The following is a 109,804-nucleotide window of genomic DNA, read 5'->3' on the forward strand; positions in this document are numbered from 1 at the left end:
GATCGCCTCGATCTGCTCCGGCGTCTTGCCAGGTGCGAGCCCGATCCGGTTGCCAATACGCAGGATGTGGGTGTCGACGGCCATGGTGTGCTGGCCGAACGCCATGTTGAGCACGACATTGGCGGTCTTGCGCCCGACGCCCGGCAGCTCGACCAGCAGGTCGCGATCGCCGGGGACCTCGCCGCCATGGTCGCGGATCAGCGCCTCGGACAAAGCGATGACATTCTTGGCCTTGTTGCGCCACAGGCCGATGGTGCGGATGTGCTGGCCGACCGTGTCCTCGCCCAGCGCCAGCATCTTCTCGGGCGTATCGGCGATGGCAAAAAGCGCGCGTGTCGCCTTGTTGACGCCGGCGTCGGTCGCCTGGGCCGACAGCACAACGGCCACCAGGAGTGTGAAGGCATTGACGTGTTCGAGCTCGCCCTTCGGCTCGGGCCGCTGGATCGAGAAACGATGGAAGATCTCGCGCACTTCTGCCGCCGAATAGAGCGGCTTGCTGCGGGCGATGCGGGCACGCGGCTTGGCGCCAGCGCCTGATGTGAGACCTTTCGGCGAGACCTTTGGCTTATCTTTGGGCTTGGGGTTTTTCATCGCCTCTCTATAATTAGTCGTCATGAGCGAGACAAACGCCAGTTTTGTTGCCGACCAGCCCTTCTTCAAGGCGCTCCTGTTGCCGCACCGCTCGCTCGGCCGTACCGGCTTCATGATTCTGATGGGCGCGCTGACATTCGGCTGGATCGTCACCGGGATCATCTTCCTGAGCCAGGGAGCCTGGCCGATCTTCGGTTTCCTCGGCCTTGACGTGATTGCCCTTTATGTCGCCTTCCGGTTCAACTATCGCGCCGCCCGCGCCCGCGAGGAAGTCAGCATTTCCCGCACCAGCTTGGACATCCTGAAGACGACGCCATCGGGCAAATCGGAGCAGTACCACTTCAACCCGTTCTGGGCCAGCTTTGCAGTCTCCCGCCACGACGAGATCGGCATTACCGGCATGGCAGTCGAGACACGCGACAAAAGTGTTCCGATCGGCAGCTTCCTCAATCCCGACGACCGCGAGAGCTTTGCCACGGCCTTTTCACGGGCTCTTGCAACCGCAAGGAGCAGATGAGCAGGAATCGGGTGGGAAATACCCACAGCCCACGCGATATTGGCGTCCAAGGAGATATTGCCATGAACGCCCAGACGCAGACGAAACCCATCGCCACGTTGCAGCACGACATTACGCCGACCGGTTCCGAGTATGAGACGGTGCGGCGGGTGATCGAGAAGATCAGCCTCGACTATCGCGACCAGCCCTCGCTTGAGACCTTGGCCGCCGAAGTCGGCGAGACACCGACCAGCCTGCAGAAGCTGTTCAGCCGCTGGGCCGGCCTGTCGCCCAAAGCCTTCCTGCAGGCGGTGACGCTCGACCATGCCCGCAAATTACTTGACGATGGGCTGCCGCTGCTCGAAACCTCGTTCGAGGTCGGCATGTCGGGACCGGGCCGCCTGCACGACCTGTTCGTCACCCATGAGGCGATGTCGCCGGGCGACTACAAGACGCGCGGCGCCGGGCTCACCATCCGCTACGGCTTCCACATCTCGCCCTTCGGCGTGGCACTCGTCATGGTCACCGACCGCGGCCTCGCCGGCCTGTCGTTCAACGACGCCGGTGAAGAGCGTGCCGCTTTCGCCGACATGTCAGGCCGCTGGCCGAACGCCACCTATGTCGAGGACATGAGTGCGACGGCACCTTATGCCGCGCACATCTTCGACCCGTCCCGCTGGCGCCAGGACCAGCCCTTGCGCGTGGTCATGATCGGCTCCGACTTCCAGGTGCGTGTGTGGGAAGCACTGCTCAAGATCCCGATGGGCCGGGCCTGCAGCTATTCGGCGATCGCTTCGGAAGTCGGCTCGCCCAAGGCAAGCCGCGCCGTCGGCGCGGCCGTCGGCGCCAACCCGCTGTCATTTGTCGTGCCCTGCCACCGGGCGCTCGGCAAGTCCGGCGCGCTGACCGGCTATCACTGGGGCCTGACGCGCAAGCGGGCTATTCTGGGCTGGGAGGCGGGACAGCTGACCGGCGCGGACGAGAAAACAGCCGCGGTCCGAACAGGTTGATGCACAAGCCGGCGATGACAAGGCTGGAAGCACCAAGCTTCCAGCCTTGGAGTGGCTCGCCAAGCAGAACCGCCGAGCCGAGGAAGCCGAACACCGGCACAAGCAAGGTGAAGGGCGCGACCGTCGAGACCGGATAGCGCGCCAGCAGCCCGCTCCAGGCGGCGAAGCCGAACAGCGTGGAGAGATAGACGATATAGGCAATCGAACCGACCGAGACCCTGTCCAGTCCGGCGAAGCTGCTTATGAAATGCTGCGGATCGAGGACCAGTGCTACGGCCAGCAGTGGCGGCAAGGCGAACAGGCTGCCCCAAACGACGAGGCCAAGCACGTTGGGCGCTGCTGCGGCACGCTGCGATATCTGCTTCGAAACGACATTGCCTCCGCCCCATGCAGCAGCCGCCGCGATCAGCAGCAACAGCCCGACCATGGACACGTCACCACCAATATGCAGCGCGACCATGCCGACACCGCTGAAAGCCAGGACAGCCCCAGCCAGCTGCCAGGGTGTCGGCCGCTCGCCGAGCAGGATCATCGACAAGCCGATGGTGAAGAACACCTGCAGCTGAAGGATCAATGACGACAGCCCGGCGCTCATGCCGATCTTCATGCCGGTGAACAGAAAGCCGAACTGCAGCGCAAAGATCAGCAAACCATAGGTGGCGATCATCGACAGCGGCACGTTCGGGCGCTTGATGAAAAACACCCATGGGAAGGCGGCGAGGAAGAACCGCATGACGCCGAGCGCCAGCGGCGACACCTGCCTCAGCCCGAGCTTGATGATGGCGAAATTGACGCCCCAGATCAGCACGATGCTCAAGGCAAGCAGGAGATGGCGCGGGCGCATGGTTCAATTTTCCTGAAGACATCAATCAAATAATTGAATTTATTGACTTTTTTAGTCTATCTGATGGTGGCATGAAGGGAAAGGCCCGTCTTTCGCGCGTCCCGAACGGCCTGGTGCAGCCCTCCTGCAAGTTGCACTGACTGGCGCCCACCGGGGCCTGACACACAAGAGGACCATACTGGGGATCCTGGCAAGTCGGGCTTTGGCCCGGCCGGCGCCAGCTCGGATCGCATAGAGTGATAGACGCCGACGTCTCCATTCAGCACGACATCGCCGAGATTATATCAGCTCTTGATCATGTTTATTTGAATTAGACTGCCCTGGAACTTCGCAGCGCTTAGTCGACAAATGCTTTCTTGTGGCGATGGACCAAAATTGCGACGCATCTGAATCACAATATGCGTGCAGATACCTTGTTGGTCGGCCACTTGTTCCAAGAAAAATCGCCTATCTCGTAAATAATCAGTACAACGTTACTTCAAAATTCTACAACAAAAATGATTGACGCGATGTCGAATATCGCGAATTTGTGTAGAATAAATGCCATGCACACAAATGAGTTTTTTACCTGCATTTGTCGTTAATACCAAATTAACCATACTGGATCACCGTCAACTCCAAGACAGGCGGATATTTCGCAGTTCCAGGAGAGCAGAATGAAGTACTGCATGCTCACGGCCGGGCTTGCCATCGCGGCTTGCTCAATAACCCAGCCGGCGCTTGCGGCCACCGGCAGCGTCACTTTCAACGGCACGGTCGCCGCGATCTGCACATTGGTCGTGACCAATGGCAGCGGCACCATGACCGCGAGCCCAGGCCTGCAGTCGTTGAGCTCGCACAATGCCGGCGGTTCGCCTGGCGTTGTCACGATCACCACGACCGGCAATGTTGCCCTGAGCGTTGGCGCACCGACGGCGATCACCGTTCCGCCGGCGGATGTCACCCCGATAACATGGTCGCCGACCTATTCGGTGGCAGGCGCCCATACGATTGCGGAAACCGGCGCTTCTTCCAACCTGTCGACTCCGGGCGTGGACACCGTGACCGTCCACCTTGCCGGCACCAAGACCGGCTCCGACATTTTTGCCGCCGGCAGCTATTCCGCCACCGTCACGGTCACCTGCCAGTAGCGCGGCGATCGCAGACAAGAACGACAGGGAGAGCTTGATGTTGCGAAGTCTGGCAATTCCATTTCTCGGGATGGCTCTGGCGGCTAGCTCGGCCTACGGCCAATCGATGTCGCCGATGCGCGGCGAGGTGACGAGCTTCACCGACGCCTTCGCCGTCCGCGTCTTTCCGTCCAATCCCTACAACAAGAAGATTCGGATCGATGTCCGCGTCTATGACCAGGACTTCCAGCCGGTCGATGCGAAGGTAGCGCCAGACAGCTTCATGCTGGGCGCCGAGGCTTCGCGACCGGTGCTGGTTGTCGTCCCGTTCGACGGCAGCAATGAGCGTAAAGTGCGTATCTGTACGGAAAGCGTGCCATTTCCAAATGAACAGACGCAGATCAAGGCTCAAATATGCGGAAAATTTCTCGGACAGCGGCGTTTCTGACGCTCACGAGCCTCGCCGCATTGACGCCTTGCGCGTCCTGGGCCGAGGACGTCTACAATCTCAACCAGAACCAGAGTGGCTTTTCCCTGCCGGGCGTGACCTTGCCGCAAGGCCAGGATGAGGTGCGTGCCGCGGACGGAACCACCTGTCGTTCGGCTGTCTCGGGCAGCGGCGCCTATCTCGACGTCGGCGTGATCCAGGGCAACAACCGCGAGAACAACGACATCGCAACCTACGGCCGCGTCGTCATTCCGATCGGCCGCACACCCAAGCGACTCGACTGTTCCAAGCTCTACGAGCTCGAAGTCGCGCGGCTGCAGATGGAGCTGAAACTGCTCAAGATGGGCCTGGGCGCCCCGGGCGGTGGCGACATCACCGGCTCGGTGCAGCATTCCAAGGCCGGCTGGGCAGAAAGCGGCTGGACCGACGGCCAGCCGAAACCGAAATAGGGAGGTGTGGTGGCCATGCGACGTTATCTGCAGGCGGGCATCGTGGTATTGGCCAGCCTTGGGGCGGTGACGCAGCCGCAAGCCGCCATCATCGGCACCTGTACCATCAACGTCCAGACCAACGGCACGCTTTCGCCCAATCCCACCATCAATGTCTTCGGTTCGACCCAGGCCGGCGGCTCGGCTGCCTCGGTCAGCGTCACCACCAGTTCGGTGCTGTGTTCTATCCTCAACCTGCTCGACTGTTACGGCCTGTCGGCGCCTGCACCCGTCAACTTCCTGTCGGCTCCGAGCGGAGGCGATGCCAACGTGACCTTCGCCTCCTCTTACACCGTAGATAGCGTGACCTATGGCGGCAGCACGATCACGCGCGTGTCCAACGGCACCAGGATTGTTCCGGTCAACCTGACGGCCACCAAATCGACCGGCATCTTTCCCGCCGGCTCCTACCAGGCACAGGTCGTGTTCCGCTGCGAATGACACAACGCCATCTGGCAAGCGCACGCGACACAGGGTAGTTTCCGCCCGACTTTTCAGGAGACTGCCGTGATCACCGTTGTCGGTTCCATCAACCTCGACCTCATCGCCACCGTCGGCCGCCTTCCCGGCCCAGGTGAAACCGTTCCCGGCGGCGACTTCAAGTCCGCGCCCGGCGGCAAGGGCGCCAACCAGGCGCTCGCCGCGGCGCGCGCCGGTGCTCTGGTGCGGATGGTCGGCGCGGTCGGCAAGGATGCCTTCGCCGGCGAGGCTGTCGCCTATCTCAAGGGCGGCGGCGTCGACCTTTCCGGCGTTGCGGAAATCCAGGCAGCCACCGGCATCGCGCTGATCCTGGTCGGCGGCGACGGCGAGAACATGATCGCGGTGGTACCTGGCGCCAATGGCTCGGTGGTTCCAGGCGATCTCACCAAGGCCCAGTTCAACAAGGGCGATGTCGTCCTGCTCCAACACGAGATCCCGCTTGCGACGGTGGATGCCGCACTCGAGGCCGCACGCAAGGCAGGCGCTGTAACCATGCTCAACACCGCCCCATTCCGTGCCGAAGCCGCGAGCTTCGTCGGCAAGGCCGATTATGTCGTCGCCAACGAAACCGAATTCGATCTCTACGCCGAGGCACTGTCCCTGCCGGCCGGCGAGCGGCAGGCGCGGATGGGTGCATTCGCCCGCAGCACCGGCGCTACCGTCATCGTCACACTCGGCGGCGATGGCGTGCTCGCCGCCAGGGGCGACGAACTGGTCCATGTCGACGCGCTCAAGATCACGCCGGTCGACACAGTCGGTGCCGGCGACACCTTCTGCGGCTATCTGGCCGCTGGCCTGTCGTCGGGCCTCGACCTGGCCGAAGCGCTTCGCCGTGCTGCCGTCGCCGGCTCGCTCGCTTGCCTGAAGCCCGGCGCCCAGCCGGCCATCCCGCTCGCCGCCGAAGTGGATGCGGCACTCGAGGGTTGAACAGGGGGCCTTCTGGACACGCGTAAAATCTCAGTGCTTAGTGCCGAGTGACCGCTGGAGGAACGGAACATGTCGCTTGAGCTTTACGCCGCCTATGTCGTCGCCTGCATCGTCATCGTGCTGATCCCCGGACCGACAGTCACGCTGATCATCGCCTCGAGCATCAGGCACGGCACGCGCGCCGGGCTCGCCAACGCCGCCGGCACCCAGATCGGCGTCGCCATGATGATCGCCATTGTCGGCATTGGCCTCAACCAGATGATCGAGGCGATGGGCCACTGGTTCGAATGGGTCAGGCTATTGGGCGCTGCCTACCTGATCTGGCTCGGCATCCAGATGTTCCGCTCGGGTGGCGAGCTTGCCGCCGACGGTCTGCCCAAGCGGCCGCGCGGCGGCTTCTTCCTGCAGGGCGTCCTGGTTGCGATCAGCAATCCCAAGACGCTGATTTTCTTTGGCGCCTTCATCCCGCAGTTCATCGACCCGAGCGCCAACTATGCCCAGCAGATCGTCATCATGGGTGTTACCGCCATGGTGTTCGCCGCAATGTCGGACTCCGCCTATGCGATTGCCGCCGGCCGCGCCGGCAAGTTCCTGTCGGCCAAGCGCCTCAAGCTGATGACCCGCATCAGCGGCACGTTCCTTGTCGGCGGCGGCGTGTGGCTGGCCTTTTCGCGGGCGAAATAGGGATTCGCGCAGTCAGGAATGCAAAGGGGCGGCCTCGTGCCGCCCCTTTCTTGTTTGACGCTTGACCTTAAAGCCGGCCGAGGCGCTCGACCAGTAGCGCGAAGAAGCCGTCATGATCGATGTCGCGCATGAAGGTTGCGTTCTTCGGGCGCTTGGTGACACCCCACCAGTCGACAACGGTCATGCCCATGGTCAGCTCGGAGGCCGTCTCGACGGTGACGTTGCAGAGCCGGCCCTGGAACAGTTCGGGCTTGATAAGGTAAGCAATGACGCACGGATCGTGTAGCGGACCGCCGTCAGTGCCGTACTTGCCTTCATCGTAGCGCTCGAAGAATTCAAGCATCTGGGCAGTCGCCAGGCCGACTTTGGTGCCGAGCTTGCGGAAAGCGTCGATGCGTTTGGTCGTGGTCAGCGCCTTGTGGGTGACGTCGAGCGGCATCATGACGATCGGCACGCCCGAGCGGAACACCACGTCTGCGGCATGCGGGTCGACATAAATGTTGAACTCGGCCGACGGCGTGACGTTGCCGCCTTCGAAGAAGCCGCCGCCCATCAACACGATCTCCTTGATGCGCGGGGCGATCCTGGGCTCGCGGATCAGGGCCAGTGCGATGTTGGTCAGCGGGCCGAGCGGGCACAGCGTGACGGTGCCGGCTTCCTCGCGCATCAGCGTCTCGACCAGATAGTCGACGGCATGCTGCTCCTGCAGCTTCATCTTGGGTTCGGGCAGGTCGGGGCCGTTGAGGCCGGTCTTGCCGTGGACTTCCTCGGCGGTGACCAGTTCGCGCATCAGCGGACGAATGGCACCGGAAAAAACCTTGATGTCGGGGCGACCGGCCAGTTCGCAGATCTTGCGGGCATTGTTTTCGGTCAGCTTCAGCGGCACGTTGCCAGCGACGGCGGTAATTCCCAGAATGTCGAGCTCGGGGCTCCCCAGCGCCAATAGTATGGCGACGGCATCGTCCTGACCGGGGTCAGTGTCGATGATAATCTTGCGCGGTACGGGCATTTTCTTTCCTTGTTGGGCAGTTTTTTGCAGTCTTGAAGTTGCCGACGGGGCGGACCATATCAACAACAGACGGGAAAATGCCATCCGGGTTTTTCCGCATTATGTCGCTCTCGGAGGACAAGCTGTAACATGAGCCGTATGACGCCCTTCTCGAGCCCGCTTCTTCTGGGCTTCGACACGATGGAAAAGACGCTGGAGCGCCTTGCCAAGTCGGGCGACAGCTATCCGCCCTACAACATCGAACGCATCAGGGATGCCGACGAACGGGGCGAAAGGCTGCGGATTACGCTTGCGGTGGCAGGTTTCGCCGAAAACGATCTCGAAGTCACCGTCGAGGAGAACCAGCTCATCGTGCGTGGCCGACAGAGCGACGACAAGGAGCGCGAGTTCCTGCATCGCGGTATCGCCTCACGGCAGTTCCAACGCTGCTTCGTGCTTGCCGACGGGATGCGGGTGATCGCGGCCGATCTGAAGAACGGTCTGCTCTCGGTCGATCTCGACCGACCGGAAGCCGAGCGGCTGGTACGGAAAATAAACATATCGGTAGCAGACTAAGCACTGCCGATGGCTCTCATGCGGGATGGCCGAGACGGCATCCTGGCTAGAAGGAGGCTACAATGCCCAATACTGCCCAGAGACACACGATGACCACGGGCGAACTCGCCCATCTCGGCGAAGGCTCCGTTGCCTATCTCAGGAAGGTATCCAGCGACGATCTGCGCGGCCGCTTCCCGGGCCTGACCGAGATCGATCCCGGCCTCGAGCTGTGGGCGCTGTTTGCCGCCACCGGCGAACCTATCCTGTTGTCCGACGCGCGTGACCGCGCCCTTGCGGGTGCGATGGAAAACGACCTGACGACCGTCGCCATCCACTAACCTCAAGCGCTGGCTTCGAGCCGGCGACAGGGTGGCGAAACGGAAAAGGGCCGCGAGATGCGGCCCTTCCCAAGCTTTTCCGAAAAATCGAATCAGGCGGCGTGCGACGCCGGCGTTTCCGACAGCAGAGCGTGGATCGCCGACGAATCGCGCGTGCCGCGAATCTTGGCCACGGTGTCGGCATCGCGCAACACGCGTGCGATGCGCGACAGCGCCTTGAGATGGTCGGCTCCGGCCCCTTCAGGGGCCAGAAGCAGGAAGACGAGATCGACCGGCTGGTCGTCAAGTGCTTCGAAGTCGACGGGCGTTTCCAGGCGCGCAAAGACGCCGGTGATCCGCTTGACGCCTGCGAGCTTTCCATGCGGGATGGCAATGCCATTGCCGACACCCGTCGAGCCAAGTCGCTCGCGCTGAAGGATGGTGTCGAACACCTCCCGCTCGGGGATACCGGAAATCGCTGCGGCCCTTTCGGCGAGAAGTTGCAGAAGCTGCTTCTTCGAGTTCGCCTTCAAGGCCGGCATGATTGCCGGAGCCTCGATCAGATCACTCAGATCCATGCTGAAATTCCCTTGCTGTGCTCACCGCCGCATTGCCCCAAAACCCCACATGCGGTCGGCGGCGACTATCCCTGGGCGACCTTTGCGGTCGAGGGATCTATCCAGCCGATGTTTCCATCGGACCGGCGGTAGACGATGTTGAGGTGCTCGTTGCCAGCATTGCGGAAGACCACAACAGGGCTATCCTTGGTGTCGAGTTCGATGACGGCTGATGCCACCGACATCGTCTTCAGAATCATCGTCGACTCGGCGACGATGGCGGGTGCGAAATCTTCGGGCACATCCTCGTCATCATCGACGAGTGCTGCGACCACCGAATAGGCAACATCGGTCAATTCACCGTTGCCGGCACCCAGATTGTGCGACTTCAGCCGGCGCTTGTAGCGCCTGAGGCGAGTTTCGAGCTTGTCGGCCGCCGCGTCGAACGCGGCAGTCGGTTCCTGAGCCTCACCGGTCGCTTGCAACGACATGCCCGAATCGAGCCGTACCACGCAATCGGCGGTGTAGCGCGAGCCGGCCTTCACGACGTTGACGTGCCCGGAGAAGCCGCGATCGAAGTATTTGCCGATCGCTTCGCCGATACGTCCTTCAATGCGCGTACGAAACGCATCGCCGACGTCCATGTGTTTTCCTGATATGCGCAGGCTCATCTGAAAACTGACCTTTTCTGTTCAGACTTCAAACCGGTCCGAGTTTATACCCGTGGCAGATGCAAACAAGCGTTGGCTCGCTTGTCACACCAATTTTAAGTCCGAACTTGTCGGCTGATCTTGGGCCACCCACCGGCAGCCGCTGGCTCGTGTCGCAAGCCATCCTGTGCCGCATCTTTCCTTGGTGGGCTTAGCCCTCTTCATGCGGGCGGGCTTCTAGACACTTCATTAAGGATTGTCAATCAACGGCCCGGATGGCCGCAAATCCGCGCCTTTCGGCCTAGCTGGCCGTGCCTGCTATCGCACGTTTTTCGCGCCGGCGCTGCACCGATGAAGCGATGTTCATGCCTTCGCGATATTTGGCGACCGTGCGCCTGGCGATGTCGACACCACTTTTCTTCAGGATATCCACAATGGCATCGTCAGACAGCACATCGGCGGCCTGTTCCTCCTCGATCATCTGCCGAATGCGGTCGCGCACGGCCTCCGACGAATGCGCGTCGCCACCCTCGGCCGAGGCGATCGAAGCGGTGAAGAAGTAGCGCAGCTCGAACACGCCACGCGTCGTCAGCATGTATTTGTTGGCGGTGACGCGGCTCACTGTCGACTCATGCATGCCGATGGCGTCGGCCACCGTGCGCAGGTTGAGCGGCCGGAGATGGCGCACGCCGTGGACCAGGAAGGCATCCTGCTGGCGAACGATCTCCGAGGCGACCTTGAGGATGGTCTTGGCGCGCTGGTCGAGGCTGCGGGTCAGCCAGTTGGCGTTCTGCAGGCATTCGCTGAGGAAGTTGCGCTCGGCAGCATCCTTGGTGCGACCAGTCACCTGGGCGAAATAGACCTGGTCGACCAGAACGCGCGGCAGCGTGTCAGGGTTGAGCTCAACCGCCCAGCTGCCATCGGCAGCCTGCCGGACCTCGACGTCGGGCACGATCGTATCGGTGGAACCTCCGCCAAAGCCGCCGCCAGGCCTGGGATCGAGCGCACGAATCTCGGCCAGCATGGCAAGCAGGTCCTCCTCATCGACGCCGCAGAGGCGCTTGAGGCTGTGAAAGTCGCGTTTCGCCAGAAGGTCGAGATTGTCGATCAGTGCGGCCATCGCCGGGTCGAGGCGGTCGCGGCGGACAAGCTGGATACGCAGGCACTCGGCGAGATCGCGGGCAAACAGTCCGGCCGGATCAAAGCCCTGGCAACCGACGAGCACTCTTTGCACAAATGCCTCGTCTACGGCAAAGCGCCCGGCGATCTCATCGGTTTCGCCACGGAAATAGCCAGCTTCGTCGAGCCAGTCAGTCAGCTCGGAGGCAACGAGTCGCTCGGCAGGGTCGACAAAGGCAAAGGAAATTTGCTCGCCGACATGATCGCGCAGGGTGATGGCTGCCGCTGCCATGTCCTCCATGTCGAAGCCTTCGGACGCGCCGCCCGAGCTGGAGCCGGGGGACGCCGACTTCCATTGCATGGCAAGGTCTGGCCCCATGCGCTCGACAGCGCCGGGGTCGTCGGGAAACAGGTTTTCCAGCGAGGTATCGAGCTTCTCGGAGATCGCCTCCGAACTCCAGCCGGCCTCGCCTTCGAACCAATCCTCGCTGGTGGCGGGATTTGCCTCGCCTTGGGTTTCAATTTTCGGAAATTGGTCGGGTGCGTCTTCAGGCGCTTCGATGCGTTCGAGCAGCGGGTTGCGCTCGATCTCGTCGTCGATGAAACGTTCAAGCTCGGTGTGGGTGAACTGTAGCAGCCTGATCGACTGCATCAGCTGTGGCGTCATCACCAGCGATTGCGACTGCCGTAGCTGTAGTTTCGCCGACAGCGCCATAAACTGTTGTGACCCGATCCCGTTCCAAGACTGCCGAAAACCGGCACGCCTGCCAGCCGATAAAACTGGCCCGGCTTTTGCATGTCAAGCAGATTGGGGGTCTGGGCACGCTATTGCCGGCGCATTACCCGGCAATAGCGAATGTAAGCTGCGCATTTCGCCGGCACGTTGCGCTGTAGGCAGCCGTCAGAGCGTGAAGCCCTCGCCGAGATAGAGCCGGCGGACATCGGGATTGGCGACAACCTCGTCGGCGCGGCCGTGGGTCAAAACCTCGCCGGCATGGATGATGTAGGCGCGGTCGATCAGGCCCAGCGTCTCGCGGACGTTGTGGTCGGTGATCAGGACACCGATGCCACGCTTGGTCAGGTGGCGGACAAGTTGCTGGATGTCGGCGACGGCGATCGGATCGATACCGGCAAACGGCTCGTCGAGCAGCATGTAGTTGGGCCGGCTGGCCAGTGCGCGGGCGATTTCAAGACGCCGCCGCTCGCCGCCCGAAAGGGCGATCGCCGGCGCCTTCCTGAGATGGCTGATGTGGAACTCTTCCAGCAACGCATCGAGCGACTTCTCACGCTCCTTGCGGCTCTTTTCGACCACTTCGAGAATCGCGCGGATGTTGTTTTCGACCGACAGGCCACGGAAGATCGAGGCCTCCTGGGGCAGGTAGCCGATGCCGAGACGAGCGCGGCGGTACATCGGCATCGCCGTGACGTCGAAGCCGTCGATCTCGATGGTGCCCTGATCGACCGGCACAAGCCCTGTCACCATGTAGAAGCAGGTCGTCTTGCCAGCACCATTGGGGCCGAGCAGACCAACGGCCTCGCCGGCCCGCACGCCCAGCGTCACGCCTGACACCACCTGCCTGCCCTTGTAGCTCTTGGTCAGGCCCTTGGCGATCAACGTGCCCTTGAACTTACCGTTCTTGGTACTGCCTGTCGTCGCGGGCGCGGCAAGTTTTTGCGCCGAGCCGGGCTTCAGACGCGACAACAGCGAGGATGCCTCAGTCATTTATTTCTTCTGCGAACCCGGTGTGATCGACATCATGACGCGACCATTGCCCTTGGCGCCCTTGTTGCAGCCGTCGACCTGGGCAAGCCCGGTCTTCATCTGCACGGTGAGCTTGCAGCCAACAAGGACATTGTCGCCTTCCGACAGAACGACTTCCTTGCCGGACATCACCAGCACTTCGGTCTTCATGTCGAAGGTGCCGCGGTCGCCGGTGGCAACCTGCTTGTCGGACTTCACATAGACCTTGTCGTCGACCTCAAGCCTGTCGATGTTGGCCGAGCCGGTGGCGGCCGAGCCGCCATCCTTGGCGTAATAGACGGTCATCTTGCCCGACTTCATGACAGTCGGACCCTGGGTGACACTGACATTGCCGGTGAAGATCGCCAGGTTTTCCGATTCGCGGACCTCGAGCTTGTCGCTCTCGATCTGGATAGGTTGGTCGCCGGAAAGCTTGAGGCCCGACAGCCTGCTCTGGCTGTCTTGCGCAAAAGCGCCGGCGGTGCAAAGCACGACGCCCGCGCATGTTAACGCGGCCAATGACCGCCAAGACCTAATTTGCCGCACTCCCGCCTCCGCTGCCATTCTGCGCCGCCTTCATCCGCGCGGGATCGATGTCCACGCGTACCTTTTTCTCGAACACGACAACCTTGCCGTTTTCGAGCATGGACATCGAATCGGACGTGATCCTCGAACCGTCAAGGCTTATTTCGACCGGTTGGTCAGACTTCATCGCGCCACTGCCCATGTCGAGATACGCCGATTTGAGCTTGGCGACCATACCGTCGCTGGTCTTTACGATTACTTGCTCGGTCAGATTGAGCGTATTGCCCTCGCGGTCGTAGACGCCGCGCGCCGCATCGACCTTGGCAATGTTGTCGGCTGAGATCGGCAGGTTGGCGTCGATGCCGAGCAACTCGACGACACCCTGGTTGGCCGGATCCTGCACGGCACGGTCCGCGGTCATCGAATAAGGCAGGTTGTCGCGGGTGAAGCCGCTGAGCTGGGGCTTGGCCATGACCAGCTTGCCTTCGGAGAAGGCGGCACCTTCCGCCTTGACCTGAATGGAAGGCGGCGCGGCAAGATAAGTATAGCCGCCAAACAGCACGGCAAGCACCACTGCCGCCAGCGGCAAAGCGCGCTTGAGGAAGCGGACGCGGCGCGAATGGCGCGCGGCAAGATCGAAAGCATCGGCGCGCGAAGTCGCAAGCGCGATTGCGGTTTCCACCGCAACGCCGCCACCGCCGCCACTCGTCTCGATCGGTCGCGCCAACTGAAATGTCCTTCTGAACTACCTACGCCGCCTGCAGGCGGGCACGGTGAAGCGGATGAAAGCCACGAAAATATGACCATAAGGTCAAAGAGTTGCGGCCGAACGCACTGATGCCCCGCGTCCGGCAGCCGAAATGCAAACCCCAATATGGCTATTTAGCTTACAAATCCCAAGTCCCGCAACGTCAGCTGCGTCAGGAAAGCTGTGGCTCTCGCCAATGCGTTGCTTTAAAAGCGCAAGCCTGCACAGCATGCGAGGCACGCCATGTCCATGAAAGCCGACGATCTGATCGACCGACGCCGCTTGCGGCGCAAGTTGACCTTCTGGCGGGTCGCAGCCTTCCTGATTGCAGCCCTCGCCATCGTCGGCATGTCGACATGGCTTGCCGGCGAGCGAATTCCCGGCGTGACCAGCGACCACATCGCCAAGGTCCGGATCGAAGGCACGATCACCGAGGACGAGGACCTGCTGCGCCGGCTCGACGAAGTCCGCAAGGCGGCCTCCGTCAAGGGCGTGATCCTGTCGATCGATTCGCCCGGCGGCACCACTGCCGGCGGCGAAGCGATCTTCGATGCCGTGCGCAAGCTCGCGGCCGAGAAGCCCGTCGTTGCCCAGGTCGGCACGCTTGCGGCATCCGCCGGCTACATGATCGCCTCGGCGTCGGATCACATCGTGGCGCGCAAGTCGTCCATCGTCGGCTCGATCGGCGTCCTGGTGCAGTTTCCCGACCTGACCGGCCTGATGGACAAGCTCGGCGTCAAGCTCGAGGAGATCAAGTCGTCACCGCTGAAGGCCGAACCCTCGCCATTCAACCCGACGACCGACGAAGAACGCGCCATGATGCGCAACATGATTCTCGACAGCTACGACTGGTTTGTCGGCATCGTCGCCGACCGCCGCTCGCTGTCGAAGGCCGAAGCCACCGCCCTTGCCGACGGCTCGGTGTGGACCGGACGCCAGGCGCTCGCCAACAAGCTGATCGACGAGGTCGGCGGCGAGGATCAGGCCATCGCCTGGCTCGGCACCAAGGGGATCGATGCCAAGCTCGAAGTCATCGAGTGGAAGCCCGCCCGCACAGGCAGCTTCTTCCTGCCGAACGCACTTGCCCAGGCGCTCGGTCGGGCACTCGGCGTTGGCGATTTCTCCTCGGAGCTGATCAAGGAGATGGGCGCCGACCGCTTGTTCCTTGACGGTATGCTGTCGCTCTGGCAGGCTGAAAAAGCTGTGTCAGGCGGCTGAAAAACAAATAAAATCATCACTATCTCGACGGGGACCGAGCACATGATCAAGTCTGAACTGGTGCAAATCATTGCCACACGCAATCCGCATCTGTTCCTGCGGGATGTCGAGAACATCGTCAGCGCCATCTTCGACGAAATCACCGACGCCCTTGCCGATGGCAATCGCGTCGAGCTGCGCGGCTTCGGCGCTTTTTCGGTCAAGAACCGTCCGGCGCGCACCGGCCGCAACCCGCGTACCGGCGAATCCGTCGAGGTCGAGGAAAAGTGGGTGCCGTTCTTCAAGACCGGCAAAGAGCTGCGCGAGCGGCTGAACTCCGCGAAGTAAGCCGCCAGTCGGCTGTGGCGGCGGGGCTTTAAACGGGAATATCCATGTTCAACCGCTTCATGCTCATCGTTGTATTCGTGCCGGTGGCGATCGTGCTGATCGCACTCGCCGTCGCCAACCGCGGCCCGACGGCATTCACGCTCGATCCGTTCAATCCGGGCAACCCGGCGCTGACCATCCAGGCGCCGCTGTTCGTGCTCCTGTTCCTGGCACTGGCGTTCGGGGTGATTCTCGGCGGCGCGGTGACCTGGCTCAAGCAGGGCCGCTTCCGCAAGGTCGCCCGCCAGCGCGGCCTCGAAGCCGAGAGCCTGCGCCAGGCAGCGGCCCAGCGGCCGCCGGTCGCGCAAGGCCCGGCCCTGCCGCGACCCAACTGATCCGCTCCGGCGCGACGACCTTTCAGGGAGAATTCCATGCTGCATTTTTCGGCCGATGACATCGACCGCGCACTGACCTTTCCCGGACTGGTCGAGACACTGCGCTCGGCCTTCCGCGAAGGTGCGGTGCAGCCGGTGCGCCATCATCACACTGTCGAGCGCGCCAAAGGCACCGATTCGACCCTGCTTTTGATGCCGGCCTGGACCGACTTCAAGGCTGCGGGCGCCGGCGCCGACGGGCATATCGGCGTCAAGATCGTCACCGTTTCGCCCGATAACAACGACATCGCCAAGCCGGCGGTCGTCGGGCTCTACCTGCTTCTCGACGGGGTCACCGGCGAGCCGCAGGCGCTGATGGACGGCCCGCGCCTGACCCAATGGCGCACGGCCTGCGCTTCGGCCCTGGCCGCCTCCTATCTGGCGCGCAAGGATGCCTCGAAACTGTTGGTGATCGGTGCTGGCGCGCAGTGCAAATTCCTGGCTCGGGCGCACGCCGCCGTTCGTCCCATCAAGCAGATCCGCGTCTGGAACCGGACGCTCGCCAACGCCGAAACGCTGGCCGCTTCGTTGCGCGGCGAAGGTTTTGAGGCAACCGCCGTCTCCGATCTCGATGCCGAACTCGGCTGGGCCGACATCATCACCGCCGGCACGATCTCGACGACCCCGCTGGTCAAGGGCGCCAAGCTCAAGCCGGGCTGCCATGTCGATCTTGTCGGCGGCTTCACGCCCGGCATGCGCGAGGCCGACGACGCGGCGATCAGCAAGGCGCGCGTCTATGTCGACACCCGCGCCGGTGCGACCAAGGAAGCCGGCGACATCGTCCAGCCGATTGCAGCTGGCGTTCTTAAGGCCGACGACATCGTCGCCGACCTGCATGAGCTCGCTCGCGACCAGAAGCCCGCCCGCCAGTCGGCGGACGAGATCACCCTGTTCAAGTCGGTGGGTGCGGCACTCGAAGACCTCGCCGCCGGCATCGCCGTCTACAAGGCGCTCAAGCGGTAGCCCTGAGACGTATCTCCGCATCCATGGCTTCCCGCGATCAGGCGGAAGTCGTGTTCGCTGAGTGGGCAGAGCCCGAGGCGGAGCTGATAGCCCCAATTGCGGCCGGCGGTGAAATCGAGCCGTCCGAGCAGCATTGCGATCGGCGTCTCGTGAGACGCCGCCCAATCGATATCGCGGCGAAACGGCCGGAAGCCGCCACCCATGTCGAACTGGTAGGGGTCGCCCTTCCGCACCCAACCGATGGCGGTGAAGGACCTCAGGCCATCCTTGCCGCCCATGACCATGGACGGCGAATAATAGATGACGCCATCTCCAGCCTTGATGCGATGCAGGGGGGCTGCCTTGCCATGGCAGACCTGCATGAAGCCGCCGGCCCGACCACGCCTGACATGCTCGGCCGAGGCGACGGCAAGCCAGCAGCCGGTGTTCATGACGGCGCCACCGCGGCTTCATCGAGGCAGTAGACGCGCAGGCGATGATTGTCGGGATCGAGTGCGACAAAGCTGCGGCCAAAATCCATGTCGGTCGGCCCCTGAAGAACCTTTAGCCCGCGACCGACCCATTCCGCATGGGTGGCGTCGACCTCCGCTGGCGTATCGAGGGCAAAGACGATCTCGGCACCGCCACCGGCCGCAGCCGCAGCCGGCTCGACAGTATGGCGCGACCACAGGCCGAGCTTGAAGCCGCCATCGAGCACGAACATGGCGAAGGTCGGCGACGATTCGACTGGCTCACGGCCGAGCAGCTTGCTGTAGAAAGCGCCGCTGGCCTTGGGGCTGTCGACATAGAGGATGATAAAGTTGGGGCTGCGCATCGCTGTTTTCCTTGTTTCGAACAAGGAAGAGCCTAGGCGAAGCCACTGTCAGATTCTGGCAGTAGCGATCAAAGCTTTCTCGTAGCGATCAAAGGTTTCTCGACGAGTCGAGGGTTGCCCGCCACTCCTTGAGCATCACCAGCCGCCGCCTGGGATAGCGCGCGTCGGTCGCTTGGAGATCGGAAATGCGGTCGGCGCGAAAATGTCTGAAATCCTGGCGCATCTCGCACCACGCCACGACCACCCGAACCTTGTCGAAGAAGCCAAGCGCGAACGGCCAAACGGTGCGGCGCGACGCTGTCCCGGATGCATCTTGGTAGTTCATTTCGATCTTGCGCTCGGCGCGGATCGCCTGTCGGATGACGCCAAGGTCGACGCTTTCGTGCGTCGCCCCGACGCTCGGACCGACCAGCAGCGCGGTCGCGTCGAGTTCATCGCGCAGGTCTTCGGGCAGCACGGCGGCGATTTTGGCGAGCGCATCGGTGGCTGCGGCCGACAGGCGCATGTCAGGCTGCTTGGCGACCCAGCGCGAACCGAGCACGATGGCCTCGATCTCCTCGTCGGTGAACATCAGCGGCGGCAGCATGAAACCGGGCTTCAGCACATAACCGATACCCGGCTCGCCCTCGATCGGCGCGCCCTGCCCCTGCAGCGTTGCGATGTCGCGGTAGAGCGTGCGGATCGAGACGTCGAGTTCGCCAGCGAGCACAAGCCCGCTCACCGGTCGACGGTGGCGGCGCAAAATCTGGATGAGATCGAGCAGGCGTTCGGAGCGCGACATGATTCTCGCTGGCATTCGGCCGCACGATAGTCCGATGCCGGAGCAGCCGAAAGACCGGCACGTCCGCGCACGCGACCTCCCGTCAGGTTGCGGAGTTCTGGGCCGTATGCCAAAAGCGGCCAACCGCCCGGAGAACCGATTTCTTGAAGCACCCGCGTGACAAGCGCCGCGACAGCCGGCCTCAGCCGCCCCGCAAGGGGGCTGCCTCAGCGTCCGCGCCTGTGCGTGCCCGTGAGGAGCATCGCCCTGCTCCCAGGCAAGAAACAGCACCTGAACCTAAGTCTGAGCCGCGCAAGCTCGTCCGCCGCGAAGGTGCATTGCCCGCCGAAAAGCTGCCGCTGATCCTCGAGGTCTCGCCCAATGACGACTACGCGCTGCTCGACAGCGGCGCGGGCCTCAAGCTCGAGCAATATGGCCCCTACCGCATCGTGCGGCCCGAGGGCCAGGCGATTTGGCAACGCGCGCTTCCGGCCAAGGAATGGGAGCGCGCCGACGCCGTCTTCACTGGCGATACCGACGAGGAAGGTCTCGGCCGCTGGCGTTTTCCCAAGATGCCGCTCGGCGAAACCTGGCCGATGCGTCATGACGGGCTGCACTATCAAGGCCGCTTCACCTCGTTCCGCCATGTCGGCGTGTTTCCCGAGCAGGCGACGCACTGGGATCACATGGCCCGGCTGATCGTGGATGCCAAGCGCCCGGTCAAGGTGCTCAACCTGTTTGGCTACACCGGACTTGCCTCGCTGGTCGCCGCCCGCGCCGGTGCCGAAGTCACCCATGTCGACGCCTCGAAAAAGGCCATCGGCTGGGCCCGTGAGAACCAGGAGATGGCCGGTCTCGCCAACAAGCCGATCCGCTGGATCTGCGAGGACGCGATGAAGTTCGTCGAGCGCGAGGAGCGCCGCGGCAGCCGCTACGACATCATCCTGTTCGACCCGCCGGCCTATGGCCGCGGGCCCAAGGGCGAGGTCTGGCAGCTGTTCGAGAGCCTGCCTGCCATGACCGACATCTGCCGCTCGATCCTGACACCGAAGCCGCTGGCCGTGGTTCTAACCGCCTATTCGATCCGTGCCTCGTTCTTCGCCATCCATGCCTTGATGCGCGACACCTTCGCCGGCATGGGCGGCACCATTGAGTCGGGCGAGTTGGTCATCCGCGAGAAATCGGCGGGACGCGCGCTTTCGACATCCCTCTTTTCGCGCTGGGTGGCCAAATGAGCGAACACCGCACTGGAGCGCCGGGCCGCGTCAAGGAAGTGACCAGCCTCGCCAACCCGCTGGTCAAGGACATCAAGGCGCTGGCGCAGAAGAAATTCCGCGACCAGCAGAACGCCTTCATGGCCGAAGGCCTGAAGCTGGTGATCGACGCGCTCGATCTCGGCTGGACGATCAAGACGCTGATCTTCGCCAAGTCCGCGCTCGGTAATGCGGCTGTCGAAAAAGTGGCGGCGCGCACCGTCGCATCAGGCGGCGATGTGCTCGAAGTCTCCGAAAAGGTGTTGACGGCAATCACCCGCCGCGACAATCCGCAGGCGGTAGTCGGCGTATTCGGCCAGCGTTTCGTGCCGCTCAAGGATGTCCGCCCGAAGGGCAACGATGTCTGGGTGGCGCTCGACCGCGTGCGCGATCCCGGCAATCTCGGCACTGTCATCCGCACCGTCGATGCTGTTGGCGCCAAGGGCATCATCCTGGTTGGCGAAACGACCGATCCGTTCTCGCTCGAAACCGTGCGCGCCACCATGGGCTCGATCTTCGCGGTGCCCGTTGCCAAGACCAATCCGGAAGCGTTCCTCGCCTGGCGCAAGGATTTTGCCGGTACTGTCGCCGGCACGCATCTCAAGGGTGCTGTCGACTACCGCTCCGTCGACTTCGGCAATCGTCCGGTTGTGCTGATGATGGGCAACGAGCAGCAGGGCCTGCCCGACAATCTGGCCGATGCCTGCGACAAGCTTTTGCGCATCCCGCAGGCCGGCCGTGCCGATTCGCTCAATCTCGCTGTCGCCACCGGCGTCATGCTTTTCGAGATCCGGCGCAACGCGCTGAAGCTTTAGGAGCCCGCGGGTGAAGTCAGCAGCATTCTACGGGATTGTGACGGCGCTCGCCGTGGCGCTCGACCAGTGGATCAAGGTGCTCGTCGAAGCCAATCTCGTCATGCACGAGAAGGTCGACGTGCTGCCGTTCCTGGCGCTCTACCGCACCTACAACACCGGCATCGCCTTTTCGATGTTTTCCAGCGTCGGCGACACCGGGCTCATCGCGCTGACTGCGATCGTCGTTGCCTTCGTCAGCTATCTGGCGATCCGCACCACGCCGGCACAAATCATCTCGCGCTTCGGTTTCGCGCTGATTGTCGGCGGGGCGCTTGGCAACCTCATCGACCGGACCGTCTACGGCCACGTCATCGACTACATATTGTTCCACACTCCGGTGTGGTCGTTTGCCATCTTCAACCTCGCCGACGCCTTCATTTCGGTCGGTGCGGCACTGGTCGTGTTCGACGAGTTCCTGGCCTGGCGACGCGGTCGCAGCGAGCCCAAGGCCGCCGACGAATAGGCGGAATGGCAGCGATCAAGTCACAATACAATTTGTGACGAAGCCGTGAGGTCAACGGCAGCTTACCCACAGACTTCACTAAGCGGTTAAGAATTTTTTCACGAAGGTCGCAATCGGGTCCAAGGTCTGCCACAATCGCTCATCATGGTGCGTTCGGTGGACGGGCCGAAAGGTACCGATTGAACTGTCTGGTGGTCACGCGGCGTAGATTTGCGGGCCGGAACGACAGCTGGGGATGCTCACTATTCCGAGCACTTGGGGCCTGAGTGGAGAGTCGCTAGTGAAAATGCCCTTCGGGTTGGGCGCAGCAAATCAGCCGCGCTCCGCGATGATGTTCACGAAAGCCGAGCCGGCTTCCTGGCGCGAGAACGCGCCGAACCGCGGCTTGGTCTGCGGTGTATTGGCGATGACCGCGCTGATGAGCGTGACCGCCGTTTCTGCCCTGTTCATCCTGCCACATATGGGCCAGCACTCGGCCGACACCGTGCAGGAAGCCGCCGAACCGGCAAAAGAAAAGATCACCACCATCACTGCCGAACCGACCGGTCGCAAGGAACGGGTCGCCGCCGCGCGCAGCTCGATCCTGGTTTCCGACGCTGCGGCAGAGGAAGCCTCCGACATGCCGCTGGCTGCCGATCCGCGCTGGGCGCAGGTCGTGGCAGCAGGCGCGACCCAGCCGCTCGAAGCCATGCCGGCTATCCCGGGCGCCGAAAAAGTTATCGCCAGGGACCCGACCGAGACAGCAACGCTGGCGCTCGCCAAGACCGATCCGGCCGAGACCGCCGCCGTCAAGGCAATCGAAGCGGAGACGAAGCCTGCCGACGAGATCAGCCAGGGCGGCAAGGAAGCCACCATCAAGCGCTCGGTGAACATGCGCGCCACCCCGCAAAAGGGTGGCCAGGTGCTCAGCGTCATCCCGGCCAAGACCGCCGTCGAACTGGTGTCGTGCACGCAATGGTGCGAAATCGTTTTCAACGGCAAGCGCGGTTACGTCTACAAGAGCTACGTCCAGTAATCGTAGTATTCCCGGCAGTCATATTCCCGAAAACGCCGCGACCGCTAAAATTCGATCTATCTGCCAAAATCTTCCCTAAGCTCTCGATGCTAGGCTTCCGCCATGATGACGGAGTCGGGCACAGCTGATGAAAAGACGACGCAAGGCGTGACGATGGTCGACGCCGACACGCAGTCGCTTCGCCGCATCATCACGCCGCCTTCGCTCGCACCGGCATTGCCGAAGGAGCCGCCACGCGGCCTCTATTTCACGATACTCGTCGCCGTGCTGGTGCTTGCTGGCCTGGCGCATCTGACCGGCGCGCCAGCCTTCATCAGCATAAGCCTGTTTGCCATCGGCCTTGCCGGCATGGTGCTACTTTCGCGCAGCCTTGGCGAGCGGGCACGGGCCGCCGAAGCGATCACCGAAAACGCCTCTCGCAATCGCGCCGAGATCGAGACCCTTGCCGACCGGATGTGGGAGCTGCAGGAAAGCGAAGAGCGCTTCCGCGGCCTCATCGACGCGCTTGGCGACCTTGTCGTCCATCGCGATCGCGACGGCCGCATCGTCTATGCCAACAAGGTGTTCGCCGAGCTCATCGGCCAGGATCCACGCGACCTTGCTGGCCGCACCCTGACGGAAATCGGCGTCGATGTCGGCGTGGTGCCCGATGCCGCCTTCGCCGATGGCGAATGCCTGAGCTCCACCGATGTCGGCATCCGCTCCAACGGCGGCGTGCGCTGGTTCTCCTGGATCGAGCTTTCGGTGCGCGACAAGGCCAGCAACGCGGTTTCGCACCGGGCGATTGCCCGCGACATCACTGCCCGCAAACGCGCCGAAGCGGCCCTGATCGGCGCACGCGAGCGCGCCGAGTTCGCCAGCCAGGCGAAGTCGCGGTTCCTGGCGACCGTCAGCCACGAGATCCGCACGCCGATGAACGGCATCATGGGCATGGCCAAGCTGTTGCACGACACCGAGCTGTCGCCCGAGCAACGCACCTATGTCGGCGCCGTCTCGACCTCCGCCAGCGCGCTTCTGGCGCTCATCGAAGACCTTCTCGACTATTCGAAGATCGAGGCTGGCCGCTTCGATCCCGAGCCACAGCCGATGTCGCCGCGCGAAATCGCCGACAATGTCGTCGAACTGCTTGCATCCCGCGCGTTCGGCAAGGGCATCGGGCTGGGCTGCCATGTCGCGCCCAATGTGCCGCAGATGGTCACCGCCGACCCCGGCCGCGTCCGCCAGGTCCTGCTCAACCTGATCGGCAATGCGATCAAGTTCACCGATGCCGGCGGTGTCCGGCTCAATGTCGAGCGCACCGGCGACGGCCATCCCGGCAAGATCCGTTTCACTGTGACCGATACCGGGCCCGGCCTGCGCGCCGAGGACGTGGAGCGTATCTTCGAGGAATTCGAGCAGGCCGACGGCACTTCGACACGCTCGCATGGCGGCGCCGGACTTGGACTGGCCATCTCCAAACGCCTGGTCACCGCGATGGGCGGCACGATCACCGTCATCAGCCAACCCGGCGAGGGCTCGGAATTCGGCTTCGAGCTGCCGGCATATGGCGCGACCGACACGCCGCAGGCCGACGCCGATGCGCTGGCTGGCCGACACGTCGTCATCATGTCGAAAAATACCACCGAAGCAGAAGCGCTTGCCGATACCATTCGTGCTCATGGTGGCCGAGCCGACATCGCCGTGACACCCGAACAGGCTGCCGCCTTCGCTGAGGGGTGCAATGCTCTGCTGGTCGATGCAGCGCTCGAGGAAAATGACGGCCGTATGCTCAAGCAGTTGCGCGAAAACGGCTTCGCTGCCAGCGAAGCGGTGACGCTGATCGCGCCGACCGACCGCGGGCTGCTCGGCGAATTGCGCGCCAGCGGCTACGCGACCTTCCTCGCCCGTCCGGTGCGCGGCGAGACCCTTTTGCGGGTGCTTCTGGCGAATCAGGGTGTCGTGCAGGGCAAGCCCCAGCCCGCCAGCCGCCGCACCGCGGCCAAGCCCGCGAAGCATCCAAATCTTCGTGGCCTGTCGGTGCTGATCGCCGAGGACAACGACATCAATGCCATGCTCGCCCGCGCTGTGCTGGTGAAGGCAGGGCACCGGGTCGATGTCGTCAACAATGGCAAGGCTGCCGTCGAGGCGGTCACCGGGGCCAATCGCAAGCGGCGCTATGATGTCGTGCTGATGGACATGCACATGCCCGTAATGGACGGTTTGGACGCGATTTCGGCCATCCGCAGGCATGAAGAGCAGCACGGGCTCGCTGCTGTGCCGATCATGGTCCTGTCCGCCGACAGCCAGGAAAAGACCCGCCACGCGGTGCTCGCCCATGGTGCCAGCGGCTTTGTCACCAAGCCACTCGACCCCGATGTTCTGATCAATCTTGTCGAACAGCGCGCCGCTGCCTGAACTAATCGAGGCGATTTTCCTAGCCGGCTAGGCGCCGTTGCTTGCCCGCTCAGTCTTGCCGGGACAGGTTGATCACGATACTGTCACAATCCTGTAGCACCGACACCGTATCCCCGCGCCAGGAGGGATGGCTCGAAGGAGAATCACCCGTGCATACAGCCTTGCCGGACAGTGACACTCAGAAAGCCAGCGGCGCCAAGGTGACAGTGCCTTCCAAACCTTTACTGCCAGGTACACCGCTCGGACGGATCGGGACGCTGGAGGTTCGCCTCGCCCGCGACGAGTCGGAAATCGCCGCCGCCCAGGAAGTGCGCTACCGCGTGTTCTTCGACGAACTCGGCGCCAAGAAGCAGGCCCTGCACTCGATCGAACGGCGCGACGCCGATCGATTCGACGACATCTGCGATCATCTGCTGGTCTTCGACACCTCGATATCAGGTCCCGAGCATCGCCGCATCGTCGGCACCTACCGTTTGCTGCGCCAGGAGCGTGCAACGGAAGCCGGCGGCTTTTACTCCGACGACGAATTTGAGTTGAACAAGCTCATCGCCCGCCATCCCGGTCAGCGCTTCCTTGAGCTTGGCCGTTCCTGCGTGCTGCCCGAATACCGCTCGAAGCGGACGATCGAAGCGCTGTGGCAAGGCATCTGGGCCTATCTCAACCGTTACGACATCGACGTCATGACCGGTTGCGCGTCCTTCCACGGCACGGTGCCGGCGGCCCATGCCGAGGCGCTGACCTATCTCGCCCATCATTCCCGCACCAGCGCGGACTGGGACGTGCGGGCGGTCGCCGGGCGCTATTGCGCCATGGATCTGATGCCCATCGAAGCGGTCAACGCCAAGTCCGCGATCGCCGCGATGCCGCCGCTGATCAAAGGTTATCTGCGCGTCGGCGCCAAGATCGGCGACGGCTGCGTCATCGACCATGATTTCGGCACCACCGACGTCTTCATCGTCATGCCGGTGAAGGAAATCGGCGCCCGCTACATCAATTATTACGGCGGGGAAACGCAGCGCTTCGCTGCCTAGTTCCGTGGGCGACGATCTCGCCAGCGCCTTCGACAAGCTGCGCGCAGCAGCCGAAGGCCTGCCGGAGATCGCCGAAGCCACCTCCTACGGTACGCCGTGCCTTCAGGTGCGCAAGAAATTCCTCTGCCGCGTCAAGGATGCCGACACGATCGCCATCATGTGTCCACTCGAAGAAAAGCAGATGCTGATCGAGGCCGCGGCGCAGATTTATTTCGAGACCGCGCATTACCATGGCTGGCCGGTGGTTCTGGTTCGCATCGATGCGATTTCGGCAGACGAGCTGCATCACCGGCTCGAACGCGCCTGGCTGATGCAGGCGCCCAAAAGCCTGGTCAAGGCGCGGCAAGCTGCCGGTTGAGCTGCCGGCCGCGACGTGTGAGGTGGCGACCACCAGCGGGACGAGACGAACCGATTCAGGATCGCGGCTCATCAAGGCCTCGCCCGAAACCATCTACCATGCCCTGCTTGACCCTCAGGCGGTAGCAAGCTGGCGTCCGCCACAGGGCATGCGAGGCGAAGTCCTGGCCTTCGATGCGCGCGAAGGCGGCACCTTCCGCATGGCCTTCATCTACGAGGGCGACGGTGGGCACGGCAAGACCACTGATAATGCCGATGTCTTCGAAGGCCGGTTTGCCGAGCTGGTGCCGGGCCGGCGCGTCGTCGAGCTTGTCGAATTCGAATCGGACGATCCCGCCTTTGCCGGGACGATGCGGATCGTGACGGCGCTGGAACCGGTCGGAAGCGCCACACGGGTCACCGTCAGCTGCGAAAACGTGCCACCTGGTATCAGCGAACGCGACCATCAAAAGGGAATCGCCTCGTCGCTCGAAAACCTCGCGGCCTTCGTCATGGCCTAGACAACGGCTCCTGCCGGATGAGGTGTCCAGATCAACCGCAGGTGTCAGTGGCGAGCGCGTTCAGTCGCTGCTCCGTCAGAGCATCGGCAAGGTTGGGGATCAGTGCCAGGCAGACCAGCACGCAGATGCCGGCGACCAGCAGCCGCAAGGGTTTCCTGAAATGCCTGCCGTTCAGCACGGCACCCGCGCCATAGATGGCAAGTCCCAGCACACCGAAGAACAGCACCGGCCCAGGACTGTCGCAGTCGATGCCGCCCCCGCCCCAGGCCTTGTATTCGTTCGCCGGCATCAGCCCCAGCACAGCGATGGGCAGCGCGACAACAAGTGCCGTGTAGCCAAGGATGGCAGCGAGTTGGCGCGGCCGTTTCCGCTCGATCATGCCAGCCTCGTCTCGGCGAGTTCGATCCGTCATTGACGCCCTGATGGCACTGGCGTGGCGCCAGCCGCAAGGGCTGGCTGCGCGCTTTTCGCCTCTTCGCCAGCCATTACCCCGATCGCATCGATCCGGGCCTCGCCCTGGGTGATCAGCCGGGCGCCGCGCTGGTTGCGGGCGTGAATCCAGAGCCAGTTGATGGCAACGCTGAGCCGCGCCCGCGAACCGATGAGGAAGTAGATGTGGGCGATGCCCCACAGCCACCAGGCCAGGGCGCCGCGCAGCCTGATCCAGCCGAAGTCGATGACCGCGCGGCGCTTGCCGATCTGCGCGAGACTGCCCTGATGGCGGTAGTGGAACGGGCGCGGCGCGGCATTGTCGCGCAGCCGCGCCTTGATGGTGGCCGCGACGTGCTGGCCCTGCTGCTTGGCGGCGGGCGCGATGCCGGGCGCGGGTTTTCCGTTCGGACCGCTCACCGTCACAGTATCGCCGATGGCGAATATCTCGGGGTGACCGGGCACCGTCAGGTCGGGCATGACCTGGAGACGTCCCGCCTTGTCAGCCGGGGCGCCGAGCCACTCGGCGGCGGGCGATGCGCGCACGCCGGCGGCCCAGATGATCGTCTTCGTCGCCAGCCGGACGTCGCCATAAGTGACGCTGTCGGCGGTGCAGTTGGAGACGGCGCGACCGAGTTCGACCTCAATGCCAAGCTTGCGCAACGAGCGCAGCGCATATTCGGAGAGGTCATCGGGGAACCCGCCAAGGACCCGCGGTCCGGCTTCGATCAGCACCACCCGCGCCCTGCCCGTGTCGATGTTGCGGAAATCGCGCGGCAGCGTATCCCGCGCCAGCTCGGCAATCGTCCCGGCCAGTTCCACCCCGGTGGGGCCTGCGCCAACGATGACGAAGGTCAGAAGTGCAGCCTGCTTTTCCGGGTCTGTCTCGCGCTCGGCACGTTCGAACGCCACCAGGATGCGCCGCCGGATCGTCGTCGCATCTTCGAGTGTCTTCAGGCCAAGCGCATAGCGTTCCCATTCGTCATGGCCGAAATAGGCGTGGCGCGCGCCGGTCGCCAGCACCAGGCTGTCATAAGGCACGGTCTCGCCGCCTTCGAGCAGCACAAGGCGCCGTTCGGCATCGACACCGGTGACGTTGGCCAGGATGGTCGTCACCTCCGGCCTGTTCCAGACAAGCGAGCGGATCGGCCAGGCGATCTCTGACGTCGCCAGCGAGGCCGTCGCCACCTGGTAGAGCAGCGGCTGAAACAGGTGGTGATTGCGCCGGTCGACGAAGGTGATGCTGACCGCAGCCCCCGCCAGCCCCTTGACGACCTCCAACCCGCCGAAGCCGGCGCCTACGACCACAACCCGATGCGGCATCGATTCTGTCCTCTGCTTTGTCGGCGCATAGTAAAGCCAGCTTCGCGGACAGGTATAGGGCCAGACATCTCAGGGGATATCTTCGGGGCGGCGGCCCGGACGACTACGATAGGCCGGAAAAGTCCAGCCGAACTTCAACGCGCCGCCGCGGACCATGAAGGCCGCGACAAAGGCGACGACCGTCGACACCTCCGGCGGCAGTTCGGCGATGTCGGCGAGCGTGTAGATGCCCGCCCCCACCATTGCCGCCGAGACATAGATTTCAGGCTTGAGCAGCACCGAGGGCTCGCCGGCGAGAAGATCGCGCAGGATGCCGCCGAAGGTCGCCGTCAAAAGCCCCATGACGATGGCGACCGTTGGCGAACCGGTCGCTGCCAGTCCCTTGGCCGCACCTATGGCGGCATAGGCCGACATGCCGAGTGCATCGAGCCAGAGCAGCAATTTGTAACGGGATTCAACGAGGTGGGCGGTGAGGAAGACAAGCACGGCAACCGCCGCGCAAACCAGCACATAGGCCGGATTGATGACCCAGAACACCGGCAGGCCCAGGATGACGTCACGGACGGTGCCACCGCCGATGCCGGTAAAGCTCGCCAGAAACAGAAACCCGATGACGTCGAGTTGCTTGCGCGAGGCGGCAAGCGCGCCGGTGGCGGCAAACACCGCCACACCAGCATAGTCGAGGTAAAGCAATGGGTTCATGAGGGCGAAGAGGGAGTAGTGAGTAGCGAACAGGAAGACAACATGGCGAATCCCAGCTTTGCAGCTACAATATCCGCCAATTCCCCGTTCGCTACTCCCTATTCCCTATTCGCTATTTCTCAGGCGTCTTTCTCGGCCTGTTCGTTGACCGGGCCGGGCTCGGCCGGGGCCTCGGAGACATGCTTGGGGCCGCCCTTGGCGATGCCGACCATGGCCGGGCGCAGGACGCGGTCGCCAATGGTGTAGCCGGACTGGGCGACATGCACGACCGTGTTGGCGACGACGTCGGGGTTCGGCACTTCGAACATCGCCTGGTGGAAGTTCGGGTCGAACTTCTCGCCGAGGGGATCGAGCTTGCGCACGCCATGGCGTTCGAGCGCCGACAGCATCGAACGCTCCGTCACTTCAACGCCTTCGATCAGGCTGGCAAGGCCCGCACCGCCGGCTGCCTTGGCCTCGTCGGAAACCGCCTCGATGGCGCGACGCAGATTGTCCGACACCGAAAGCATGTCGCGGGCGAAGTTCGCCACCGAGTAGGCGCGGGCATCCTGCACGTCGCGGGCGGTGCGGCGGCGCAGGTTCTCCATCTCGGCAACCGTGCGCAGCGCGCGGTCCTTCAGCTCTTCGTTTTCTTTCAGCAGTCGCACGAGGGCTTCGTAGTCGCCTTCGACGCTGCCTTCGATCTTCTCGGCCTGGGCCTCGGCAGCCGCCACATCGTCGGGCGTGCGTTCGTCTTTTGCCTGGTCGCTCATCGCCAATTCCCGTTGTTTGGATACGTTCTAAGTTGCGCCCGATATCGAGGTTTAGGTGTCAAAAATCAAGGGGCAAGGGCCGCAAGGACGGGATGTCGCGCCTCGTGGCGCCTCGCTCGGCGGTTCGGCAAGCGTCAACAATTCAATATTAATTCAAGCTTTACCATACAGGCCGACCATTGCCACGGCGGGCGATCGATATGGGAACCATATGCATCTGGCAGGAGTTCTCCCCATGAAGAACAGGCCCTCAGTCATGCCCAGCACACGCATCAATAAGACCGCAACCAAGGTGGCGACAAATATCAGGCGCGAACTCGCCACCGAAAGCAATCTACGCGTGCTGGAAGCGCTGCCAGCATTCCAGGCCGACCTACACCTGCCCAAAAAACTCCGCCGCCTGCTCGACAGGCTCGACGCCGCCGAACACGACAAGCCGCTGCGAAAAATGCTCAGCAGAAACTAAAGCGCCAGGCGCTCTCGTCCAGCGTTTCAGTGGTGCTCAGGGGCGCGCGGCGCGGCGCCAGGAATATTTCGCGCCTTCCGAAGGCAACTCGGCCGGCTTGGCGGTCGGCTGGTAATAGAGCGGCAAACCACCCGCCTGGCCTGCTTCGAGCCGCTTCAACAGCACCGGATGCGAGACCTCGAACTCATCGAAGCCGACGCGCAGCATGTGCGGCAACTGGTCGACAAGCACCTGCCCCGTCGCCCTCACAGCACCTTGGAAGCCATGACGGCTGCGCAGCAGCTCGGCTTTCGAGAAGGAACGGCCGTCACTGAAGGCCGGGAAAGCAAGGGCGACCAAAGACAGCTGGTCAAGCGAGTCGACGATTTCCTCGAGTTGGTCGCCAGGCTGGAGCAGGACGCCAAGGCGTTCCTTCGCCGCTTCGCGCTGTTCGGCCGAGAGTTCGAGAAAAGCCTGAAGCGGCAGGATGACCCGGCTGTTGCCGGCCAACGCACTTGCATCCTCGGCATGGGCCCAGCCGTCGTCCCGAAAGCCTTCAGGGGTCCAGAGGCGGATCGCCGGTGTCGCTTCGGTCATAAAGTGAATTCCTAAAGTGATGCGTCAGTCAGCGACTGTTCGAGGCCGGAGAGATGGATGCCACATTCGGTCTTGGCCTGCCCGGCCCAGCGCCCGCTGCGCGCATCCTCGCCCGGCTTGACGATCTGCGTGCAAGGAAAGCAGCCGATCGACAGGTAACCATAGGCGACGAGCCGGTTCTCGCGCAACGCGTGCTTACGCATGTAATCGGCGAGGTCCGACGTGGTCCAGCGCGCCAGCGGGTTGATGCGGAAACGCGGACCGACCTGCTCGAACACCGGAAGTGCAGCACGGGTCGCAGCCTGGAAGCGCTTGCGGCCGGTGAACCAGGCACGAAACGGCTCGACGCCGCGCGCCATCGGCTCGACCTTGCGCACGTCGCAGCAGGCATCGGTGCTGGTCTGGTGCAGATTGCCGGTCGGGTCGATACGCGCCAGGGCCGCATCGTCAGGCGTGATGATGCGGATGTCGGTCAGGCCGAAATCGGCGGCCAGTGCGTCGCGATAGTCGAGCGTCTCGCCGAAATGCTTGCCGGTGTCGAGAAAGATCACCGGCAGCTTGCGGTCGACTTCCGAAATCATGTGCAGCAGCACTGCCGAATCCGCCCCGAAGGACGACACGGCGGCGATTTCGCCGGCAAAGCGTTCGGTGGCCGCGCGCGCGATGATCTCCACGGGCGTCAGATGCCCGTAGAGCGCGTCGAGCGCCGCAGCTTCTGCCAGAACCTGCGCTTCGGTCTCGGCGTCAGGCTGCCTTGGCTTCGCTAGCATAAAGCGCCTCCTTGAACGGCGCTGGGCCGACGCGGCGATAGGCGTCGAGGAACTTTTCCGAACGGTCGAGCCTGATGCCGAGATAGGTCTCGACGATTGTCTCGATGGCATCGGTGATCTCGTCGGGGCCGAAGCCGCGGCCGATGATCTCGCCGACCGAGGTGTGTTCGTCGGCCGAGCCGCCAAGCGTCACCTGGTAAAGCTCGGCGCCCTTCTTCTCGACGCCCAGGATGCCGATGTGGCCGACATGGTGGTGGCCGCAGGCGTTGATGCAGCCGGAGATCTTGAGCTTCAGCTCGCCGATGTCGCGCTGGCGCTCGAGCGAGGCGAAGCGCCTGGAGATTTCCTGCGCCACCGGGATCGAACGGGCATTGGCCAGCGCGCAATAGTCGAGGCCGGGGCAAGCGATGATGTCGCTGATCAGGTTCGAGTTGGCGGTGGCGAGATCGATCGCCACCAGCGCGTCGTAGACCGCCTTGAGATCGGCGCGGGCGACATGCGGCAGGATCAGGTTCTGCTCGTGGCTGACGCGGATTTCATCGAAGCCGAACCTCTCGGCGATGTCGGCGACCGCGTCCATCTGGCTGTCGGTGGCGTCGCCCGGCACCTCGCCGATGCCCTTGAGCGAGATCGTCACGGCAGCGTAGTCGGGATTGCCGTGGGTGAAGACGTTCTGGTCGACCCAGTCGCCGAAGCTCTTGGAATCGAGCCGCGCCAGCTTGACCGCCTCGTCGCCTTTAGGCCGCGCCGTCAGTGCCGGCGGTGCGAAGTAGGACTGGATCGCCGCGACGTCGGCCTCGGGCAGCTCGAGTTCGCCGTCCTTCAGCGCCTGCCACTCATGTTCGACCTGCCGGATGATCTCGTCGACGCCGGTCTCGTGGACCAGGATCTTGATGCGCGCCTTGTACTTGTTGTCGCGGCGGCCGTGCAGGTTGTACACGCGCAGGATCGCCGTTGTGTAGGACAGCAGATGCTGTTCCGGCAGGAAGTCGCGGATCTTCTTGGCGACCATCGGCGTACGGCCCTGACCGCCGCCGATGTAGACGGCAAAGCCGAGTTCGCCCTTGTCGTTCTTCTTCAGATGCAGGCCGATGTCGTGCGTCTGGATCGCGGCGCGGTCTCGCTCGGCACCTGTTACCGCGATCTTGAACTTGCGCGGCAGGTATGAGAACTCCGGATGCACCGACGACCACTGGCGCAAAATCTCGGCGTAAGGCCTGGGATCGGCGACCTCGTCGGCGGCGGCACCGGCGAAATGATCGGCGGTGACATTGCGGATGCAATTGCCCGAGGTCTGGATGGCGTGCATCTCGACCGAAGCGAGGTCGGCCAGGATCGCCGGAATATCGGAAAGTGCCGGCCAGTTGAACTGGATGTTCTGGCGCGTGGTGAAGTGGCCGTAGCCCTTGTCGTACTTGCGGGCGATGTGGCCGAGCATGCGCATCTGCTTCGAGCTCAGCGTGCCATAAGGCACCGCGATGCGCAGCATGTAGGCGTGCAGTTGGAGATAGACGCCGTTCATCAGGCGCAGTGGCCGGAACTGGTCCTCGGTGATCTCGCCGGCAAGGCGTCGTTCGACCTGGTCGCTGAAATCGGCGACGCGGGCCTTTACGAAATCATGGTCGAACTCGTCGTAACGGTACATGGTCGTCTTCCGGTCTGTGTTCAGGCGGCGCCGGCTGCGGGCCGGGCCTGCTTGCCAAGGTCGAGGCGATTGCTGGGGCCGGCGGCGCGGATCACTTCGCGCAGCCTGAGTGGCTGGATCGCGCCATCAACGACGCTGACATCGATCAAGTTGACGTCGACAACCTCGTTGTTGTCGTAGGCGGCCTTGCCGATCGCCTCGAGGCGGGCTTCACCGGCCTTGTCGCCGACGGTTTCGGCGACATCGATGGTCTCGGCCCATGTGCCGTCGGCCGCGAACCACACGGCCTCGCCGTCGGTCAGCCGATTGGCGGTAAGGATCTTCATGCCCTGCTTCCTTCGAGCGCCGCGCGGGCGGCCTGTTCGTGCCTGTGTGCCGCGAGCGGCTCGGAAAGTTCAAAATTGGCGCCGGCGACAGCGTCGCCGATGATGGTCATGACCGGCCCGTCGAGATCGCTGCGCGCTTCGAGCGACGGCAGGTCGGCGAGCGTGCCGTGGAAACGGCGGCGGTTTTTCAGGCTGGCGTTCTCGACCACGGCAACCGCCGTATCGGGCGACAGCCCGGCATCGATCAGGCGCCCAGCCACGTCGGCGGCAACCGAGCGGCCCATATAGACGGCAACCGTCGCACCGGAGATGGCAAGCTTGGCCCAGTCGGGCAGCGAGCCGCCCTTGAGATCGTGGCCGGTGGTGAACACCATCGAGGAGGTGACGCCACGCAGCGTCAGCGGCAGTTCGAAATCGGCAGCGGCGGCGAAGGCAGAGGTGACGCCCGGCACGACCTCGTAGGACACGCCGGCATCGCGCATCGCCTGCATCTCTTCGCCAGCCCGGCCGAACACCAACGGATCGCCCGACTTGAGGCGCACCACGCGCTTGCCAGCCTGCGCCAGCTCGACGAGCAGGTCGTTGATCTTGCTCTGGGTCTTGGAATGGCAGCCCTTGCGCTTGCCCACCGGCAGCCGCTCGGCGTCGCGACGGCCCATCGAGATCACCGCCTCGGGCACCAACGCGTCGTGGACGATGACATCGGCTTCCATCAGCAGGCGATGGGCGCGCAGGGTGAGCAGGTCCTCGGCGCCGGGGCCGGCACCAACGAGCGCAACATGGCCCTTGCTCGCCCCCTTTTGCAGCAGCAGTTCGGTCGCCGCGTCATGCGCCTCGGCAAGCTGGCCGTTGTCGAGCGCCCGCGCCGGCGCGCCTTCGAAAAACTCGCGCCAGAAGCCGCGGCGGACATTGCCCTTGGGCAGCATACGCTCAACGGCGTCGCGGAAGCCGGCGCCAAGCGTCGCAAGCGCGCCGAGTTGCGGCGACAGCATTCGGTCAACGCGGGCGCGGATCATCTGCGCCAGCACCGGCCCTGCCCCTTCGGTGCCGATAGCAACGGCGACAGGCGCACGATTGACCAGCGCAGGGGTGAAGAAATCGCAGAGCTCGGGACGGTCGACGGCATTGACCGGAACGCCCAGCTCGCGGGCATCCTGGGAGATGCGGCGATCGAGCGCCGCGTCGCCGGTCGCGGCGAACACCATGACAGCCCGCTCGATCAGCGATGCATCATAGGCCGCATGGATACGGGTTGCGCCATTGGTGGCGATCCAGTCGCGCAGCTGCGGCTCGGCTTGGTCGGCAATGATGCGGATTTCGGCGCTCGACTGGCTGAGCAGGCGAGCCTTGGCCAGCGCCTCATCGCCACCGCCGACGATGACCACGGCTTCGCCTTCGACCTTGAGGAAGATCGGGAAGGCGTTCAACTTGGCGGCGGCTTGAGTCATGACGCGATGGTTCCGGAATACCCACCATTTCTAGCCGCCATTGCTGCGCTGCAGAAGAAATGCACTCGCGCGCGCCGTTAGGGGAGGCAATCGCTTTTGCCCGACCCAATGCGCCAAGAGAAAATTATTCCAACAGGAGGGCTCGGGCTCATTTCCGGGCCGAGACTTCTGCAAGGACTCGCACTGCCTGGTTTACCGGCGGCAACCCATGAATCGCCCGGATTTGTCGTGTCGCCGGTGTCGCTGTCTTGCTGACGGGACGCGACAAAAGCGCGAGGCCTCTGGACGCGTTTTTCCTAATTTCTACTAACTTAGTAGAATTAAGCTCGATGGCGCTCCGGCCTCGTTTTGCTACCCGTCCGGAACATCCGCGGCTGCCCGACGTTCCCCAACGAGGGGCTAGCAGCAGAAGGAGCACGACATGACGCACATCAATCTGAAACACGGGATCTGGGTGCTCGTGGCGGATGGCGAAAAGGCGCTGTTCCTGAAGAACCGGGGCGACACCAAATATCCGAACCTCGAAGTCGTCCGCGAGATGGAGCAGGACAACCCGCCGACGCGCGAACAAGGCAGCGATCGCCCCGGCCGCTACAGTGACGGCCCGTCGATCCACCGCAGCGCGGTCGACGATACCGACTGGCACCGCGTCGCCAAGGAGCGCTTCGCCGACGAGGTCGCGACACGGCTCTACAAATTCGCCCACGCCGGCGCCTTCCGCGAGATCATCCTGGTGGCGCCGCCACTGGTGCTCGGCGAGTTGCGCAAGAAGCTGCACAAGGAAGTCGACGAGCGTGTCTCGGCCGAAATGGCCAAGACACTGACCAATCACAGCGTTGCCGACATCGAGACCATCCTGATGGCGGCCTGAGCCCAGGCAACAGTTCCAGGCAATCTTCCATTAAGTGCTGGCAGTCGCTGCCAGCACTTTTTTCCACTGGGGGCCAAGTTTCTTGGCTGCCTAGGGTTGCGCATGCGCGCCTGCGTCCACCATATTGGAAATGCAGCGGATTTTACCGCCGCACCCCAAAACAATGCTCATTTCGAAAGGTGCCGCCGGGACAATGCCGCATGACACGCCCCTCATCGCTACTATCGTCGCCGGTCTGGGGCTGGCATTCATCTTCGGCGCGCTCGCCAATCGCTTCAAGGTTCCGCCGCTCGTCGGTTATCTGGTCGCCGGTGTTCTTGTCGGGCCCAACACGCCCGGTTTCGTCGCCGACCAGGAGCTAGCGCTCGAACTCGCCGAGATCGGCGTCATCCTGCTGATGTTTGGCGTTGGCCTGCATTTCTCGCTCAAGGACCTTCTCTCGGTCCGCGCCATCGCCGTGCCCGGCGCCATCGTCCAGATTGCCTTTGCCACGGCACTCGGCGCCGGCCTTGCCTCGATGCTCGGCTGGTCGATCGGGGCCGGCCTGGTCTTCGGCCTGGCGCTGTCGGTTGCCTCGACGGTCGTGCTTTTGCGGGCGCTGCAGGAACGGCGCATGATCGAGACCGAACGTGGCCGCATCGCCGTCGGCTGGCTGATCGTCGAGGACCTGGCGATGGTGCTGGCGCTGGTGCTGCTGCCCGCCCTTGCCGGCGTGCTCGGCGGCGAGGCGCAGACAACCCAGGCGCCCGACATCCTTGCCCTGCGTTTCGACTTCGGCATCTGGGGCGTCATCGGCATCACGCTGGCCAAGGTCGCCGCCTTCGTCGTGGTCATGCTGGTCGTCGGCCGCCGTGTCATCCCCTGGGTGCTGCACTACGTCGCCCATACCGGTTCACGCGAGTTGTTCCGGCTGGCGGTGCTGGCGATCGCGCTCGGCGTCGCCTTCGGCGCGGCCAAGCTGTTCGGCGTCTCGCTGGCGCTCGGCGCCTTCTTCGCCGGCATGATCATGAGCGAGTCCGAGCTCAGCCATCAGGCGGCGGAAGAAACCCTGCCGCTGCGCGACGCGTTTTCGGTGCTGTTCTTCGTCTCGGTCGGCATGCTGTTCGACCCGACAAGCCTGCTCAGCAACACCTGGCCGATCCTCGCCACGCTGTTCATCATCATCATCGGCAAGTCGGTCGCCGCCTTCCTGATCGTCATCGCCTTCGGCTATCCGGTGGCCACCGCACTGATCATTTCGGCCAGCCTGGCGCAGATCGGCGAGTTCTCCTTCATCCTGGCCGAACTCGGCGTCGGGCTCGGCCTTTTGCCGGAAAAGGGCCGCGACCTGATCCTTGCCGGCGCCATCCTGTCGATCGTGCTGAACCCGCTTATCTTTGCCGGTGCGGCGCGGCTGAAACCCTGGCTGGAAAAGCGCTCCGGCAACGCCCCTGACGTTGTCGAGGTGGTTCCGATCGGACCGGCGACGGAGCCCGGCGAAGTCGCGACCACGACGTCCGTGCCGGTCATCGACGACGAAGACGTGCCGCCTCCAACCAAGCTCACCGATCACACCATCCTCATCGGCTACGGCCGCGTCGGTTCGCTCGTCGGCAAATCGCTGCGGGAGGCAGGCTTGCCGTTCCTCGTCATCGAAGACGCCGACAAGACGATTGCCAAGCTCAAGGCCGACGGCATCGAGACGGTCGCCGGCAACGCGGTCAAGGGCGAGGTCTTCGCCGCCGCCAATGCCAATGGCGCCAAGCGGCTGATCCTCGCCATCCCCAATGCCTTCGAGGCTGGCCAGATCATCCTCAAGGCCAAGGCCGCCAATCCGGGGATGCTGATCGTGGCGCGTGCCCATTCCGACGCAGAGGTCGACCATCTCACCGGGCTCGGCGCCGACAAGGTGATCATGGGCGAGCGCGAGATCGCCCGCGGCATCGTCGAGCAGGTGATGGAGTCAGGCCCCACGCCGCCGGTCAGCGGTCCGGACCCCGACGCCCCGCCGGCAGCGGCCTGATCCGGCCGAACCACGATTCTCCAGAAAGCAAAAGGCCGCGCAGTTCACTGCGCGGCCTTTGCTTCAACGACCGGACATAGCTACGACACCGACCTCAAAGGAAGGGAAACGGCATCACGAAATTGGGCTGGTAGGTGTCCATCGTCGCGCCATTGCGATCTTCATCGATCAGCGTGGTGCTGCCAAAGCTGGCGCGCAGCCCGACCATCAGCTTGTGCGAGTCGAAGCTATCCGTACCAGGGCCGCCCTCCGACAACGAGACGTTCTCGTACTGGTAGCGACCGAAAACCGACCATGGAGTGCCGTCGAAGCGGTACGTCGCCTGCAGGGCCGCAGCGATGGTGTCGATGTCGGCCGAATCGCCACCGACGCTCAAATGGGTGCGATGGAAGCCAAGCTCGCCGTCGAAGCGTAGATTGTCCTGGGCGAAGTAGCGAACCACGCCGCGAATGCCCACCAGATCGATATCGACGGGCAAGAGGTCGGCTTCCAGGCCGCCGTAATAGGCCTGGGCGTAAAGCGTCACGTTGCCCAGATAAGCCTGGGCCTCGGGGCCGACCTTCCAGTCCCAAAGATCCGCGTCCGAGCCGCTCGAGAAGCCATAGGTCTTGACCTGGGCGAAACCGCCGAAGGCATAGGAAGCCGGATCGCGCCAGAAGACGTGCGCAACGCCACCGACGCCGTGGATGCTGTTGCCGTCCTGGCCGATGGCATCGACGGTGAAGTCGCCCTGGGCATTCCAGCGCTCGGCAAACGGCACGTTAATGCGGGCCGCGCCACCAGCCGCCCACAACGTCTCATCGGACAGTTCGCTGAGCCAAAGGCCACCACCATAAATCTGGCCGTAACCGGAAAGCTGGCGAACGGTCTCCTCGACAGGTTGCGTCGGATCGGCAGCGAAAGCCGATGTTGCAAGCGTCGCAAACCCGGCAGCAGCGAGCAGTTTCTTCATGGATGGCCCCTCGTCAAAAACGCAATGCAACATTCCATAACGCTAATTTACGCAAGGGAAAGATAACCAGATCCAACCGGGAACAACCCTGACTTGTTTTCCGGCGACAGTGATACATTGCGGCAACAGATAGGCAATGCGTCGGCCCTCACCTCTCGATGCGGGACCGGCCGGCACTGCGGCGCAGATCTTTGCGACGCGAAGTGAGTTCGGTTGACGACTCAGGGCGGACACTCAGGGCGCCCGCTTCCTGGCGGCCTAGTTCGGCAGGAATGGCGTACCCACGACGCGCACATTGCGCGTGGTCGCTGGCGTTGCCCTGGGCGTCTCCGGCACGAACGCTGTGACCGTGCCGTCGAGCACCATCTCGGGTTTGGCCTGAGGCACCGGGATGATCGCCGCGTCCATGTTCTTCGGCGTCACCGTCCGCGCCCGCATCTCGTCGGCGCGGCGATAGTAACGCGGCAGGTCGCAACCCTGGAAATCGGCCTTGTCGCGATAGGCGAAAGCGGATGGCAGATCCTTGTAGGACTGGCGCGTCCTCACCGAGGCCATCTCCTCGGTTTCCCGCCCGATGTCGTCGAGTTCATAGACGTCCATCGCCTTGTCGTTGCAGATGTAGCGGCAGCGATCGAGCGTGTTGTCGTAGTAGCCGGCATTGACGAACTGCGCATTGGGAGCAGGGAAATAATAGCCGTCCGCCAGCCGCACGCAGTACAGCATCGCCTGCCCGGTATATGACAAAGGCCGTTCCGTCCTGCGGCGCTCCGGACGTACGGCCGCCACCTGCGTGCAGCCCATCGCCGACAGGCGCGCCCTGATCGCCGCATTGTTGCCCCGGCCCGACGCGTTTTGAATGTCGCGCTCGACGCTTGCCCGTCGCCCGGCAAGGTCGCGGCAGGGGTCGAAGAACCCGCCACTGCTGCGGCCGCTGCACTGCCGTTGACGCTCAAGCGCCTTGATCGCCTGAAGTTGCCTGGTCAGATACGCGGGAGCCGCATTGCTGCCGCCGAGCTGAGTTCGAAGCGCGCTGCAGGCATCGGCGTTGGCCGGGGAAAGACCGACAAGCAAAGCGAAAACGCACAACGCAAGCCTCGCCACAATATTCCGAACTTCTAATGCAATGAAAGTCAATTGCCCAAGCTCCGCCAGACTTCAGCAAGCTCAAGTCAATATCACGATGGCATTTTACTTCAAAACATCATCCGACAATTATGTTAACGGCAATGAGCGCCATGCCGACTGGCCAACGCCCTCTGTCGGTGACTGTCGAGGCAATTTCTGGGCTAGTTTCCCAACAGCACATCGAGAATGGACGTCTCGCGACGCTGAGGCGGACCGCCGACCTCGCCTGGAGGAACTGGACGGCGGATCGAGGCGGTCGAGGATTGCTCCTGCGGCGCGGTGCCGGCGGCGCCGACCTGTTCGACCGGCCGAGGCTGTTGCTTTCGCGCCGGCTGAGGTGCCGCGGGAAACGTGTTTTCGTCGAGCGGCTGGCTCTCGACTGCTACCTCGGGTGCCGCGCTGCCCGGCGTCCAGGAGCCAGGCAAGGCGGCCATCGGCACGCCCTCGTGGGCCGCCACCATGAATTCGTGCCAGGCGAGTGCCGGCAACGCGCCGCCGGTGACCTTCTTCATTGGCTTGCCGTCGTCATTGCCGAACCACACGCCAGTGGTCAGGTTGGCGGTGAAGCCGACGAACCAGGCATCGCGCGAGTTCTGGCTGGTGCCGGTCTTGCCGGCTGCGGGCCAGGCGAAGGCTGCCTTCTTGGCCGTGCCCTCCTCGACCGCGCCGGTCATCATCGCGTTCATCATGCCAACAACTTCGGGGCTGATGACACGCGGGCCGCCGCCTGCCGTGTTCTCATACAGCACCTTGCCGTCGGTGGTGGTGACGCGGCGGATGATGTGCACCTCGGGCCGGTAGCCGCCATTGGCGAAGGGCACATAGGCGGCGGTGAGTTCGAGCGGCGTCACCTCTGATGTGCCGAGCGAGATCGAGACATTGGGCTGCAACTCGGACTCGATGCCCATGCGATGGGCGGCTTCGACGACCGCGTTCGGCCCGACCTCCATGGCGAGCTGTGCCGCCACCGAGTTCAGCGACTTCGCCAATGCCGTCTTCAGCGTCACCCGGCCATAATATTTGCCGTTGTAGTTTTCCGGCGTCCACTTGCCGATCTTGATCGGCGCGTCGTTGCGCATGCTGTCGGGCGTGCGGCCCTGCTCGAGCGCTGCCATGTAGACGAAGGGCTTGAACGCCGAGCCTGGCTGGCGCCGTGCCTCGGAGGCGCGGTCGAACTGGCTGGTCGAATAATCATAGCCGCCAACCATGGCACGCACCGCACCCGAATTGTCGATCGAGACCAGCGCGCCCTGGCTGACGTTGAGCTTCTGGCCGTTCTCGTCGATCAGCCGGCGGATCGATTTCTCGGCCAGGTCCTGCAATGTCATGTCGACCGTCGTATCAACGACGATGTCGGACTGCACCTCGCCGATGAGCTCGGGAAGCTCCTGCATGACGCGGTCGGCGACGTAGTTTTCCGAACCGGTCCAGAACGAGGCGACACGGGTCGCCGGCGCGATCATGGCGTTGGCCAGTTCCTTCTCGCCGATCATGCCCTGGTCGCGCATGGCCCCCAGTACCAGCTGGGCGCGGTCGCCGGCAGCCTTGGGATCGCGCGCCGGCGACAGCCGCGACGGCGCCTTGAGCAAGCCGGCGAGCAAGGCGGCCTCGGCCAGCGTCACGTCACGCGAGGATTTGCCGAAATAGCGCCGCGAGGCGGCCTCGACGCCGTAGGAACCGGAGCCGAAGAACACCCGGTTGAGGTACATCTCCAGGATCTGGTCCTTGGTGTGCTTCTGCTCCAGCCACATTGCCAGCAGGACTTCCTGGACCTTGCGCTCCAGCGTGCGGTCGGGCTTCAGGAAAAGGTTCTTGGCCAGCTGCTGGGTCAGCGTCGAGCCGCCCTGGGTAAAGCGCCCGTTGAGAAAACGCGTCGACACCGCGCGCGCCAAGCCGATCGGGTCGAAGCCGAAATGCGAATAGAAGCGCTTGTCCTCGATCGCGATCACCGCTTGCGGGATGTAAGGCGACATCTGGTGCAGGCCGACGGCCTCGCCACCGGTCATGCCGCGATTGGCGACAAGCTGGCCGTCGACGCCGACGATCTTGATGTTGGGCGAGCGGTCGGGAATGGCCCAGGTCGTGGCGCTCGGCATCTTGGCGCCGTAGTAAACGACGATGCCGGCGGCGGCGATGCCGCCCCAGATGGCGAGAACGAAGCACCAGTAGACCAGTCGGCCGAAGATGCCGAACAGGCCGCGCTTGGGCTTGCGCGAGCGGCCGCGCGGGGTGGCGCGCGCCTTGGAAGATTTACGCTTGGCCGGGGCTTTGCGGCGGCTGGGCACGACGCGATCCTCCTCGCGCACCGAAAAGTCATCGTCGTCCGCAGCATTACGCGGTCCGTCGAAGCTGGGTTCGATGCGTCTGTCGTTCCGGTTCGCCATACCTGTTTGTCCGGCCCCCATGCCAATGGCGTTCCGGTTGGACAGTAAATGCGGCGATTTAAGGGGGCGTTAAACATCCAGTCCCGCGGGCCTGTGGGCAAAGCACGACGACCGGCCAGGGCAGACCTTGCGACCGACACAGCAAAACCGCCGTCCTTGCGGGCGGCGGCTTGCGGGGTCTCGTCAACTCATTGCGGGATCGGATCATTCGGGCGCGGGTCGTTCGGCTTGTCGGGGCGATCCGGCTTGTCGCTGCCTTTGTGGCAGGGGCTCGACGGATCGTTCCTGTCGCAGCAATTGCTGCTCTGCAGGTAGCGCGGATCCTTCGGCTTCCATTCGCAGCGGCGGATCTCGGTCGACTGGCACGCTGTCACGGCGGAAGCTGCGACAACGGCCAGAATGATGTTACGAAGTGCACTCATGGTTCTCTCCTTTGAAACGAATTTTCCCACCTCACGAGACTGGGTCGTCGCAGGGCGGGGAAAGGTTCAAAGGAGAGTTGAGATTTTTACGCTGTCGTAGCGCGGGGGCCGCAAGTCAGGATATCGGCGCCATAGGAACGGGCTTGACCAATGCCGCGCGGCACGACCGTCATAGGCTTCATCGGAGGATGCTGGGCAATGTTTTTCGTTGTCACGGCCCGATGGTCTTGTTGAGCGCCGCCGAGATGCGCTCGCGCAGGATCTCGGCCATGTCGGTGTCCATATGAAGGCGAACGCGGCCGCCGCGGGCATCGACAAGCGTCACCGCAACACCGTCGAGCGTATCGTCCTTGGCGGCCTCGACAGCCGCCACCATGAACTGATGTTCGTTTCGATCGGGTTTTTCGGCCATGGCTGTTCTCCCAGGCAAGCGACCCGATCATACGCCTATTCTTCCTCGTCGTCGCTGCCGCCTGATTTGGCCCAGGAGTGCGGCGTAATGCGCTTTTGGGTATCGCTGTCGACATAGGCCCACCAGCCTTCGTCGCTTTCGTCCCACTGCCCGCCAGCGGCTTTCAGACGGGCCAGCGACCTGAACTGCGCGACCGATTCATTTTCCTGGCCGTCGCGGTCGGTCCAGTAGACGGTGACCTTCGAGCCATCGGTCGGCGCCGTGGCGATCGGCAGTTTGGCGCTCATGTGGTTCCCCTCGGATTCTGCTCACCAACGATAGACCGCGCGGCCCGGTAAAGCCACGCGGCAGCAAAAGTCATCGACGGGTTAGCAAAGCGGCGAGCAGGCCGAAAACGGCGACGCCGACAAGTGCTGTCGTCATCGGGTTGTCCTGGGCGGTCTTCTGCGCCGCGCGCGCCTGCTTGCGCATCGCCGGCAGGGCCTCGGTAAAGCGGTCGTAGAACCCGTCGTAAAGTTCGGAAGCGCTGTCGCGGCTGTCGGCGAGCGCGGCCGCGCTGCGCTTCGACATCGCCTTGGTCAATGAAGCGACCTGCTTGGTCAGCTGGGAAACCTGGTCTTCAAGCTCGGTCTGGATTTCTTCACGGGTCGTGGCCATTCGGGTACATCCTTTCACTAGATTACGCAGCCCAAACGGCTCAGCCGCCAAGTTCGTTCCCTAAAAAGGCTTTTCCAACGCCGCGTGCCCCGAAAGCCGGTTCCGGCTTTCGGGGAAAAAGATGTGTAAGTTCAATAGGCTGTGAAATCTCAGCTGTGGGCGAAGATGTCTTCTTCGTCCCAGCCCATCAGATCGAGCTTGGCGCGGGCAGGCAGGAAGCGGAAGCAGGCCTCGGCTTCCTTGGCTCGGCCATCGCGCTCCAGCCGGCCGGCCAGCACGTCGCGCAAGCGGTGCAGATAAAGCACGTCGGAGGCGGCATATTCGAGCTGCTCCGGCGACAGCGTCTCGGCGGCCCAGTCGGACGACTGCTGCTGCTTCGACAGGCTGACGCCGAGAAGCTCGTTGCAGATGTCCTTGAGGCCGTGGCGGTCAGTGTAGGTACGGGTCAGACGCGAGGCGATCTTGGTGCAGAACACCGGCTCGGCCATCACGCCGAAGGCGTTGTAGAGCACGGCGATGTCGAAGCGGCCGAAGTGGAACAGCTTCGTTACCTTGCGGTCCTTGAGCAGGCTTACAAGGTTCGGCGCCTTCTTCTGCCCCGGCGCGATCTGGATCACATCGGCGGTGCCGTCGCCGGGCGATATCTGCACGACACAGAGCCGGTCGCGATGCGGATTTCAGCCCCAGCGTCTCGGTGTCGATGGCGACCGCATCGACATCGTAGTGCTGGAGGTCGGGCAGGTCGTTTTTGTGAAAACGGATGGTCATCGTTGTCTCCGATCGCGGCTTGGCTTCTCACTTGCCGCGATCGGAGGAAAAATCAACAGAAACCTTAGCTTCGAGCTCAGCTGCGCTTGGTCAGCGCATCAAGAATGCGTGCCCAGGAGCGCTGGCCCTTGTGGAACGAGCTCAGGTCGTACTTCTCGTTGGGCGAATGGATGCGGTCGTCGGGCAGGCCGAAACCGACCAAAAGCGATTCCATGCCGAGATAGGTCTGGAAGTCGCCGACGATCGGGATCGAGCCCCCCATGGCGATCATCACCGCCTGTTTCGACCACTCGTCCGACAGCGCATCCTTGGCCTTGCCCAGGAAGGGCGAGTCGTAGGACAGCTGGATCGCCGGCCCACCGCCATGTTCGTGGAACTCGACGCTGCAATCGGCCGGGATGCGCGCCCGGACGAACTCGCGGAAGGCGGCGCGGATCTTCTCCGGATCCTGCTTGTGCACGAGGCGGAACGACACCTTGGCCAAGGCTTCCGCCGCGATCACCGTCTTGAAGCCCCTGCCGGTGTAGCCGCCGATGATGCCGTTGAACTCGGCTGTCGGGCGTGCCCAAACCAGTTCGAGCACCGAGCGGCCCTTTTCGCCCGAAGGAATGGACAGGCCGACCTCGCCGAGGAACTTCTCGGCGGTCTCGCCAAGCGTCTCCCACGACTTCAAAATCTGCGAGGGCGTTTCCTCGACGCCGTCATAGAAGCCGGGAATGGTGATGCGGCCATCGTCGTCGTGGATCGCGGCCAACACCTTGGCAAGGATGCGCACCGGATTGGCGGCAGCCCCCCCATATTCGCCCGAATGCAGGTCGCGGTTTGCCGCCTTGACCACGACTTCCTCGCCGACAAGGCCGCGCAGCGCGATCGAGATCGCCGGCGTATCGCGGTCCCACATGCCGGTGTCGCAGACCATGGCGAAATCGGCCTTGAGCTCTTCGGCATTGGCATCGAGGAACGGCTTGAGCGACGGTGAACCGGACTCTTCTTCGCCCTCGAACAAAAGCGTGATCTTGCACGGCAGGCCGCCATGCTCCTCTTTCCAGGCGCGGCAAGCCTCGACGAACAGCATCAGCTGCCCCTTGTCGTCGGACGAACCGCGACCGGTGATGACCTTGCGGCCAGGCTCGATCTCCTTGATCTTGGGATCGAAGGGATCGTCTTCCCATAGGTTCAGCGGATCGACCGGCTGGACGTCGTAGTGGCCGTAAAACAGCACATGCGGCGAGCCGGCCGGGCCGTCATGGTGGGCGACGACCATCGGGTGGCCCGATGTAACGCGCACGCTGGCGTCGAAACCGATGTTCTTGAGGTCGGCGACCAGCCATTCGGCAGCCTTGCGGCAATCGCCTGCAAAGGCCGGGTCGGTGGAGATCGACTTGATGCGAAGCAGGCCGAAAAGGCGCTCCAGGGACTTGTCGAGATTTTTGTCGAGACGGTCGAGAACGGGCGCGAGAGCGGACATTGTGATGCCTTTCGATTCTTCTGGAGCGCAACCTAGTTGGCCAACAGGAAAACGAAAAGCCGGCAAGATTGGGCCAGAAGCCAACGCCGCAGAAGCTTGTCGGAGCGCGGACAAAAAAGTGCCGCCGTGGTGGAGGGGGGAACCACGGCGGCACTTTCTTGAAACGGTGCGGCAGCCCGGAGAGGGGGATGAGGCTGCCGCAGGGTCCGGATAGGCGGGGGACGGGCCTGAGACCGGACTTCGGCAAAAACTGCCGATGCCCATTATTTGTTCCTTTGAACATGGCGATTCAAGGGCACGAAGATTACACTTTTGTAACATGCGCGTGATCGGCGGCTGCGCCGTTTCAACCCTCGCGCAGCCGGCGACGGTACTCGTTTACCGGCATTCCGCCGACGCCCCAGTCTTCCAAATCGACTTCATCTATAACCACTGACGTCGTCGCCGGATCCTTGTCCAGGATATCGACGAGAAGATCGGTGGTGCCCTTGATCAGGGCGGCTTTCTGCTCCGGCGTCACGCCTTCGCGGGTGATCTTGATATTGACGTAAGGCATTCTTCCGCGCTCGTTCCCAGCTGCTCAGTTCGACTGCATGTCGAAGTGAAAGACCTTGGCCATGATCAGCCAGCGGCCATCGAGCTTCACCAGCGTCAGGAAGTCGGTGAAATGCTTCGGACCAATGGCGCAATTGAGCTTCGCGACGGCCGTCACCGGACCGGCGAACTCGATCGAAACGATGCTGTCGACCCTCGGCTCCGATCGGCTGGCCGGCGACGGCCGCTTGTCGACGATCGGGAAGTACTCTTGCATCGTCAGATGCATTAGCTCGCCTTCGGTCGCGCAGGCGTAGATCGCCTGCGGGTGGAAGATCCTGGATAGCCGCTTGGTGTCGCTGAAGTAGAGCCCATCGAAATAGTCCGCGAGCGCGTGGGCGACCTCGGCATAGGCGGCGGCGTGGTCGGCGGCGGTCATGCCAATCCCTCAGCGGCCATGGCAGCTATGACTGACGGGCGCTGACGCACGCGTTCAACGAAGGCAGTCAAGCGCGGCCATTGCGTCAGGCCGATGCCTGTCGGGCCGGTCCAAGTGGCGACAACGAAGAGGTAGGCATCGGCAACCGAGAATCCGTCGCCGAGCAGGTAGGCACGGCCATCGGAAAACTGCTTTTCCAGATGGTCGAGGCGCCGCCCGACATTCGCCGCTGCCGCGTCCCTGGCCTCGCCGGTCGCACCGTGAAACAGTGGCGCGAAAGCCTTGTGCAGCTCCGAAGCGATGAAGTTCAGGTGCTCCTGCAGGCGGGCGCGCGCCAGCGTACCCGGTTCCGGCGCCAGCTGTCGCGCGCCGTTGCTGTCGGCGAGATACTGGACGATTGCCGCACCCTCGGTCAGTACGTCGCCATCGGCGAGCCGCAGCGCCGGCACGTAGCCCTTGGGGTTGATGGCGCGGAAATCGGCCCCGGTTTCCGTCACCTTGGTGGCAACGTCGACGCGTTCGATGTCGAAGTCGTGGCCAAGTTCGCGCAGCACGATATGCGGAGACAGCGAGCAGGCGCCGGGTGAATAATAGAGTTTCATGGAGACGTTTCCTTCGTCACGGTTTGACGCGGCATGGCTAGCAGACCATCGTTACCTTTGGATACCTGCTAACTTGAGGTGATCGACACTTTGAGGTATCCAAGCGGTAACACCGGTTTCCCGGAGGTAACGGAACACAATCATGGCCCTGAAGGTCCGCAAGAACAGAGCCCCCGAGCCGCCGGAGTCATGTCCGCTCAGCGAATGCATGTCGTTGCTCGGCGGTGCCTGGACGCCCAACATCATCTGGTATCTCAGCGCCGGCCCGCGCCGCTTTGGCGAGCTGCGCCACGACATCCCCATGGTGTCGGCCAAGGTGCTGACGGCACGGCTGCGCGACCTCGAACAGAAAGGCGCTGTCTGGCGCCGTGTGATGCCGACGTCGCCGCCTTCGGTCGAATACGGGCTGACCGAGCTGGGGCAGGAGTTCTTGCCGGCAATTTCGACGATCGTCGCTGTCGGTCACAAGCTCAAGCAGCGCAAAGCCGCCCAGGCAGGGGGCCAGTCCGGCAGCATGACGATAGCGGCCTCCTGACATCAGTCCACCACAAGCAGTGGTGGAAATCCCGTCCTTTGCAGAACAGGCGTGGTCCGCCTAGTCTCGAGCAAACCTTGAAAGCCAACAGTGGAATGACCAATCCATGCCTCTGCAAGTCCGACCCGCTCTGCCGCAAGATGCACGCGCAATGGCGCAAATCCTGAACGAAATCATCGAGATCGGCGGGACAACGGCTCACCGCCAGCAATTCGACGAAGAGCGCATCATCACCTACTTCATTTCACCGAAACTCGGAATCAGCTGCTTCGTGGCACTGGAGGGGGAACAGCTGCTCGGGTTCCAGTCACTCGAATGGTCCGACCCGGACTGGCCGGGTGATCGGTTGCCCGCCGATTGGGCCATCGTCGCAACCTTCGTGGACCCACATGCGCACAAGAGAGGCGCTGGACGGGCGTTGTTCGCCAACACGGTGGAAGCTGCGAAAAAGGCCGGCGTCAGCTTCATCGACGCGACCATTCGCAAGGAAAATGCGGGCGGCCAGGCATTCTACCAAGGAATTGGCTTCACCGACTATCGCGACGGAGCCGAGACCATTTCAAAGCGTTTTGCGCCGCTCTGAAAGGCAAAGCCTGCCTTTGCGGAGCTTGAATGTTGCCGATTGCAGCACATCGGCAACCGCCTTTGCGGCGACGCCCGGATCCCCGCAGCATCCGGCGCCTCGGCGCCGGCCTACGCCGCGTCGCAGTGGGCAGAGCGTGTGATTGCGCGAGCGCCAGACGCATACGGCCGCTGCTCGTCAACGACTTGTCAGTAGACGGCGGCAAAGCCCGCTTGACCATGGACAGCCGCGCTGCGCCAAGTTACCCGTATCGCCATGAAAAAAGGCGATCATCTCTTCCTTGTCGACGGCTCCGGCTACATCTTCCGCGCCTATCACGCGCTGCCGCCGCTGACCCGCAAATCGGACGGCCTGCCGGTCGGCGCCGTCTCTGGTTTCTGCAACATGCTGTGGAAGCTGATGCTCGATGCGCGCAACACCGACGCCGGTGTCGTGCCGACCCATTTCGCCGTCATCTTCGACTATTCTTCAAAGACCTTCCGCAACGAGCTGTACCCTGAATACAAGGCCAATCGCTCGGCGCCGCCCGAGGATCTGATCCCGCAGTTCGGCCTGATCCGCCAGGCGACCAAGGCCTTTGAGCTGCCCTGCATCGAGATGGAAGGTTTCGAGGCCGACGATCTGATCGCAACCTACGCCAGACTCGCCTGCGAGGCCGGCGGCGACACCACCATCGTTTCGTCCGACAAGGACCTGATGCAGCTCGTCGGGCCCACCGTGACGATGTACGACCCGATGAAGGACCGCCAGATCAACATTCCCGAGGTCATCGAGAAATGGGGCGTGCCGCCCGAAAAGATGATCGATTTGCAGGCGTTGACCGGCGACTCGGTCGACAACGTGCCGGGTGTTCCCGGCATCGGGCCGAAGACAGCAGCGCAGCTGCTTGAGCAGTTCGGCGACCTTGATGCGCTGCTTGCCCGCGCCTCCGAGATCAAGCAGGACAAAAGGCGCCAGTCGATCATCGACAATGCCGACAAGGCACGCATTTCGCGCGAGCTGGTGCGGCTCAAGATCGACGTGCCGGTGACCGATGCGCTCGAAGACTTCGTGCTGCAGCCACCCAACGGGCCGAAGCTGATCGGCTTCCTCAAGACCATGGAATTCACCTCGCTGACCCGGCGCGTGGCCGAAGCCACGGGCACCGAAGCCGGCGAGATCGAGGCCGTACCGGTTGCCGTGCAATGGGGAGCCGATGCGCATGGCCCGGATGTCGGCTCGGGGACCGCACCGGCGACGGCGACGGCCGCAGCTCCCGCGGCGCGTGCGAACGGCGGCAACGCTGCGGCGGCCGTCCCCTCGTCTGCCCCTGCCGACGGCAACGGCAATGGGCTGGACACACCCACGGCGCTTGCCAACAAGATCGCGGCGGCCGCGGCGGCGCAAAAATTCGACCACGCCGCCTATGTCACCATCCGTGATCTCGCGACGCTGAAGGCCTGGGTGGCCGAAGCTACCGAAGCCGGCGTCATGGCCTTCGACACCGAGACCAATTCGCTTGATCCGATGCAGGCCGAACTGGTCGGCATTTCGTTCGCCACAGCACCCGGGCGTGCCGCCTATGTCCCGCTTGCCCACAAGAGCGGGCGCGGCGATCTTCTCGGTGGCGGGCTCGTTGAGAACCAGATCCCGGTGCGCGACGCCATCGCTGTCCTCAAGCCGCTGCTTGAAGACGCGTCGGTGCTGAAGATCGCGCAGAACCTGAAATACGACCTGGTGGTGATGAACCGCCACGGCGTCGACGTCAGATCCTTCGACGACACGATGCTGCTGTCTTATGTGCTCGATGGCGGCACCAATGGCGGCCACGGCATGGACCCGCTGTCGGAAAAATGGCTCGGCCACACGCCGATCGCCTTCAAGGACGTCGCCGGCTCCGGCAAGAGCTTCGTCGGCTTCGACCAAGTCGACATCGACAAGGCGACAGCTTACGCCGCCGAAGATGCGGACGTCACCTTGCGGCTATGGCACGTGCTCAAGCCGCGCCTCGCCGCCAAAGGCCTGACTTCGGTCTACGAGCGCCTGGAACGCCCGCTGGTGCCGGTGCTGGCCCAGATGGAGCAGCGCGGCATTTCGGTCGACCGCCAGATCTTGTCGCGGCTGTCGGGCGAGCTCGCCCAGGGTGCTGCGCGGCTGGAAGACGAGATCAACAATCTCGCCGGCGAGCGCTTCAACATCGGTTCACCCAAGCAGCTCGGCGACATATTGTTCGGTCGCATGGGCCTGCCCGGTGGCACCAAGACCAAGACCGGCCAGTGGTCGACCTCGGCCCAGGTGCTGGAAGACCTCGCCGCCGAAGGCCACGAGCTGCCGCGCAAGATCGTCGACTGGCGCCAGCTGACCAAGCTGAAATCGACCTACACCGACGCCCTGCCCGGCTTCATCAATCCGGAGACCAAGCGCGTCCACACCTCCTATGCGCTCGCCGCCACCACCACCGGCCGGCTGTCGTCGTCGGACCCGAACCTGCAGAACATCCCGATCCGCACCGCCGAAGGGCGCAAGATCCGCACCGCCTTCATCGCCGACAAGGGCAACAAGCTGATCTCGGCCGACTACAGCCAGATTGAGCTGCGCGTGCTTGCCCATGTCGCCGACATCGGCCAGCTCAAACAGGCCTTCGCCGACGGCGTCGACATCCATGCCATGACCGCATCGGAAATGTTTTCAGTGCCGGTCGAAGGCATGCCGTCGGAAGTACGCCGCCGCGCCAAGGCGATCAATTTCGGCATCATCTATGGCATCTCGGCCTTCGGTCTCGCCAACCAGCTGTCGATCCCGCGCGAAGAGGCCTCCGACTACATCAAGAAGTACTTCGAACGCTTCCCCGGCATCCGCGCCTACATGGACGAGACCAAGGCGTTCTGCCGCGACAACGGCTATGTCGAGACGATCTTCGGCCGTCGCATCCACTACCCGGAAATCCGCTCGTCGAACCCGTCGGTACGCGCCTTCAACGAACGCGCCTCGATCAACGCGCGCCTGCAGGGCACCGCCGCCGACATCATCCGCCGGGCGATGATCCGCATGGACGACGCGCTGGTAGCCGCCAATCTGTCGGCGCGCATGCTGCTGCAGGTGCACGACGAACTGATCTTCGAAACCGTTGAAAGCGAAGTCGAAGCGACGATCCCGGTCGTGCGCCATGTGATGGAAAACGCCGCCATGCCGGCCGCGTCGATGTCGGTGCCGCTGCATGTCGACGCCAACGCCGCCAACAGTTGGGACGAAGCGCACTGATATGGAGCTGGCAACGTCGCCTGACCTGCCGACGTTGCTGTCCTTCGCGCTAACCTCCGTCATCATCGAGCTGACGCCGGGCCCGAACATGACCTATCTAGCGCTGGTGTCGGCCGGCGAAGGCCGCCGCGCCGGCTTCGCCACGGTGGCTGGCATCGCGCTCGGCCTCGCTACTATCGGCGTGGTCGCGGCACTTGGCGTCACCGAATTGATCCAGTCGTCGCGCCTGCTCTACGAGGGCTTGCGATGGGCCGGCGTGCTGTTCCTGCTTTACCTCGCCTATGAAGGCTGGCGCGGTCCGGGCGAAGCGATGCCCGAAGGCAGCTATTCCGACCGGCGCTATTTCACGCGCGGGCTGGTGACCAACCTGCTCAACCCGAAGGCGGCAGTGTTCTATGTCGCGGTGCTGCCAACCTTCATCGTCGCCGACAAGCCGGTGCTGTCGCAGACGCTGACACTGACCGCCATCTATGTCGCGGTCGCGACCATCATTCATGCATTGATCGTGGCACTGGCAGGAACGCTCGAGCCCCTGCTCAACAACCCACGGATTGAGCAGGTCGCGCGAAAGATCTTATCGGCGCTGCTGGCGGCGGTGGCCGTCTGGTTCGCGTTTTCGACAGCGCGATAGGCTGGATCAGGCGGCGATCGCCGCGCATTTGGCGCAGGTGCCGCGGAACTCGATGACCGCCTTCTTGGCGACGAAGCCGGTCGAACCGACCCAGTCGTCGAGTTGCTTGCCGATCGTCTCGTCCGAGATCTCGGTCACCTGGCCGCAGGTGTCGCAGATGGCGAAGGCCGTCATGCGGTGATTGTGATGGCTGTGGTCGTGCGGCTCGGAGCAGGCAACGAAGGCGTTCAGGCTTTCGAGACGGTGGACGAACCCGTCCTTCATCAGCGATTTCAAGGGCACGGTAGACCTGCAAAGGCGCGCGAAACCCCTCATCGCGCAGCTGGTCGAGCAGCGTGTAGGCGCTGAGCGGCCCGGTCGCCACTTCGAGTTTCTCCAGTACCTTCTGCTGGTTCTTCGTCAGCGTAACCCGCGCCGCCATGCTTTCATCCTTCCTTGCCCGACTAGGTGGCCGGACGGAACAATCCATCGCCTAAGATGGCGATAGGACAAGGGTTTTGCTAGCGCGTCCCGCCGGCAAAGACAATCTGCCCCAAAGGCAACCGGCGGGAACTCCCGCCGCCTGCACATCGGGAGCCTTGGCGCTGGATTACTTCTTCTGCCGTGCCGGGCCTTCGCGTTCCGATGAACGGGCCCACAGATTGATGTCGGCCTCGCGGGCGTAGGTGTCGATCTCGGCCAATTCGGCTTCGCTGAAGGCGAGGTTCCTGATCGCGCCGACGCAATCCTCGACCTGCTCGGGGCGGCTGGCGCCGATCAGCGCCGACGTCACGCGGCCACCGCGCAGCACCCAGGCCAGCGCCATCTGCGCCAGCGTCTGGCCGCGCCGCTCGGCAATGGCGTTGAGCGCGCCGATGTTGGCGAGGTTCTTGTCGTTGAGGAAAGCCGGACGCAGCGACTTGCCCTGCGCCGCACGGCTGCCTTCCGGCACGCCACCGAGATACTTGCCGGTCAGCATGCCCTGAGCCAGCGGCGAGAACACGATCGAGCCGATGCCAAGTCCGTCGAGCGCGTCGAGCAGACCGTCATCCTCGACCCAGCGGTTGATCAGCGAATAGCTCGGCTGGTGGATCAGGCAGGGCGTGCCGAGCTGGCGCAGGATATCGGCCGCCTCGCGGGTGCGCTGGGCGTTGTAGGACGAGATGCCGGCATAAAGCGCCTTGCCGGAGCGCACGGCGTGGTCGAGCGCGCCCATCGTTTCTTCCAGCGGCGTGTCAGGATCGAAGCGGTGCGAGTAGAAGATATCGACATAATCGAGGCCCATGCGCTTCAGGCTCTGGTCGAGGCTCGCCAGCACATATTTGCGGCTGCCCCACTCGCCATAGGGCCCCGGCCACATGTCGTAGCCGGCCTTGGTCGAGATGATCATCTCGTCGCGCAGGCCGGCGAAGTCGGTGCGCAGGATGTCGCCGAAGGCGGTCTCGGCCGAGCCGGGCGGCGGGCCGTAATTGTTGGCGAGGTCGAAGTGGGTGATGCCGAGGTCGAACGCCTTCTGGCAGATGGCGCGCTTGGTCTTGTGCGGCGTGTCCTCGCCAAAATTGTGCCACAGGCCGAGCGAGATCGCCGGCAGCTTGAGGCCCGACCTGCCGCAGCGATTGTAGACCATGTTTTCGTAACGGTTCGCAGCCGGCTGCCAGGTCATGATGCTGTCCTCGAACGGAAAGGGGAATCGGCTGATACGCCGTTCCCCTCTCTTAGCCTATTTCGACGGTGCCAGCAGCCCCCTTGCAGCAGCGGGGCCGAGCGGCTCCGGCCGCGCGCAGGTCGTCTGCATCTCGACAAACTTCTTCGTTTCGCCCGACTTCAGGATGCCGGTCATGATGTCGATGACGTGGTTGGCGAGCTCGAGCGAGCAGCGGTGCGGCCGGCCCTGCATGATCGCCAGCGCCATGTCGGCGAGGCCCGCCGTGCGGTAGTTGGCCATCATGCCGTGCGGATGCTTCTCATTGGCGACGGAGAACGGATGATCCCATTTCGGCAGCGCCTTCACCGGCTTCTCGCCCCTGGTGTAGCGCAATTCGCCCCCGAAGAAATTGGGGTCCGGCATGTGGATGGTGCCCTGCTCGCCATAAAGCTCCATCGGCGCATGGCCGCTGTCCCACACGTCCCAGCTGGCGTTGAAGGTGAACACCGCCCCGTTCTCGAACTCCATCAGCGCCAGGATCGTCGTCGGCGTCGCCACTGGGATTTTTTCACCCGCGCGCGGCTTGGACGAGATGGTGCGTTCCCTGGCCGGGATCGAGGCCAATGCTGCCACCCGCGCAACCGGCCCGATCAGCTGGACCAGATTGGCGATGTAATAGGGGCCCAGATCGAGGATCGGCCCGCCACCTGGCTGGAAGAAGAAATCCGGATTGGGGTGCCAGTGCTCCATGCCATGGCTCATCACGTGGCAGGTGCCCGAGGTGATCTTGCCCACCTTGCCCGAGTCGATCAGATGGCGCGCCAGCTGGTGCGAGCCGCCGAGGAAGGTATCGGGGGCAGAGCCGATGCGGACGCCCCTCTTGTCGGCGCGCTTCTTGAGGTCGAGCCCGTCCTTGATGGCGAGCACGAACGGCTTTTCCGAATAGACATGCTTGCCGGCGTCGATTGCCTGCTTCGACACCTCGTAGTGCACCGCCGGAATGGTCAGGTTGACGACGATGTCGATGTCCCTGGCCTTGAGAAGATCATCGACCGTCTCGGCGCGCAGCTTGAACTCCTTTGCCCTGGCCTTGGCCGCATCCATGTTGATGTCGGCGCAGGCGCGCATCTCGATGCCTTTGAACTCCGGCGCGTGCTTGAAATAGGTCTTCGAGATGTTGCCGCAGCCAATCACCCCGACCCCGAGTTTCCTTGCCATGTATTGCCCCCTAGAAGCTCTTTGCGGCTGCGATCGAGCGGCGTGCGAAGCGCTCGAAATCGGCCGGGTTGTCGTGTTCCATGACAAGGTACTTGGCCGGCGTCCTGTTGCGCAAAGCCGTCACCAGCCCGGCCCAGTCGACTGTGCCGTGACCGACATCGGACCAGCCGTCCTCGTCGGTCGCCTGGCCATGCGGCGCGATGTCCTTGACGTGGACGGCCAGGATGCGCGGGCCGAACTCCTCGATCCAGTGCAGCGGGTCGGAGCCGCCGCGGATCACCCAGGCGACGTCGACTTCCCAGCCAATGTCAGGCGCGGCATCGAGGATCAGACGCTGCGGCATCAATGCGCCCGCAACCGGCACGAACTCGAAATCATGGTTGTGCCAGGCGAAATCGAAGCCTGCGTCCTTTGCCTTCGCCCCGACCGCAGCGAGGCGCTTGCCAAACGCCCGCCACCCGTCGGCGTCGGCCGGTCGCTCCGCCGGCTCGAGCCATGGGCAAGCGATCAGCTTCATGCCGAGCGTGCGGGCAATCTCCGCCGCCTTGGCGAAGTCCTGCTCCAGCATGTCGATGCCGAAATGGCCGCTCGGCATCGAAAGTCCGTTCTTGTCGAGCTCGCCGCGAAACGCCTTGGGGTCGTCGTAGACGCCGCCATAGCCTTCGACCTTGGTGTAGCCGAGCCCGGCGAGCACGTTCAGCACCTTGTCCCAGGGCTGGAAGTTGCGGGCGCTGTAGAGTTGAAATGACCAGTCCATGTGCTTTGTCCGGTTTGGTTGATGTCAGATGCGGTTGCCGCTTTGGCCGTCAAACAACGAGGCACGTGCGGGATCGAAGCCGATGCGAAGCCGGTCGCCGCGGCTGATGTGCCGCTCGGCCTCGACGCGGAAGGCGAAGCTCTGGCCGCCGAGCGTTGTCCACACCAGCGTGTCCGAACCCATCGGCTCGACAAGTTCGACGCCTGTTTCGGCCGAGAACGGCATGGCGCCGGCCGCCTCGCCGAGCGCGACATGCTCGGGGCGGATGCCCAGCACGGCCTTGCCGGGGGCTGCGACGTCGTCGAAGCGATAACGGTCGAGCGGGATTTTCGTGCCGGCAATGGCAAAGGCCGGAACGGCACCGCCCTCGACCTCGCCGTCGAGGAAATTCATGCCGGGCGAGCCGAGGAAGCCGGCGACGAAACGGTTGACTGGCTTGTTGTAGATCACCTGCGGTGCATCGAGTTGCTGGATCACGCCGCCCTTCATGACGGCGATGCGATCGGCCAGGGTCATCGCCTCGATCTGGTCGTGGGTGACGTAGATCATCGTGTTGGCGAGCTTCTGGTGCAGCCGCTTGATCTCGACGCGCAGCTCGGAACGCAGCTTGGCGTCGAGGTTGGACAGCGGCTCGTCGAACAGGAACACGTCGACGTCGCGGACCAGCGCCCGGCCGATCGCCACGCGCTGGCGCTGGCCGCCTGACAGCGCCGCCGGCTTGCGCTTGAGCAACGACTCGATCTGCAGGATTTCGGAAGCGCGGGCGACGCGGCGCGCGATCTCGTCGCGGGCCATGCCGGCCGTCTTCAGCCCGAAGGACAGGTTGCCCTCGACAGTCATCTGCGGATAGAGCGCGTAGGACTGGAACACCATGCCGATGCCACGGTCCTTGGGCTCCTCCCAGGTGACGTTCTTGCCCTTGATGAAGATCTGGCCTTGGGAGACGTCGAGCAGGCCGGCAATGCAGTTGAGCAGCGTTGACTTGCCGCAACCGGACGGCCCGAGCAACACCAGGAACTCACCTTCCGGCACGTCGAGGTTGAGCTGCTTGAGTACGTCATAGGCGCCGAAGCTGAGCGAGACATCCTTGACCACGACACTCGTCATCGCCTCATCCCTTCACCGCGCCGGCGGCGATGCCGCGGACGAAAAGCTTGCCGGAAACGAAATAGATCACAAGCGGAACCAGCCCGGTCAGCAGCGTCGCCGCCATGTTGACGTTGTATTCCTTCACGCCCTGCACGGCGTTGACGATGTTGTTGAGCTGGACCGTCATCGGATAGGTGTCTGGCTTGGTGTAGACGACGCCGAACAGGAAATCGTTCCAGATGCCGGTGACCTGCAGGATGACCGCGACGACGAAGATCGGCAGCGACATTGGCAGCATGATCCTGAGGTAGATCGTCCAGAAGCCGGCGCCGTCGACGCGCGCGGCCTTGAACAGCTCTTCCGGCAGCGAGGCGAAATAGTTGCGGAACAACAGCGTCAGGATCGGCATGCCGAAGATGGTGTGCACCAGCACCAGACCCCACAGGCTGCCATAGAGCCCGATCTCGCGCAGCACGATGACAACAGGGTAGAGCATCACCTGGTAGGGAATGAAGGCGCCGACGACCAGCACGGTGAAGAAGATTTCGGCGCCCTTGAAGCGCCAGTTGGCGAGCGCGTAGCCGTTGACCGAGGCAATGGCGATCGACAGGAACACCGACGGCACGGTGATGCGTACCGAGTTCCAGAAACCGCGCGAAAGCCCATCGCAATTGAGGCCTGTGCAGGCGCTCGACCATGCCTTGACCCAAGGCTCGAAGGTGATCTCGACAGGCGGCGAGAAGATGTTGCCGAGCCTGATCTCGGGCATGCCTTTCAGCGACGTCACCACCATGACGTAGAGCGGCAGCAGGTAGTAGATCGCGACAACGAAGAGCGTGCCATAGACGAAGATGTTGCGGCGGGAGAATGTGCGCCGCGGTCTCGGACCACTGGGTCCGACAAGGCCGCCGGCTCTGCTTGCCGCCGGCGCGACCGTCGCCATGTCGGGCACTGCGCGGAAAACCTGCTCAGCCATGGCGCCGCTTGCCCCCGAACTCGAGATAGGCCCAGGGCACGACGACGATGACCACCGACAGCAGCATCATCGTCGAGGCGGCAAAGCCCTGGCCCAGGTTCTGCGCCAGGAACATGTAGTTGTAGACGTATTTCGCCGGCACCTCCGAAGCGATGCCCGGACCGCCGCTGGTCTGGGCGACGACCAGGTCGTAGACCTTGACGATGCCGCTTGCGATGATGACCAGCGTGGTGACAAGCACCGGCCGCATCATCGGAATGACGATGAAGACATAGGTCTTCCAGGTCGGGATGCCGTCGACGCGGGCGGCCTTCCAGATATCGGCATCGATGCCGCGCAGGCCGGCCAGCATCAGGCACATGATCAGCCCCGTGCCCTGCCACAGCCCGGCGATCAGGATGCCGTAGATAACGATGTCGGCATTGTAGAGCGGGTCGAAGGTGAAGCTCGTCCAGCCGAGGTTGCGCACCACCTGCTGGACGCCGAAATTCGGGTTGAGGATCCACTGCCAGGCGAGGCCGGTGACGATGAAGGACAGCGCGAAGGGGTAGAGGAAGATCGAGCGGAAGGTGTTTTCGAAGCGGATCTTCTGGTCCATCAGGGCTGCCAGCACGAAGCCGATGACAAGCGAAAAGACCAGCGTGCAGACGCCGTAGATGGCGAGGTTCTCGACCGCCGTCAGCCAGCGCGGCGTCGCCCACAGGCGCTCATACTGGTCGAGGCCGACGAAGCTTGCGCGCGGCAGCAGCTTGGAATTGGTGAAGGAGTAGAACACCGTCCACCCCGTGCCGCCGACGAAGATGACCACCGCGGTCAGGATCATCGGGATCGAGGCGATCTTGGCATTCAGGTTGCGAAACAACTGGCTCGGTCGGCTCGCTTGCGTCAGGGTCATCGGTCGGCACCCATCCGGATCACCAGGCAGTCTGCCGGTCCCGGGACAGGCCGGGGCCGGCAGAGCGCCGCTGTCATGACTGCAGCATCTCAAGCAGGGCCCGGGTCGGGAAACCCGGATGCCTGCCCTAGTCCGCAGCGGCGATGATTTCGGCAAAACGCTTCTGCGCGTCCGCTGCCGAAAGGCTCTTGTTGGCGAAGAACTCGACAAACAGGTCGTTGACCTGGGTCACGCCATCGGCCGACATCAACTGGTCCGGCGCCGGGATGATGTTGCCCTTGGCGAGGATCTCCAGGCCCTTCTTCATGCAGTCGTTGGCGGCGTTCAGGTCGACATCGCCACGCACCGGCAGCGAGCCCTTCTTGAGGTTGAAGGCAACCTGCGTCGCCGGCGACAGCATCACCGAGGCAAGTGCTTCCTGTGCCTTGGCCTTCTCGGGATCGGTCTGCTTGGGGAAGTAGAAGGCATCGCCGCCGGTCGAGATGATTTCGTTGACGCCGAGGCCAGGCAGGCAGGTGTAGTCCTTGCCGGCAACCTGGCCGGCGACCTGGAACTCGCCCTGGGCCCAGTCGCCCATGATCTGCCCGCCGGCCTTGCCGCTGATCACCATGCTGGTAGCCTGGTTCCATTCCTGGACGTTGGACTTGGCCGACATGTTGCGCGCCTGGTCGGCGGCAGCAAAGACCTTGGCCATTTCGGGGCCGGCGGCCAGGGTTGCGTCCTTGTCGCCGAACACCTTCTGGAACGTTTCCGGACCGGCGAGCGCGACGAGGATGACCTGGAAGGCAAGCGTCGTCTGCCAGGGCTGCTGGCCGATGGCGAGTGGCACGATGCCGGCCTTCTCCAGCGCCGGAGCCGCGGCCACGAACTCATCCCAGTTCTTGGGAACGGCAACGCCGGCGTCGGCGAAGGCCTTGTTGGACAGCCACAGCCACTGCTGCGAGTGGATGTTGACCGGCACGCAATAGATCTTGCCGTCCAGCGTGCAGCCGTCGAGCAGGCTCTTGGGGTGGATGAACTTGGTCCAGCCTTCCTTTTCGGCCAGTTCGGTGAAGTCGCGCATCAGTCCGGCCTGGACCAGTTCTTCCGCCTGGCGGCCATGGTTGAACTGGGTCGCCCCCATCGGATCGCCGCCGGTGATGCGGCTGATCATAATCGGCCGGGCAATGTCGCCGGAACCGGCAATGGCGCCGTCGACCCATTTGTTGCCGGTGGCGTCGAAGGCCTTGGCGAGTTCGCCAACCGCCGCCGCCTCGCCTCCTGAAGTCCACCAGTGCGTCACTTCGAGATCGGTCGCGGAGGCTGAACCTGCAGCCCCAAACACGACGCTTGCTGCAAATGCAGCGGTCGTCAACCTATAACGCATCGTACTCCTCCCTGAATCTGAAACGTTACAGATATGGAGGTTAGGCGAAGTTTTTGGACGCCGCAATGGGTGGGCGACATTTTCTTCGCATCCCGAACTAAAGGCAGGCAGAGGAATTGACATATTTATGCGGGCAAATCGCACCGCAACGCAGCATTTCCAAGCAAAACATGCAGATGAATCAACAGCCGACGGCCATTTTGCAGCGCACGATTGCGTTTGGGTCGACCTCCCTGGCCGCCCTTCGAAAACATCGTGAATTAGCACAATCTGAAACGTTACAGTCCTTGCAGGAAGCGCTTGTCAGGTCCATCATGCAAATGCGATATGCGCCGAGCAGGGACTACGGCGGGGCAACGGCCATGAACGACAAGACACCGCCGGATGAAAATGGTGGCCAGACTGCTGGCGGCGAGGCCAATCCGCCAACGCTGAAGACCATCGCCTTCATGACCGGCCTCGGCGTCACCACGGTGTCGCGCGCGCTCAAGGACGCGCCCGAGATCGGGGCGGCGACTAGGCAGCGCGTGCAACTCGTCGCCCGCCAGATCGGCTATCGGCCCAACCGCGCCGGGGTACGCCTGCGCACCGGCAAGACCAATGTCATCAGCCTCGTGCTCGACACCGAGGAACAGATCGGCGGCTTCGTTTCCGACCTGATCTACGGCATCTCCGAGGCCCTGGCGCAGACGCCCTATCATCTCGTCGTCACGCCCTATTCGCGCAACAACGACCCGCTCGAGCCGGTGCGTTATGTCGTCGAGACCGCCTCTGCCGACGGCGTCATCATCTCGCGCACCGAGCCCGACGACAAACGCGTGCGCTACATGACCGAGCGCGGCATGCCGTTCGCTACCCATGGCCGCACCCATATGGGCATCGACCATCCGTTCCACGATTTCGACAACCATGCTTACGCCGTCGAAGCGGTGAAGAAACTCGCCACCCTCGGGCGCAAGCGGCTGGCATTGCTCGCCCCGCCGTCGAACCTCAGCTACTTCAGGCACATGCGCGACGGCTTCGCCGACGCCTTGATGGATTACGGCCTCAACGAGGTGCCGTTCCCGACGGCGACCGTCGACCACTCGATCGAAGACATCCGTGCGGTCACGTCGGAGCTGATGCGCCGACCGCACCGTCCCGACGGCTTCGTCAGCGGCGCAGGCGCCGGCACGTTTGCACTGGTCGCTGGTGTCGAGGACGCCGGTTTCAGGGTCGGCGAGGACGTCGACATCGTCTCCAAGCAGTCGTCAAAACTGCTGCATCTGCTTCGGCCGCAGCTCTATGTCGTCAACGAAGACGTGCGATTGGCCGGCGCGGAACTGGCCCGCGCTGTGCTCGGCCGCATCGCCGGCCGCGACATCGCTTCGCTGCAGAGTCTCAGCCAGCCGAGCGCTGTCGAAGCCTACGAGGCTTAAGCCGCCCCGCTGCCCCACGGCCCATGATGCGCCCCCGGCGCATCGATGCGCTCGAAGCCATGGGCGCCGAAGAAATCGCGCTGCGCCTGGGTGAGGTCTGTCGAGCCCCGACCCTGGCGATAGCCGTCGAAATAGGCGAGCGCCGACGACAGCGCCGGCACCGGCAGCCCGGCCTCGGCGGCGCGGGCAACGATGCGGCGCAGCGAAGGATGCGCCTTGCCCATCATCTCGACGAAGGCCGGCACCATCAAAAGGTTGGTCGACGGATCGGCCTTGCCGAAGGCTTCGGCGATGGTGTCGAGGAACTGCGAGCGGATGATGCAGCCGGCGCGCCAGATCTTGGCGATCGTCGGCATCGGCAGGTTCCAGCCAAACTCCTTGGAGGCCCCGGCCATCACCGCGAAGCCCTGGGCATAGGCCGCGATCTTGCCGGCAAACAATGCAAGCTCGAGGTCGCCGAGCACCTCGCCCTTGCTGCCGGCGAACTTGAGCGTGTTGGCGCCGTAGGCCTTCTCGGCCGCCAGCCGCTCGTCCTTCATCGACGACAGCACGCGGGCCGCGACCGCTGCCTCGATCGCCGTTGCCGGGATGCCGAGCTGCTGCGCCTCGATGACCGACCACTTGCCGGTGCCCTTCTGCCCGGCCCGGTCGAGGATGATGTCGACCACCGGACGCCCGGTCTTGGGATCGTCAGCTTCGAGTACGTACGCGGTGATCTCGATCAAGTAGGATTCGAGCCGGCCCTTGTTCCAGCCGGCAAACACCGGCGCGATTTCCTTCGGCTTCATGGCGAGTCCATCGCGCAGGATGCCGTAGATCTCGGCAATCATCTGCATGTCGGCGTATTCGATGCCGTTGTGGATGGTCTTGACAAAATGGCCGGCACCATCGGTGCCGAGCCATGCGGCGCAGGGCTCGCCCTTGAATTTGGCCGAGATCGCGGTCAGCACATCCTCGACTCGGGTGTAGGATTCAGGCGTGCCGCCGACCATGATCGAAGGCCCGTGGCGCGCGCCCTCCTCGCCGCCCGAAACGCCCATGCCGATGAAGGTCAGGCCCGATCCTTCGAGCTCCCTGAAACGGCGCATGGTGTCGCGGAAATTGGCGTTGCCGGCGTCGATGATGATGTCGTTGGCCGACATGACACCGTGCAAGGCCGCGATCTGTTCGTCGACCGGGGTTCCCGCCAGCACCATGATGATGACGGGACGCGGTGGCCTGATGGCAGCGGTCAGCTCTTCGATCGAGGCGCAGGGCACCACCATGTCGCGCAGCGCGCCGGCGGATTCGACGAACGCCTGGGTGCGGGCCGGGGTCCGGTTGAAGACGGCGATGCGATGGCCTTTTTCGGCGATGTTGAGCGCCAGGTTCGAGCCCATCGTGCCCAATCCGATCAGTCCGATTTCGGCCTTTTCCATGTCGCCATTCCTGTCTGCTGATTGCGGTCTTCGAAAGACGCGGCATGATTGACCGGGCCCGTGACAAGGTCAACTCGACACCCGGCACGCCTTATTGCCAAGCGATCAACTCGTCGTGGCCTGACCTTGCGTCATCAATCCTTACGGCGGCGGCCGTAAAGCTCCAGCCGGTGATGGACGATGTCATAGCCGAGCTGGCGGGCTATCTCCTGCTGCAGCTGCTCGATGCGGTCGGAGCGGAACTCGATGACGTCGCCGGTGTCCATGTCGATCAGGTGGTCGTGATGGTCGCCGCCGGCCTGCTCGAATCGCGACGGTCCGCCTTCGAAGGCGTGGCGGTGGATCGCGCCCATTTCCTCCAGAAGTTTCATCGTCCGGTAGACCGTCGACAGCGAGATGCTCTTGTCGATCGTCTCGGCACGGCGGAAGATTTCGAGCGCGTCGGGATGGTCTTCCGTCTCGCCCAATATGTTCAGGATGATCTTGCGCGGACGGGTGATGCGGATGCCCGCCTTGCGCAGCGCCTTTTCGTAATCGGGCTTCTTGGAAACAGGCTTTGTCGTGGTCTTCGTCATGGCGCGACTATGTGCCAGATGACACTCAGTTGCAAAAGATTATGTATGCGTTCATCCCCAGATGAGAGCGGGGGGTCTTTGCTCTTCTCCATGCGGGAGATCGGATGCCTGTTCAGCTAGACGCTCTTCCCTCGCCCCGTTTACGGGGAGAGGGTGGCCCGAAGGGTCGGGTGAGGGGCGGCGCCAATTTCTGCGAGTTCGAGCCGCCCCACCGCCACGTCCGCTTTTCGCGTCTGGCCATTGTCAAAGGGGCAATCCCATCTTGGAGATAGTTCGGGAGGCGGGGGCGCAAGGCCATACCTTCCGATAGTGTATGAGTGGCGCTCCTCGGCCCTCCGCTATGGCTCCGGGCGTTCGACATTCGAAAAGCCAAGTCGTTGGCTTTTCGCCGGCCTGCGGCCGTACAGGTCTCACCCCCGCCCGGTGTTCTTGCCTTGCTCAGTCGCCTCGGCTCTTCTGCGCCGCCAGCCGCCGCAGGGCCCGGGATTGGTTCTGCGCCGTGGTTGCAACTCGGTCGTCACGGCATGGATTCCCGACGCTCTCCGCTCGTTTCACTCGCTCACGAGGTCGAGAATGACGGATTGTGGGGAGTGCCTACGATTGGCGGAGACGTCTCGGCAGCCCTTATGGGGAGAGTGTCGGGAATCCATTCCGTAGCTTGTCCCGCCTAGCAAACGGTCACAGATTGCGGCGTATAAAAGGCTCCATCAACCACTAGAATCCGCCGACGCTCCGTGGGCAATCTTGACGCCGCGAGCTCAACCGGGCTTGCCCTCTTCCTCGAACGTCACCGCGACATCGGCGTTGGCCGACAGCCGAACCTTGTTGCCTTCGGTTTCGGCGACCAGAGCCGTCGAAATGTAGTGGTGGTGGCCACGGTGGCTGCCTTCGCCGCTGTCCTTCTTTGTCAGCTTGATGCGGCCGTTTTCGACCTTGTCGACAGTGCCGATGTGAACGCCGTCGGCACCAATCACTTCCATATGCTCGCGAATGTCTGAGGACACGATCGTTCTCCCTGGTTGGGACTGGGTGAGGCTGGAAAGCATGACAACGCGCAAACCGGCGATTGGATGCACGCCAGCCACTCAGATGCGCGAACGCAGCAGCCGAATCGCTACTTGCAAACGATTTGCAATTGCATTGACAATGCCACGACGTGCCATTAGGTAAGGCATCGTATCTGCCGCCCGTTCGGCGCGGCTTCTCGGACGGGATTTCCATGACAGCGCTTCGTTTCACCCTTGCCGCCATCGCCATGCTCGCAGCGATGCTCGGACTATCGGCCTGCTCGCAAGAGAGCGAGGCCGGCGGCAAGATGAAGGTGGTCACCACCTTTACCGTGATTGCCGACATCGCGCGCAACGTCGCCGGCGACGCGGCCGAGGTGGAATCGATCACCAAGCCCAATGCCGAGATCCACAACTACCAGCCGACGCCAGGCGACATCTTGCGTGCCCAGAAGGCCGACTTGGTGCTGTGGAACGGGCTGAACCTCGAATTGTGGTTCGAAAAGTTCTTCGAAAATCTCGATGGCGTGACGCAAGCCGTCGTCTCCGACGGCGTCGTCCCGATGGGCATCGCCGAGGGGCCCTACACCGGCAAGCCCAACCCGCATGCCTGGATGTCGCCCGAGGCGGCCCTGATCTATGTCGAAAACATCCGCAAGGCATTCGCAGCGAAGGACCCCAAGAACGCGGAGGTCTATGCCAAAAACGCCGCGGCCTATTCGGAAAAGATCAAGGCGACCGTGGCGCCAATCCACTCGGCGATCGAGACCATTCCCGAGCAGCGGCGCTGGCTCGCCACCAGCGAAGGCGCATTCTCTTATCTGGCACGCGACTTCGGCCTGAAGGAAGTCTATCTTTGGCCGATCAACGCCGACCAGCAAGGTACGCCCCAGCAGGTGCGCAAGGTGATCGACCTCGTCAAGGCCAACAGCATTCCCGCCGTGTTCAGCGAAAGCACGGTGTCGTCGAAGCCGGCCGAGCAGGTGGCACGAGAGACCGGCGCCAAATATGGCGGCGTGCTCTATGTCGACTCCTTGAGCGACGCCAGCGGCCCGGTGCCGACCTATCTCGACCTGCTGAGCGTCACCACGCAGACCATCGTCAAGGGGCTCGCCCAATGAATGTCCCCTTGAAAGGTCGCCCCGCAACCACAGCGCAGGGCGGCGACGGCCTGCGCGTCGACAACATCTCGGTGACCTACCGCAACGGCCACACTGCGCTGCGCAACGCCTCTTTCGCCATTCCTCGCGGTACCATCACAGCGCTGGTCGGCGTCAATGGCAGCGGCAAGTCGACCCTGTTCAAGTCGATCATGGGCTTCGTGCCGCTCGCCACCGGCAGCGTATCGATCTTCGGCGAGCCGGCGCGTGAGGCGCTGAAGAAGAACCTCGTCGCCTATGTGCCGCAAAGCGAGGATGTCGACTGGAACTTCCCGGTGCTGGTCGAAGACGTCGTCATGATGGGTCGCTACGGCCACATGAATTTTTTTCGCATGACCCGTGCCGTGGACCGCGAGGCGGTGGATGCGGCACTTGAACGCGTCGGCATGGCCGACTTCCGCAAGCGCCAGATCGGCGAGCTGTCGGGCGGGCAGAAGAAGCGTGTCTTCCTCGCCCGCGCGCTGGCCCAGGAAGGCCAGATCATCCTGCTCGACGAGCCTTTCACCGGGGTCGACGTACGCACTGAAGAGGCGATCATCACGCTGCTGCAGGGCCTGCGCGACGAAGGCCGGGTGATGCTGGTGTCGACGCACAATCTCGGTTCGGTGCCGCGCTTCTGCGACCGCGCCGTGCTGGTCAACCGCACCGTTCTCGCCTCCGGGCTGACGGCTGAAACCTTCACCAAGGCCAATCTCGAAAAGGCCTTCGGTGGCGTGTTGCGCCAGTTCATCCTTGGCGGCGCCGAACTGCACCAGGACGCTGCCGACACACGCCAGGTGACTGTCTTGACCGACGACGAGCGCCCCTTCGTCATCTATGGCGACGACGCCGACAAAGACGCTGCCAAGAAGGGCGGGCGCCGCAAATGATCGCCACGCTCAGCGAGCCGTTCGGCTATGGCTACATGCTCAACGCCATGTGGGTGTCCGCACTTGTCGGCGGCGTCTGCGCCTTCCTCTCGGCCTATCTGATGCTCAAAGGCTGGTCGCTGATCGGCGATGCGCTTTCGCACTCGATCGTGCCAGGCGTTGCCGGTGCCTACATGCTCGGCCTGCCCTTCGCGCTCGGCGCGTTCATCTCGGGTGGGCTGGCAGCCGGGGCGATGCTGTTCCTCAACCAGCGCACAAAGCTCAGGGAAGACGCCATCATCGGGCTGATCTTCACCTCGTTCTTCGGGCTTGGCCTGTTCATGATCTCGCTGTCACCGGCTTCGGTGAACATCCAGACCATCGTGCTCGGCAATATCCTGGCGATCACGCCATCCGACACGCTGCAGCTGGTGTTGATCGGCGGCATTTCACTGGCCATCTTGCTTGCCAAATGGAAGGACCTGATGGTCGCTTTCTTCGACGAGAACCATGCCCGTTCGATCGGGCTCAGGCCCGATCTGCTCAAGGTGCTGTTCTTCATGCTGCTGTCGGCCTCGACAGTGGCGGCCTTGCAGACGGTGGGCGCCTTCCTGGTCATCGCCATGGTGGTGACGCCGGGGGCGACGGCCTATCTGCTCACCGACCGCTTTCCGCGACTGATCGTGATCAGCGTCGCCATCGGCTCGATCACCAGCTTTGTCGGTGCCTATGCCAGCTATTTCCTCGATGGCGCCACCGGCGGCATCATCGTTGTGGCGCAAACGCTGATCTTCCTGATCGCTTTCGTCTTCGCGCCCAAACACGGCCTGCTGGCGTCGCGAAAGCGGGCGCGCGAAGCACTGGAGGCAGGGGTATGATGATGGGTCTCATTTCTTCCCACCCCGCTCAGGCCTGCGTGGTGCAGCCATGATCGAAAGCCTTACCCTCCCCTTCGCCTTCCCGTTCATGCAGCAGGCGTTCGTCATCGCCCTGCTGGTGGCCGTGCCGATGGCGTTGCTGTCGTCTTTCCTGGTGCTCAAGGGCTGGTCGCTGATGGGCGACGCCATCAGCCACGCGGTGCTACCCGGCGTGGTGCTGGCCTACATCGCCGGACTGCCGCTGGCGGTGGGTGCCTTCGCCGCCGGCATGACCTGCGCGCTGGCCACCGGCTATCTCAAGCAGAACAGCCGGATCAAGGAAGACACCGTCATGGGCATCGTCTTCTCCGGAATGTTCGGCCTTGGCATCGTGCTCTACACCAAGATCCAGACCGACGTGCATCTCGATCACATCTTGTTCGGTGACATGCTGGGCGTGAGCTGGAGCGATGTCGGCCAGACGGCTGTCATCGCGCTGATCGCCACCGGCGCCATCGGCCTGTTCCGGCGGGATCTCTTGCTGCACGCCTTCGATCCACAACACGCGCAGGCCATCGGCTTGCCGGTCAAGCTTTTGCATTACGGGCTGCTGTCGATCCTGTCGCTGACCATCGTCGGCGCGCTGAAGGCCGTCGGCATCATCATCGCCATCGCCATGCTGATCGCGCCCGGCGCGATCGCCTATCTGCTCACCGACCGCTTCGAGCGCATGCTCCTGGTTTCGGTGCTGGTGGCGGTGCTGTGCTCATTCTTTGGCGTCTATCTCAGCTTCTTCATCGACAGCGCGCCGGCGCCGACAATCGTGCTGTTGATGGGCATGGCTTTCGTTGCCGCTTTCTTCGTCTCGAAGCGCCGGACAGCGCTTCGAGAGCGGCAAGTGATGGCAGAGTGAGTTTACCCCCCCACTTGTGGGGACGGTCGATCCGCGAAGCGGAGCGGGGTGGAGGTGGAGGTGCTGCGTCTTCCGATCCCCCACCCGGCTGTTCGAGCCACCCAGGAGAGGGAAAAGGCGGCCCTTTACGCGGCCGCGGCGGTCAGTCGGCGGCGGGCAAAGGAATGACCCTCGCTGTCGAAGATATGCAGCTCGTCGGGGCTGGCGGCGAGCCGGATCTTTGCCCCGCGCTTGACCTCGACATTGCCCGGCAGCTTCGTCACCAGCGGCTGATCAGCACGGCCGATGTCGACATAGACGAGCTGGACCTCACCGAGCTGCTCGACATAATCGACCAGCCCCTCGAACAGATAGTCGTCGCCGGTCGCGACATAGAGATCCTCGGGCCGTACGCCGAAGCTGACTGCCGTGCCCTGGGCTTCGGCAGGCGTCGCCACTGGCACCGAGGTCTTGTGGCCACCGACATGGCTGACCAGGCTGGTCTCGCCGGCCCTGTCGATGGTGCCGGCGACGATGTTCATTGCCGGCGAGCCGATGAACTGCGCGACAAACAGGTTGCCGGGGTGCTTGTAGAGCTCCATCGGCGTACCAACCTGCTCGATGCGCCCGTCCTTGAGCACGACGATGCGGTCAGCCAGCGTCATCGCCTCAACCTGGTCGTGGGTGACGTAGATCATCGTCGTGTTGGGCATCGACTCCTTGAGCTTGGCGATCTCGATGCGGGTGGCGACACGCAAGGCCGCATCGAGGTTGGATAGCGGCTCGTCGAACAGGAACACCTTCGGATTGCGCACGATGGCCCGACCAATGGCGACGCGCTGGCGCTGGCCGCCCGACATCGCCTTGGGCAGCCGGTCGAGATATTTGGTCAGCTGCAGGATTTCGGCGGCGGCGCGCACGCGCTTGTCGATCTCGGCCTTGCTTTCCTTGGCGATCTTCATGCCGAAAGCCATGTTGTCGTAGACCGTCATGTGCGGATAGAGCGCGTAGGACTGGAACACCATGGCGATGCCGCGCTTGGACGGCGGGATGTCGTTGACCTTCTCGCCGGCAATCTCGAGCGTGCCGCCGGTGATCTCCTCGAGCCCGGCGATCGAGCGCAGCAACGTTGACTTCCCGCAGCCCGAAGGGCCGACGAAGACGATGAACTCGCCCGATTTGATGTCGAGGTCGATGCCGTGGAGAATGTGCAGATTGCCGTAAGATTTCTTGACGTCCCTGAGCGTTAGATCGGCCATGGTTTCCTCCCAAATTCTTTTTCCCTGGAGCGCCGCGCGCCCATTTGGACGCGCAGAGTTCGCTCCAGTATTTACTGGTCTCCGCATCGTGCTTTCCGAAAATCGGTTCCGATTTTCGGGCCGATGCGGTCAGACGAAGCGCCCGAACCAGGCGCCGTAACCACCGAGCCGGACTGCGCCGGCATTTGCATTTCCATCGAGCCCGTGTCCCGACAGGGGCTGCAGGCCTCGACCTCCGAGGTCGACGTTAGCCGCTGTGCTGCCAAGATTGAAGACGCAGACGATCTCCTCATTGCCTTCGCGACGGGTGAAGGCAACGGCGTCGCCATCGGCCTTGAGGAACGAGATATCGCCCTTGGCCAGCGCCGGATGGGCGCGGCGGAAGGCAAGGAAGCGGCGGTAATGTTCGAGCAGCGAAGCGGCGGCGCCTTGCTGCGTGTCGACCGCCTTGGCGAGATGTTCGGCCGGCACCGGCAGCCATGGCTTGGCCGAGGAGAAGCCGCCGTTTTTGGCATCCTTGTTCCAGACCATCGGCGTGCGGCAGCCATCGCGACCCTTGAACTCGGGCCAGAAGCGGATGCCGTAGGGGTCCTGCAGGTCCTCGAAAGCGAGACCGGCCTCGGTCAGGCCAAGTTCCTCGCCCTGGTAGATGCAGACCGAGCCGCGCAGCGACATCATCAGCGCCGAGATCACCTTGAGATAGGCGGTGCCATCGGCCTCGCCCAGGCCCCAGCGCGAGGCGTGGCGGACGACGTCGTGGTTGGAGAAGGCCCAGCACGACCAGCCGTCGCTGGCCGCCTTGCCGAAGTCTTCCAGCACGGTACGGACCTTGGCGGCGGTGATCTTTTCCGGCGCCAGGAAGTCGAAGGCGTAGCACATCTGCACCTTGTCGCCGCCGGCGGTGTAGGAGGCAACGACCTCGAGGCCACGCTGGGAATCGCCGACTTCGCCGACGGCCGCCGCTGCCGGATACTCGTCGAGCACGGCGCGGAAGCGGGCGAGGAATTCGAGGTTCTCAGGCCGGCTCTTGTCGTAGATGTGATCCTGGAAATTGTAGGGGTTCACCGCCGGTGCGGTCTGGTCGTTGCGCTGTTCCGGCGGCAGGGCCGGATTGTCTTCGAGCCCTGCCGAGTGGAAGTAGAAGTTGATGGTGTCGAGGCGGAAGCCGTCGACGCCGCGGTCGAGCCAGAAGCGGGCGACGTCGAGCAGCGCGTCCTGGACGTCGCGGTTGTGAAAGTTGAGGTCGGGCTGCTCGGACAGAAAGTTGTGCAGGTAATACTGCATGCGCCTGGTGTCCCACTGCCAGGCCGAGCCGCCGAAGATCGACAGCCAGTTGTTGGGCGGGCTGCCGTCCGGCTTGGCGTCGGCCCAGACATACCAGTCGGCCTTGGCGTTGTCGCGGCTCGAACGGCTTTCCTTGAACCAGGGGTGCAGGTCTGAGGTGTGCGAGATGACGCCGTCGATCATCACCTTGAGGCCGAGGCGATGCGCTTCTGATATCATCGCGTCGAAGTCGACCAGCGTGCCGAACATCGGGTCGATGTCGAGGTAGTCGGAGATGTCGTAGCCGAAATCCTTCATCGGCGACTTGAAGAAGGGCGAGATCCAGACCGCGTCCGCGCCGAGGTCGGCGATGTGCGGCAGACGCTCGATGATGCCCTGAAGATCGCCGATGCCGTCGCCGTTGGAGTCCTGGTAGCTGCGGGGGTAGATCTGGTAGATCACCGCTCCCCGCCACCAGTCGCGGTCGACTGCGATTTCAGGGTTTTCGATCTTGCGCATTGCGGCTTGCATGGAGCTAGCCTCCCTTGACTGAACCCGCGAGCAGGCCGCGGACGAAATAACGTTGAAGCGAGAAGAACACGATCAGCGGCACGATGATGGTGACGAAGGCCGAGGTGGTGAGGATTTCCCAATCACCGCCGCGCGAACCGAGCAGCGCGTTGAGCTTGCCGGTGAGCACCAGCTGGTCGGAGCCTGAGCCAAGGAACACCATAGCCACCAGAAGGTCGTTCCAGACCCACAGGAACTGGAAGATGGCGAAGGAGGCCAGCACCGGGAAGGACAGCGGCAGCACGATCTTGACGAAGATCTCGAAGTCGCTGGCACCGTCGATGCGCGCCGACTCCATGATCTCGCGCGGCAGGCCGGCGATGTAGCTGCGCAAGAGGTAGATGGCGAAGGGTAGCCCGAAGCCGGTATGCGCCAGCCATATGCCGAGATAGGTCTTGGCCGGCACGCCGAAGAAAAGGCCGACGCCGTTGTAGAGCTTGAGCAGTGGAATCAGCGACATCTGCAGCGGCACAACGAGCAGGCCGATGATGACGGCGATCAGCAGCGCTCGGCCGGGAAAGCGCATCCAGGCGAGCGCGTAGGCGGCATAGGCGGCGATCAGGATCGGGATGATGGTCGCCGGGATCGTGACCGTCAGCGAATTGATGAAGGAGCGACCGATACCCTCCGAAAACAGCACGGTGCGGTAGTTGTCAGTGGTGAAACGCGGCGGCGCCGAGGCCGAAAAATAGACACGCTGGCCACGGGTGATCTCGAATGCCTTGGGCGAGGTCATGACATAGGAGCCGTCGTCATTGACCTGGAGCGTCACACCATCGCCAAGGTCGGCGGCGGTGCCGGCCTCGAACTGCGTCGGCTGCTGCGCCTTGGTGCCGAAGGCGGTGACGGTGCTGGCATCTCCGGCGCCGAACAAATTACCGATGATCAGGAACTTGCCGTCCTTTTCGACCTGCTTGTCGGCGGCGTCGGTGCGGCCGGCTTCGGTCTGCGACGAGGTCGAAAGTGCCGTCCACCAGCCCGAGACGATGAGCTGGTCCTTGTCACGCAGCGAGCTGATCAGGATGCCGAGCGTCGGGATGGTCCAGATGGCGACGAAGACGAGAACCGCGATGTGGACGCCAAAGCGGCCGAGGAAAGACTTTCCACTTGAACTGGCCATGTCAAGTGTCCTCCCCCGCCTTCGCGATTGGCCTGGCGAATGTTCCAGATCATGATCGGAACCACCGCGAGCATAATGATGACTGCGATCGCAGCACCGCGGCCGAAGTCGCCGCCGCCGCGGAACATCCAGTCGAACATCAGATTGGCCAGCACCTGGCTGTTCCACTGGCCATTGGTCATGGTCAAGACGATGTCGAAGACCTTGAGCACCAGGATGGTGATGGTGGTCCAGACAACCGCGATCGTGCCCCAGATCTGCGGCACCATGATCTTCCAGAAGATCTGGAACGGATTGGCGCCATCGATGACAGCCGCCTCGATGGTTTCCTCGGGGATGCCGCGCAGTGCGGACGACAGGATGACCATGGCAAAGCCGGTCTGGATCCAGATCAGGATGACCATCAGGAAGAAGTTGTTCCAGAACGGCGTCGAGATCCACACCTGCGGATTGCCGCCGAGATACTGCACGGCGGCGTTGAGGATGCCGATCTGGGTCTGGCCCTCGGCCCGGTACTCGTAGACGAACTTCCAGATGACGCTGGCGCCGACGAAGGAAATGGCGAGCGGCAAGAAGACCAGGCTTTTGGCGATATTGCCCCACCAGATCTTGTCGGTGAGCACCGCGATGATCAGGCCGAAGAAGGTGCAGGCGGCCGGAACGACGGCGAGCCAGAGCAGGTTGTTGAAGATCGAATTGCGGAACTCGCGGTCGCCGAAGGCCCAGCTGTAGTTGGCAAGGCCAACGAAGTTCTCGCCGGCGCGGTCCATGAAGGAGAGCCTCAGCGTTTCGATCACCGGATAGACGAGATAGACGGTGACGATCAGCATCGCCGGACCGACGAACAGCCACGGCCGGATCAAGCCCTGGCGGCGAAGATTGTCGACAGCGGCAGCACCCGAGACACCGCGCGACGGAAAGACCGCGTCGAGGATCTTGTTGGCGCCCCAGTAGTAGACGACGCAGCCGCCGACGCCGACGATGATGGTGAAAATGGCCGAAAGTATCTGTGCCGTCATGGGATCATCCCCCTGGGATCAGGCTGGCTCAGAATTGGGAATGAAAGGCCGGGCATCCCGACCCGGGCCAACGGCCCGGATCGAAAGCAGTAAAGGAAAGCCCGGCGGGAAGCCGAAGCTACTTGATCGCGTCCCAGCTCTTCTGGATATCGCCGGCAACATCGGCCGCAGGCTTGCCGCCGACAAGGTCGATCATGCCGGTCCAGAAGGCACCAGCGCCGATCTTGCCTGGCATCAGGTCGGAACCGTCGAAGCGGAAGGTCGAAGCGTTGACGAGAATGTCACCCTGCTTCTTCAGCGCGTCGTTGGCATAGGCCTCCTTGTTCGCCGTCTTGAGCGGGGTCAGGAAGCCCGACTGCGCCATCCAGATCTCGTGGGCCAGCGGCATCTTCAGGAAGTCGATGAAGGCACGCGCCGACTTGGAGTCCTTGGCGATGGTGAACAGCGTGCCGCCACCGAGAACCGGGTTGCCGAGTTCAGGCTTGGCAGCAAAGGGCGGCAGGTAGAAGAAGTCGGCACCCTCGCCGAGCTTGGTGCCCTCAGGGAAGAAGGACGAGATGAACGACGCCTGACGGTGCAGGTAGCACTTGGGCGGAACGGCGAAGAGGCCCTTGGGGCTGTCGCGGAAGTCGGTTGCGGACACCGCTGCCTTGCCGCCGTCGACATATTTGTCGTTGGTGGAGATCTTGGCGAAGATGTCGAGCGCATTGACGACGGCCGGATCGTTGAACGGGATCTCGTTCTTGGTCCACTTGTCATAGACGTCGGGCGCCTGGGTGCGCAGCATGATGTCTTCGACCCAGTCGGTAGCCGGCCAGCCGGTGGCGCCGCCGGAGCCCAAGCCGATGCACCACGGCACGCCGCCATCGGCAACGATCTTGTCGGTCAGGGCCTGCATCTCTTCCCAGGTCTTGGGCACTTCATAGCCGGCTTCCTCGAAGTTCTCCGGCACGTACCAGACCAGCGACTTCAGGTCGGCCTTGAAGGGGAAGCCGTAGAAGCCTGGCTTGCCTTCCTTGTCCTTGTAGGTGCCGAGATCGACCCAGGATTGGCCGGCACCGTAATTCTCCTTGACGAAATTGGCGGTGCCCTCGTCGAGCGGGGTGAGCAGGCCCTTGGAAGCCAGATCCTGGATCAGGCCGGGCTGCGGCAGGATGGCGATGTTGGGCGGGCTGCCAGCCTGGGTGTCGATGACGATCTGCTGTTCGTAATTCTCCGACGACGAATAATTGATCGTAGCGCCGGTGGCCTCGCTGAAATCAGTCGAGTACCGAACGCGCCAGCGCTTCGTCCTCGCCGCGCCACGGCCCGAAGATCGAGAGCGTCTCGCCCTTCAGGTCGACCTTCTTGAGTTCGTCGAAATTTGCCCAGGTGAAACGGGCGTCCTCGCCCGGCTTGAACTTCAGCTCCGCCGACGCGGGCGCGCTCAGGGCGACGGCAGCAAAAGCTACGCCCAGCAACAGGGTCTTCCTCATGGTCTTCCTCCCAGTGGATCGAAAACTCCGGACGGAACCTCCATTCCGCCCGCCTGCACCGCCCCGAACTGTGCCCCAGTCTTGCGCAAGCTGCAACTACATCACGCAACGGCATTTCAAAGCGCTTTGGATGCCGACATCACGCCACCGGAATTGTCAGGAGTCAAGAGGTTTGGTCAACTAATCGATTTAAATTTAGCAGGAGCGTGCGCTGCAGCATGCTTTTTGGGCGCCGCAATAGTAGATTTCGCTTCAAAGCAAGCAATCGGACGGGTATTCTTGCCAGCGCGACGCGCCTGCTTCGCTCGACATCAGAGGGAAGCTCAATTGAAAGCGCTTTGGGAATTGGAGTCGAGGTGAACCTCAAGCAGCTGTCGCTGATGCTCGAACTATCGCAGACGACGGTGAGCCGCGCGCTGAACGGCTATCCGGAGGTCAGCGAGGAGACGCGCCGCCGGGTCACGGATGCCGCCAAGCGCCACGGCTACAGGCCGAACCCGAGCGCGCGCAGGCTGGCGACCGGCAAGGCCGGGATGATCGGCTATGTCATGCCGACCGGGGCCTCGGTCGACATCGACCCGCATTTCGTCGAGTTCCTGTCAGGCCTCGGCGACTATGCCCGGGGCCACGAGCTCGACCTGGTGCTGAGCCCGGCGGATGCCCAGGACGAGGAGACGACCTACCGGCGCATCGTCGCCAACAAGCAGGTCGACGCGCTTTACATCTCGGCTCCCTACAGCGCCGACAAACGCGTGGCGCTCGCCCACCAGCTCGGCATCCCCTTCATCGTGCACGGCCGCAGCGAGGGGCTCGATTTCGATTATCCGTTCATCGACATCGACAATGAGGGCGCCTTCCACGATGCGACGCGGCTGCTCATCCAGCTCGGCCACAAGCGGGTGGCGCTGATCAATGGCGACGACACCCAAACCTTCGCCATCTTCCGCGAACGCGGTGTCAGACGGGCGCTGTCGGAAAGCGGGCTGGTGCTGGAGCCGAAAAACACCCGTTCGGAAATCATGACCGAAGAGAACGGCTATCGCGCCGCGCGCCGGCTGCTGGAGAGCTCCGATGCGCCGACGGCGATCGTCTGCTCGAGCCTGCTGATGGCGCTCGGCGTCGTGCGCGCGGCGCGCGACCTCAACCTGGTCATGCCGCGCGACCTGTCGCTGGTGAGCCACGATGACGTTTTTCACTGGCTGAAACCTGAGCATTTTTCGGTGCCGCTGACGACGACACGCTCGTCGATCCGCGCTGCCGGCGCACGCGTGGCGGAGCGGCTGGCGGCCCGGATCTCCGGGCTGGAGGACGGCGCGCGCGGCGAGGTCTGGCCGGTCGACCTGGTGGTGCGCGGGTCGATTTCAGGGGTGAAATAGGAAATCCGCGCGGAGCGCTATTCCTGCGGCATCTCAGCGGCGTTGTAGACGTGGCGGGCGGCAAGCAGGGCAGCGAGTTCGCTGTCGCCGGCAATCACGGCGCGCAGGATGCCGGCATGCTCTTCCCAATTCTGGCGGCCGCGGCGCTTGCTGATCGGGGCGAACAGCATCACGGTTCGGTCACGCAGCGAGCGCACCATGTCCTGCAGCACCGAGTTGGCGGCAACGGTCGCCAGCGCTTCGTGGAACTCGGTGTTCTGGCGCGACAAAAGCACAGGGTCGTCAGTGTCGGCAAGCTTGGCGCCGTCATCGAGGATGCGCTGCAAAGCGGCGATCTGTTCGGGATCGTGGCGCTTGGCTGCCAGCTTGGCGTTAAGTGCCTCGAGCGTGGCGCGGACCTCGACTAGCTCGCGCTTCTGGTCTTCGCTGAACACCGTGACCGAAGCGCCGCGGCGCGGTTCGATGGTGACGATGCCCTCGGCGGCAAGCTCGCGCAGCGCCTCGCGAACTGGCATGCGCGACACGCCCATCTCCTCGGAGAGGCGGCCTTCGACCAGCCTTTCGCCGACGCCGATTTCGCCGCTGACGATGCGCTCGCGCAAGGCGGCGGTGATCAGCTTGGTGAGCGGAGCGTGGATTTCCCCGAGTACGACGGTCATGATCTTACACTTCCTGTGGCAAGGGTCGAATCAACCTGCGGAAGCAACGCCTTGTGCCAGATGATATAGCGTCCGGGCTTTGGAGTACAATATTCAATCCGCGTCATCAATTATGCCCATTGCCGGCCACGAAGCGAGCCGGGCAGCGCCATGAAGCGGCCTAAACAGCATACCGTTGCCGTCGATGGTCATCGCGGCGGAAGCATCGACCGGCAACCCCGGGTTGAGGTGAGGCCAATTGGGCATTGCCGGCGCGCCATCGCGCACGAATGCCGCCCAGGCCGCCATCATGGACCGGGAAAGCGCGTCGGCGGCGTCATCGGCGTCGATCTTGGCGGCGAGATGCGGATGGCGGTGGGTGCCGAAGACGAAAGGCACGCAAGCGGCGTGCGGCGTGCCACCCGTCACCGCGAGCGGCCAGGCGAAATCGTAGAGGAAGACAGGCGAGCCGCGCTGCGCGTGCCGAGCCGCCAGATCGGGGCACGGAAGACGACGTCGCTGTAGATCGCCAGCCAGAGCGCATCATCTCCTGCTTCGGGCATGGCGGCGCGGTAACCGGCGAGGATTGCCACAGGCGTCGGCGCCGGTTCGAACGGATAATGCAGGGCGATCAGCCGCCTCAGTGCTGCTTCGAATGGCGCGCCCGGCCTGGGTGGTGAAAGCGGCGAAAGCCTGACACCGTCGGGCAGAGCGAGGTCGTACCAGAATTTCGCCTCGTCGCGGGTGAAGCCGATCAGCAGCGGCACGTCGGCGAGCACGCCGTCATGCGGCCAGGCATGCACCAGCCTGCCATCGAGCGTTGGCGCCGTGCGCGGACGGGGAAACCGGCTGGCGAAATCGGCGTCGCGCAGCAGCGCGGCTTCGCGGCGGACTAGGTCTGCGCCGTCGAGATCGCGCAAGCCCGCGACCGAGGTGCCAAGGGACGCGGCCACCGCTTCGGTGTATTCGGCGGCGGCGTCGAGGCCGACAAACATTGGCGGCTGGAACAGCGGCGGGCTCTGGGCGATGACGGCGCGGAACAGGCCCCGGCAATCAGGATCCTGCGCGATCAGCACGACGTTGGCGGCACCTGAAGATTGGCCAGCTATCGTCACCTCCCGGGGATCACCGCCGAAAGCTGCGATTGCCTCTTGGACCCAGCGCAGGCTCGCGATCTTGTCTTGCAGACCCCAATTGGCGCTGAAACCAGTGTCGAGGTCGATCAGGTCCGGATGTGCCAGACCGCCCAGCACGCCGAGCCGGTAGTTCACGGTGACAACGACGATGCCGTGCTCGCGGGCGAGGCGAAAACCGTCGCAGGCGGCCGCACCGCCATGGCCGTTGCGTGTCGCCCCACCGTGGAACCAAACAAGGACCGGCGCATCGCGCGCACCGACCGGCGCCCAGATATTCAACGTCAGGCAGTCTTCGTCGATACGGACGATCGGCTCGTTGAGCCAAGTCTGGCTGCCGGCGAGATGCTGCGGCGCGGCCGGGCCGATCCGGTCGGCCTGAAGTATGTAGGTCCAGTTCGGCGCGGGCCTGGGCGAGCGCAGCCGCAGTCCGCCTACAGGTGCCGCCGCATAGGGGATACCGAGAAAATGGTCGACGCCGTCATGCCGTCGCCCGGCGAGGCGGCCGGCCGGCGTTTCGACTGCGATCTCCATGTTGCCCATTGCAGTGCGGCCGCTGTCTGGCGCTATTCGGCCGGCACGAGCGTGTGCTGGAAATTGAAGGCGTCGGCGTAGATGAAGCCAGGGTTGGCGCCGTTTTCGACGAACAGTTTCCTGGCGCTCGAAATCATGTTGGGCGAACCGCACATATAGATCGCGTGCTCGGAAAAATCGCCGATGTCCTCGGCGGCGATCTCCTGGACATAGCCTTGCCGCCCTTGCCAGCCCGGTCCGGGCCGCGACAGCACCGGCACATACTGGAAGTCGCACAGACGCTCGCCCCAGGACTGGATCTCGTCGTGCAGGTAGAGATCCTCCTCCGTCCGCATGCCCCAGTAAAGCGACACTGGAGGACAATCGGGATCGTCCATCAGCGATTCCAAAATGCTCTTGATCGGCGCGAGGCCGGTGCCGGTCGCCACCATGACAAGCGGCCGGAAGTCCTCCTTGCGGCAGCAGAACAGGCCGTGCGGCAGTTCGACGTCGAGCCTGTCGCCGGCGTTGAGCCGCAGCAGCTGTCCGCCGGTAAAGTAGCCGTCGCGGACACGGCGGATGTGCAGGTCGACGGTCTTGCCGTTGGGCACCGACGCCATCGAAAAGCTGCGCTTGTTGCCGTCGGCAAGCAGCAGGTTGAGATATTGCCCGGGCCGGTAGACCAGTTGCTCAGCGCCGGGGATGGCAAGCGTCAGGTGCACGACATCGCCGCCGAGATGGCGGACGGATTCCACGGTCGCGGTATACCGTTCGGGATCGGAGCACGGTTCCATCGGACGCTCGGTCGAGATCAACAGGTCGCTTTGTGGCCGCGCCTGGCAGGCGAGCGCGAAGCCTTCCTCCTCATCCTCCGGTGTCAGCGCCAGCGGATACTCGTCATAACGCACGCAGCCTTCCATCAGCCGCACGCGGCAGGTGCCACAGCCGCCCTCGGTGCAGTCGTGCAGCAGCTGAACGCCCTGGCGGATCGCCGCCATCAGCACGGATTCGTCTGCGGCAACGGTAAACTGGTCCTCGGTTTCGAGGACGCGCACAACATGGTCCATCCATGCCTCCACTACGGTTGGATGCGGCGCTGCCGCTTCGGTCACTTCTTGATGTCGGCCTGGACCATGACCTTGTGCCCCTTGGGCTCCAGCATGGCCTGCAATGCGGCAAGTGCTGCCACGCCGCAGGCGATGTCCTGCTCGCCATTGCCGCCGCTGAGGCCGACGCCGCCGATGACCTCGCCGTCGACGACGACGGGAAAGCCGCCGACGAAGGCGGCGAAGCGGCCCTCGAAGCTGAGCTGGATGCCAAAGGCCTCGTTGCCGGGCAGCGCCGGGCCGTTTGGCGGGGTGGTGAACAGATGCGTCGAGCGCTTGTGGCCGGCAGCGGTGAAGGCCTTGTTCCAGGCGATCTGCGGACCGGTGACACGCGCGCCGTTCATGCGTTCGAGCGCGATCGGATAGCCGCCGTCATCGGCGATGCAGACGGTTTCGGGAACATTGAGTTCCAGCGCCTTGGCAACCGCCGCGGCCACCATCACACGGGCTTCTTCGAGTTCGAGTTTCAGGACCTGTTTCACGTCGTTATCGTCCGGCAATGGTTGGCATTTTGAGCCGCAGAGGGAACGCACGAGGCAAGCCAGCTGCCCCGCACGCTCCCCCACTATGGCGAGGGATCAGGCGGCGAGGAGTTCCTCGAGCGGCAGTTCGGCCGCGACATAATCGTTGTAGAGCGCGGTGGTGTAGAGCAGCCGCATCTGGGCGCCGACCTCGCAGATCTTGAGGCAGCGCTGCTGCATCTCGACAGTGCGGGCGTGCTCCAGCACGATCTGGTAGCCGCGCTCGCCATGGATCTCGTCGGAGACGATGTGCAGGTCGAAGAACTCGACCTCCTCGTCGGTGAAGCCATATTTGTCGCGCAGCGTCGGCGTCTGCTTGCGGTAGATCGACGGCACCTGGGATTCGAGGCCGACGACGAGGCCGGCGACGGCAACGATGGGATCCTCGCGCATCGCCACCGCATAGCACCAACTCTGCAGGGCGCGTGTCGTCGGCGACATGTTGTCGGGGTCGCGCATCCTGTCGCCCGTCGTGCCGCAGGCTTCGCCGAAGCGGACGAGCAGGTCGGTGTGGCGGTCGCCGCCGATCTCTTCCTCGTACATGTTGGCGAGCAAGAAATCCTTGGCCTCGGTGTAGCCCTCCGGCATGCGGGCATAGATGTAGCCGAGGTAATCGGCGAACGGCCCGACATAGTGGTAATGGTTCTCGGCCCAGCGGGCGAGGTGCTCGCGGCTGAGCTTGCCGCTCGCCCAGCCGACGCTGAACGGCGACTTGTTGGCGCTCTTGCCCTTGATGGCGTTTTCCAGCGCCGTGCGGAACTCGTCCGGATTCATTGCAACGGTCATTCACTGCTCCCTTGAGAAATCGTCTGCAGATCATTTTGGAATACTGTATACCAAACTGGCTTGAGTGCAAGGGCCGGTAAAGGATGCCGACAGTGCGGCGGCGCAGCGGACTGGCCATGCCGCGGAAGTTCGGCTAGCTTTCTTTCATCCGAAACATTCCGGTGAACCTTTTTGCGGCCAACAACGACCAAGCAGACAGGAGCCCGGCGGTAGCACCGGCCATGAACATCGCATCAGACCCCATGTCCGATCGTGATCTCGTGAGCCGCGTCGCGAACGGCGACCGCGCCGCTTTGCGGCTCCTGTTCACGCGGCACCACGCACGGGTCTACCGTTTCGTGGCGCGCCAGACGGGGTCGGAAGCGATGGCGGATGACGTAGCCAATGAAGTGTTTCTCGAATTGTGGCGCCAGGCGCCGAAATTCGAAGGCCGCTCGGAAGTCTCGACCTGGCTGCTCGGCATAGCCCGCTTCAAGGCGCTGTCGTCGCTGCGCAAGCGCAAGGAAGAGTGGCTCGACGACGACGATGCGGCGGCGGTGCCCGACGACAACGACACGCCCGAAGTGGCGACGATGAAGACCGACAAGGGTGCTGCCCTGCGCCGCTTCGTCGACGCGCTTGCCGAGGAACATCGCACGGTCATCGATCTCGCCTACTACCATGGCAAGTCGGTCACCGAGATCGGCGAGGTGCTCGACATTCCGGTCGCCACCGTGAAGACGCGGATGTTTTATGCCCGCAAGAAACTCGGCGAAGCCTTGAAGGCCGCCGGATATGACAGGGGCTGGCCATGAGCGCTGCCGAAAAAATGTCGCGCCGCGACGAGATCGAAACGCTGCTGCCCTTCTACCTGAACGGCACGCTCGAAGGGTCCGAACTGGCGACCGTCGAGGACTGGCTCGCCAGCGATCCGGCGGCACCCGCTGCCCTTGAAGCCGCCGAGGCCGAGTTCTCAGGCACGATGGCCTCCAACGAGACGATCCGGCCGCCCGCCGATGCGCTGAGCCGCTTCTCCAAGCTGCTCGATGCCGAAGCCGGGCCGGTGCGCGAGCCGCAGGCGCAATCGCTGCTGTCGCGTATCTGGGAACGGTTCATGGGCCTGCCGGTGGGCGTCGCCTGGGGAGCGGCGGCGGCATTGCTGGCGCTGGTCATGGTCCAGTCGGTGCTCGAACCCGGCGGCCGCAGCAACGACGTCCAGGTCGCTGGAACCGGCGAAGACCAGACCAAGCTGCCCTTCGCCCTAGTGACCTTCAAGCCGGATGCCAGGATGGCCGACATCGCCAACCTGCTCGGCGACAATGGCGCTTCGATCATCGACGGCCCGACGGCAAGCGGCGTCTTCCGCATCGCAATCCCGGCCGAAACCGTCGCCGACTACGATCGCATCGTCGGCGCCATCGCGGCGGCGCCCTTTGCCGACACGGTGACGGCAGGAAGGAAACCGCAGGGATGATGGCGTCGAGGCGATTTGCACGGCTTGTGCTGGCGGCGGCATTGTTCGCCGCCACGCCTGTTTTCGCCCAGACCAACGATCCCAGCCTGACGCCGCAGCAGCTCGACTGCCTCAACCAGACCACGGCAGCCGGCAATGCCAATTGCCTGCAGCCGGGCGGCCAAACGCCTGATAGCACCGCGCCAGCCGGAACAGCATCCGGCAGCGGCGCCCTGCCCGCGCCCGTCAGCCTGCCCGAACTGCTCGTCGACCTGTTTCCCAATCCCGGCGATTTTCCCGGCATCGCTTCGGGCGGCCAGCCGGCGACGCCGCTGCCGACGCCTAACCCGCTACGCGATCCCGCCGGCGGCAATGCCGCTCCTTCCGGCGGCGGCGCGCAGGCCGGGGCGACCCCACCGCAACCACCTGCACCCGACATCGCGCCACCAGGCAGCGCCGTCACCGCACCGCCGCGCGCCATCTCGGGCGCCTTCGTGCCTGACGAAGTGCTGGTGACTGTTGCAGGCGATGCTGCCGACGCCCAGGAATTGGCCGCCGCCTATGGCCTGGAAATTCGCTCGCAGCGCCAGTCGGTCCTGCTCGGCACCAGCCTCGTGCGCTTCGGCATTCCCGACGGCCGGCCGGTTGGCGTGGTGCTGGCGCAACTGGCGGGAGATGGCCGCACCAGCGAGCGCGAGCCCAACCATATCTACGAGCTGCAGCAGGCAGCAGCAGTGCCCAGCTTCGCCTTCCAGCGCATCTCGCTCGACGAGGCGGCGGCCAACGGCGAAAACGTCAATGTCGCGGTCATCGACACGGCCATCGACGAGACCCATCCGGCGCTCAAGGGCGTCATCGTCCAGAGCTTCGACGCCATGCCGGGCGTTGCCGTCACCGCCCGCGACCACGCCACCTCGGTCGCCGGGCTGATATCAGGCACCGGCGCGTTCAAGGGCATGGCGCCGGGTTCGAAGATTTTCCACGCCCGCGCCTTCGAGGGCGGCAAGTCGACGATGGAGATCATCCTCAACGCGCTCGACTGGGCCGCCGAGCAGGACGTCCAGATCGTCAACATGAGTTTTGTCGGCCCCAAGAATGCGCTGCTGGAGCAGGCCAGCCGAGGCGCCCGCGCGCGCGGCATGATCCTCGTTGCCGCCGCCGGCAATAACGGCCCCGGTGCGCCCTATGGCTATCCCGCCGCCTACAAGGGCGTGATCGCGGTGACCGCCACCGACGCCAAGGACGCGATCATGAAGCAGGCCAATCGCGGCCCCTATGTCTACATCTCGGCGCCCGGCGTCGACCTCATGGCGCCCGTCGGCGGCGGCACCGACCTCGTCACCGGCACGTCGTTTGCCGCAGCCGTGGTCAGCGGCGCGATCGCCAACCTGCTGCACAACGAACCGGAGCGCAGTGCCGACTCGATCGAAAAGGCGCTGGCGGCAACCGCCACCGACCTCGGCGACAAGGGCCGCGACACCGACTTTGGCTTCGGCCTGATCAACACCAAGGCGGCGGAAGCGGCCAAGGAGTAAGCGCAGCACCTCGTCGGCACGGCTCACGCGATGGCGGAGAGGTCCGCTGACACTCACCTCGCGCTGAAATGCTTCGCCGGCTTGATCGCATTCCAGTATTTCCGACACCACGCTGACAAAATACTGCGTTCATCATGATCGTCATCACCCGTTGCAGGCGATATTCGAGCTCTGTACATGATTATCGCCATGCGCAACGCTTCTCTTTTCGCAGCAGCCAGCCTGGGATGCTTCATCCTTGCCGCCATTGCCCTGGCGTCGCCACAAGCCTTGGCCGTCAGTTCCTGGCCGCCATTCGAGAAGGTCATGTGTGCCAGCTTGCTCGACAGTTATCGCCACAGCTATACGAAGCCGGCATACGGCACGCCGGAGTACAAGCGCTATGCCGAATGCTATCTAATCGTCTGCGGAACCCCGCTGGGCTGGTGATCACATCGCGCTAACGCAGCCGGGTGCGCCACGGCGCAATCGAGCTCAAAAATCAAAGACACCACTAATACAGAACCCGCTTAACTACGAAATTCGCATGATATTGTCACCTTATGTGGCCAGTTACGCTGCTTTATTTTCAACCGACAGTTGACGAACGCACCTGAGCCGTTGCAGTACGCGATTGTTCTTTTCTTTTGTTTCAATCAAATTTCACATCCGGGCGCACGACATGATCCGTAGGGTAACCTTGCTTGGGCTTCTCGCAATTGTTGCAGGCTGCACGACCATGTCGCAAGGCGAATACAAGACCGCCCAGACCGCACTCAGCGGCAGCCCGTCGCTCAAGCGCGAGATCATGGCGAGTTGCATCAAGGACGAGAACGCACGATCCGCCAAGGACAAGGCCGAGATGGCCGCGGTGTTCAACATCAGCCCGAACAACTACGCGCAAACCTTCTGCAAGCGCATGATCAACGGCATGGCCAGCAACCGCATCACCTACCAGGATTATCGCAACCTCGATTCCACCACTGCCGACAACAGCAAGTTGATCCGCGTGCTGCAGGGGCGCTGAGCGCACGCCAGACAACATGCGCTCGCCGTTACAGGAGATTTGCCCAGCAATGCGCAGGACAGTTCTTACCATCTTGCTGTTGGCGCCTCTTCCCGCGCAAGCGTCATCCAACAACCCAACGCCGGACCAGCTTTGCCACTTGAGGGGGTCCTGGGCGGCAACCATCATGTCTTCGCGACAGGCTGGTATTCCCCTGAGCAGCCAGTTGCACCTGGAGAACGCGCCCGGGGCCGGTACGCGGGACGAAATTCTGGCGGCTTACGAACATCCACGATTTTCGACAGCGCCAATGCAGCAGCGCGCGGTCGAGGACTATCGCAACGAAGTCGAACTGCGCTGTTTCAAGAACCAGTAGAAAGTGAGCCCATCACGCGTGATCGATCCGCTCACTCATGCCTTGAGAGTGCCGCAATCGGAACTATAGCTCCGCCTCATCATGACCTGTTCTTTTGAGTCCCGCTAAAGCCCCGCTTCACGCATCACGTGGACCGGGGCCGTGTTCAGCCAAACCGGTGAGCCTTCGGCTCGCCACGGTGGATGACGCCCGGTGCCTTGGTGCTGGGACTGCGGACTCACAACATCATGAATATTTCGAAGAAGGAGCGCAAAGCGCTCGAAGTGCTGTCGTTTGGCGGCACGATCATCCTTGAAAAAACTCCAGGAACCGACCGCTGGAAGCATCGTTCGTCACCCGGGAGGGCTGGTCGCTCGAGGGCGCCGGCCTCGCCGAGTTCAAGGTGCTGAAGGCAAAGCGGCTGGTGGTTTCCCGCAACGGCGGCAACTACACCATCTCGAGGGAAGGCGTGCTCAGCCTGCAGCAGGCGCGCCAGGCGGCGAAGATGGGATAGGCGGCAGGCCAGGCATAGGATAACCTAAGCAATGAGAGCGGGATTGTGGCTATGACAGATGTCAGTGCGATGGGATTGATGATCGTCGCACCACTGGCAGCAACGCTGGCAACAATCCTGCTCACATCAGGTGGGAAGCACCGTGTCATCTGCGCGGCGCTGACACTGAGTACGCTTCTGGTGTGTGGCTATTTGTTGGTCACCGGCGTGACCAACTCCTGCGAGATCGACGAAAGTGAGTGTGTCGGGTCAACCGCCACCGCCTATATCGTTGCAGTGCTTTGGCTGATGTCTGCCGCTGCATGCTTGTATCGCGTGCGTGCGGTCAGACGACGCTAACTCAAACAGCAGGAACCTTCCCTAGCCGCCGACGATCAGCCTGTAGGCCAACCCGGCCAGTGCAATATCCTGCAAGCCGACGCCGACAGACTTGTAGATGGTGATCTCGTCATCGCCGGTGCGGCCGCGCACCTTGCCGGCGAGGATTTCGCCGAGTTCGACGATCTTTTCCGGCGGCAGGGCTTCGGGGTCGGCGAGCACGAGGTCGCCGGCTTCGCACAGGCTCTGGTCGCGCCACTCGACGGCGACCAGCGCGGCACGCGCCATGGCGCGGTCATCGAGCTCGCGCGTGTTGGACAGGCTCGAACCGACGGCAGCGACGAAGCTGCCAGGCTTGAGCAGGTCGCCCGAAAACAGCGCCGTCGGCGAGCGCGAGGCGGTGACAACGATGTCGGCTTCGGTGGCGGCTTCGACCACCGAGGCTATGCGGGTCGGCACGCCGCAGGCGGCCTCCAGATCGGCGGCCAGGGCGGGATCGCCAGAGCGGCTGACCAGCAGGACGCGCCTGAGCGGGAAGGCTCCGGCCAGTTGCACGGCATGCGCCCGACCGAGCAGGCCAGAGCCGAACACGGCAAGCGTCGAGGACTCCGGGCGGGCAAGATGCTGGGCCGCGATGACCGAGCAGCCGGCGGTCCTGAGCCGGGTGATGGCGCCGGCGTCGAAGGTGGCAAGCGCGCGGCCATCGACCGAAGAAAACAGCAGGATGACGAAGGAGAACTGGCCCTTGATGGTGGTGTAGACCTTGGCGCCAACCACCTCCTGGCCGGGGATGACGGCGCCCAGCGTCGACAGCTTGACGCCGCCGGCCTCGCTGCGGATGCGCGCCTGCATCGCCGCCTCTTGCCTGCCGAAAGACAGAAAGGCATCAGCCAGCACGGCGCGAGCGTCGGCGGCGCTGACGGCGGCTTCGACCATGGCATCGGTGATGTGGATCATGAAACCAGCGTCCTGGCGAGGATGCCAAGCGCACCGAGACCGGACATGGTGAGCAGCAGGACACGCACGCCATGCGGCGAGAAGTACCTGACAAAACGGCCGGAGACGAAGAACCCACCCAACATCAGCGGAAAGAGCAGGATACCGAGCCACAGCTGCGGCAGGGTGAAACGGTCGACATAAGCGAGCATCAGCAACGACAGGATGGCGCCGGCGAAGAAGACGCAGCTGATCGTCGCACGCATCTGGCGTGGCGGCACATATTGCATGACGATGGCGAAGGGCGGCGCGCCCGAAGACGTGATGGTACCCATCAGCCCGGAGGCGAGGCCGGCCAGCGCCATGTTGGGATGCGACGCCTCGACCTTCCAGCCGGCGAAACTCAGGCCGACACCGACGAGGATCAACAAAGCAAAGACGATGGCAAAGGCGTTGGTCGGCAGCGCGGCCAGCGTCGCCCCGGCCAGAAGCGTGCCACCGGCGCGGCCGGCCATCAGCGTGGTCACCGAGGCCCAGTCGACGGCGTCGAAATCGCGCAGCAGGCCGAGAAGGGCGAGCCCCGCGCCAAGCACCAGCAGCGGCCCGGGCGCCATCTCGGGAAAGAACAGCACCGCCAGCGGCGCCGAAACCATGGCAAAACCGAGCCCGCCTATGCCCTGGAGCAATGCCGCGACAAACACCATCGCGCCCATGCCGAACAGATGACTCGGCACGAAAGTGCCAGGCATCGACGTCATCAGGCTCTGGAGCATGTCAGGCCCCAAGATAAATGCTCTTGATGCGGCTGTAGAAGTCCATGACGTTGGCGCCGCCCTGCTCCTTCGCCGCCTGGTTGCTCGAATGCTTGAGGCCGCCAAACGGCGCGTTGAGTGAGACACCTGTGGTCGGGCTGTTGACCTTGACGATGCCGTGCTGGGTCTCGCGGGCGAAGCGCAACACCGCGGCCAAGTCGCCGGTGACGATCGAGACGGCAAGGCCGTATTCGGTGTCGTCGGCGAGCCGGATCGCCTCGTCGAGGCTGTCGATCGGGCGGATGGCGACGACCGGGCCGAAGATCTCCTCGCGCCACAGGCGGCTGGTTTCGGGCAGGTCGGAAACAACCGCCGGGCGGATGAAGTAGCCATGCGCCAGCGCGGCATCGGTCTCGGATAGCGCATCGCCACCGACCACCTTGCCGCCTTCGTCGCGGGCGATGCCGATATAGGCGCGCACCTTGTCATATTGCGCGCGGGTGGCGAGCGGGCCCATCTGCACGCCCTCAGCCGTGCCGGGGCCGACCTTGATGGCAGCGGCGGATTTCTCCAGCCGTGCCACCAGTTCGGCATAGAGCGAACGGGCGACGAGCACGCGGCTGGTGCCGGTGCAGGCCTGGCCGGTGAGGCCGAAGGCGCCGCGCTCTATGGTGGTTACCGCCTTGTCGATGCTGGCATCGGCGAGCACGACGGTGGCGTTCTTGCCGCCCATTTCGAGCTGGACGCGGGTGTCGGTGGAAAGCGACGCGGCGATCTGCTTGCCGACGGCATAAGAGCCGGTGAAGGTCAGCGCGTCGACGCCGGCCTGAGCGGTGATCGCCTGGCCGACCTTGGCACCCTTGCCCTGGACGAGGGCGACGAGCTTCGGCGGCAGGCCGGCATCGAGCAGCACTTCGACCAGGCGCTGGCCCATCAGCGGGGTGATTTCGGACGGCTTGAAGACGACGCCGTTGCCGGCAGCAAGTGCAGGGCCGAGCTTTCGCGCGGCCATCGACAGCGGGAAATTCCACGGCGTGATGACGGCGACGACGCCGACCGGCTGGCGCACGGAAAGCACGAGCTGGCCAGCCTCGCTCGGATAGGTCTCGCCGTTGAGGCGCAGCGCCTCGCCGGCATAGAGGCGGAAGTTGGCGGCGATGCGCCTGGCTTCGTTGCGCGCTTCGTTGAGCGTCTTGCCTTCCTCGCGGGTCAACTCGGCGGCAATCGTGTCGGCGCGCTGCGACATCAGGTCGGCGGCCCGAAACAGCACGTCGGCGCGCACCTCCGGCGACTGTGCCGCCCAGGCCGGCCATGCGGATGCAACCGACGCTACCGCCGCGGCGACATCGGCGGCGTCGGAGTCGGGGAACAGCCCGATCAGGTCGTGCTCGTCGGCGGGATTGTGGTCCTCGAAGGTGGCCCCGCTGCGCGCCGGCTGCCATTCGCCGGCGATGTAGTTGAGATGTCGCTCTGTCATCGGTCCGTTCTGCTTGTTGGAGGCAGCCGCCTCAGCGTGCCTTGGGAACCCAGGAGACGCTGATGTCGCCAAGCACGAAGGTCTGGCAGGCCATGCGGAAGCCGGCGGCAAGATCATCCGGCGTCAGGTGGTTGCGTTCCTTGGGCTTGACCGCATCGGTATTCTCGATGCCGGTCTCGATCCGGCACTTGCAGGTGCCGCACAGCCCGCCACCGCATTTGAACGGGATGCCGCCTTTTTCGCGCAGCGACACGCGCAGCAGATTGCTGTTGTCGGGCGCGGTCGCCTGCTTGCCGTCATTGGTGATGAAGGTGATGGTGATCATCGGCGCATTCGGGGCGTGGGAGATGGTGGAAGGAACGGCGGCCAGACAAGGCCGTCAGACGCGCTTGAGCTGGATGTCCATGCTGCCATAGGTGGTCAGGGTCTTGAGCTCGTGGCGGGCCTCCTCGACGGAGTCGAACTTCTCGAACAGCTTGCACGGCACGTTGTTTTCGATCTGCGGCGGCTCGTCCTCGACGATGCGGATGCGGGTCTGCGCCTGGTCGGTGAGTTTCGCGATGGTGAAGGACGCGCGCTTGCGGCCGTAGAAGATGTAGTCGTAGGTCTCGACCGGCTGCACGCCGGGGCTCATCTCGGTCCGGAACTCACCCGGCTTGGTCGTCAGAACCACATACATTTGTCCACCTCATGCTGATTGCTGTTCACGCGTCAGGCCGCGCCCGAGCGCTGCCGACTGCCATGTTCCGATTTGCCGCGCCGGTCCGGCGCGACGGGAAGCTGGGCGCTAGGCCTGCTCCGTCACCTTTTCCTGGCGAAGCTCGATGTCGTTCTTGATCCACAGCTGGCAGACGAGGCGGAAACCCTCGTCGATCTTGTCGCCGAGCTGCTTCTTTTCCTTCCAGTTGGGCGGCGGCAGATGCTCGGCGCCGGCCAGGATGCGGCTGGCGCAGGTGCCGCATTTTCCCATGCCGCATTTGTAGGCGAGATGCGGATAGGGAAACTGCTTGATGCCGGCGCGGACGACGAGGTTGGTGTCCTCCTTGACCTCGCCGCTATAGGCTTCGCCCTTGCTGTGGATCACGACTGTCGGCATGTGCGTGACTCAGACGCCGCCGATGCCGGCGAGTTCCGGCTCCATCGGCGCCACCCGCCCGAGCTTCACGTCGCCGGCGACGTAGTCGTTGTAGAGGGCCGTGGTGTAGAGCAGGCGCATCTGGGCGCCGACCTCGCAGATCTTGAGGCAGCGCTGCTGCATCTCGACGGTGCGCGCGTGCTCCAAAACGATCTGGTAGCCGCGCTCGCCATGGATCTCGTCGGAGACGATGTGCAGGTCGAAGAACTCGACCTCTTCGTCGGTGAAGCCGTAGCTGTCGCGCAGGGTCGGCGTCTGCTTGCGGTAGATCGACGGGACCTGGGATTCGAGACCGACAACGAGACCGGCGACGGCGACGATGGGATCCTCGCGCATGGCGACCGCATAGCACCAGCTCTGCAGGCCGCGCGTCGTCGGCGACATGTTCTCCTGATCGGTCATGCGCTCGCGGCTGGTGCCGCAGGCTTCGCCGAAGCGGATCAGCAGGTCGGTGTGGCGGTCGCCGCCGATCTCTTCCTCATACATGTTGGCGAGCAGGAAATCCTTGGCCTCGACATACTGCTCGGGCATGCGGGCGTAGATGTAGCCGAGGTAATCGGCGAACGGCCCGACATAATGATAGTGGTTCTCGGCCCAGCGCGAGAGGTGGTCGCGGCTGAGCTTGCCGCTCGCCCAGGCCAGGCTGAAGGGCGACTTGTTGGCGCTCTTGCCCTTGATGGCATCTTCCAGCGCGGTGCGAAATTCATCCGGGTTCATTGCAACAGTCATTCGGTATCCCCTGTCGATTCTCAAACTCGATTTAGAATACTGTATACCAAATTGACATCGACGCAAGCCGCATTCTACTGTCGGGTCAGCCGCCGCCTGTCGCACTGCGCATACAGTATGTTGCGCTGGTGATGATCAGGCGCAAAAGTCCGGGCTCAGGAGACAGGAATGAACAGCTCCGAAACAGATGCCGGCATGGGCGTCCGCAGCACGACGGCGATGGTGGCGACCGGCCACCCGCTGGCGGCGCGCGCGGCGCGCGACATGCTGGCGGCGGGCGGTTCCGCCGTCGATGTGGCGATCGCGGCCGACGCCATCCTCGGCGTGGTCGAGCCGATGGCGACCGGCATAGGCGGCGACCTGCTGGCGATGCTGGTTGACGCAGATGGCCACGCCATCAGCTACAACGGCACCGGGCGCTCGCCGGCGGCACTGTCGGCCGAGATGATCGAGAGGCTGCCGAACCAGCGCATCCCGGAGCGGCACGCTTTGTCGGTCACCGTGCCCGGCGCGGTGCGCGGCTGGTTCGACCTGCACGCCCGCCATGGCCGCCTGCCCTTTCAGCAATTGCTGGCTCCGGCCATCGCGCTCGCCACGGACGGCTTTGCCGTCCTGCCGATAACCGCGCGCGAATGGACGGTGTTCGAGCCGGTGATCAAGCTCGATCCGGCCTGCGCAAGGCTCTACCGCGCTGGCAACACGCCTTTGGCAGGCGAACGCTTTGCCAATCCCGAGTTGGCGACGGTACTGCGGGCAATCGCCGCCGACGGCCCCGAAGTCTTTTACCTCGGCGCCCCGGCGCGGCAGGCGGCAGCCGCGAACCAGGCCAGAGGCGGTGTGCTGTCGGCGCAGGACTTCGCCAGCCATCGTGGCGATTTCGTATTGCCGCTCGAACGCAAGTTCCGCGGCCTGACCGTGCTTGAATGCCCACCCAACACGCATGGTGTCGCGGTACTCGATGCGCTGGAGGAACTCGACGCCTCCCCACTCGACCGCGACGATCCGGCGACCACGCTGGCGATGGTCGAGGCCGTCGGGCGCGCCATGGCGCAAGCCAGGAGGACCGTCGCCGATCCAGCCGGCAATACCGTCTGCACCGTGGTTGTCGACCGCGATGGGCTGGCAGTGACGCTGATGAGCAGCATCTTCAAGCGTTTCGGCTCCGGCATCGCCGTGCCTGATTGCGGCTTCGTGCTACAGAACCGCGGCAGCGGCTTTTCCGAGCCCGGTCACGTCAACGGACCGGCGCCGGCCAAGCGGCCCTACCACACGGTGGTGCCAGGTGCCGCGCAGAAGGATGGCCGCTTCCATGCCGGCTTCGGTGTCGTCGGCGGCGCGATGCAGCCCCAAGGCCATGTCCAGATGCTGGTGCGTCTCGCCGCCTGGGGCGAAAAACTGCAGGCGGCGATCGACGCGCCGCGCTGGCGGCTGGAGGGCGACAAGGCGCTGGCGATCGAGCCGGGCACGCCTGAGGCGATCGTCAAGAGGTTGCGCGATGCCGGCTACCGCGATCCGGAAGGAGCAGGCGAGCTGGCTGGCCGCAGCGATTTCGGCGGTGCGCAATTCGTGCTGCGTGATGACGACGGCAGCCTGCTCGGCGGTTCGGACAAGCGCAAGGACGGCGTGGCCCTAGGCGTCTGAGCCTGTCGCCTGCAAACATCGATCTCAATCACTCGGGGACAAAAACTTGACCAACTCATTCGATCGCATCGTGCTCATCACAGGTGCCGGCAGCGGCATCGGCGCCGAAACGGCGCGTCGGCTGGCCGCACCTGGAACGGGGCTCGTGCTGCACACCCGCAAGAACGCCGACGGATTGAAGGCCGTCGCCGAGACCTGCCAGGCATCGGGAGCGGCGACCGAGATCGTGCTTGGCGACCTCGCCGATCCTGCGGTGCCCGCCGCAATGGTCGCAGCCGCCCGTGCCCGCTTCGGCCGGGTCGACCAGATCGTCAGCAACGCCGCCCAGGCGACACGCTCGACGCTCGGCGAGGTCAAGCCGGAAGATCTTGCCCAGGCGTTCGAGACGATGCCGACGGCGCTGCTGCGCCTTGTCGATGCAGCACTTGCCGACCTCGTCAAATCGGACTGCGGACGCGTCGTCGTTGTCAGTTCCTTCGTCGCCCACATTTTCGGCACCGCCGACATCCATTTCCCGGCGACGTCGGCGGCCAAGGGCGCGCTCGAGGCGCTGGCGAAGTCGATGGCGGTTCAACTCGCGTCGAAGGGCGTGACCGTCAATTGCGTCGTGCCGGGCTTCACCCGCAAGGACCCGACCGGCCATTTCGCGGCGACGACCTCGGCGCTGGAAAAGGCCGTCGCCGTTACCCCGACCGGGCGGTTGACCGAACCGGCCGACGTGGCGGCAGCGATCCTGTTCCTGCTGTCGCGCGACAGCAGGCAGATCACCGGCCAGTCACTGCATGTCGACGGCGGCCTGACGCTGCCGTGACGGCCCTCCGTCGCCTGGAGCCTGTTCCCACTTCTTGGGATCATGCTCTAGCCGCCAAACCGCGCCGGGGCGAAGGCGGCAATCGGTACCGGCGGCCGCTCGCCCTGGATCAGGCTGGCGACAACAGCACCTGTCACCGGGCCGTTGGCGAAGCCGATATGGCCATGGCCGAAGGCGAAGATCAGGCGCGGGTGGCGAGCGGCTCGGCCGATCACCGGCAGGCCATCGGGCGTCGACGGCCGGCTTCCCAGCCAGGGTTTTTCCTCGACCTGCGTGGTGAAGCGCAGCGTCTGGCGCGCGTCGGGCTCGATGGCCTCGATCTGTGCGGTGTTGGCCGGGTCGTCCGGCCGTGCCAGTTCGACACCGGAGAGCAGGCGCACCTTGCCGTTCATCGGCGACAGCACATAGCCGCCGGCGGCATCGTAGACCGGGCGGCGCAGTTCGACGCCGTCGGCAAGCGCGAAATGGCGGTGGTAGCCACGCTCGGCAGCAAGCGGAAAGCGATAGTCGAGCGGCTTGGCCAGCTTTGCCGAATGGGCACCGGCGGCGAGCACGACATGGCGACCTTCGATCCTGCGGCCAGCGACCATGAACGCCATGGCGTCGCCGGCATCAAGGATGGCGTCGGCCTTGCCGGCGATGAAGACCGCGCCTCGACCTTCGGCAGCGATACGATAGAGTTCGACCAGTTCGCCGGGGCTTTCGACCGAACCGGTGTCGGGAAAGAAGATGCCATTGGTGAAGCGGTGGGCGAGATGTGGCTCGAGCTGACGGATCTCGTCTTCGCCGAGGCAATCGATGCGAACGCCGTTTTCTGCCAACACCTCGCGTTCCAGGGCACTGCCGGCGAAGGCCTGCTGGCTGCGGTAGAGCCTGAGCCAACCGTTGCGCTTGATCAGGTGCCGGCCGCCGACAAGATCGGCCATGGCGACATGACGGTCGAAAGCCTCGGCGACCATCGGGTTGAGTGCCGCCGCCGCGCGGCGCCAGGCGCCCTCCTCGGCAGCGAGCAGGAAGCGCATCAGCCAGGGCAGCATGGAAGGCAACGAACGCAGGCGGGCGCGCACGGCAATGTCACGGCCAAGCGCGTAACGCGGCAGGCGCGAACGGATGCCAGGTGCGGCCATCGGAAAGATCGAACCGCGGCTCAGCACGCCGGCATTGCCGTAGGACGCGCGGGCCTCGGCAATGCCGGGATCGACAATGGCAACGGAAAGGCCACGCGACTGCGCTTCGAGCGCCACCGACAGCCCGACGATGCCGCCGCCGACAACCACAACGTCGAACGGCTTTTCATTCTGCTTCACACTGCCCACCTGATGCCCGATCGGTCCCAACTCCGACAGGTTCCAACAATGCATAACAGACGTATACTGATCAATTCCAATTTCTCTGCCGATCAAGAAAGGCGCGCGACGTGACCCCACCCGCCCCGAAACCCCAAGCGATCACGCTGCCAGCCGAGGCGAGCACCAGCGAGGTCGCAGATTTTGCCCGTGGCATCGCCGTGCTCGAACGACTGGCACGGCGCGTTGCCGAACTGGCTCGCGCGCATGAAAACGAGAACAGCCGATGAGCGGACTGGAGAGCCTGCCCATCACCGACCTCGCCGCCGCCGTATCTCGGCGCGAGATCTCGGCCGTTGACGTGACCAGCCATTTCCTCGACCGGATCGCGCGTTTCGACGGCGAGCTTTCCGGCTACGTCCATGTTTCCGAAGAGGCAGCGCTTGCGCAGGCGCGACGGCTGGACCAACGCCTCGCTGCCGGCGAGGCGACGGGGCCGCTCAGCGGCGTGCCGATCTCGGTCAAGGACATCGTCGCGGTCGCCGGCATGCCCAACACCGGCGCCTCGTATTCGCGGCTCGGCCGGAAGCCGGAAAAGGATGCGCCGGTGGTGCGCCGGCTCGCCGAGGCCGGCGCGATCATCCTCGGCAAGGCCAATTGCCATGAGCTGGCCTTCGGCGGGCCATCCTTCGATCTGCCGTTTCCGCCGGCACGCAACCCATGGAATCCGGAGATGTTTCCCGGAGGCTCGTCGAGCGGTTCGGGTGTGTCAGTCGCCGGCGGCCTGTGCCTGGGTTCGGTGGCGACCGACACCGCCGGTTCGATCCGCCTGCCGGCCACCATGTGCGGCATGGTCGGCTTCAAGCCGGGATTTGGCGTCGTTTCGGTGGAAGGCGTCGACACGCTGGCGCATTCGATGGACCATTGCGGCCCGATCGCCGCGCGGGTCGAGGATTGCCGCGAGCTCTATGCCGCGATGTCGGGCATGGTAGCGAAGCGGCCGCCCGCTGCCGAGGTGCCGTCCTTTGCCAGCATGCGCCTTGGCATCTCCCGTTGTGGCTGGGGCCTGGGCGAAAAGCTGCGGCCGGAAATGGCAGCGGCACTGCAAGGCGCGCTCACTTTGTTCACTGACAATGGCGGGACCGTCGTCGAGCTCGACCTGCCGCCGCTCGAAACCTTCCACGCCCCCGGCGCGGTGGTGATGATGGCCGAGATCGCGGCACAGTATGCCGACGAGGTGCGCGGCAATTTTTCCGCTTTCGGCGAAATGTTCCGCGGCCGCGCGCTGGTCGGCGAGGGCCTCGGTGCCGCCGACATCGCTGCGGCACGGACGCTGCGCGACATGCTGCGGCGACAGGTCGACGCCAGCCTCGCTACTGTCGACGCGATCCTGATGCCTGGCGCGCTGGCATCGGCGGGACCGCTCAAGACCGTCGACAAGTTCTATTTCCTCGAAGAGCCGATCCCCAACATCCTGGCCAACCTGACCGGGCATCCGGCACTTGCCTTTCCCTTCGGCAAGGCCGGCAACGGCTTGCCGTCGGGACTGCAGATCGTCGGTGCGGGCGGCGCCGAAGACCGGCTTTTCGACATCGCCGCCATGTTCGAGCGGCTCGACCCCGATCCGCTCAGGCTGCCGCCGCGCTACTTCAGCCGATAGCCGCGGGCGTCGGCGACCACGCCGAGCTCGAAAAGTGCACCGCTGCAGCCAGGTCCGGTTGCCATGCCCGGGGGCAATCACTGTCTGTCGGCATGTCAGTCGGCGGCAGCGTTGCCGAGAAACGCGATAACAGCGCAAGAAAGCACTTCCTTGCCCGCAATGAGTATAAAGCTGCAATTGCGTGTCGCGACCGAGATCAGCCAAACAGGATAAGGCCGCAACCTGCACCAACACGCTGCCGGATTTTGCACTCTTGCGGCTGAACACTGTCATGCCGGTATCTGGAGCGGTGTTGTATTTCCCGGATTCGGTGTCGCCCAGTCAGTCAGGATGTCGATCGCGCCAGCCATTTGGTTGTCATTTTTGGTATACTATATGCAAGAAATTGCCAAGAATTATGACTGAACTAAACAGCAGGGCGCCATTCATGAACGAAATTTCAGCAATCACGTTCTAAATTTTGTGCATTTTCAATAATTTACTTGGCATTTTGGCGATCCGCTCAAATCCGACACGGTATCGCCAGCAAAGTTGATCAACAATCGCTTGACAGTCGATTGCATACAATCCACTCTTCTGGCCGAGGGATGTGGCGGCCCGCATTATCAACGCAGCACAAGACTGCGCGCATCAGGTCGATTTTGTTGTCTTTGGCGAATGGGTGGACCAATGAACTTACTGACGAAACTGGCAAGTAGCGCCGCCGTTGCGGCAATCATGGCACTTTCCCCACTGTCGGCGCAGGCCGCCGACATCACCATCGCGATCGGATCGGAGCCTTCGACGCTCGATCCGCAGGTACGCGACGACGGCGGCGAGCGCGCGATCAACGACAATGTCTATGAGACGTTGATGGCGCGCACGCCGGAAGGCGAGCTGGTCGCCGGGCTGGCGGCAGCGGCGCCGACGCAGGTCGATGCCAAAACCTGGGAATTCAAGCTCAGGCCCGACATCAAGTTCCACAATGGCGAGGCGTTCAATGCCGACGCCGTGGTCAACAGCGTCAAGCGTGTCATCGATCCGGCCCTGAAGTCGGAGCAGGCCGCCTATTTCGGCACCATCACCGGCGCCGAGAAGGTCGACGACCTGACAGTGCGCATCATCACCTCCGGTCCGGATCCGATCCTGCCGTCGCGCATGTACTGGATGAAGATGATCCCCGCGACCTATGCGGCCGACGCGAAGTTCGCCGAGGCACCAGTCGGCACCGGTCCCTACAAGTTCACCAGTTGGAACCGCGGCCAGGACATCGTACTGGAGAAGAATGCGGACTATTGGGGCGATGCCGCGTCGATCGACAAGGTGACCTACCGCTTCGTCGGTGAATCCGGCACGCGCCTTTCCGGCCTGATGGCGGGCGAACTCGACGTCATCACCAACCTGTTGCCGGAGTTCGCCCAGCAGGCGCCGAAATTCGCCGCCGTCAGCGGCCTCGAAACGACCCTCATGATCGTATCGACCGACAATGAGGTGACGAAGGATCCGCGTGTCCGCGAGGCGATGAACATTTCGGTCGACCGCAAGGCGCTGGCCGAGAGCCTGTTCGGGGGCTACGCCACACCGGCCAAGGGGCAGGTCGTCAACCCCAAGGCCTTTGGCTACAACAAGGCGCTGCCCGACTACGTGTTCGACCTCGACAAGGCCAAGGCCCTGATCAAGGAAGCGGGCGCCGAGGGCAAGACCATCAATCTCGTCGGCGAGGCCGGTCGCTGGCTCAAGGACCGCGAACTGATCGAGGCCGTCGGCGCCTACTGGAAGGACGCAGGCCTCAACGTCGACATCAAGATCGAGGACTTCGGCGAATACCTCAACCAGCTGTTCGACAAGAACAAGCGGCCGGATGCGGTCTTCCTCTCCAACTCCAACGAACTGCTCGACGTCGACCGGGAAATGACAGCCGTGCTACAGAGCAAGGCGAGTTCCGCGTCCAACAGCGACCAGGAAATGTCGGACCAGATCAGCGCCGCCAGGACCGAGACCGACATCGAGAAGCGCCAGGCCATGTATGACGCCATCACCAAAAAGTCGTACGACCTGTCTTACCTTGTGCCGCTGCTCAACCAGCAGGATATTTACGGCTTCTCCAAGCGCCTCGAATGGCAGCCGCGCGTCGACTCCAAGCTCCTGGTCAAGGAGATGAAGGTAACGGAGTAACAGGACAATTGCGGGTTCGAACAAAAACATAAGCGAACCGCAACAGTTCTGGAGCCGGCTCAACAAGGTGTAGCCGGCTCCAGCCAATGGAGAGGAATATGGGTGGTTTTCTGCTCCGCCGCATCGGACAAGGTCTCCTTGTCGTCATCGGCGTGACCGTGATTGTTTTTATCGCCACACGCATGGTCGGCGATCCGGTCAAGGTCATGCTGCCGCTTTCGGCTACCGACGAGCAGCGTGCGGCCTTCGCCCAGCAGATCGGCCTCGACCGCCCCATCGGCACGCAGTTCGTCGATTTTGTCGGCGACATGGCCCGGCTCGATTTCGGCGAAAGCCTATGGCAGCGCCGGCCGGCCCTCGACGTCGTGCTCGAACGCCTGCCCAACACGCTGAAGCTGATCGGTGCCGGCCTTGGCCTGGCGATCCTTTTGTCGTTGCCGCTCGGCGCGATTGCGGCCCTGAGACCAGGCGGCTGGGTCGATCGAACGACTGTCTTTGTCGGCCTGTTCGGACTGTCCTTACCACAGTTCTGGTTCGGCCTCTTGATGATCGTATTCTTCGCCGTGACGCTCGGCTGGCTGCCGACATCGGGCATGGGCGGGGCACGCTACTACATCCTGCCGGCGATCACGCTCGCCCTGCCATCGCTGGCGCGGCTGGTGATGCTGGTGCGCTCTTCGATGATCGACGAGCTCAACCAGCAATATGTCCGCACCGCCCGCGCCAAGGGCCTGCACTTCAAGCGCGTCGTGATGGTGCATGCCATGCGCAACACGCTGGTGCCGTTCGTTACGCTGGCCGGCTGGGAGCTGATCAGTGCGCTGGCCGGCTACACGGTGGTGGTCGAGACGGTGTTTGCCTGGCCTGGCCTCGGGCTGACGGCAATGCAGGCGATCCAGAAGAGCGACCTGTTCTTGCTGCAGGCGATCGTCTTCACCGTGGCCGTGCTGATCGTGGTCATCAATGTCGGCCTCGATGTCATCTACAAACTCATCGACCCACGCATAAGGTTGGCTTGATATGGCTATCCCCATGCCTGTGACGACGCCGGTGGCGACCATCCGCAAGGCCTCGCGCCGCCCATCCTTCATGGCAAGGCTCGACGAACTCGGCCGCGAGCTGTGGCAGGACAAACTCGGCACGCTCGGCTTCGCGATCATCGTAGCCCTGCTGTTGATGGCGATCTTCGCACCGCTGATCGCACCTTATGATCCCGCCGCACAGTCGGTCATGTCGCGGCTCAAGCCGCCGGCCTGGCTGCCCAAGGGCTCATGGGAACACCTGCTCGGCACCGACCATCTCGGCCGCGACGTGCTTTCACGCGTCATCTATGGCGCCCGCGCCTCGCTGATCGTCGGTGTGCTGGTGGTGCTCTTCGCCGGCACGTTCGGCGTCGTGCTCGGCCTGTGGTCCGGCTTCAAGGGCGGGCGCACCGACTCGATCATCATGCGCATCGTCGACGTGCAGGTCGCCTTCCCCGGCCTGCTGCTGATCCTTTTGGTCATCTCGGTGATCGGCCCGAGCATGACGACGATGGTCATCGTGCTCGCCGTCACCAACTGGATGGTCTATGCGCGGGTCGTGCGCGGCATCGTGCTGTCGGTCAGGCAGACGCCTTATGTCGAAGCGGCAGAGATGATCGGCTGCAAGACCTCGCGGGTCATCTTCCGCCATATCCTGCCCAACCTGACCTCGCCGTTGCTGACGCTCGGCATCCTTGAATTCACCAACATCGTGCTCGCCGAGGCAGCACTTTCCTTCCTTGGCCTCGGCGTGCAGCCGCCGGCAACGAGCTGGGGCCTCGATGTCGCCAACGGCCGCGACTACATCTTCGTCGCCTGGTGGCTGATCACCTTCCCCGGCCTGTCGATCGCCACAACCGTGCTCGCGGTCAACCTGTTCGCCTCCTGGGTGCGCGTCACCACCGACCCGCAGGAACGCGAGAAACGCTTCGCCTACCAGCGCGCCAAGGCCGCGGCTCGCAGCAAGCGCCGCCAACCTACCTCAGCAGCCCGCAGCCATGGAGGACGGACATGAACATCAGCGCCATGAGCAACAATGAACCACTGCTCGAGATCGACCGTCTCAAGGTCGAGTTCGACACACGGCGCGGACTGGTCCAGGGCCTGCGCGGCGTGACGCTGTCGATCGGCCGCGGCGAAACGCTGGGCGTTGTCGGCGAATCCGGTTCGGGCAAGAGCGTCACAGCACAAGCAGTGATGGGGCTGATCGACATGCCCGGCCGCATCGCCTCCGGCGATATCCGCTGGAAGGGCCGCTCGCTTTTGGGCGCTGACGGCGAGCGTTACGCCCGCGACATCAGAGGCAAGGAAGTGGCGATGGTCTTCCAGGACCCCATGACTTCACTCAATCCGGTGCTCAGGATCGGCACCCAGATCGGCGAGGTGCTCGAACGCCATCTCGGCATGACGCGCAAGCAGGCCCGCACCCGCTCGGAGGAACTGCTCGCCGCCGTCGGCATCAGTGCGCCCGGCCGCCGGCTCGACCAGCATCCGCACGAGTTTTCCGGCGGCATGCGCCAGCGCGTCATGATCGCCATGGCCATCGCCTGCGAACCGCAGCTGCTGATCGCCGACGAACCGACGACCGCACTCGACGTCACCATCCAGGCGCAGATCCTCGAACTGCTCGCCGAGCTGCAGCAGTCGCTCGGACTGTCGATCGTGCTGATCACACACGACCTCGGCGTCGTCGCCGGCCTCTGCCACCGGGTGGCGGTGATGTATGCCGGGCAGATCATCGAAACCGGCCTCGCCGAGGACGTGTTCGAGCGCCCGGCGCATCCGTACACGCAGGGCCTGTTGCGCTCGACGCCACGGCTCGACGAGGTTTCGGACCGCCTGATCTCGATCGACGGCGCGCCGCCCAACCTGGTGACCCCGCCAGACGGCTGTTCGTTCCAGCAGCGCTGCCCACTGTCGGGCGAGGCCTGCAAGAAGGCGCCGCAGCTCGCCCATATCCGGCCCGATGCCGAGGCCGCCTGCTGGCAGCCTTCGACGCCGGCATGGGCGACACCTTTGATGTCGCCTTCGATTTCGCACTAGGAACCCGCGATGCTCAATCCCGTATCAGCCCCGGCGAGCCAAGCCCCACTGCTCAGCGTCCAGGGCTTAGGTGTCACCTACGAGACCGGCGCCCAGGGCTTCTGGGGACGGCCGAAGGCCTTTGACGCGCTGCAGGACATTTCCTTCGACCTCAAGGCGGGCGAGACGCTCGGGCTTGTCGGCGAATCCGGTTCTGGCAAGACAACCACTGGCCGCGCCGTGCTTCGCCGCATCAAGACCTCGGCCGGCAAGATCGTCTTCAAGGGCAACGACATCACCCGGACCGATGGCGAGGCGCTGCGCAAGCTTCGCCGCAACATGCAGCTGGTGTTCCAGGATCCCTATTCCAGCCTCAACCCGCGCATGCGGGTGATCGACATCGTCGCCGAACCTTTGCTGGTCCATGGGCTGATCCGCCATATCGACGAGGCGCGCGACCGCATCACCGAATTGCTGCGCGTCGTTGGCCTGCCCGCCGACGCGCATGACCGTTTCCCGCACGCCTTTTCCGGGGGGCAGCGTCAGCGTATCGGCATCGCCCGGGCGCTGGCGTTGCAGCCCGAGTTCATCGTCGCCGACGAACCGGTGTCGGCGCTCGACGTGTCGGTGCGGGCGCAGGTGGTCAACCTGATGCAGGACCTGCAAAAAGAGCTCGGCCTCGGCTACCTGTTCATCGCCCATGACCTGTCGGTGGTGCGCCACATCTCGCACCGGGTGGCGATCCTCTATGCCGGGCGCATGGTCGAGATCGCCGACCGCGACGATCTCTACGATCACCCGATCCATCCTTACACCGAGGCGCTGTTGTCGGCGGTGCCGGTGCCCGATCCGCGTACCCAGCGCCAGCGCAAGCGCATCGTCTATGGCGGCGAGGTTCCCGACCTCGTCAATCCGCCGCCCGGCTGCCGCTTCTCGACGCGCTGCCCGCTGGCGACCGACCAGTGCCGCAAGGACGCGCCGAAGCTCAGTGAGCGTTCGCCACGCCACCTCGTCGCCTGCTGGAACAGGTAGGCGTCAGTCGCTGAACTTGGAGGTGGCAAGGGCTGCCCGGCCATATTTGTTGTTGGCCTCAAGCAGCTTGAGCAGCGTCGCCAGGAACGCTTCGCGCTCGTCATCGCCAAGTGTCTCGATCAGGCGCTCCTGCGCCCGGCTCATCGCCGGATGCATGGCGGCGACAAGCTTCTCGCCCTCAGCTGTCAGCCGCGCCAGCACCATGCGCTTGTCTTCGGTGCTGCGGGTGCGGTCGACGAGCCCGCGCTGGGCCAGCCGCGTCAACACATCGGCGACATTGGTGCGGTCGATGCCAAGCGCCTGGGCGAGCGAGATCTGGTCGGAATCGGGATTGCCGGAGAGGATGGTGAGCAGCCCATACTGCACCGGCGTGATGCCGAACTCGTGGCACTCCTCGAAGAACAGCGCGTAATGGACCTGATGCAGCCGGCGGATCAGGTAGCCCGGCCGCTTCCATAAAGGCAGTCGCTCGATCAGCTGCTGCAGCTCCGGATTGAGCGTGCCTTCGGCCATAATCTTGGCCTTGCCTGCCTTCTCCGCTTTCGGTGCCTTGGCCAACAAAACCTCCCGCGATTGCCTTGGCAACCTGTCTATCTCCTGCGGCGATAACAAGAAAGGGCGGTGCCACCTCATATTTTTCCGATCCATATCATCCCGCCCGACAGCCGCCCAGGTCGCGCTGGAACGCCAGCCGACCCGCAGAATTCAAGGCCTGCGCGTTGCGAGCCGAATAAAACGATGTATACTGAGCATTATTGGAAACCGACCTCAGAGGAGAGCTCCATGGCCCAGGAACCGCTGGCGACAAAAGGCAACTTCCTGCACATCTACGACTTCCGCGTCGAAGCCGGCCGCGAGGACGAATTCGTCCGCCTGTTCGAGGAATTCGACTATTCCGACGGCAATCCGATGCACAAATCCTGGGCCCAGGTGAAGGACGGCGTGCTGTGCCGCGACACCGAGGACCCGCAGCGCTTTTTCCTCATCGCCGAGTGGTCCGACATCGTCGAGCACGCCAAGATCCGCAAGGTACTGGCCGAAGAGCTCAAGCCGGCTTTCGTCGGCCTCATCGAGGGCCGCAAATTCGTGCCCAAATATGTCGAGGTCGTTTCCTCGACGCCGGAGGAAATCCTCAACGCCGCCGCCCACTAAGGCTCCGCGATGCGCACGCTCTACACCTTCTTCCGCTCGTCGACCTCGTATCGGCTGCGCATCGCACTGGCCTTGAAGGGGCTCGACTGGGGGCCCCGCTTTGTCAGCCTGCCCAACATGGCCCACCGCACGCTCGACTACATGGCGCTCAACCCGCAAGGGCTGGTGCCGGCGCTGGTCGAGGACGGCAAGGTGTTCGCCCAGAGCCTCGCCGTTCTCGAATATCTCGACGAGACACATCCCGAGCCGCCGCTGCTGCCGAAGTCTCCAATCGAGCGTGCCTATGTCAGAGGCCTCAGCCAGATCGTCGGCTGCGACATCCACCCGCTCAACAATGTCAGGGTGCTGAAGTACCTGAAGTCGCGCTGGCAGTTGTCGGACGACGACACCAACGAATGGTATCGCCACTGGATAGAAGAAGGGTTCCGATCCTTCGAGGCAACGCTTGCGGTCGCCGGCAAGCATGGCCGCTACTGCCTCGGTGACACGATCACCATCGCCGACATCTGCCTGGTGCCGCAGGTCGCCAATGCCCGGCGCTTCCTGTGCGACCTGGCCGCCTTTCCGCTGTCGATCGCCATCGCCGACCGCGCCAGCTCCCTGCCGGCCTTCGAAGCCGCCCACCCGAGCTTGCAGGCGGACGCGTTCTAGGGAGGCGGGCTAGCCTGCTGCCAGTGTATGCTTTCGACCCGAACAGACACATGCGCCCCGGGTCCAATTGCTCGAACAGCGGCAAGCCGGGGTTATGGCTCATCCCTGCCTGAGGGCCTCGACATCGCCTTTCTCAATCCCGACCAGAGGCAAATAGCGCGCATCATCGGCTTCTTTGGCTCACTGAAGAGGTCCGCCATGTGAGCCGGGGGAACACCATCTGTTGTTGCACCAGCCAAACAAAGACCCGATGTCGACAGGGCTAAATATCGCCTAGAAGTGGGTTGAGCGTGCGGTTCACCGCGATCTGTTCGGCGTGGACTTCGCCATAGGTCGGATTGTCGGCAAAGAGCCGGCGATGATTGTCCCACCATTCGTTGTCGCGGATTCTCGGAGCCTTTCCCTTGACCGCCGCCGCGAGGCCACGGCGGGTCTTGTCGGCATCGTAGTCGCAGCAATAGGCCGGGGTCAGGGGTTCCTGGCGCCAGGACTCCGCCAGCGACCCGCCATCGACGGGATCAAAGCCGATTTCGTTTATCAGTCTCATGACGATCTGCTTGCCACGCCCATCGTCGCCAGCCACTGGAATTGCGAGACGTCCGTGCTTGCCTTCCGGCTTGCCAAGTTCGGCAAGGGAGTAAGACAAGATGCTGTTGAACGCCTTGAAGATCGGGCGCCCAAGTTGCTGCGACACCCACACACTTTCCGGCATCCCGACATCGATCTCGACTATATGCGGGTCGCGTATCCCGGGAAAATAATTGCTGACATCAATGATGACCACGTCGCCCGCAGCCCGGTTGAACAGATCTTTCGGAAGCGTCGCCGCGGCCGGGAAAGGCAAGGCAAGCAGCACGACTTCCGCGCCCTCGACCGCTCCGTGGATATCGGTCGCCTGAACGCCGACTTCGGTCGCAAATGCCAGCGCCGCCCCTGCGCCGCGCGAATTGGCCACGCTAACGTCATGGCCTTTCTCGCTCCATTTGCGCGCCAAGGTGCCACCCATCTCGCCAATGCCAATAACGCCGATTTTCATTGTCTTGCCTTTTCGTGAGCGGCCGAACATGGGCCTTTTCGGCTCTGGTTAGGATGGGATCTCGGTCGGATGAGCGTTTCGAGACTGGCAACGCCAAGTCTCAGCCGTGAAGGCTTCTTCCTGCGGAACCAGGCCTACATGGCCCAGAGTTTACTGCGGTCGGATCACCAAGTGACTTGAACACCTTGTTGGCTTTCATCGTCCTCACCATTTGCACGAACAGAATATGCAGGCAAATACCTGCATGTCAATGTGCGCTTTTTGTGAAAGCCGTTCGGCCCGTTAGCTTCCGCTCACGGCGCAAGGCGGACTTTGGAGGATGCTATCGGGTTACCGCTCTGGCGCGCGTAGCAACGACCCAGAGCGAAACCAGGAACTCCGCCCCCGAGGGAAACTCACAAGGCAGCGAGCGCAGGCAGACGAGCAGCGCTTCAGGATTCGACCAGGATCACGATCGACTCGGGCACCACGCCATCAAAGGCCATCGCGTCGGCAGCTTCCTTGCCCTGCAACGCTTTCGCCATGGCGTCCATGTCGGGAACGTCCATGAGAATGGCCACCCGGGTCGGATCCTGTGGGTTGACGAATGTTCTGATGTTACTCACCCCCAGTGCTCCGAAGAGCTGCTTGCGCTTCGGCGAGGCGAGCCAGTGGTCCGCGCCCTTTGTGATGTTGTGGTGAGCGATAATCGTCGGCATCGTATCCTCCCTGTCATGAAGCGGAAGTCGTACATCAACCAAGATCCGTCCACGCAATGCCCTATTGGCGAGCCTGTCAAGGCGCCTTACAGCGCGGATAGCCGTAGAGAACCCATGCAGACGGCTTCCCCGATGCGTCGCGGTCGCAGTCGTCTACCGCGTCGTGGCCTCGGCCCGCGCGGTCACGATCCACACCGAAGCCCTAAGCTCCACCGACGTCGGATCGCCCAGGGCAGCCAATGCCTTGCGCAAGCGAGACTCGGCCGTTGCACGCAGCGCGGGGTTTTCGCGCAGGATCCTGCCGAGCGGACCAACCTTCGACAACACTTGGGACATGGCGTCGACATCGCCGCTCGACACCATTTGATCTAGCGGCCAAATGGCGATGTCGCCGAAGCCGGCTGCGGCAAGCGTGCCACGGATGTGGTCCGGGTCGGCGAAGCTGAACGGGGTGTCGGCGGCGGCTGACTCAAATCCGGCGGCGGCCAGCGGAAAGCGGTCGAGCTCGTTCTGCTCGGGCGAGCGCCAGCAGACAAACGCCAGCTTGCCCGCTGGCTTCAGCATCCTCGCGAAATTGGCAAAGGCTGCGACCGGATCGGCAAAACCCATCACGCCGAAGCGGGAGAACACGGCGTCCGCGCTTGTTGACGGGAGGTCGAGGGCCTGCGCGTCCGCATCGAAAAGGCTGACCTGGCCGAGCGTTTGCGTCCTTTGCCGGGCAACGTCGAGAAGCAGCGGCGCGATGTCCACGCCGATCACCTGCCCCCCTGCTCCAACTCGTTCGGCGAGCTGGAGCAGCGTCTGTCCCGTGCCGCAGCCAACGTCGAGTACGATCTCTCCCCGCCCGACACCGAGCGCATCCATGGCTGCCAGCCCGAGCGGCGACAGCTGCAGGTCGATCAACTCGTAGTCCTCCGACCACGCTCTGGCGTGGAGGAGCTTTGGCGAGGCGATGTCTGCTTGGTCGGGCATCGGAGAGGCATAGCAGCCGCGATGGCCTGCGTCTGCATTCCAGCGAGCAAGCCCCTCACGCCCTTCGTCGCTCGGCCACGGTCGCCTTGTCGTAGCCCGCGACCTTCTTGTAGCTGTTCGACAGCGCCGCCAGTTCGTCCTGGCTGATGACGTCGTCGAGGCGCGCGAAGGGCCGGTCGCCGGTGCGCTCATAGACCTCCTTGAGGATGATATCAGGCGGCGTGGTACGGTTGGTGCGAACGACAGTGGCGGTCGCCTCCAGCCGCTTGTCCTCATAGGCCTTGAGCACGCTTGCGACGTCGCCGCCCGATGCAAAACTGTCGGCGAGCGCGCGCGCGTCGAGGATCGCCTGGCCGGCGCCGTTCGAACCGCGCGGATACATCGGATGGGCGGCGTCGCCTAGAAGAGTCAGCCGCCCAAAGCTCCAGCGGGCAAGCGGGTCCTTGTCGACCATCGGATATTCGAGAATCGCCTCAGTGCCACGGATCAGGCCGGGCACATCGAGAAAATCGAAGCTCCAGTCGGCGAAGGCGCCGATGAAATCGTCGATCTGGCCGCGCCGGTTCCAGTCCTGCTGGTGATAGCGCGGCGTCTCGATCTCGGCGACCCAGTTGATCAGCTGCCGGCCCTCGCCGTCGAGCTTGTTGCGGATCGGGTAGATGACCATCTTGCCGTGCGCCAGCCAGCCGGCGCGGACATAGCTCGCGCCGCCGAGATAGGGTTTCCACCAGGTCGTGCCGCGCCACATGTTGACGCCGGAGTAGATCGGGCCGCCATCGTCGGGCACGAGCTTGCGGCGCACGACGGAGTGAATGCCGTCGCAGCCGATGATGGCAGCGCCATGCTGGACGGGCCGGTCCTCGCCGGTGCGGCCGTCGACGAAGCGGGCGGTGGCTGCCGTATCGGACTGCTCGACATTGATGCATTTCCAGCCGGTGACAACGCAATCGGGGCCAGCCCGCTCGACGAGCGCGCGGTGGAGTATCTGCTGCAGGTCGCCGCGATGGATCTGGAACTGCGGGTAATCGTAGCCGGCAAAGGTGCCGACCGGCTCCTTGTAGATCAGCTGGCCGAAGCGGTTGAAGAAGCAGGATTCGCGCGCCGTGACCGCGACCTCGGCCAACGCATCCTGGAGGCCGAGCTCGGTCAGCTCGCGGCTGGCATGCGGCAGGACCGAGATGCCGACGCCGATCGGCCGGATCTCCTGCGCGCTTTCGTAGACGCGGAAGGGAACGCCCGCCTTGTGCAGCATCAGGGCCAAAGTCAGCCCGCCGATGCCTGCCCCGATGATCATCACGTCCATGTGGCTCTCCACCAATAACGGCAGTATACTGATTATTTTCTTGTCCAAAACCGCGAAGGCCACCCGGAAGGCGGCTAGACCGCCTCGCGGAACGGCAGTTCGAACTCCTGGCGCGCGTTGCGGTCGAGGATTTCCTTGGCAAGTGCTGCCGCAACGCCGGTTGGCTCGTTGGCCGCACTGGTCAGGATGAACTCGACCTCTTCGAGCTGCGGCAGCTGCGGGCTTGTCGGCAACACCATCAACCCTGATGAAACCATGCCACGCGGCTGGACCATGACGCCGAGCCCGGCACGCGCCGCCGCCTGCAGCCCGCTCAGGCTGCCGCTGGTACAGACGATGCGCCAGGGAATGCCCTTGCGGTCGAGCGCCTCGATCGCCGCGACACGGGTGATACCGGGGCGCGAAAACAGGATCAGCGGCAGCGGTTTGCCGGCCTCGACCACGGAGGGGTCGCGCGCCGCCCAGACCAGGCGTTCGGTGCGCACGGCGACGCCGCTGCGCGCCTCGCGCTGCTGGTTGAGCCCGACGCGGCGCTTGGCGATGACGAGGTCGAGCGCGCCCTCGTCGAGCAGGTCGAACAGCGTGCTCGACAGCGCCACCGTCAGCTCGAGCT

At 63.8% G+C, this 109,804-nt stretch carries 119 protein-coding genes and 4 pseudogenes (2 of these 123 cut by a window edge); 54 read left to right on the forward strand and 69 right to left on the reverse strand.

Features of this window, described 5'->3' with window-relative positions:
• A protein-coding gene (gene nth / locus ACHMW7_RS27665; protein WP_395448561.1) for an endonuclease III crosses the window boundary here: on the reverse strand, positions 1-591 show its 5' portion. Its footprint begins 222 nt before the window's first position; only the first 591 of its 813 coding nucleotides appear in the window; it begins with the start codon at positions 589-591; its stop codon lies off the left edge, out of view.
• Positions 592-613: 22 nt separating this feature from the next.
• On the opposite strand from nth, the gene ACHMW7_RS27670 reads away from it, so the two are divergent.
• Together ACHMW7_RS27670 and ACHMW7_RS27675 are read left to right on the forward strand one after the other, a co-directional pair.
• Complete coding sequence (locus ACHMW7_RS27670; RefSeq protein ID WP_395448562.1) at positions 614-1,108, forward strand: DUF2244 domain-containing protein; 495 nt, start codon at positions 614-616, stop codon at positions 1,106-1,108.
• 62 nt (positions 1,109-1,170) lie between these two features.
• Positions 1,171-2,097, forward strand: coding sequence for a methylated-DNA--[protein]-cysteine S-methyltransferase (locus ACHMW7_RS27675; RefSeq protein ID WP_395448563.1), 927 nt, complete (start codon positions 1,171-1,173; stop codon positions 2,095-2,097).
• Here the strand turns inward: ACHMW7_RS27675 and ACHMW7_RS27680 are convergent.
• Entirely contained in the window at positions 2,027-2,941 is a 915-nt protein-coding gene (locus tag ACHMW7_RS27680) for an EamA family transporter (protein ID WP_395448564.1), read from the reverse strand. The genes ACHMW7_RS27675 and ACHMW7_RS27680 overlap by 71 nt on opposite strands.
• 656 nt (positions 2,942-3,597) lie before the next feature.
• Between ACHMW7_RS27680 and ACHMW7_RS27685 the strand changes: the two genes are divergently transcribed.
• The 6 genes from ACHMW7_RS27685 (at position 3,598) to ACHMW7_RS27710 (ending at position 7,077) form a co-directional block, all read left to right on the forward strand.
• On the forward strand, positions 3,598-4,071 hold the full coding sequence (locus ACHMW7_RS27685) for a hypothetical protein (RefSeq protein ID WP_395448565.1): 474 nt from the start codon (positions 3,598-3,600) through the stop codon (positions 4,069-4,071).
• A 115-nt stretch (positions 4,072-4,186) separates the two neighbouring features.
• Positions 4,187-4,498, forward strand: a complete 312-nt coding sequence (locus ACHMW7_RS27690) for a hypothetical protein (RefSeq protein WP_395448566.1) — start codon at positions 4,187-4,189, stop codon at positions 4,496-4,498.
• A complete protein-coding gene (locus ACHMW7_RS27695) occupies positions 4,465-4,947 on the forward strand; it encodes a hypothetical protein (RefSeq protein ID WP_395448567.1) in 483 nt (160 codons plus the stop codon). Before ACHMW7_RS27690 ends, ACHMW7_RS27695 begins: the two co-directional genes overlap by 34 nt.
• A 15-nt stretch (positions 4,948-4,962) precedes the next feature.
• The gene (locus ACHMW7_RS27700; protein ID WP_395448568.1) at positions 4,963-5,427 is read left to right on the forward strand and encodes a hypothetical protein; all 465 of its coding nucleotides are present in this window, start codon (positions 4,963-4,965) and stop codon (positions 5,425-5,427) included.
• Positions 5,428-5,493: 66 nt separating this feature from the next.
• Positions 5,494-6,393 carry a ribokinase gene (locus ACHMW7_RS27705; protein ID WP_395448569.1) on the forward strand — a complete coding sequence of 300 codons (900 nt, stop codon included), beginning with the start codon at positions 5,494-5,496 and terminating at the stop codon, positions 6,391-6,393.
• 69 nt (positions 6,394-6,462) lie between these two features.
• Positions 6,463-7,077, forward strand: coding sequence for a LysE family translocator (locus ACHMW7_RS27710; protein WP_395448570.1), 615 nt, complete (start codon positions 6,463-6,465; stop codon positions 7,075-7,077).
• A 67-nt stretch (positions 7,078-7,144) separates the two neighbouring features.
• On the opposite strand, the gene ACHMW7_RS27715 is transcribed toward ACHMW7_RS27710, so the two are convergent.
• On the reverse strand, positions 7,145-8,086 hold the full coding sequence (locus tag ACHMW7_RS27715) for a nucleoside hydrolase (protein WP_395448571.1): 942 nt from the start codon (positions 8,084-8,086) through the stop codon (positions 7,145-7,147).
• A gap of 129 nt (positions 8,087-8,215) precedes the next feature.
• Here ACHMW7_RS27715 and ACHMW7_RS27720 point away from each other — a divergent pair, with 129 nt between their 5' ends.
• Together ACHMW7_RS27720 and ACHMW7_RS27725 are read left to right on the forward strand one after the other, a co-directional pair.
• Positions 8,216-8,641: an Hsp20 family protein gene (locus ACHMW7_RS27720; RefSeq protein WP_109575873.1), complete on the forward strand. Its 426-nt coding sequence runs from the start codon at positions 8,216-8,218 to the stop codon at positions 8,639-8,641.
• A gap of 62 nt (positions 8,642-8,703) precedes the next feature.
• The gene (locus ACHMW7_RS27725; RefSeq protein WP_067954857.1) at positions 8,704-8,961 is read left to right on the forward strand and encodes a DUF1150 family protein; all 258 of its coding nucleotides are present in this window, start codon (positions 8,704-8,706) and stop codon (positions 8,959-8,961) included.
• Positions 8,962-9,053: 92 nt separating this feature from the next.
• On the opposite strand, the gene ptsN is transcribed toward ACHMW7_RS27725, so the two are convergent.
• The 6 genes from ptsN to lptC all read right to left on the reverse strand — a co-directional run bounded on the left by ptsN (position 9,054) and on the right by lptC (position 14,259).
• Positions 9,054-9,518 carry a PTS IIA-like nitrogen regulatory protein PtsN gene (gene ptsN / locus ACHMW7_RS27730; protein ID WP_395448572.1) on the reverse strand — a complete coding sequence of 155 codons (465 nt, stop codon included), beginning with the start codon at positions 9,516-9,518 and terminating at the stop codon, positions 9,054-9,056.
• A gap of 65 nt (positions 9,519-9,583) precedes the next feature.
• The gene (hpf, locus tag ACHMW7_RS27735; RefSeq protein WP_395448573.1) at positions 9,584-10,168 is read right to left on the reverse strand and encodes a ribosome hibernation-promoting factor, HPF/YfiA family; all 585 of its coding nucleotides are present in this window, start codon (positions 10,166-10,168) and stop codon (positions 9,584-9,586) included.
• Positions 10,169-10,448: 280 nt separating this feature from the next.
• Positions 10,449-11,981, reverse strand: a complete 1,533-nt coding sequence (gene rpoN, locus ACHMW7_RS27740; protein WP_395448574.1) for an RNA polymerase factor sigma-54 — start codon at positions 11,979-11,981, stop codon at positions 10,449-10,451.
• A gap of 186 nt (positions 11,982-12,167) precedes the next feature.
• Complete coding sequence (gene lptB / locus ACHMW7_RS27745) at positions 12,168-12,989, reverse strand: LPS export ABC transporter ATP-binding protein (RefSeq protein WP_395448575.1); 822 nt, start codon at positions 12,987-12,989, stop codon at positions 12,168-12,170.
• Positions 12,990-13,571, reverse strand: coding sequence for an LptA/OstA family protein (locus tag ACHMW7_RS27750; RefSeq protein ID WP_395448576.1), 582 nt, complete (start codon positions 13,569-13,571; stop codon positions 12,990-12,992).
• Entirely contained in the window at positions 13,540-14,259 is a 720-nt protein-coding gene (gene lptC, locus ACHMW7_RS27755; protein WP_395448577.1) for an LPS export ABC transporter periplasmic protein LptC, read from the reverse strand. The genes ACHMW7_RS27750 and lptC overlap by 32 nt, the downstream gene beginning before the upstream one ends.
• A gap of 264 nt (positions 14,260-14,523) precedes the next feature.
• Between lptC and sppA the strand changes: the two genes are divergently transcribed.
• The 4 genes from sppA to ACHMW7_RS27775 are packed head-to-tail and all read left to right on the forward strand — an operon-like array spanning position 14,524 to position 17,201.
• On the forward strand, positions 14,524-15,498 hold the full coding sequence (sppA, locus tag ACHMW7_RS27760) for a signal peptide peptidase SppA (RefSeq protein WP_395448578.1): 975 nt from the start codon (positions 14,524-14,526) through the stop codon (positions 15,496-15,498).
• Between the two features lie 42 nt (positions 15,499-15,540).
• Complete coding sequence (locus tag ACHMW7_RS27765) at positions 15,541-15,825, forward strand: integration host factor subunit beta (protein ID WP_055981346.1); 285 nt, start codon at positions 15,541-15,543, stop codon at positions 15,823-15,825.
• Between the two features lie 44 nt (positions 15,826-15,869).
• Complete coding sequence (locus ACHMW7_RS27770) at positions 15,870-16,199, forward strand: DUF1049 domain-containing protein (RefSeq protein ID WP_395448579.1); 330 nt, start codon at positions 15,870-15,872, stop codon at positions 16,197-16,199.
• A 36-nt stretch (positions 16,200-16,235) separates the two neighbouring features.
• A complete protein-coding gene (locus tag ACHMW7_RS27775; protein WP_395448580.1) occupies positions 16,236-17,201 on the forward strand; it encodes an ornithine cyclodeaminase family protein in 966 nt (321 codons plus the stop codon).
• On the opposite strand, the gene ACHMW7_RS27780 is transcribed toward ACHMW7_RS27775, so the two are convergent.
• The 3 genes from ACHMW7_RS27780 to ACHMW7_RS27790 all read right to left on the reverse strand — a co-directional run bounded on the left by ACHMW7_RS27780 (position 17,180) and on the right by ACHMW7_RS27790 (position 18,796).
• Positions 17,180-17,632: an EVE domain-containing protein gene (locus ACHMW7_RS27780; RefSeq protein WP_395448581.1), complete on the reverse strand. Its 453-nt coding sequence runs from the start codon at positions 17,630-17,632 to the stop codon at positions 17,180-17,182. The genes ACHMW7_RS27775 and ACHMW7_RS27780 overlap by 22 nt on opposite strands.
• A complete protein-coding gene (locus ACHMW7_RS27785) occupies positions 17,629-18,015 on the reverse strand; it encodes a VOC family protein (RefSeq protein ID WP_395448582.1) in 387 nt (128 codons plus the stop codon). The genes ACHMW7_RS27780 and ACHMW7_RS27785 overlap by 4 nt, the downstream gene beginning before the upstream one ends.
• An 88-nt stretch (positions 18,016-18,103) precedes the next feature.
• The gene (locus ACHMW7_RS27790) at positions 18,104-18,796 is read right to left on the reverse strand and encodes a helix-turn-helix transcriptional regulator (RefSeq protein WP_395448583.1); all 693 of its coding nucleotides are present in this window, start codon (positions 18,794-18,796) and stop codon (positions 18,104-18,106) included.
• Between the two features lie 143 nt (positions 18,797-18,939).
• Here ACHMW7_RS27790 and ACHMW7_RS27795 point away from each other — a divergent pair, with 143 nt between their 5' ends.
• The 8 genes from ACHMW7_RS27795 to ACHMW7_RS27830 all read left to right on the forward strand — a co-directional run bounded on the left by ACHMW7_RS27795 (position 18,940) and on the right by ACHMW7_RS27830 (position 26,642).
• Positions 18,940-20,010, forward strand: a complete 1,071-nt coding sequence (locus tag ACHMW7_RS27795; RefSeq protein ID WP_395448584.1) for a class I SAM-dependent methyltransferase — start codon at positions 18,940-18,942, stop codon at positions 20,008-20,010.
• Positions 20,007-20,843, forward strand: a complete 837-nt coding sequence (locus ACHMW7_RS27800; protein ID WP_395448585.1) for a TrmH family RNA methyltransferase — start codon at positions 20,007-20,009, stop codon at positions 20,841-20,843. Before ACHMW7_RS27795 ends, ACHMW7_RS27800 begins: the two co-directional genes overlap by 4 nt.
• 10 nt (positions 20,844-20,853) lie before the next feature.
• Positions 20,854-21,345, forward strand: coding sequence for a signal peptidase II (gene lspA, locus ACHMW7_RS27805; RefSeq protein ID WP_395448586.1), 492 nt, complete (start codon positions 20,854-20,856; stop codon positions 21,343-21,345).
• A gap of 328 nt (positions 21,346-21,673) precedes the next feature.
• Positions 21,674-22,360 (forward strand): SH3 domain-containing protein, encoded by a 687-nt coding sequence (locus ACHMW7_RS27810; RefSeq protein ID WP_395448587.1) that lies wholly within the window; start codon positions 21,674-21,676, stop codon positions 22,358-22,360.
• Positions 22,361-22,462: 102 nt separating this feature from the next.
• Positions 22,463-24,754, forward strand: coding sequence for an ATP-binding protein (locus ACHMW7_RS27815; protein ID WP_395448588.1), 2,292 nt, complete (start codon positions 22,463-22,465; stop codon positions 24,752-24,754).
• Between the two features lie 149 nt (positions 24,755-24,903).
• A complete protein-coding gene (locus tag ACHMW7_RS27820; RefSeq protein ID WP_395448589.1) occupies positions 24,904-25,785 on the forward strand; it encodes a GNAT family N-acetyltransferase in 882 nt (293 codons plus the stop codon).
• A 4-nt stretch (positions 25,786-25,789) separates the two neighbouring features.
• On the forward strand, positions 25,790-26,143 hold the full coding sequence (locus ACHMW7_RS27825; RefSeq protein WP_395448590.1) for an MmcQ/YjbR family DNA-binding protein: 354 nt from the start codon (positions 25,790-25,792) through the stop codon (positions 26,141-26,143).
• A 22-nt stretch (positions 26,144-26,165) separates the two neighbouring features.
• Positions 26,166-26,642 (forward strand): SRPBCC family protein, encoded by a 477-nt coding sequence (locus ACHMW7_RS27830; RefSeq protein WP_395448591.1) that lies wholly within the window; start codon positions 26,166-26,168, stop codon positions 26,640-26,642.
• Positions 26,643-26,673: 31 nt separating this feature from the next.
• On the opposite strand, the gene ACHMW7_RS27835 is transcribed toward ACHMW7_RS27830, so the two are convergent.
• The 4 genes from ACHMW7_RS27835 to grpE all read right to left on the reverse strand — a co-directional run bounded on the left by ACHMW7_RS27835 (position 26,674) and on the right by grpE (position 29,848).
• A complete protein-coding gene (locus ACHMW7_RS27835; RefSeq protein WP_395448592.1) occupies positions 26,674-27,021 on the reverse strand; it encodes a hypothetical protein in 348 nt (115 codons plus the stop codon).
• A gap of 29 nt (positions 27,022-27,050) precedes the next feature.
• Positions 27,051-28,394, reverse strand: coding sequence for an NAD(P)/FAD-dependent oxidoreductase (locus tag ACHMW7_RS27840; RefSeq protein ID WP_395448593.1), 1,344 nt, complete (start codon positions 28,392-28,394; stop codon positions 27,051-27,053).
• 69 nt (positions 28,395-28,463) lie between these two features.
• Positions 28,464-29,096 carry a trimeric intracellular cation channel family protein gene (locus ACHMW7_RS27845; protein ID WP_184769930.1) on the reverse strand — a complete coding sequence of 211 codons (633 nt, stop codon included), beginning with the start codon at positions 29,094-29,096 and terminating at the stop codon, positions 28,464-28,466.
• A 119-nt stretch (positions 29,097-29,215) separates the two neighbouring features.
• Positions 29,216-29,848, reverse strand: coding sequence for a nucleotide exchange factor GrpE (gene grpE, locus ACHMW7_RS27850; RefSeq protein WP_395448594.1), 633 nt, complete (start codon positions 29,846-29,848; stop codon positions 29,216-29,218).
• Between the two features lie 55 nt (positions 29,849-29,903).
• Between grpE and ACHMW7_RS27855 the strand changes: the two genes are divergently transcribed.
• Positions 29,904-30,314: a hypothetical protein gene (locus tag ACHMW7_RS27855; RefSeq protein WP_395448595.1), complete on the forward strand. Its 411-nt coding sequence runs from the start codon at positions 29,904-29,906 to the stop codon at positions 30,312-30,314.
• A gap of 36 nt (positions 30,315-30,350) precedes the next feature.
• On the opposite strand, the gene ACHMW7_RS27860 is transcribed toward ACHMW7_RS27855, so the two are convergent.
• From ACHMW7_RS27860 to cysG, 5 genes are read right to left on the reverse strand one after another with little or no spacing between them, the layout of a single operon-like run.
• Positions 30,351-30,890: a DUF934 domain-containing protein gene (locus tag ACHMW7_RS27860; RefSeq protein WP_395448596.1), complete on the reverse strand. Its 540-nt coding sequence runs from the start codon at positions 30,888-30,890 to the stop codon at positions 30,351-30,353.
• Positions 30,891-30,901: 11 nt separating this feature from the next.
• Complete coding sequence (locus ACHMW7_RS27865) at positions 30,902-31,660, reverse strand: phosphoadenylyl-sulfate reductase (protein ID WP_395448597.1); 759 nt, start codon at positions 31,658-31,660, stop codon at positions 30,902-30,904.
• Positions 31,635-33,305 carry a nitrite/sulfite reductase gene (locus ACHMW7_RS27870; protein WP_395448598.1) on the reverse strand — a complete coding sequence of 557 codons (1,671 nt, stop codon included), beginning with the start codon at positions 33,303-33,305 and terminating at the stop codon, positions 31,635-31,637. The genes ACHMW7_RS27865 and ACHMW7_RS27870 overlap by 26 nt, the downstream gene beginning before the upstream one ends.
• A 20-nt stretch (positions 33,306-33,325) precedes the next feature.
• Positions 33,326-33,631, reverse strand: a complete 306-nt coding sequence (locus ACHMW7_RS27875; protein ID WP_395448599.1) for a DUF2849 domain-containing protein — start codon at positions 33,629-33,631, stop codon at positions 33,326-33,328.
• Complete coding sequence (gene cysG, locus ACHMW7_RS27880; RefSeq protein WP_395448600.1) at positions 33,628-35,079, reverse strand: siroheme synthase CysG; 1,452 nt, start codon at positions 35,077-35,079, stop codon at positions 33,628-33,630. Before cysG ends, ACHMW7_RS27875 begins: the two co-directional genes overlap by 4 nt.
• A 421-nt stretch (positions 35,080-35,500) precedes the next feature.
• Between cysG and ACHMW7_RS27885 the strand changes: the two genes are divergently transcribed.
• On the forward strand, positions 35,501-35,950 hold the full coding sequence (locus ACHMW7_RS27885; protein WP_395448601.1) for a host attachment protein: 450 nt from the start codon (positions 35,501-35,503) through the stop codon (positions 35,948-35,950).
• 193 nt (positions 35,951-36,143) lie between these two features.
• Entirely contained in the window at positions 36,144-37,952 is a 1,809-nt protein-coding gene (gene ybaL, locus ACHMW7_RS27890; RefSeq protein ID WP_395451459.1) for a YbaL family putative K(+) efflux transporter, read from the forward strand.
• Between the two features lie 94 nt (positions 37,953-38,046).
• Here the strand turns inward: ybaL and ACHMW7_RS27895 are convergent, their stop codons facing one another.
• From ACHMW7_RS27895 to gstA, 12 genes and pseudogenes are all read right to left on the reverse strand, one after another.
• Positions 38,047-38,904, reverse strand: a complete 858-nt coding sequence (locus ACHMW7_RS27895) for a hypothetical protein (RefSeq protein ID WP_395448602.1) — start codon at positions 38,902-38,904, stop codon at positions 38,047-38,049.
• Between the two features lie 258 nt (positions 38,905-39,162).
• Entirely contained in the window at positions 39,163-39,990 is an 828-nt protein-coding gene (locus ACHMW7_RS27900) for a DUF2865 domain-containing protein (RefSeq protein WP_395448603.1), read from the reverse strand.
• A 200-nt stretch (positions 39,991-40,190) separates the two neighbouring features.
• Complete coding sequence (locus tag ACHMW7_RS27905) at positions 40,191-42,413, reverse strand: PBP1A family penicillin-binding protein (protein ID WP_395448604.1); 2,223 nt, start codon at positions 42,411-42,413, stop codon at positions 40,191-40,193.
• A 188-nt stretch (positions 42,414-42,601) separates the two neighbouring features.
• Positions 42,602-42,835 (reverse strand): hypothetical protein, encoded by a 234-nt coding sequence (locus ACHMW7_RS27910; protein WP_395448605.1) that lies wholly within the window; start codon positions 42,833-42,835, stop codon positions 42,602-42,604.
• A gap of 211 nt (positions 42,836-43,046) precedes the next feature.
• Positions 43,047-43,247, reverse strand: coding sequence for a hypothetical protein (locus ACHMW7_RS27915; protein WP_395448606.1), 201 nt, complete (start codon positions 43,245-43,247; stop codon positions 43,047-43,049).
• A 35-nt stretch (positions 43,248-43,282) separates the two neighbouring features.
• Positions 43,283-43,534 carry a hypothetical protein gene (locus tag ACHMW7_RS27920; RefSeq protein ID WP_395448607.1) on the reverse strand — a complete coding sequence of 84 codons (252 nt, stop codon included), beginning with the start codon at positions 43,532-43,534 and terminating at the stop codon, positions 43,283-43,285.
• A 70-nt stretch (positions 43,535-43,604) separates the two neighbouring features.
• Positions 43,605-43,904 (reverse strand): hypothetical protein, encoded by a 300-nt coding sequence (locus tag ACHMW7_RS27925; RefSeq protein ID WP_395448608.1) that lies wholly within the window; start codon positions 43,902-43,904, stop codon positions 43,605-43,607.
• Between the two features lie 149 nt (positions 43,905-44,053).
• Positions 44,054-44,672 (reverse strand): annotated as a pseudogene (locus ACHMW7_RS27930) (ribonuclease D).
• A gap of 76 nt (positions 44,673-44,748) precedes the next feature.
• Positions 44,749-46,140, reverse strand: a complete 1,392-nt coding sequence (locus tag ACHMW7_RS27935; RefSeq protein ID WP_395448609.1) for a dipeptidase — start codon at positions 46,138-46,140, stop codon at positions 44,749-44,751.
• A 346-nt stretch (positions 46,141-46,486) separates the two neighbouring features.
• Positions 46,487-46,696 carry a 4-oxalocrotonate tautomerase family protein gene (locus ACHMW7_RS27940; protein ID WP_395448610.1) on the reverse strand — a complete coding sequence of 70 codons (210 nt, stop codon included), beginning with the start codon at positions 46,694-46,696 and terminating at the stop codon, positions 46,487-46,489.
• A gap of 24 nt (positions 46,697-46,720) precedes the next feature.
• Complete coding sequence (locus tag ACHMW7_RS27945) at positions 46,721-47,113, reverse strand: nuclear transport factor 2 family protein (RefSeq protein ID WP_395448611.1); 393 nt, start codon at positions 47,111-47,113, stop codon at positions 46,721-46,723.
• A complete protein-coding gene (gene gstA / locus ACHMW7_RS27950) occupies positions 47,110-47,715 on the reverse strand; it encodes a glutathione transferase GstA (protein WP_395448612.1) in 606 nt (201 codons plus the stop codon). The genes ACHMW7_RS27945 and gstA overlap by 4 nt, the downstream gene beginning before the upstream one ends.
• Before the next feature lie 142 nt (positions 47,716-47,857).
• Here gstA and ACHMW7_RS27955 point away from each other — a divergent pair, with 142 nt between their 5' ends.
• The 4 genes from ACHMW7_RS27955 to ACHMW7_RS27970 all read left to right on the forward strand — a co-directional run bounded on the left by ACHMW7_RS27955 (position 47,858) and on the right by ACHMW7_RS27970 (position 52,704).
• Positions 47,858-48,250 carry a winged helix-turn-helix transcriptional regulator gene (locus tag ACHMW7_RS27955; RefSeq protein WP_395448613.1) on the forward strand — a complete coding sequence of 131 codons (393 nt, stop codon included), beginning with the start codon at positions 47,858-47,860 and terminating at the stop codon, positions 48,248-48,250.
• Positions 48,251-48,401: 151 nt separating this feature from the next.
• Positions 48,402-48,833, forward strand: a complete 432-nt coding sequence (locus tag ACHMW7_RS27960; protein ID WP_395448614.1) for a GNAT family N-acetyltransferase — start codon at positions 48,402-48,404, stop codon at positions 48,831-48,833.
• A 255-nt stretch (positions 48,834-49,088) separates the two neighbouring features.
• The gene (gene polA, locus ACHMW7_RS27965) at positions 49,089-52,073 is read left to right on the forward strand and encodes a DNA polymerase I (protein WP_395448615.1); all 2,985 of its coding nucleotides are present in this window, start codon (positions 49,089-49,091) and stop codon (positions 52,071-52,073) included.
• A gap of 1 nt (position 52,074) precedes the next feature.
• A complete protein-coding gene (locus tag ACHMW7_RS27970; RefSeq protein WP_395448616.1) occupies positions 52,075-52,704 on the forward strand; it encodes a LysE family translocator in 630 nt (209 codons plus the stop codon).
• A gap of 6 nt (positions 52,705-52,710) precedes the next feature.
• On the opposite strand, the pseudogene ACHMW7_RS27975 reads toward ACHMW7_RS27970, so the two are convergent.
• The 8 genes and pseudogenes from ACHMW7_RS27975 to ACHMW7_RS28010 all read right to left on the reverse strand — a co-directional run bounded on the left by ACHMW7_RS27975 (position 52,711) and on the right by ACHMW7_RS28010 (position 60,629).
• Positions 52,711-53,125: pseudogene (locus ACHMW7_RS27975) on the reverse strand (Fur family transcriptional regulator).
• Between the two features lie 168 nt (positions 53,126-53,293).
• A complete protein-coding gene (gene mgrA, locus ACHMW7_RS27980) occupies positions 53,294-54,346 on the reverse strand; it encodes an L-glyceraldehyde 3-phosphate reductase (protein ID WP_395448617.1) in 1,053 nt (350 codons plus the stop codon).
• A 57-nt stretch (positions 54,347-54,403) separates the two neighbouring features.
• Complete coding sequence (locus tag ACHMW7_RS27985; RefSeq protein WP_395448618.1) at positions 54,404-55,546, reverse strand: Gfo/Idh/MocA family protein; 1,143 nt, start codon at positions 55,544-55,546, stop codon at positions 54,404-54,406.
• Positions 55,547-55,556: 10 nt separating this feature from the next.
• Positions 55,557-56,303, reverse strand: coding sequence for a sugar phosphate isomerase/epimerase family protein (locus tag ACHMW7_RS27990; RefSeq protein WP_395448619.1), 747 nt, complete (start codon positions 56,301-56,303; stop codon positions 55,557-55,559).
• Positions 56,304-56,327: 24 nt separating this feature from the next.
• Complete coding sequence (locus ACHMW7_RS27995; protein WP_395448620.1) at positions 56,328-57,410, reverse strand: ABC transporter ATP-binding protein; 1,083 nt, start codon at positions 57,408-57,410, stop codon at positions 56,328-56,330.
• 4 nt (positions 57,411-57,414) lie between these two features.
• Complete coding sequence (locus tag ACHMW7_RS28000; RefSeq protein WP_395451460.1) at positions 57,415-58,335, reverse strand: carbohydrate ABC transporter permease; 921 nt, start codon at positions 58,333-58,335, stop codon at positions 57,415-57,417.
• A gap of 25 nt (positions 58,336-58,360) precedes the next feature.
• A complete protein-coding gene (locus tag ACHMW7_RS28005; protein WP_395448621.1) occupies positions 58,361-59,263 on the reverse strand; it encodes a carbohydrate ABC transporter permease in 903 nt (300 codons plus the stop codon).
• 127 nt (positions 59,264-59,390) lie between these two features.
• Complete coding sequence (locus ACHMW7_RS28010) at positions 59,391-60,629, reverse strand: ABC transporter substrate-binding protein (RefSeq protein ID WP_395448622.1); 1,239 nt, start codon at positions 60,627-60,629, stop codon at positions 59,391-59,393.
• A 362-nt stretch (positions 60,630-60,991) separates the two neighbouring features.
• Between ACHMW7_RS28010 and ACHMW7_RS28015 the strand changes: the two genes are divergently transcribed.
• Positions 60,992-62,047, forward strand: coding sequence for a LacI family transcriptional regulator (locus tag ACHMW7_RS28015; protein WP_395448623.1), 1,056 nt, complete (start codon positions 60,992-60,994; stop codon positions 62,045-62,047).
• On the opposite strand, the gene gndA is transcribed toward ACHMW7_RS28015, so the two are convergent.
• The 3 genes from gndA to ACHMW7_RS28030 all read right to left on the reverse strand — a co-directional run bounded on the left by gndA (position 62,044) and on the right by ACHMW7_RS28030 (position 65,020).
• Positions 62,044-63,465 carry an NADP-dependent phosphogluconate dehydrogenase gene (gene gndA, locus ACHMW7_RS28020; RefSeq protein WP_395448624.1) on the reverse strand — a complete coding sequence of 474 codons (1,422 nt, stop codon included), beginning with the start codon at positions 63,463-63,465 and terminating at the stop codon, positions 62,044-62,046. The two genes, ACHMW7_RS28015 and gndA, sit on opposite strands and share 4 nt — an antisense overlap.
• A 134-nt stretch (positions 63,466-63,599) precedes the next feature.
• A complete protein-coding gene (locus ACHMW7_RS28025; protein WP_395448625.1) occupies positions 63,600-64,040 on the reverse strand; it encodes a Fur family transcriptional regulator in 441 nt (146 codons plus the stop codon).
• 758 nt (positions 64,041-64,798) lie between these two features.
• Positions 64,799-65,020: a DUF2171 domain-containing protein gene (locus ACHMW7_RS28030; RefSeq protein WP_395451461.1), complete on the reverse strand. Its 222-nt coding sequence runs from the start codon at positions 65,018-65,020 to the stop codon at positions 64,799-64,801.
• Positions 65,021-65,307: 287 nt separating this feature from the next.
• Between ACHMW7_RS28030 and ACHMW7_RS28035 the strand changes: the two genes are divergently transcribed.
• From ACHMW7_RS28035 to ACHMW7_RS28050, 4 genes are read left to right on the forward strand one after another with little or no spacing between them, the layout of a single operon-like run.
• Positions 65,308-66,168 carry a metal ABC transporter substrate-binding protein gene (locus ACHMW7_RS28035; protein WP_395451462.1) on the forward strand — a complete coding sequence of 287 codons (861 nt, stop codon included), beginning with the start codon at positions 65,308-65,310 and terminating at the stop codon, positions 66,166-66,168.
• Positions 66,165-67,076 (forward strand): manganese/iron ABC transporter ATP-binding protein, encoded by a 912-nt coding sequence (locus ACHMW7_RS28040; protein WP_395448626.1) that lies wholly within the window; start codon positions 66,165-66,167, stop codon positions 67,074-67,076. The genes ACHMW7_RS28035 and ACHMW7_RS28040 overlap by 4 nt, the downstream gene beginning before the upstream one ends.
• Entirely contained in the window at positions 67,073-67,933 is an 861-nt protein-coding gene (locus ACHMW7_RS28045; protein WP_395448627.1) for a metal ABC transporter permease, read from the forward strand. Before ACHMW7_RS28040 ends, ACHMW7_RS28045 begins: the two co-directional genes overlap by 4 nt.
• 49 nt (positions 67,934-67,982) lie before the next feature.
• Positions 67,983-68,825, forward strand: a complete 843-nt coding sequence (locus ACHMW7_RS28050) for a metal ABC transporter permease (RefSeq protein ID WP_395448628.1) — start codon at positions 67,983-67,985, stop codon at positions 68,823-68,825.
• Positions 68,826-68,950: 125 nt separating this feature from the next.
• Here ACHMW7_RS28050 and ACHMW7_RS28055 read toward each other — a convergent pair whose 3' ends face one another.
• The 5 genes and pseudogenes from ACHMW7_RS28055 to ACHMW7_RS28075 all read right to left on the reverse strand — a co-directional run bounded on the left by ACHMW7_RS28055 (position 68,951) and on the right by ACHMW7_RS28075 (position 75,510).
• A complete protein-coding gene (locus tag ACHMW7_RS28055) occupies positions 68,951-70,063 on the reverse strand; it encodes an ABC transporter ATP-binding protein (RefSeq protein ID WP_395448629.1) in 1,113 nt (370 codons plus the stop codon).
• Positions 70,064-70,192: 129 nt separating this feature from the next.
• Positions 70,193-71,857, reverse strand: coding sequence for an alpha-glucosidase (locus ACHMW7_RS28060; RefSeq protein ID WP_395448630.1), 1,665 nt, complete (start codon positions 71,855-71,857; stop codon positions 70,193-70,195).
• 4 nt (positions 71,858-71,861) lie between these two features.
• Positions 71,862-73,016: a carbohydrate ABC transporter permease gene (locus ACHMW7_RS28065; RefSeq protein ID WP_395448631.1), complete on the reverse strand. Its 1,155-nt coding sequence runs from the start codon at positions 73,014-73,016 to the stop codon at positions 71,862-71,864.
• Positions 73,017-73,027: 11 nt separating this feature from the next.
• A pseudogene (locus ACHMW7_RS28070) lies at positions 73,028-74,035 on the reverse strand (carbohydrate ABC transporter permease); the annotation flags it as partial.
• Positions 74,036-74,153: 118 nt separating this feature from the next.
• A pseudogene (locus tag ACHMW7_RS28075) lies at positions 74,154-75,510 on the reverse strand (ABC transporter substrate-binding protein).
• Between the two features lie 356 nt (positions 75,511-75,866).
• On the opposite strand from ACHMW7_RS28075, the gene ACHMW7_RS28080 reads away from it, so the two are divergent.
• Positions 75,867-76,886: a substrate-binding domain-containing protein gene (locus tag ACHMW7_RS28080; protein WP_395448632.1), complete on the forward strand. Its 1,020-nt coding sequence runs from the start codon at positions 75,867-75,869 to the stop codon at positions 76,884-76,886.
• Positions 76,887-76,903: 17 nt separating this feature from the next.
• Here ACHMW7_RS28080 and ACHMW7_RS28085 read toward each other — a convergent pair whose 3' ends face one another.
• The 6 genes from ACHMW7_RS28085 to ACHMW7_RS28110 form a co-directional block, all read right to left on the reverse strand.
• Entirely contained in the window at positions 76,904-77,545 is a 642-nt protein-coding gene (locus tag ACHMW7_RS28085; protein ID WP_184769882.1) for a GntR family transcriptional regulator, read from the reverse strand.
• Positions 77,546-77,638: 93 nt separating this feature from the next.
• Positions 77,639-78,061, reverse strand: a complete 423-nt coding sequence (locus ACHMW7_RS28090; RefSeq protein ID WP_395451463.1) for a carboxylesterase family protein — start codon at positions 78,059-78,061, stop codon at positions 77,639-77,641.
• Positions 77,950-79,191, reverse strand: a complete 1,242-nt coding sequence (locus ACHMW7_RS28095) for a carboxylesterase family protein (RefSeq protein WP_395448633.1) — start codon at positions 79,189-79,191, stop codon at positions 77,950-77,952. The genes ACHMW7_RS28090 and ACHMW7_RS28095 overlap by 112 nt, the downstream gene beginning before the upstream one ends.
• Before the next feature lie 32 nt (positions 79,192-79,223).
• Positions 79,224-80,237 carry a 2Fe-2S iron-sulfur cluster-binding protein gene (locus ACHMW7_RS28100; protein ID WP_395448634.1) on the reverse strand — a complete coding sequence of 338 codons (1,014 nt, stop codon included), beginning with the start codon at positions 80,235-80,237 and terminating at the stop codon, positions 79,224-79,226.
• A 41-nt stretch (positions 80,238-80,278) separates the two neighbouring features.
• Complete coding sequence (locus ACHMW7_RS28105; RefSeq protein WP_395448635.1) at positions 80,279-80,758, reverse strand: heme-binding protein; 480 nt, start codon at positions 80,756-80,758, stop codon at positions 80,279-80,281.
• Between the two features lie 96 nt (positions 80,759-80,854).
• Positions 80,855-81,583: a TenA family transcriptional regulator gene (locus ACHMW7_RS28110; RefSeq protein ID WP_214391987.1), complete on the reverse strand. Its 729-nt coding sequence runs from the start codon at positions 81,581-81,583 to the stop codon at positions 80,855-80,857.
• A 221-nt stretch (positions 81,584-81,804) separates the two neighbouring features.
• Between ACHMW7_RS28110 and ACHMW7_RS28115 the strand changes: the two genes are divergently transcribed.
• The 8 genes from ACHMW7_RS28115 (at position 81,805) to ACHMW7_RS28150 (ending at position 86,743) form a co-directional block, all read left to right on the forward strand.
• A complete protein-coding gene (locus ACHMW7_RS28115; protein WP_184769877.1) occupies positions 81,805-82,377 on the forward strand; it encodes a sigma-70 family RNA polymerase sigma factor in 573 nt (190 codons plus the stop codon).
• On the forward strand, positions 82,374-83,036 hold the full coding sequence (locus tag ACHMW7_RS28120; RefSeq protein ID WP_395448636.1) for an anti-sigma factor: 663 nt from the start codon (positions 82,374-82,376) through the stop codon (positions 83,034-83,036). The genes ACHMW7_RS28115 and ACHMW7_RS28120 overlap by 4 nt, the downstream gene beginning before the upstream one ends.
• The gene (locus tag ACHMW7_RS28125) at positions 83,033-84,550 is read left to right on the forward strand and encodes a S8 family serine peptidase (RefSeq protein WP_395448637.1); all 1,518 of its coding nucleotides are present in this window, start codon (positions 83,033-83,035) and stop codon (positions 84,548-84,550) included. Before ACHMW7_RS28120 ends, ACHMW7_RS28125 begins: the two co-directional genes overlap by 4 nt.
• A 177-nt stretch (positions 84,551-84,727) precedes the next feature.
• Entirely contained in the window at positions 84,728-84,979 is a 252-nt protein-coding gene (locus ACHMW7_RS28130) for a hypothetical protein (protein WP_395448638.1), read from the forward strand.
• 232 nt (positions 84,980-85,211) lie between these two features.
• Positions 85,212-85,556 carry a hypothetical protein gene (locus ACHMW7_RS28135; RefSeq protein WP_395448639.1) on the forward strand — a complete coding sequence of 115 codons (345 nt, stop codon included), beginning with the start codon at positions 85,212-85,214 and terminating at the stop codon, positions 85,554-85,556.
• A 166-nt stretch (positions 85,557-85,722) separates the two neighbouring features.
• Entirely contained in the window at positions 85,723-85,911 is a 189-nt protein-coding gene (locus tag ACHMW7_RS28140) for a hypothetical protein (RefSeq protein ID WP_395448640.1), read from the forward strand.
• Between the two features lie 316 nt (positions 85,912-86,227).
• Positions 86,228-86,404: a YjhX family toxin gene (locus ACHMW7_RS28145; protein WP_395451464.1), complete on the forward strand. Its 177-nt coding sequence runs from the start codon at positions 86,228-86,230 to the stop codon at positions 86,402-86,404.
• A gap of 51 nt (positions 86,405-86,455) precedes the next feature.
• On the forward strand, positions 86,456-86,743 hold the full coding sequence (locus ACHMW7_RS28150; RefSeq protein WP_395448641.1) for a hypothetical protein: 288 nt from the start codon (positions 86,456-86,458) through the stop codon (positions 86,741-86,743).
• Positions 86,744-86,764: 21 nt separating this feature from the next.
• Here ACHMW7_RS28150 and ACHMW7_RS28155 read toward each other — a convergent pair whose 3' ends face one another.
• The 7 genes from ACHMW7_RS28155 to ACHMW7_RS28185 form a co-directional block, all read right to left on the reverse strand.
• Positions 86,765-87,679 (reverse strand): ornithine cyclodeaminase family protein, encoded by a 915-nt coding sequence (locus ACHMW7_RS28155; RefSeq protein WP_395448642.1) that lies wholly within the window; start codon positions 87,677-87,679, stop codon positions 86,765-86,767.
• Complete coding sequence (locus tag ACHMW7_RS28160; RefSeq protein WP_395448643.1) at positions 87,676-88,431, reverse strand: sulfite exporter TauE/SafE family protein; 756 nt, start codon at positions 88,429-88,431, stop codon at positions 87,676-87,678. The genes ACHMW7_RS28155 and ACHMW7_RS28160 overlap by 4 nt, the downstream gene beginning before the upstream one ends.
• Position 88,432: 1 nt before the next feature.
• Positions 88,433-89,887 (reverse strand): aldehyde dehydrogenase family protein, encoded by a 1,455-nt coding sequence (locus ACHMW7_RS28165; RefSeq protein WP_395448644.1) that lies wholly within the window; start codon positions 89,885-89,887, stop codon positions 88,433-88,435.
• Between the two features lie 31 nt (positions 89,888-89,918).
• Complete coding sequence (locus ACHMW7_RS28170; RefSeq protein WP_184769871.1) at positions 89,919-90,212, reverse strand: 2Fe-2S iron-sulfur cluster-binding protein; 294 nt, start codon at positions 90,210-90,212, stop codon at positions 89,919-89,921.
• 54 nt (positions 90,213-90,266) lie between these two features.
• Entirely contained in the window at positions 90,267-90,566 is a 300-nt protein-coding gene (locus ACHMW7_RS28175; protein WP_280224561.1) for a ferredoxin, read from the reverse strand.
• Between the two features lie 108 nt (positions 90,567-90,674).
• The gene (locus ACHMW7_RS28180; protein WP_184769869.1) at positions 90,675-90,983 is read right to left on the reverse strand and encodes a 2Fe-2S iron-sulfur cluster-binding protein; all 309 of its coding nucleotides are present in this window, start codon (positions 90,981-90,983) and stop codon (positions 90,675-90,677) included.
• Between the two features lie 9 nt (positions 90,984-90,992).
• Complete coding sequence (locus tag ACHMW7_RS28185; protein WP_395448645.1) at positions 90,993-91,751, reverse strand: TenA family transcriptional regulator; 759 nt, start codon at positions 91,749-91,751, stop codon at positions 90,993-90,995.
• A gap of 168 nt (positions 91,752-91,919) precedes the next feature.
• Here ACHMW7_RS28185 and ACHMW7_RS28190 point away from each other — a divergent pair, with 168 nt between their 5' ends.
• Entirely contained in the window at positions 91,920-93,392 is a 1,473-nt protein-coding gene (locus ACHMW7_RS28190; protein WP_395448646.1) for a gamma-glutamyltransferase family protein, read from the forward strand.
• A gap of 46 nt (positions 93,393-93,438) precedes the next feature.
• A complete protein-coding gene (locus tag ACHMW7_RS28195) occupies positions 93,439-94,203 on the forward strand; it encodes an SDR family NAD(P)-dependent oxidoreductase (protein WP_395448647.1) in 765 nt (254 codons plus the stop codon).
• Positions 94,204-94,250: 47 nt separating this feature from the next.
• Here the strand turns inward: ACHMW7_RS28195 and ACHMW7_RS28200 are convergent, their stop codons facing one another.
• The gene (locus ACHMW7_RS28200; protein WP_395448648.1) at positions 94,251-95,510 is read right to left on the reverse strand and encodes an NAD(P)/FAD-dependent oxidoreductase; all 1,260 of its coding nucleotides are present in this window, start codon (positions 95,508-95,510) and stop codon (positions 94,251-94,253) included.
• Positions 95,511-95,620: 110 nt separating this feature from the next.
• Between ACHMW7_RS28200 and ACHMW7_RS28205 the strand changes: the two genes are divergently transcribed.
• The 7 genes from ACHMW7_RS28205 to ACHMW7_RS28235 all read left to right on the forward strand — a co-directional run bounded on the left by ACHMW7_RS28205 (position 95,621) and on the right by ACHMW7_RS28235 (position 103,379).
• Complete coding sequence (locus ACHMW7_RS28205) at positions 95,621-95,779, forward strand: hypothetical protein (protein ID WP_395448649.1); 159 nt, start codon at positions 95,621-95,623, stop codon at positions 95,777-95,779.
• Positions 95,776-97,149, forward strand: coding sequence for an amidase (locus ACHMW7_RS28210; protein ID WP_395448650.1), 1,374 nt, complete (start codon positions 95,776-95,778; stop codon positions 97,147-97,149). Before ACHMW7_RS28205 ends, ACHMW7_RS28210 begins: the two co-directional genes overlap by 4 nt.
• Before the next feature lie 717 nt (positions 97,150-97,866).
• Positions 97,867-99,303 (forward strand): ABC transporter substrate-binding protein, encoded by a 1,437-nt coding sequence (locus ACHMW7_RS28215; protein WP_395448651.1) that lies wholly within the window; start codon positions 97,867-97,869, stop codon positions 99,301-99,303.
• 98 nt (positions 99,304-99,401) lie between these two features.
• Positions 99,402-100,322 carry an ABC transporter permease gene (locus ACHMW7_RS28220; protein ID WP_395448652.1) on the forward strand — a complete coding sequence of 307 codons (921 nt, stop codon included), beginning with the start codon at positions 99,402-99,404 and terminating at the stop codon, positions 100,320-100,322.
• Between the two features lie 70 nt (positions 100,323-100,392).
• Complete coding sequence (locus ACHMW7_RS28225; RefSeq protein ID WP_395451465.1) at positions 100,393-101,340, forward strand: ABC transporter permease; 948 nt, start codon at positions 100,393-100,395, stop codon at positions 101,338-101,340.
• On the forward strand, positions 101,337-102,368 hold the full coding sequence (locus tag ACHMW7_RS28230; RefSeq protein WP_395448653.1) for an ABC transporter ATP-binding protein: 1,032 nt from the start codon (positions 101,337-101,339) through the stop codon (positions 102,366-102,368). The genes ACHMW7_RS28225 and ACHMW7_RS28230 overlap by 4 nt, the downstream gene beginning before the upstream one ends.
• A gap of 9 nt (positions 102,369-102,377) precedes the next feature.
• On the forward strand, positions 102,378-103,379 hold the full coding sequence (locus ACHMW7_RS28235; RefSeq protein ID WP_395448654.1) for an ABC transporter ATP-binding protein: 1,002 nt from the start codon (positions 102,378-102,380) through the stop codon (positions 103,377-103,379).
• 3 nt (positions 103,380-103,382) lie between these two features.
• Here ACHMW7_RS28235 and ACHMW7_RS28240 read toward each other — a convergent pair whose 3' ends face one another.
• A complete protein-coding gene (locus ACHMW7_RS28240) occupies positions 103,383-103,937 on the reverse strand; it encodes a MarR family winged helix-turn-helix transcriptional regulator (RefSeq protein ID WP_395448655.1) in 555 nt (184 codons plus the stop codon).
• Positions 103,938-104,162: 225 nt separating this feature from the next.
• On the opposite strand from ACHMW7_RS28240, the gene ACHMW7_RS28245 reads away from it, so the two are divergent.
• Positions 104,163-104,531 (forward strand): hypothetical protein, encoded by a 369-nt coding sequence (locus ACHMW7_RS28245; RefSeq protein WP_395448656.1) that lies wholly within the window; start codon positions 104,163-104,165, stop codon positions 104,529-104,531.
• Positions 104,532-104,540: 9 nt separating this feature from the next.
• Positions 104,541-105,182 carry a maleylacetoacetate isomerase gene (maiA, locus tag ACHMW7_RS28250; RefSeq protein ID WP_395448657.1) on the forward strand — a complete coding sequence of 214 codons (642 nt, stop codon included), beginning with the start codon at positions 104,541-104,543 and terminating at the stop codon, positions 105,180-105,182.
• 262 nt (positions 105,183-105,444) lie between these two features.
• Here the strand turns inward: maiA and ACHMW7_RS28255 are convergent, their stop codons facing one another.
• From ACHMW7_RS28255 to ACHMW7_RS28275, 5 genes are all read right to left on the reverse strand, one after another.
• The gene (locus ACHMW7_RS28255; protein WP_395448658.1) at positions 105,445-106,218 is read right to left on the reverse strand and encodes an NADPH-dependent F420 reductase; all 774 of its coding nucleotides are present in this window, start codon (positions 106,216-106,218) and stop codon (positions 105,445-105,447) included.
• A 431-nt stretch (positions 106,219-106,649) separates the two neighbouring features.
• Positions 106,650-106,916, reverse strand: a complete 267-nt coding sequence (locus ACHMW7_RS28260) for a hypothetical protein (RefSeq protein WP_395448659.1) — start codon at positions 106,914-106,916, stop codon at positions 106,650-106,652.
• Positions 106,917-107,069: 153 nt separating this feature from the next.
• Positions 107,070-107,819, reverse strand: a complete 750-nt coding sequence (locus ACHMW7_RS28265) for a class I SAM-dependent methyltransferase (protein ID WP_395448660.1) — start codon at positions 107,817-107,819, stop codon at positions 107,070-107,072.
• Positions 107,820-107,943: 124 nt separating this feature from the next.
• A complete protein-coding gene (locus ACHMW7_RS28270; RefSeq protein WP_395448661.1) occupies positions 107,944-109,191 on the reverse strand; it encodes a flavin-dependent oxidoreductase in 1,248 nt (415 codons plus the stop codon).
• Positions 109,192-109,265: 74 nt separating this feature from the next.
• On the reverse strand, positions 109,266-109,804 hold the 3' portion of the coding sequence (locus ACHMW7_RS28275) for a LysR substrate-binding domain-containing protein (protein WP_395448662.1). It continues 358 nt past the right edge of the window; only the last 539 of its 897 coding nucleotides appear in the window; its start codon lies off the right edge, out of view; its stop codon occupies positions 109,266-109,268.

The organism is Aminobacter sp. UC22_36 (genome assembly GCF_044056035.1).
Taxonomy (GTDB): Bacteria; Pseudomonadota; Alphaproteobacteria; order Rhizobiales; family Rhizobiaceae; genus Aminobacter.

Excerpts from the sequence above, each read along its gene's own strand:
- ACHMW7_RS27670 (WP_395448562.1), top strand. The coding sequence starts at position 614 with ATGAGCGAGACAAACGCCAGTTTTGTTGCCGACCAGCCCTTCTTCAAG.
- ACHMW7_RS27675 (WP_395448563.1), top strand. The coding sequence starts at position 1,171 with ATGAACGCCCAGACGCAGACGAAACCCATCGCCACGTTGCAGCACGAC.
- ACHMW7_RS27680 (WP_395448564.1), bottom strand. The coding sequence starts at position 2,941 with ATGCGCCCGCGCCATCTCCTGCTTGCCTTGAGCATCGTGCTGATCTGG.
- ACHMW7_RS27685 (WP_395448565.1), top strand. The coding sequence starts at position 3,598 with ATGAAGTACTGCATGCTCACGGCCGGGCTTGCCATCGCGGCTTGCTCA.
- ACHMW7_RS27690 (WP_395448566.1), top strand. The coding sequence starts at position 4,187 with ATGCGCGGCGAGGTGACGAGCTTCACCGACGCCTTCGCCGTCCGCGTC.
- ACHMW7_RS27695 (WP_395448567.1), top strand. The coding sequence starts at position 4,465 with ATGCGGAAAATTTCTCGGACAGCGGCGTTTCTGACGCTCACGAGCCTC.
- ACHMW7_RS27700 (WP_395448568.1), top strand. The coding sequence starts at position 4,963 with ATGCGACGTTATCTGCAGGCGGGCATCGTGGTATTGGCCAGCCTTGGG.
- ACHMW7_RS27710 (WP_395448570.1), top strand. The coding sequence starts at position 6,463 with ATGTCGCTTGAGCTTTACGCCGCCTATGTCGTCGCCTGCATCGTCATC.
- ACHMW7_RS27715 (WP_395448571.1), bottom strand. The coding sequence starts at position 8,086 with ATGCCCGTACCGCGCAAGATTATCATCGACACTGACCCCGGTCAGGAC.
- ACHMW7_RS27720 (WP_109575873.1), top strand. The coding sequence starts at position 8,216 with ATGAGCCGTATGACGCCCTTCTCGAGCCCGCTTCTTCTGGGCTTCGAC.
- ACHMW7_RS27725 (WP_067954857.1), top strand. The coding sequence starts at position 8,704 with ATGCCCAATACTGCCCAGAGACACACGATGACCACGGGCGAACTCGCC.
- ptsN (WP_395448572.1), bottom strand. The coding sequence starts at position 9,518 with ATGGATCTGAGTGATCTGATCGAGGCTCCGGCAATCATGCCGGCCTTG.
- hpf (WP_395448573.1), bottom strand. The coding sequence starts at position 10,168 with ATGAGCCTGCGCATATCAGGAAAACACATGGACGTCGGCGATGCGTTT.
- rpoN (WP_395448574.1), bottom strand. The coding sequence starts at position 11,981 with ATGGCGCTGTCGGCGAAACTACAGCTACGGCAGTCGCAATCGCTGGTG.
- lptB (WP_395448575.1), bottom strand. The coding sequence starts at position 12,989 with ATGACTGAGGCATCCTCGCTGTTGTCGCGTCTGAAGCCCGGCTCGGCG.
- ACHMW7_RS27750 (WP_395448576.1), bottom strand. The coding sequence starts at position 13,571 with ATGGCAGCGGAGGCGGGAGTGCGGCAAATTAGGTCTTGGCGGTCATTG.
- sppA (WP_395448578.1), top strand. The coding sequence starts at position 14,524 with ATGTCCATGAAAGCCGACGATCTGATCGACCGACGCCGCTTGCGGCGC.
- ACHMW7_RS27765 (WP_055981346.1), top strand. The coding sequence starts at position 15,541 with ATGATCAAGTCTGAACTGGTGCAAATCATTGCCACACGCAATCCGCAT.
- ACHMW7_RS27770 (WP_395448579.1), top strand. The coding sequence starts at position 15,870 with ATGTTCAACCGCTTCATGCTCATCGTTGTATTCGTGCCGGTGGCGATC.
- ACHMW7_RS27775 (WP_395448580.1), top strand. The coding sequence starts at position 16,236 with ATGCTGCATTTTTCGGCCGATGACATCGACCGCGCACTGACCTTTCCC.
- ACHMW7_RS27780 (WP_395448581.1), bottom strand. The coding sequence starts at position 17,632 with ATGAACACCGGCTGCTGGCTTGCCGTCGCCTCGGCCGAGCATGTCAGG.
- ACHMW7_RS27785 (WP_395448582.1), bottom strand. The coding sequence starts at position 18,015 with ATGCGCAGCCCCAACTTTATCATCCTCTATGTCGACAGCCCCAAGGCC.
- ACHMW7_RS27790 (WP_395448583.1), bottom strand. The coding sequence starts at position 18,796 with ATGTCGCGCTCCGAACGCCTGCTCGATCTCATCCAGATTTTGCGCCGC.
- ACHMW7_RS27800 (WP_395448585.1), top strand. The coding sequence starts at position 20,007 with ATGAGCGAACACCGCACTGGAGCGCCGGGCCGCGTCAAGGAAGTGACC.
- ACHMW7_RS27810 (WP_395448587.1), top strand. The coding sequence starts at position 21,674 with ATGATGTTCACGAAAGCCGAGCCGGCTTCCTGGCGCGAGAACGCGCCG.
- ACHMW7_RS27815 (WP_395448588.1), top strand. The coding sequence starts at position 22,463 with ATGATGACGGAGTCGGGCACAGCTGATGAAAAGACGACGCAAGGCGTG.
- ACHMW7_RS27835 (WP_395448592.1), bottom strand. The coding sequence starts at position 27,021 with ATGATCGAGCGGAAACGGCCGCGCCAACTCGCTGCCATCCTTGGCTAC.
- ACHMW7_RS27840 (WP_395448593.1), bottom strand. The coding sequence starts at position 28,394 with ATGCCGCATCGGGTTGTGGTCGTAGGCGCCGGCTTCGGCGGGTTGGAG.
- ACHMW7_RS27845 (WP_184769930.1), bottom strand. The coding sequence starts at position 29,096 with ATGAACCCATTGCTTTACCTCGACTATGCTGGTGTGGCGGTGTTTGCC.
- grpE (WP_395448594.1), bottom strand. The coding sequence starts at position 29,848 with ATGAGCGACCAGGCAAAAGACGAACGCACGCCCGACGATGTGGCGGCT.
- ACHMW7_RS27860 (WP_395448596.1), bottom strand. The coding sequence starts at position 30,890 with ATGACCGAAGCGACACCGGCGATCCGCCTCTGGACCCCTGAAGGCTTT.
- ACHMW7_RS27865 (WP_395448597.1), bottom strand. The coding sequence starts at position 31,660 with ATGCTAGCGAAGCCAAGGCAGCCTGACGCCGAGACCGAAGCGCAGGTT.
- ACHMW7_RS27870 (WP_395448598.1), bottom strand. The coding sequence starts at position 33,305 with ATGTACCGTTACGACGAGTTCGACCATGATTTCGTAAAGGCCCGCGTC.
- ACHMW7_RS27875 (WP_395448599.1), bottom strand. The coding sequence starts at position 33,631 with ATGAAGATCCTTACCGCCAATCGGCTGACCGACGGCGAGGCCGTGTGG.
- cysG (WP_395448600.1), bottom strand. The coding sequence starts at position 35,079 with ATGACTCAAGCCGCCGCCAAGTTGAACGCCTTCCCGATCTTCCTCAAG.
- ACHMW7_RS27885 (WP_395448601.1), top strand. The coding sequence starts at position 35,501 with ATGACGCACATCAATCTGAAACACGGGATCTGGGTGCTCGTGGCGGAT.
- ybaL (WP_395451459.1), top strand. The coding sequence starts at position 36,144 with ATGCCGCATGACACGCCCCTCATCGCTACTATCGTCGCCGGTCTGGGG.
- ACHMW7_RS27895 (WP_395448602.1), bottom strand. The coding sequence starts at position 38,904 with ATGAAGAAACTGCTCGCTGCTGCCGGGTTTGCGACGCTTGCAACATCG.
- ACHMW7_RS27905 (WP_395448604.1), bottom strand. The coding sequence starts at position 42,413 with ATGGCGAACCGGAACGACAGACGCATCGAACCCAGCTTCGACGGACCG.
- ACHMW7_RS27910 (WP_395448605.1), bottom strand. The coding sequence starts at position 42,835 with ATGAGTGCACTTCGTAACATCATTCTGGCCGTTGTCGCAGCTTCCGCC.
- ACHMW7_RS27915 (WP_395448606.1), bottom strand. The coding sequence starts at position 43,247 with ATGGCCGAAAAACCCGATCGAAACGAACATCAGTTCATGGTGGCGGCT.
- ACHMW7_RS27920 (WP_395448607.1), bottom strand. The coding sequence starts at position 43,534 with ATGAGCGCCAAACTGCCGATCGCCACGGCGCCGACCGATGGCTCGAAG.
- ACHMW7_RS27925 (WP_395448608.1), bottom strand. The coding sequence starts at position 43,904 with ATGGCCACGACCCGTGAAGAAATCCAGACCGAGCTTGAAGACCAGGTT.
- ACHMW7_RS27935 (WP_395448609.1), bottom strand. The coding sequence starts at position 46,140 with ATGTCCGCTCTCGCGCCCGTTCTCGACCGTCTCGACAAAAATCTCGAC.
- ACHMW7_RS27940 (WP_395448610.1), bottom strand. The coding sequence starts at position 46,696 with ATGCCTTACGTCAATATCAAGATCACCCGCGAAGGCGTGACGCCGGAG.
- ACHMW7_RS27945 (WP_395448611.1), bottom strand. The coding sequence starts at position 47,113 with ATGACCGCCGCCGACCACGCCGCCGCCTATGCCGAGGTCGCCCACGCG.
- gstA (WP_395448612.1), bottom strand. The coding sequence starts at position 47,715 with ATGAAACTCTATTATTCACCCGGCGCCTGCTCGCTGTCTCCGCATATC.
- ACHMW7_RS27955 (WP_395448613.1), top strand. The coding sequence starts at position 47,858 with ATGGCCCTGAAGGTCCGCAAGAACAGAGCCCCCGAGCCGCCGGAGTCA.
- ACHMW7_RS27960 (WP_395448614.1), top strand. The coding sequence starts at position 48,402 with ATGGCGCAAATCCTGAACGAAATCATCGAGATCGGCGGGACAACGGCT.
- polA (WP_395448615.1), top strand. The coding sequence starts at position 49,089 with ATGAAAAAAGGCGATCATCTCTTCCTTGTCGACGGCTCCGGCTACATC.
- ACHMW7_RS27970 (WP_395448616.1), top strand. The coding sequence starts at position 52,075 with ATGGAGCTGGCAACGTCGCCTGACCTGCCGACGTTGCTGTCCTTCGCG.
- mgrA (WP_395448617.1), bottom strand. The coding sequence starts at position 54,346 with ATGACCTGGCAGCCGGCTGCGAACCGTTACGAAAACATGGTCTACAAT.
- ACHMW7_RS27985 (WP_395448618.1), bottom strand. The coding sequence starts at position 55,546 with ATGGCAAGGAAACTCGGGGTCGGGGTGATTGGCTGCGGCAACATCTCG.
- ACHMW7_RS27990 (WP_395448619.1), bottom strand. The coding sequence starts at position 56,303 with ATGGACTGGTCATTTCAACTCTACAGCGCCCGCAACTTCCAGCCCTGG.
- ACHMW7_RS27995 (WP_395448620.1), bottom strand. The coding sequence starts at position 57,410 with ATGACGAGTGTCGTGGTCAAGGATGTCTCGCTCAGCTTCGGCGCCTAT.
- ACHMW7_RS28000 (WP_395451460.1), bottom strand. The coding sequence starts at position 58,335 with ATGGCGACGGTCGCGCCGGCGGCAAGCAGAGCCGGCGGCCTTGTCGGA.
- ACHMW7_RS28005 (WP_395448621.1), bottom strand. The coding sequence starts at position 59,263 with ATGACCCTGACGCAAGCGAGCCGACCGAGCCAGTTGTTTCGCAACCTG.
- ACHMW7_RS28010 (WP_395448622.1), bottom strand. The coding sequence starts at position 60,629 with ATGCGTTATAGGTTGACGACCGCTGCATTTGCAGCAAGCGTCGTGTTT.
- ACHMW7_RS28015 (WP_395448623.1), top strand. The coding sequence starts at position 60,992 with ATGAACGACAAGACACCGCCGGATGAAAATGGTGGCCAGACTGCTGGC.
- gndA (WP_395448624.1), bottom strand. The coding sequence starts at position 63,465 with ATGGAAAAGGCCGAAATCGGACTGATCGGATTGGGCACGATGGGCTCG.
- ACHMW7_RS28025 (WP_395448625.1), bottom strand. The coding sequence starts at position 64,040 with ATGACGAAGACCACGACAAAGCCTGTTTCCAAGAAGCCCGATTACGAA.
- ACHMW7_RS28030 (WP_395451461.1), bottom strand. The coding sequence starts at position 65,020 with ATGGAAGTGATTGGTGCCGACGGCGTTCACATCGGCACTGTCGACAAG.
- ACHMW7_RS28035 (WP_395451462.1), top strand. The coding sequence starts at position 65,308 with ATGCTCGGACTATCGGCCTGCTCGCAAGAGAGCGAGGCCGGCGGCAAG.
- ACHMW7_RS28040 (WP_395448626.1), top strand. The coding sequence starts at position 66,165 with ATGAATGTCCCCTTGAAAGGTCGCCCCGCAACCACAGCGCAGGGCGGC.
- ACHMW7_RS28045 (WP_395448627.1), top strand. The coding sequence starts at position 67,073 with ATGATCGCCACGCTCAGCGAGCCGTTCGGCTATGGCTACATGCTCAAC.
- ACHMW7_RS28050 (WP_395448628.1), top strand. The coding sequence starts at position 67,983 with ATGATCGAAAGCCTTACCCTCCCCTTCGCCTTCCCGTTCATGCAGCAG.
- ACHMW7_RS28055 (WP_395448629.1), bottom strand. The coding sequence starts at position 70,063 with ATGGCCGATCTAACGCTCAGGGACGTCAAGAAATCTTACGGCAATCTG.
- ACHMW7_RS28060 (WP_395448630.1), bottom strand. The coding sequence starts at position 71,857 with ATGCAAGCCGCAATGCGCAAGATCGAAAACCCTGAAATCGCAGTCGAC.
- ACHMW7_RS28065 (WP_395448631.1), bottom strand. The coding sequence starts at position 73,016 with ATGGCCAGTTCAAGTGGAAAGTCTTTCCTCGGCCGCTTTGGCGTCCAC.
- ACHMW7_RS28085 (WP_184769882.1), bottom strand. The coding sequence starts at position 77,545 with ATGACCGTCGTACTCGGGGAAATCCACGCTCCGCTCACCAAGCTGATC.
- ACHMW7_RS28095 (WP_395448633.1), bottom strand. The coding sequence starts at position 79,191 with ATGGAGATCGCAGTCGAAACGCCGGCCGGCCGCCTCGCCGGGCGACGG.
- ACHMW7_RS28100 (WP_395448634.1), bottom strand. The coding sequence starts at position 80,237 with ATGGACCATGTTGTGCGCGTCCTCGAAACCGAGGACCAGTTTACCGTT.
- ACHMW7_RS28110 (WP_214391987.1), bottom strand. The coding sequence starts at position 81,583 with ATGACCGTTGCAATGAATCCGGACGAGTTCCGCACGGCGCTGGAAAAC.
- ACHMW7_RS28115 (WP_184769877.1), top strand. The coding sequence starts at position 81,805 with ATGAACATCGCATCAGACCCCATGTCCGATCGTGATCTCGTGAGCCGC.
- ACHMW7_RS28120 (WP_395448636.1), top strand. The coding sequence starts at position 82,374 with ATGAGCGCTGCCGAAAAAATGTCGCGCCGCGACGAGATCGAAACGCTG.
- ACHMW7_RS28125 (WP_395448637.1), top strand. The coding sequence starts at position 83,033 with ATGATGGCGTCGAGGCGATTTGCACGGCTTGTGCTGGCGGCGGCATTG.
- ACHMW7_RS28130 (WP_395448638.1), top strand. The coding sequence starts at position 84,728 with ATGATTATCGCCATGCGCAACGCTTCTCTTTTCGCAGCAGCCAGCCTG.
- ACHMW7_RS28135 (WP_395448639.1), top strand. The coding sequence starts at position 85,212 with ATGATCCGTAGGGTAACCTTGCTTGGGCTTCTCGCAATTGTTGCAGGC.
- ACHMW7_RS28140 (WP_395448640.1), top strand. The coding sequence starts at position 85,723 with ATGTCTTCGCGACAGGCTGGTATTCCCCTGAGCAGCCAGTTGCACCTG.
- ACHMW7_RS28150 (WP_395448641.1), top strand. The coding sequence starts at position 86,456 with ATGACAGATGTCAGTGCGATGGGATTGATGATCGTCGCACCACTGGCA.
- ACHMW7_RS28155 (WP_395448642.1), bottom strand. The coding sequence starts at position 87,679 with ATGATCCACATCACCGATGCCATGGTCGAAGCCGCCGTCAGCGCCGCC.
- ACHMW7_RS28160 (WP_395448643.1), bottom strand. The coding sequence starts at position 88,431 with ATGCTCCAGAGCCTGATGACGTCGATGCCTGGCACTTTCGTGCCGAGT.
- ACHMW7_RS28165 (WP_395448644.1), bottom strand. The coding sequence starts at position 89,887 with ATGACAGAGCGACATCTCAACTACATCGCCGGCGAATGGCAGCCGGCG.
- ACHMW7_RS28170 (WP_184769871.1), bottom strand. The coding sequence starts at position 90,212 with ATGATCACCATCACCTTCATCACCAATGACGGCAAGCAGGCGACCGCG.
- ACHMW7_RS28175 (WP_280224561.1), bottom strand. The coding sequence starts at position 90,566 with ATGTATGTGGTTCTGACGACCAAGCCGGGTGAGTTCCGGACCGAGATG.
- ACHMW7_RS28180 (WP_184769869.1), bottom strand. The coding sequence starts at position 90,983 with ATGCCGACAGTCGTGATCCACAGCAAGGGCGAAGCCTATAGCGGCGAG.
- ACHMW7_RS28185 (WP_395448645.1), bottom strand. The coding sequence starts at position 91,751 with ATGACTGTTGCAATGAACCCGGATGAATTTCGCACCGCGCTGGAAGAT.
- ACHMW7_RS28190 (WP_395448646.1), top strand. The coding sequence starts at position 91,920 with ATGAACAGCTCCGAAACAGATGCCGGCATGGGCGTCCGCAGCACGACG.
- ACHMW7_RS28210 (WP_395448650.1), top strand. The coding sequence starts at position 95,776 with ATGAGCGGACTGGAGAGCCTGCCCATCACCGACCTCGCCGCCGCCGTA.
- ACHMW7_RS28215 (WP_395448651.1), top strand. The coding sequence starts at position 97,867 with ATGGCACTTTCCCCACTGTCGGCGCAGGCCGCCGACATCACCATCGCG.
- ACHMW7_RS28220 (WP_395448652.1), top strand. The coding sequence starts at position 99,402 with ATGGGTGGTTTTCTGCTCCGCCGCATCGGACAAGGTCTCCTTGTCGTC.
- ACHMW7_RS28225 (WP_395451465.1), top strand. The coding sequence starts at position 100,393 with ATGGCAAGGCTCGACGAACTCGGCCGCGAGCTGTGGCAGGACAAACTC.
- ACHMW7_RS28230 (WP_395448653.1), top strand. The coding sequence starts at position 101,337 with ATGAACATCAGCGCCATGAGCAACAATGAACCACTGCTCGAGATCGAC.
- ACHMW7_RS28235 (WP_395448654.1), top strand. The coding sequence starts at position 102,378 with ATGCTCAATCCCGTATCAGCCCCGGCGAGCCAAGCCCCACTGCTCAGC.
- ACHMW7_RS28245 (WP_395448656.1), top strand. The coding sequence starts at position 104,163 with ATGGCCCAGGAACCGCTGGCGACAAAAGGCAACTTCCTGCACATCTAC.
- maiA (WP_395448657.1), top strand. The coding sequence starts at position 104,541 with ATGCGCACGCTCTACACCTTCTTCCGCTCGTCGACCTCGTATCGGCTG.
- ACHMW7_RS28255 (WP_395448658.1), bottom strand. The coding sequence starts at position 106,218 with ATGAAAATCGGCGTTATTGGCATTGGCGAGATGGGTGGCACCTTGGCG.
- ACHMW7_RS28260 (WP_395448659.1), bottom strand. The coding sequence starts at position 106,916 with ATGCCGACGATTATCGCTCACCACAACATCACAAAGGGCGCGGACCAC.
- ACHMW7_RS28270 (WP_395448661.1), bottom strand. The coding sequence starts at position 109,191 with ATGGACGTGATGATCATCGGGGCAGGCATCGGCGGGCTGACTTTGGCC.